Origin of the sequence: Exiguobacterium sp. SH1S21, from assembly GCF_004337175.1 — a bacterium.
In the GTDB taxonomy this organism is placed as follows: domain Bacteria; phylum Bacillota; class Bacilli; order Exiguobacteriales; family Exiguobacteriaceae; genus Exiguobacterium; species Exiguobacterium aurantiacum_A.
Map to the genome: position 1 here is coordinate 512,374 of NZ_SJUY01000001.1, position 113,739 is coordinate 626,112.

Sequence of the window (113,739 nt, forward strand, 5' to 3'; positions counted from 1 at the left end):
TCGGCCCGTTCATACGCCTCGAACGCAGCACCGGTCTCAGCCGTCGAGTGCTTCACCGGACCGAGCACGTCCCCGGTCACTCCTTCGACGAGGTCGTGACAGAGCAAGCGCGCCGTCAATTCGGCGACGTCGACCTCGACCCCGTACTTCTCACGCTCGAGCAAGCCGCTGAACAGACCGAGCGCCGCCGCTCGGAAGCCGTGGATGGCGTCGTTGTCGTCAATCGTGTTGAAACGGCCTTTCCAGCGCCGGACGCTATCCATCCGCATGACGTTCTCGATGAACGTTGCGACGTCCGTCTCTGTTTCGACTTGCTCATAGAGCCAGCGGACTGACTCGAGCGGATGGTCGCGGAGCACCGCCTTCATCTCTTTGAGCTTCTCGACGAAGTGTGGCGACCCATGTGTGACTTCACGCCGCACGAACAACATCGCATCGAACGAATCGATCCCGTCGACAATCCGTCCTTCGAACGAGTCGTCTTCTGCCTCTACGAGAAAGCGATAGAAATGCGGCCGGAGCGACTGCGACAACAAGTCGACTAACCCGAGGCTTGCCGTCCGCTCCATCCGTTCAATATGTTCTTTCAAAGTCGGCTCTTTTTTCGTCCGGTGCATGATCGGGCCGGTCTGCACCTCGTTCATATCATGGAACAACGCCTTGCCGAGCACATCGAGCAACTTGACGTCACGCCCTTGATTCTCTTCATAATAGGCCGCGATCAAACTGAACACGGCGACGCGGAAACTATGGCTCGCGGCGTTGTCGTGATAGTGCGGCGCGTATTCATCCCACCGCTGCACGTTTTGCATACGTGTCATCTTGCGGATAAACGTTCCGTTATGCATCAAATTCCTCCTTGCTTGAGACGTTCCCACGCATCGTCATGACAGACGATGTAGAGTGTGTCACTCGGCTGAAGCGTTGTGTCGAGCGCCGTCGCGAAATCGAGACGGTCGTTGACAGCAATCAAGGTGACACCCTGGCGCAACAAGTTTTCAGCGGCATCACGCACTGTCGCCCATTCCGACTTCGGTGCGAGCGCTTGAATGTTGCCACCGGACTGCTTGCTGAGCAGCTGGCGGAAAATCGACGTGGTGCCTGGCTGTAACGTCGCTTTCGCCATAAGGAGTGATACCGAGTCGTTCGCTAAAATAAAGTCGTCAATCCGCACGTGTTTGAACTTCGAGATGTTCCGCTCTTCGCATACTTCGACGACCGTATGGAGGTCAACCCCCCGTTCCGACGATAGCGCCTCGACGGCCGACGCGATCAATAGCGACTTGCCGTCGGCGAGCAGCGTCTCCGTAATCTGCGCATCCGCGAAGATGGCGACCCGGCGCGCTTTCAAAATGTTCGCCTGCAGGAGCACCGCCTCATCGGACGGGTCACCGTGGACAAAATGGACGTTGTCATGATCGTACGGTTCTTCTTTCAATTGGTCGATCAAGACGATTTCCGCCTTCGGCTCATAGCTGAGCACTTCATCGATCGCTTTTTTCGTCTTCGGGGACCACCCGATATAGACGTAATGGCCTTCACCTCGATACACTAGCTTTCCCTCCCGTTTTAAACGTTGAAACGTCGCACCGACCTCAACGAGTTTTCCGATCAAAGCCCCGATAATCCCGATCCCGAACAGGAACAGGAAAATGCCGAGCCAGCGTCCCGCCACTGTCGTCGGGAAGAAATCGCCATAGCCGACCGTCGTCAGTGTCGTCATCGTCCACCAGAACGAATCGAACATCGACGGGAACGTCTCCGGCTCGAGCCAGTAACCGAGGACGGTACCGGTCAAAATAATGACGAGTGATGCCAACACGACGTTCAGAAACGATAATTTCGATAACCCGCGCCACACTCGAAAAAAGATATGCACTGAAATCACTCCATTTCTCCTATATACTAGAGACAACTCAATTGATTTACGAAACCAGTTTGTGTTCGGTTCCGTATAGAAAGAAAAAAGAAAGGACTGACCTATGGACTCCATCGTTTTAGAATACCGACTCTATAAAAATGAGATCTCGTTCGAGCCGCTTTACCATTATACATCGCTCGGGCTTGATGAAGTACTTGCTAGACGCGAATGCGAATTTTTCGTCAAAGACGGCATGACGTACAAACAACGCTCGTCCGCGCTCGAAGGCGACCAATATTTCTTGATTTACGTCGACCGGTACACGGAAGGACCTGTTGACAAGAAAGCAACTGACGACATCAAAGTCGAGATTCGCACGCTCGACGATCGATTCGACAACCCGCTGCTCGAAGCGTACTTCGTCGACCGTCACCTTGACGCGCTCGCCATGCTCGGCAGCGAGTATTTATACGTCGCCGGAAACGAATATGCGCGCGACTCGGCCGAGACGGACGAGGACCGTGGCGTCTACGTCATCTATGTCACCCCGACTGGCTATACACTGGAGGAAACAACATGAAAACAAGCAAGAAGATTTTAAGCGGTCTCTCGGCCGCCGTCTTGACAGCGTCACTCGCGGCGTGTGGTACGGACGAAACGCAACAAGCGACGTTACCGGAAGAGCCAACCGGCTATGAGTGTGACGACTGGGAATGGGACGACGAAACGGAATCATATTACTGCGACGACAGACGGTCCCCGCACTTCGGGAGCTTCTTCTTACTCGGCAGTCTGTTCAATTCAAAGAGTTCACTAAAAAACTCGTCCTCTTATAAAAACTACCGCTCGAACGGTGGCGCCAGCAGCATCACGCCGAATCGATCGAATTCAGGGTCAAACTCTGGACTTGGCAGCGGCTCAAAAGGCGGCTTCGGGGGATGAATCGGCACGACTTGTTCGGCCAAATCCCTTACTTTTGGCCCGACTTGAACGACGAAGAATATGCACTCTACGATTGCCTCGTCTACACGCAAGACGAGGTCGACCGCATCCGGGAAGCGACGCGCGCCGTCGATGCCATCTTCCGGAAAGCCAATCGATTGTTGCGGACGCTCCCAGACGAGACGCTCCGTCTGCTCGGTTATCCGGAGGCGAGCTTGCCGTTTTTGCGTGACAAAGCGCTCCCGCAAGAGACGATCATCGGCCGTTATGACTGGATCGTCAAAGACGGTGTGATCAAACTGATGGAGTTCAACGCCGACACGCCGACGTTCATCAAAGAACTGTTCGATGTGAACCGGTATGTGACGACCGCGTTCGGGCTGAACGACCCGAACGCGAACGCGACAGCCGAGCTGAAGACCGAACTCCGTAAAGCCGTCATCGCGGCGTGGCAACGATTAAATCGCGACGGGACACCAAAAATCGTCTTCACGTCACACGACGACAACATCGAGGACAAATGGACGACCCGCTTCCTGCAAGAGACGCTCGACTTGCCGTCAGAATTCGTCCCGCTCGACCGGTTGCTCGTCGACGTTTACGGCGTCTATACACCGTCGGGCGAACGGGTCGACGTCTTGTACCGCCAGACGTATCCGATCGAGCACTTGGTCGACGACCGGGCGCCGAACGGCGACTTGATTGGTATCCGCCTGCTCGAGTTGAATCAAGCGAAGCACGTGTCGCTCCTTAACCCGCTGTCCGCGTTTCTCATGCAGTCCAAAGGCGTCCAAGCGCTCATTTGGGAACTGTATGAGACGGATACATATTTTGACGAAGCGGAGCGCCAGGTCATCCGGACTCACTTGTTACCGACTTATCTCGAGGCGGACCCATTTTTAAGCCAGAGCGCTTACGTGCAAAAACCCGCCTTCGGACGTGAAGGCGACTCGGTCATTTTGTATACCGAAGACGGCGTCCCGTTCCACAAAGAAGTGCTGCAGACGTATGCCGCAGAAACCGCGGTGTATCAACAATTCAACGAGCTGCCGACACGAACGACGAACACGGTCAACGGTCCGCTTGCGACGCACTACATGATCGGCTGCTTTTGTCTGAACGGCCACCCGTCGGCGCTCGGCGCACGAGCTGGAAGCATGATCACGAACAACCAGTCCTACTACCTAGCCATCGGCACACCAACTCACGAAGGAGATTAACACATGACATTTATCACGCTCGATTCAATCTTGAGCTTCCTGGCTCACCTCGGTACCGGGTTCGGACTTATTTTAGCAGGACTCGTCGTGTTCGCCCTGACGACAAAATATTCAGAACGCAAACTCATCAAAGCTGGCAACGTCGCCGTCGCCCTCAAACTTTGGGGCAAGGCGCTCGGCCTCGCCATCGTCATCTACACAGTATGGGCGAACAGCGTCAACCTGCTCGACGCCTTCATCTGGGGGCTCGTCGGGATCCTCGCCCAAGTGCTCGCTTTTTGGACGTTCGAGTACGTGCTCACGCCTGGCGTGAACTTGGAGAAAGAAGTCGAAAACGGCAACCTCGCCGTCGGTGTCAGCCTGTTCTCGGCCTCGCTCGTCGTCGGCATCATCGTCGCCGCGAGTTTGACGTACTAAAAAAACCGCCGACATCTTATCGGCGGTTTTAAGGCGGTTGCTACGGCAATCGTCTTTTCTTATGCTTTGGCGAGCACGGCCGATGGACCGAAGAACTCGTAACGTGCTTGTGGAATCGTTTGGACGACCGTCTCCATCATCGCGGTCGGGCCGCACGTATAGACGTCATGACCGTCGACATCAAGTGCTGTAAGCTGCGTCGCGCTCATGCAGCCAGACACCTCGTCAATGTGTGTGATGAGCTGAAGTCCCTCGTTCACGAGTTCGTCGAGCTCTTCACCGAGCGGACGGAGGTTCGTGCTGCGGACGGCGTGTAATAGTGTGACCGAGCGACCTTGGCGGAGCGCTGTCTTCGCCATATTGAACAGCGGTGTGATACCGATCCCGCCAGCGACGAGCGTGAGCGGACGATCCGTGTCTTCCATCGTGAACTCGCCTGCTGGCGCGCTCATCGGAATCTCTGTACCGACTGTTTGCTCGTGAAGCCAGTTCGAGACGAGCCCTTCCGCTTTCGGCGCAATCCAGTAGCCGTCTTCTGTCGTCTCGACGACGCTGTATTGACGGTGATGTAAAATTTCTTCACCCTCGATGCGGGCTTGGACTGAGATGTACTGGCCCGGAATAGCCACGCCGACGACACCGTCGTTCGCGACAAGACGGAACCGTTTCACTTCCGGCGTGTCTTCGATGACTTCAGCGACCGTGAACGGCTTGAAACCGATCCATGGTGCATCGGCGTACATTTGTTTCTCGAGCGAGATAAAGACATCGGCAATGACACCGTACGCTTTTGCCCAAGCTTCGATGATCTCAGGCGTCGCCGCTTCACCGAGAACGTCTTGAATTGCGCCGAGCAAGTTAGCGCCGACGATCGGATAATGTTCCGGGCGGATGTTCAAGCTTTTATGTTTATGAAGCGCCGGTTGGATCGCCGGTAAGATCGCTTCGAGACGGTCGATATGAACGGCAGCCGCGTAGACGGCGTTGGCGAGCGCTTCTGGCTGGCGGCCGCGTTGTTGGTTCGTATGGTTGAAGAACTGACGAACTTCTGGATTGTTTGCGAACATGCGCTTATAGAAATGACTCGTGATGGCGACACCGTGGTCTTTCAAGACCGGTGCCGTCGCTTTGACAATTTCAATCGTTTGTTGATCTAACATAAATATTTCCCCCTTTTTGAAAGTACACATACATTATGTGAGTTTCGTCACGATAAAAGCAATATATAAAATACTTGTTTAAACGTAAGTTCAACTTTTTGCCTCGATTCCGCCACGCTTTTTTCACATCTTCGGACATCGCGCTTTCGAGGAATGTCCTGTACAATGGACGGATAAGAGGTGAACGATCATGCGGCTCACGCAAACGTGCGACTACGCACTCCGAACATTAATGTATAGCGCCACGTTCTCCCATCGTCTCGTGACGATTCAAGAAGTGGCTGACCAATATCAAATCTCAAAGAATCACGTCATGAAAGTCGTTTATGAGCTCGGCAAACACGGCTATCTCGAATCGGTCCGCGGCCGCGGCGGCGGTTTCCGACTCGCCCGCCCGATGGAAGACATCAACGTCGGTGACGTCGTCCGAACGATGGAGCCGTTCGAGCTCGTCGAATGCTTCGGTGAAGGCCGTTGTGTCATCGCCCCGGCGTGTGACCTGCGGAGCGTCTTGAACGAGGCGATGCTCGCTTTCTTGCATGTGCTCGACCGTTATACGATCGCCGACCTCATGGCGAACCGAACGAATGATCTGGCCATGCTTTTAGGCATACAAAACCCGACGGACTAAACTAGTCTGTCGGGTTTTGTTGTTAAATCGGCTTCAGTTTTCCTTCGATCTCCGCTCGGCGTGGCTCTAAGAAAGGCGGCAACGCCAACCGTTCCCCGAGCGTTTCGACGGGCTCATCGGTCGCAAATCCGGGTCCATCGGTCGCGAGCTCGACTAAGATTCCGCTCGGCTCACGGAAGTAAATCGACTTGAAATAATAGCGATCGATCAGTCCAGAGTGGCTAATGCCGAACGCATCAAGTCGCTCGACCCAACGCCCCATCTCGCCATCGTCCTCGACGCGAATCGCGACGTGGTGGACGCTGCCCCGTCCTGGCCGTTCCGACGGTAGATCGGGACGACCGACGAGATGAATCTCCGTCGCCACACCTCCATCGCCCGTCTCAAAGACACGCACTGCTTGACCGTCACGTTCGAACTCGGTCGAGAAGCGATAGCCGAGCACTTCTGTCAACTCCCGTTCCGTCTTCTCTGGCCGCCGAACCGTCCATTCGCTAAATCCGAGACCGAAGACGGCAGCGTCAACAGGGACTGGTCCCTGTCTCCATGGCGTACCCGTACCACCTTCCACGAGACAGAGCCGTTGCCCCTCCTCATCCTCAAAGTAGAGCGTCGGTCGTCCGAGCACGTCCGTCACTTCGTCATGCAGCACACCGAACGCGGCAAACCGCTCAAGCCAGTACGGCAACGCCCCTGCTGGCACCCGGAGCGCCGTCCGTGAGATACTGCTGCTTCCTCGATACGTCTGCCCGAGAAACGGTAGCTCAAAAAACGTCAAATCCGTCCCCGGTGCGCCCGTCTCGTCCGCATAAAACAAGTGGTACATCGACGGATCGTCCTGATTGACTGTCTTTTTGACGAGCCGCATCCCGAGAACTTCCGTGTAGAATCGTAAGTTTTTCTTGGCATCCCCCGTCATCGCCGAGACATGATGCTGTCCTGAAATCGCTTTCATCGACCTCTCCCCTTCCACATTTGGTTCTATTGTACCACCCGCAAATAAGTAAAGTCTTCTTTACATTAAGTGAAGTTTACTTTACACTGAAGATAGAAATAAGAAATGAGGTGGCGGCATGCCATTAATCAATCGTGTCAAAGAGTTGCGGGCCCGGCATCAACTGACCCAAGGTGACTTGGCGGCCAAAGTCGGTGTGACGAGACAGACGATCATCTCGCTCGAAAAAGGGAGCTATACCCCGTCGCTTCTGCTGGCGATGCAAATCGCCCGCGTGTTCGAGGAACCGGTCGAATCCATTTTCACCATCGAGGAGGAAACAAATTGAAACACGTCGTCATCCAATCCATCTCCAGCATCATCTTGTACATCTTGATGGCATTTCTGTTCAGTTCGTTCTTGTCTGACGTGTCGACCGTCATCGAGACGGACCGTTTCGAGATTGAGTTTAACCTATTGCCGCTTGCCTTGTTAATCGTCTTCTTTATCGTTTGGACGGTCTATTCGTTCAAGACGCGCCCAAATCAAAATTTAAGCTTTGGCCAATGGTCGGTCCGGATGACCGAGTTCAGTGACGTCGATGAACGAGAGCAAGTGATCACGGCGAAAGCGACTAAAGCGGCCTACGTCTCGTTCGGGATATCGGTGCCGTTGCTCATGTCGTCGTTCATGTTTTATCCGCTGTTCGAAGACACGTTCCCGACCTACCCGATCTACGCGCTCGCCTCGACACTCATCATCTCGACGCTCGTTTACATGATGACTTGGATCCGTGCCTACACGACTTAAGGAATTCACCTCGAATTCCTTTTTTTGTGTCGATTTTTCGTCGAGTCGGGCGTCGTGATTGCCAATTTCGTCCTGTCGTGCTTATATATAACTAAATGGTTATATACTAATTCGTTGAAGGAGTCTTGTCTTGTGAAAACCGTCGATTTGACGACCGGACGTGTGCAAAGCGTCATCTTAGCGCTCGCCCTCCCGCTCGTTGGCAGCTCGCTCTTACAGTTCACGTATAGTCTCGTCGATATGTTTTGGGTCGGTGCGCTCGGTAGCGACGCCGTCGCCAGTATCGGTGCGGCCAGTTTTTATATTATGCTCGGCCAGGCGATTCAATCGTTGCTTGTCGTCGGCGCCGGCATCAAAGTGTCGCAAGCCGTCGGCAGGCGGGACCAACAGTTGATCCAACGCTACGTCAAGGCCGGAAAACGAGGTAACCTCGTCCTCGGCCTGTTCTTCTTGACGCTCCTCGTCGCCTTTGGTCAGACGCTGATCGGCTTTTTGAATATGAACGCACCAACCGTCGAGCGGCTCGCTTACAGCTACTTGCTTGTAAGCGCACCGATGCTGTTGTTCTCGTTCTTCAACTTGCTGTACGCCCGCATATTCAGCGCTTTCGGCAATACGACGACGGCGATGCGGATCAATGCGACCGGGGTCACGCTCAACATGATCTTGTCGCCGCTCTTCATTTATCCGCTCGGTCTCGGCGTGCTCGGGGCCGGTCTGGCGACACTCGTCGCCAACGCTGTCATGTTCGGCTTCTTTTGGCATCGGGCTCGTGCGCTCTTTGACTGGGAGGAGACGGTCGAACCCGTTCGCGCCGACTATACAGAGATCGTTCGCCTCGGCTTCCCGATGGCGACCCAGCGTGTCCTCTTTACCGTCATCAGCATTCTTCTCGCCCGCATGATCGGATCCTACGGGACGGAAGCAATCGCCGCCCAGCGCATCGGCCTACAGATCGAGTCGATTGCCTACATGATGATCGGCGGACTGAACGGGGCGATCGCGAGCTATACCGGCCAAAATATCGGCGCCCGACAGATTGAACGCGTGCACGAAGGGTATCGCGTGACGACGCACCTCGGTATGCTCTACACCGGGCTAATCACGCTCGTATTCCTCTTCTTCCCGGACGTGCTCATCCGCGCCTTCGTCGATGATCCGACTACAATCGAGATCGGGGCCAGCTATTTACGTATCATCAGCGTCTCCCTCATCTTCGCCTCGCTCGAGATGATCGGGAACGGTTATTTCTCAGGACTCGGGCTACCGAAGATCCCGGCGATGATTTCTATCGTCTTCACCGTCGCCAGGATCCCGCTCGCCATCCTCCTCGAGCCGTATCTCGGCATCGACGCCATCTGGTGGAGCATCGCCATCTCGAGCATCGTCAAAGGGCTCGTCTCGGCACTGTTTGTTCGACTAAAGAAAAAGGAAGTGACTTCACTTGCAGAAGCGATTTAAGCAATTATCCAAGCAACTTCTCACGAGCGGACGGTTCGCGATCGAACGCGAAATGCTACGTGTGACAACAGACGGGACGCTCGCCGTGACGAAACATCCGTCAAGTCTCGGCGATAAAGCGACGCACCCGTATATTACGACCGATTTTTCTGAGAGCCAGATCGAACTGATCACGCCGACGTTCCCGACCGTCGAAGCGGCACATAACTTTTTAGAGACGCTTTATGACATCACGGCGCTAAATATCGGCGACGAGCGGCTTTGGCCACAGTCGATGCCATGCCCGTTGCCGGACGGCGGCGTCATCCCGCTCGCCGACTTCGGCAGTTCCGGTATTGAGGCCGGCCGTTACCGTGAACATCTGCTTCAAAAGTACGGGGCGAAAAAACAGCTCATCTCCGGGATCCATTTCAACTTCTCGTTCTCGGACGAGTTGATCGACGCGTTATATGAAGGGTCTCCCGAGCAATATGACCGCTTCAAAAACGAGCTCTATTTGAAGCTCGTCCGCAACTATTTGCGCCTGCGCTGGCTCGCTGTCTACTTGCTCGGCGGAACGCCTGCCGTCCATACGAGCTACGAGGAACGTTGCGTCAGCCAAATGCAGGCGTTGAACGAGGACGTCTACTCGAATACGACGGCGCTGTCGTACCGAAATAGTGACTGCGGTTATACGAACGTCGAACCGCTCTATCCGAACTATGCGACGCTCCCAGACTATGCGAGTAGCGTCCGCCGTTTGATCGCCAAGGGCGACATCGCCAACCCGAACGAGCTGTACTCACCGATTCGACTGAAGACGTCACGCGGCGGAAATGACCTCGACCGGCTCGAGAAGAACGGCATCGATTATATCGAGATTCGCAACATCGACCTCAATCCGTTCGAGAAGACCGGTATCGCACTCGATGATTTGCGATTCCTGCACGTCTTCTTGCTCTATTTAGCGTTGAAAGACGAGACTGACTTTGCGGACTGGCAAGCTGAGGCGTTCCGTAACCAACAGCTCGTCGCCAAAGAGGGCCTATCGCCGTCACTCGTCCTCGAACGTGATGGCGAGCCGGTCGCGCTGCAAACGTTCGCCCGTGACCTCGTCGCTGACATCGAGTCGTTCAACGCGCAACACGACCTCGGTTTTGCTGACGTCTTCGCGTCCGTCCGGGAACGGATTGACAACGTCGAAGCGACCTACTCGGCCCGGCTGACAAAAGTCATGACCGATGAAGGCTATACGACCTGGTCACTCCGCCAAGCCGAGACGTATTATGAAGATGCGTTCGCCAACCGGTTCCGGATGCACGGCTATACGGACATGGAACTATCGACGCAAATTTTGATGAAGTCGGCCTTAAAACGAGGTTACGCGGTCGATGTCGTCGACCGGGACGACCAATTCATCCGTCTTCGTCACGGCAATCGGGTCGAGTACGTCAGACAAGCGACGAAAACGTCGAAAGATAACTACGTGTCGGTGCTGATGATGGAAAACAAGACGGTGACAAAACATGTGCTCGCCGAACACGGCATCCACGTCCCTAGGGGTGTCGAGTTGCGCAGTGAAGACGACTTGCGTAACGTCTGGTCCGCGTTTTCCACTCAGCCGATCGTCCTGAAGCCGAAATCGACGAACTTCGGGATCGGCATCCACATCTTCAAAGACGGGACGACGCTCGACGAGGCGCTCGAGGCGTTCCGTCATGCCAACACGTTCGACGACGTCGTCTTGCTCGAGACGTTTTTACCGGGGAAAGAATATCGTTTCCTCGTCATCGGTGATACGGTCGCCGGCATCTTGCACCGCGTCCCGGCGAATGTGACCGGGGACGGTGTCACGACGATCCGTGAGCTCGTTGCGAAGAAAAATGAAGATCCGCTCCGCGGCAAAGGCTATAAGACACCGCTCGAGAAGATCGAGATCGATGACATCGTCGTATCTTTCCTGCGTCCGCAAGGCAAAACTCCTGACAGTGTCCTCGCTGACGGCGAACGCATCTTCTTGCGCGAGAACTCGAACATTAGTACAGGTGGCGACAGCATCGACTATACGGACCAAATCTCTGACTTTTATAAACAGGTCGCGGTCGATTCGGCGAAAGCAATCGGTGCCACGATTTGCGGCGTCGATATGATGATCCCGTCGCTTGACGCAGAAAATGACTACGGCATCATCGAATTGAACTTCAACCCGGCCATCCATATCCATTCCTTCCCGTACGAAGGGAAAGAACGTCCGATCGGCGAGACGGTGCTCGATTTGTTGTTTGATTGATCAGGTTGGAAGGACGCTCAATTCGGGAATAAGGACTACATCGTTTCAAGTCGGTGTACCGTACTTTCTCTAGAGAGGGGTCTTTCAAATGGGAACGGTCAAATCGCATGTCGAAGGTACGACGTTGGTTGTTGAGCGGAGTTTCAAAGCGCCACGCGAGCTCGTGTTCGAGGCATTCTCAAGCCCGGCTCACTTAGAGGCGTGGTGGGGACCTGCGGGATGGAAAACAGACATCCGCACGTTCGAGTTTGAACCGGGTGGGACGTGGCATTATTGCATGACGTGTGTCGACAAAGATCAAGGTGATTATTTTGGAATGGAATCGTGGGGCAAATCGACGTTTCTTGAGATTGAACCCCATGCCCGCATCGTCTACACGGATGCGTTTTCTGACGAAGCAGGGAACGTCAACCCCGAGCTGCCGGTCATGACGATCACTAACGATTTTGTCGATATTCCGGACGGGACGTTGCTCGTCAGCCGCTCCGAATTCACAGACGTAGCCGCCCTCAAACAAGTCGTCGAAATGGGCGCCGTCGAAGGTTTCTCGTCACAGCTCGATCGTCTCGACGCCATCGTCTCGAGATAACTAAAACCGCCCGCATCTCGATCGAGGTGCGGGCGGTTTTCCGTTAAAACAGAAAATAACTGACGATCAAGATGAGCGTGAAGATGAACACCATCCCGATGGCGAGCGCGACGAGGCTCATCTTCGCCGACTTGAACTGCTGCGAGTTGATCGTGTGCACTTTTTTCAAGTACGACCGTGTCCCGACGAGGATCGTCGCGATACCGAAGATGATAGACAAGATGCCGATCGCCGTGATCAATTGATGCTCGGCCCCGCTCAAGTTCTCACTTCGATAATAGTGAAAGTTCGTCACGAGGAAGCCGATCCCGATGACGGTGATGGCCGTCCGGATCCAGGCGAGGAACGTCCGCTCGTTGGCGAGGTGCTGTTGAATGTACTGCGAATCGACCGTCTTCTCTAAATCTAGTTTCATAACTTCCCCTCTTTCCTAACTGTCGTGGTCGATCAATCGATTTTTTAAGCATAACTCGACCGTCTTCGGACTGATGCCGAGTTTCTCTACAATCTCGATATTGCCGTACCCGAGCGTCGTCAAACGTACAATTTCCGACTCACTTTCTTCTTCTATCATACCCCCATGGGTAAAAAACACCAACTATTTGAGCATACAAAAACCGGACGTGATGGATTCACGTCCGGACCGGTTCATTATTTTTTTGTTTGTTCGGACAATATTTCGACCGTCGCCTGCATATACTTGAGGCCATGCTGGACCGATGGCTCTTTCAGCCAACGAACGAGCGAGAACAACGTGATGTTGCGGTCGTCGCGTTCAGCCCGTGCTCGGATTTCGGTGAGCATCGTGCGCGTGGCGTCGGCTTTCTCTTTTACCGGTGCGACGTATTCATCGACCCGTTGACCGATCAGTTCTCGTGTCTGCTCGTCCGCGTAGACGTCTTGTGCGAAGGCGAGCACCTGTTCAAGCTGGTTCGTCACCTGGAGCAACATCGGCAACTTCTCGGCGAGCTTGACCGCCGCCTCGAGCGTCTCGACCTGTAAATTCGATGAGTCGAGGAGTGAGTCGACTTTTTGTCTCACTTGCTGGTCGTTCATCGTCGCCATCCCGAAATCGACAGCGTCTTCGAGGCGGCGAAGCGACTTCTCAATCTCGGGCAATCGTTCGACGAGGGAGACGAGCGCTTGCTCGACGTCCGGCCGCGTCAACACAGATTCTAGTGTCTGTTCTTTCGTTGGTGTACGTTCCATCGTCTTCTCCCCCTTTCTCACATCGTCCCTTTCAACATCCCGTTCCAATACATGACTGGAAGAAAGTCTTTTTTCAAGATGTACATGCTGTGGCGTTCTTTCGCTTGATTGAACGGCATCGACTCTTGTGGTACTTTCTCATAATCGAACTCGGCCAAGATGAGTTTGTTGTAGCCTGTGACAATCGGGCAAGACGAGTAGCCGTCATACGACGCGACTGGGACTTGGCCGTACATGAGGTCACCCACATTTTTAGCGACGACGGGCGCTTGTTTCCGAATCGCGGCCCCGGTCTTCGACGTCGGTAAATTCGTGCAGTCGCCGAGTCCGAAGACGTTTTTATACTGTTTATGTTGCAGCGTGTACATATCGACATCGAGCCATCCGCCCGCGTCCGCCAGCTTGCTTTCTCGAATGAATGTCGGTGCTTGCATCGGTGGCGTGACGTGAATCATGTCATAGCCCACCTCGAACGTTTCACCGCTATCTAACTGTTCAAAGACAGCGACTTTGTCGTCTGCTTTGATCTCAATTAAATTGACACGGAAATGTGTGTCAATCCGTTTTCGTTCGAGTACTTTTTCGAGCGCCGTCCGATATTTGGCAACGTCAAAGATAGCCGGGTTGGCCGATCCGAAGACGATTTTACTGTTATCGCGGACACCTGTTTTCAAAAAGTAGTCTTCCGCCATATACATAATTTTTTGCGGGGCCCCGCCACACTTCACAGGTGATGCTGGGTGCGTGAACAACGCGGTACCGCCCTCAAAACCCCTAAGGGTATCCCACGTGTAGTCGACGTGTTGATACGAGTAGTTGCTACATACTTGTTTCGTCCCAAGCGCTGCTTCTAATCCTTTGATCCGACCCCAATCGATCTCAATCCCCGACGCGACGACCAAGTAGTCGTAATAAATCGTCCCGTTGACAGCCGTCTCGACTTGATTGGCTTCTGGGTCGAAGCTGACCACCTTGTCCTGAAGCCATTTCGCACCTTTTGGGATGAGTGTCGCCATGTCTCGCTCCGACTCTTCTTTTTTCGCGGCTCCGGCTCCGACGAGCGTCCAAAGCGGTTGATAGTAGTGTTTCGTTTCAGGATCGATCAGCAAAACCTCATCGGCTAAATGATGTTTTTCACGAAGCAGGCGCGCAGCGACGCTGATCCCTCCGGTGCCTGCTCCGACGATGACAACTCGATAATGTGTACGCATCATGCAATTCCCCTTTCATTCCCATAGATGACCGACTAATTACGTCAAACCAATAAACTTCCCACGTCTTCAATATATTTGAAAGCGCATACATTTTATGAAATGAGTACATCTTTGAAACGGCATAGAAGGCACTACTCATTTGACGTGGAACGGATTAACCCCATTATACCATAGGGGGTATAATGGGGTTAATGATTTTCACTCGTCCGCTCTACTTTGTATTCGCACTCGATAGGCATTGGGCATTGTTAACGGGAGAGTACCTCGAACAACTTGTCGAGCCGAGACGTATCGATGTCTAAAAACGCATCCCCGACACTGATCTCGGTCGAACAATGACCGTCATGCGGCACGACGTACCCGGTGATGCCGATGCCTGTCTCCGTTTGGACACGCTCGATCCAATTCGAGACGGTTTCTGCGTCCCCATTCATATGAAGGTGGAACATGTTCGTCACCGGCACATTCGGCGTCGTCCAGACACCGTCGAGCGCATTGAACCGGGTTGCGAGCTCTTTGGCATGTTCGTAGTACGTTCCCATTCGGTCTTTCCTGAGCTCATAGTAGTAGTCGGCCGGGATGATGTACGGGTATAAGCCGATCAAGTCGCCGCCATAGCGCCGTTTCCAGATTCTTGCCTCGTCACAGAACGCTTTCGGTCCGCCCAAAATCGCCCCGGCGACACCGCCGATCCCTTTGTAGAACGAGACGTAGACGCTATCGAACAAGGCACACACTTCTTCGGCCGTCTTCTCATAATATGGTAACGTCTCGAACAGGCGCGCCCCATCGAGATGCAGATGAATCCCCCGCTCCCGGCAGTGCCGGCTGATCGCTTCAAGCTCATCAAACGGCGGCAAATAGCCGCCGAGCTCACGTTGCGGCAACTCGACCAACAGGCAAGCGACGTCCGGTAACGCATTCACTTCTTCAAGCGTCATCAATCGGTCCTTATCCCCGATCAAAATCGGCTCGAGGTGATGCAGCTGTCTCAACCCGTCTTGTTCATGAATCTCCAAGTGACAGAGCGGGTGATAGGCGACGCTTCGATTCCCTGTCTTGTCCGACCAGATACGTAAGGCGATCTGTTGTGCCATCGTGCCGCTCGGAAAGAAGACAGCGGCTTTCGTCCCGAGCCGCGTGGCGAGCTTTTGTTCAAATTGTTCGATGACCTCGCCCGTCCCATAATGGTCGCTCGTTTGCTCCGGGTCGGCTTGCTCAAACGCGCGCTGTAAGACGCCGACGTTCCGTTTCCCGTGCCCGCTCAGTTGATGTGTCGTCTGTTGATATGACGTCCGTAAATTCATGTTATCCCCTCCAAAAGAGGCCCCCTGTCACGAGACAAGAGGCCAAGATTTAGTCGCGTACGCGGACAATCAACTTGCCTCGTACTTTCCGCGTCTGAAGTTGTTCCAGTCCGGCTTTCAAGCGGTCGAACGGCAGCACGTCGGTGACGAGGTCGTTCAGTTCACCCGCTTCGAGCAGTTTCATCAACTCCTCGGCCATGTACGCCAAGTTGCGAATCGCGCGCTCGTCTTCGCTCGCATGGGCCGCGCCGAGGGCGACTTCATGGATCGATGGTGACAGCGTGAACCCTTTCATGTTCGACATGTCAGGCGGACCGGCGATATGAGCGAGCTGTCCGCTGAAGGCGAGGCGGTCGAGATCGGCTGTCGCCACGTCGCGGCCGACCGTGTTCAAAATCAGATCGACACCACGGCCGTCCGTCAGTTCCATGATTCGTTCCGTCACGTCCTCGACGTTGTAGTCGATTGCGACGTCGGCACCGAGTGATGTGACCCAATCAAAGTTTTCCGGCGACGCCGTCGTGAATACTTTGAGCCCTAGTTTTTTCGCGAGCTGAATCGCGTAGCCGCCGACCCCGCCCGCTCCGGCGTGGACGAGAATCGTCTCTTTGTCGCGCGTGTTCAGCTTCTGCATGACCGCTTCATACGCCGTCATGCCAGCACAAAGGATGGCAGCTGCCGCTTCGTCGCTCACGTCTTGCGGTACGACGGCACAAGCACGCGCGTCGACGACAGCGTACTCGGCGAAACCTCCGTTGTTCGCGAGACTCGTATGGACGGCGACGCGGGAGCCGGTGATGATGTTGGCGATGCTCGAGCCGACTTCGACGACTTCACCGACGAGGTCGACGCCAAGGATGTGCGGATATGTCCAGTTCGGGTTGCCGTTCGTGCCGACTTTATAGTCGACCGGGTTCAAGGCGACCGCTTCGACTTTGATGAGCAGTTCGCCCGCTCCCGGGGTCGGTCGTTCGATGTCCCCGAGGTGCATATTTTCTAAGCCAGGTTGTTCAAGTAGCCATGCTTTCATGATTAGTACGCTCCTTCCGAATATGTCAGTTCATACGAATGCGAGTAGATCTCGACGAGGTTGCCGAACGGATCTTCACAGTACACCATCCGGTACGGCTTATCGCCCGGGTAATACTCGCGGATTGGCATCCGTTGTTTGCCACCGTGGGCGACAATCTTCTCGACGAGCCCTTCGATGTCTGGGTCTTGGACGCAATAGTGGAAGATGCCTGTTTTCCAAAACTCAAAATTATTCTCCGGTTTCTCGTTGTTAGGGAACTCGAACAGCTCGATGCCGATCTTGTCACCGGTCGACATGTGGGCGATGCGGAACTTGCCCCAGCCCGGGCCGAACACGTCGGTGCACATGACGCCGATCGGTGAGTCATCCTCGACGACGTCCGACGGTTGCATAATCGTGTACCAGCCCATCACGTCTTCATAAAATTTCACTGCTTCCGTCACATTGGGGACTGATAGCCCGATATGTGAGAATGTACGTGGATAAGTCAAATTGATCCGCTCCTTTTTGGTTGCTCATTTGGGTCGATAACGATAAGATACCTTCATCGTAGCAAGAAAAAAAGTACGCACATTGAAGTAACTACCCGAAAGCGAGGCGAACTGAACATGACGACCCCGTTCCCCGTCAACAAGGCACTCGACATCATCGGCGGTAAATGGCGTCCACAAGTGTACTGCACGCTCGAGACCGGTCCGCACCGCTTCTCGGAGATTCAGCGCGCCATCCCCGACATCAGCCGCAAAGTGTTGACCGACCAACTGCGCGAACTCGAACAGCTCGGCATGGTCCGACGCGACGACTATTCGACCGACAAACAGCTCCACGTCGAATACTCCCTCACCGAGGAGGCGTTTAGCCTGCAACCAGCGATGAAGGCGCTCTGCTCTTGGGGCGAAACCCGAGACGAATAAACCCTCGCCAAGTCCCGGCGAGGGTTTTGTCATGACGCGAACAGACTGATGAGGTTGCCATCCGGATCGACGACGATGGCGTAGCGTTGCCCCCAAAACGCGTCCCACGGATCACGATGAATCACATATCCTTGTTTGACGATGTCTTCAAACAAGGCATCGAGCGCTTCTCGACTGTCGCATAGAAAAGCGAGCTCGACCCGGTGTCCTGTCGCCGGCTTCCATTCCCCATACACCGACTCCGCGACCTCGACCGTGTCAAAAGCGAGCCGGACGCCGCTTTCGTCAACTTCAACGTGCGCTTCCCCGTTCATTGATACTGGAATCGACAGTCCGAGCAGCCGATAGAAGTCGAGCGCTCGCTTCATATCCTCGACGACGATGCCGACCATATCTAGTTTGATTCCCATGTGGTCACCTCACTTCTTGAATTGATGGTACTATCGAAAGTGTAGCACCTATCTATCCTTTTGAAACGAGGAAATCACTATGACGTATAAGTTCGCTTTGATGACACAAGCGCAGGCCGAAACAATCGCCTTCAGTTGGCATTACGATGGAGAGTATGCTTTTTACGATATGGAGGCTGACGAAGACGACTTGGCCGAGTTTTTAGACACCGAACAACGAGGGCAATCGGTATTCGCCATCACGAACGATGGCGAACTGGTCGGTTTCGTTAGCGTGCATCAAACAGACGCTGATACGATCGACCTCGGTTTAGGCATGAAGCCAGGTCTGACCGGAAACGGGACCGGACGAGCGTTCGTCACCTCGATTCTTGCTTTCGTCGAAGCCAAGTTCGACCCAAATCGTATCACCTTGTCGGTTGCCACGTTCAACGCGCGGGCGATTCGCGTGTATGAAGCTTGCGGGTTTCGACAAGTGGCTTCGTTTCAACAAGACACGAACGGGAGTACGTTCGACTTCATCGCATTAGAACGCAAAAAGCGCCCTCAGGATAGATGCTGAGGGCTTTTCTGCTGCCTGGTGCCTTTGTCGACTAAGTAAATCTGACCATTCCCGTCTCATACCAAGACGGTCACACTTCATCGTTCGGGCAAGTACGGAGCTGCTGTTTCACACGTGAACCGTTCCCCCTACATGGTGTGTGATCGCTGCTTCATTCGGCTCGAACACGCCCGCTTCGGTGATGAGTCCGGTGATCAGTTCAGGCGGTGTGACGTCAAACGCCGGGTTAAAGACGGTGATCCCGACCGGTGCCGTCGGTTGTCCGCCGATATGGGTCACTTCTAGCGCGCTCCGCTCCTCGATTTGAATCACATCATCCGCCGTCAAATCGAACGTCGAATGCGGGGCCGCGACGTAAAACGGGATCCCGTAATGTTTAGCCAGGACGGCGAGCTGAAGCGTGCCGATCTTATTGGCGACGTGACCCGTCCGTGTGATGCGGTCAGCGCCGACGATGATGGCGTCGACCCCTTTCGCCTGAATCGTCCAAGCGGCCATATTGTCGGTGATGAGCGTGACGTCGATGTCGGCCTGGTCGAGTTCCCAGACGGTCAGGCGTGCCCCTTGGAGGAGCGGCCGCGTCTCACAAGCGAAGACGTTAAACGCGATACCTCGCTCTTTCCCGACGTAAAACGGAGCGAGCGCAGTCCCGTAACGCGACGTCGCGATTGCCCCAGCGTTACAGATCGTCAAGACGTTCCCCCCTGCTGGAAGCACCGTGAGCGCATGCTCCCCGATGGCCCGATACGTGTCGACGTCTCGCTCGAACAGCGCGATGGCCCGATGTTTGATGTCGGTCGCGATCCTTTCAAAGTCGCCGCCGACGTTCAGCCTGAGAAGTGACTCGATCACGTTTTGAAGATTGACCGCCGTCGGTCGCGTCGCGATCAATCGACGGCCGACGAGGTCAAGCCGGCGTGTGAAGTCCGGGTCATCTTGGAGCCGGATCGCTTCTTTCGCGAGCACAAATGCGCCGAAATAGGCGATGGCCGGCGCACCTCGGACTTGCAACGTCTCGATAGCGTGTTCCGCCTGTTCGAGCGTCGCGATCGTCACGTACCGCTCTTCATGGGGCAGTAACGTTTGGTCTAAAATGACGAGCTCGTCCCGGGACGGTTCGAAGCGAATGTTTTGGACTGTCATACGCGTACCCCCGCTAACAGCGTCACTAATTCATCGATCGAACGGATATCATGGCGCTGTTTAATGAGCGTCGTGCCGAGCGTGAGCGCTTCCCGTTTCCGCTCGAGCCGGACCGTTTCCGGTAACGTCTCGAGGTCATTGACTCCGGCGAGGCCGATGGCGCGGCGAATCAGCTCACATCCGGCATAGCCGATCGTGTCGCTAAAGATGGTTTGAAGTAGCTCATCGACGAACCCGTCCGTGTTGAACGGTTCGACCGCCGTCTCAAACTTCGTCCGGAACGTCTTTTCAAACGTCTCCCATACCGTCAATACGTCGGTGAACCGCTCGAACCGTTTGAGTGTGTCATGGAACGTCGATAGCGTCAAATGGGCGACGATTTGCCCGATGTCAAAACCGAACGGACCGTAAAAAGCGAACTCCGGATCGATGACTTTCGTCTCTTGTTGCGTCGCAAAGATGCTACCTGTATGTAAGTCCCCGTGCAAGAGCGCGTCATGTTTCGTGACGAAACCGACTTTCAGTTTCGTGACCTCCACTTTCAATTTCAGGTCACCCCAAAGCGCTTCGACGTCCGGACGGAGCGCGGTTTCGATGTTGTTCGACTCGGCATCTTTGTACGGATCGGTGAAGATCAGTTTTTCAGTGATATCGCATAGTTCCGGGTTGTAGTAATCCCGTTCTTTCCGCTTCTTCTCGATCGGGCCGGCCGCATAGTCGGACGTCTCAAACAACGTCTGTCCTAAAAACTCACCGATGTGACGGGCGAGTTCAGGATACGCTTTCCCTTCCAAATAGCCCGTCCGGACGATATCAAAGTCGGACAGGTCCTCTAAAATCGTGTAGGCGAGCGTCCGGTCACTGCCGAGAACGACCGGGACGAAACGCGGGACGACACTGGCGAATTCGCGCAACGCGAGCTGCTCGATCCACGCCCGTTCAAGTGTGAGCGGCCAACTCTCGCCGACGACTTTCGCATACGGTAGCGCCTGCTTGACGATGAGGCTCGTTTCGCCTTGGCGGATGCGGAAGACGAGGTTCAAGTTGCCGTCCCCGATCTCCTCGCAATGCGCGATGCCCCCGTCTTCGAGTAACCCTAACGTTCTGACGTGCTCGACGACTGTCTGTTCTGTAAATGGTTGATAAGCCATGTCTGTTTCCCCTTTCGGTATATTCCCCACAAAAAAAGCCCCTTTCTCCGCGAGAAAGAGGCACAGCCGTAACGGTTGTTCCTCTCATCTGTCAGACGTATGTCTGGTGGATGTAGCACCGTGCCTACTGGTCGGTTGCTGCGGCGTCATGGGGCCAATTCCCTCTGCCAACTCGCGATAAGAGTGTCATATTCGATTGTGTGAACTTGTTGTGATGAATGTTACTTACTCGAGCACCAAGTTGTCAACGACAATTTTCTGGAGCAACGGTCACTTTTTTTATGCATATATGGTAACAACGAACTCAAACTTTTTTTCTCAAAAAAAGGAATTGACGAACCGGATATTGTGTGACAAAATTCAATTAAATTTCACAACTTCAAAATACATTCTTATCAAGAGCAGACGGAGGGGACAAGCCCGATGATGTCGCAGCAACCGACCCGATTGGGCACGGTGCTAATTCTTGCAGCGTAAGCTGAGAGATAAGAGTTCATTTTTTTATGATGACCTCTTGCCTCGGCATGGGGTCATTTTTTTGTTTGACCGGAAGGAGGAACGAACATGAGTATTACTGCCACATATGAAATCAGCCGGACGGACCGCGTCGCGACTGTCGCCGAGAAAATCGCCCTCGAACTGACCGTCGGCACGTGGACGGAACTGCCTCACCTAGAACAAGAACAATTAAAGGCGTATCGAGGCGAGGTCGTCTCAACGACGCACACGGAAACGACGAGCCGCTTCACGATCCGTTATCCGCTCCATAACGTCACGTCCGACTTCTCATCCATCTTGACGACGACGTTCGGGAAATTATCGCTCGATGACTCGGTCCGCTTGATCGACTTGACGTTACCCGAAACGCTTGCGCCTGAATTTCCCGGAGCAAAGTTCGGTGTTCAAGGCGTTCGTGAGTCGCTCGACGTCCATGATCGCCCGCTCGTCATGAGCATCTTTAAAGGGATCATCGGTCGTGATTTACGCTTCTTAGAACAGCAACTTCGAGACCAGCTCGCCGGCGGCATCGACATCGTCAAAGACGATGAGATTTTATACGACAACCCGCTCACTCCGTCGCTTGAACGAGCTAAAATCGGGGCGGCCGTCATCCAAGAACAGTTCGAAACGACCGGAAAACGTTCGCTCTATGCCATCACGCTCAGCGGTCCGGTGTTCGGGCTGCGTGACCAAGCGCTCCGCTTGATCGAGGCGGGCGCGACGGCACTGTTGTTCAACGTCTATACGTACGGGCTCGACACACTCCGTGAACTTGCGAAAGACCCGGAAATCAATGTCCCGATCTTGGCACATCCGGCGTTCGCCGGAGCGTTGACCGGCTCGATCAGCCACTCGCTCTTACTCGGAAAGTTGATTCGCCTCGCGGGGGCCGACTTGACGCTGTTCCCGTCCCCGTATGGTTCACTCGCGACACCGCCCGATGAGGCGTTCGCGATTCGTGACATTAGCGTTCGGCCGCACTGGACGAAACCGATTCTCCCGGTCCCGTCGGCCGGTATTCATCCGGGGCTCGTTCCGGACATCATCCGTGACTTCGGCACAGACGTCGTCATCAACGCCGGCGGCGGTATCCACGGTCACCCAGACGGCGCGGCCGCCGGGGCCCAGGCGTTCCGACAAGCGATTGCGCAAGTGTTGGGCGTGGCGAGCCAGACGAACGAGCTCGAGGCCGCGCTAAAGGCGTGGTCAAAACAATGACGATTCACATCTTGTGTGACTTCGACGGGACGATCACCGCCGAGGACAACATCATCGCTTTGATGCGGGCGTTCGCACCGCCCGAATGGCACGCGCTAAAAGACGACGTGCTCGCTCAAGACATCTCGATCCGCTCCGGGGTCGGGCAGATGTTCCGACTGTTGCCGAGCGCTGACGCCTCGGCGTACCACGACTACTTGCTGGACCGCATCACCTTGCGCCCAGGTTTCCCAGCATTTTTGGAAGAGATCCGAGAACATGGCTGGAAGTTCGACGTCGTCAGCGGCGGCATGGACTTTTTCGTGCACCCGATCTTGCAAGAACACGTCGCGCCGGACCACATCTACTGTAACGTCGCCGACTTCTCAGCCGAAACGGTACGCGTCGACTGGCCCTACGCCTGTGACGCGCATTGTACGAATGATTGTGGTTGCTGCAAACCGACAATCGCCCGGACGATCGTCGATCCCGTTGATCGCTTGATCGTCATCGGTGACTCGGTGACCGACTTCGAGATCGCCAAACGGGCCGATTTCGTCTACGCCCGTGGGCAACTCATCACGCTCTGTGAGGCAGAAGGTGTCGCCCACGCCCCGTTCGAGACGTTCGACGACATCACCCATCACATGAAGGAGGTGCACGTATGAGCGTGACCGCACGTTGGCTTGAACTCGCCGACATTAAAGACGAACTCGCCGCGCGCGACTGGTTCCCCGGAACGAGTGGCAATTTGGCGATTCGTGTCTCCGACGACCCGCTGACTTTCCTCGTCACGGCGAGCGGACGCGATAAACGAAAACGGACCACGGACGATTTCGTCCTCGTCGACGCGGCCGGTCGCTTGCTTGGCGAACAAACTGGCAAACCGTCCGCTGAGACGCTGCTACACGTCGAGGTGTTCAACAAGACCGCGGCGACGTGTTCACTCCATGTGCACACGGTCGACAACAACGTCATCTCCGAGCTCCACGCCGTGAACGGTGAGGTCGTCTTCACGGGGCAAGAGATCATCAAGGCACTCGGGTATTGGGAAGAGGACGCGGTCGTCCGGGTCCCGATCATCGACAATCATGCCGACATCCCGACGCTCGCGGCCACCTTCGCGCCCCACGTCCATTCAAGCGCAGGTGCCGTCCTCATCCGTAATCACGGCATCACGGTCTGGGGCGAGACGCCGGCTGCGGCGAAGCGCTATTTAGAAGCATACGAATTTTTGTTCAGCTACACGTTAAAACTGCGCGCCTTAGGCGTCCATTCATAAGGAGGAACTATCTATGGCAACTATCTATTTCCAACAAACTGAAGAGCGTCTCGTCGACCAATCTGAAGTGAACGTATTTTTAGAATCGCGCGGTATCCTGTATGAGCAGTGGGACATCGCTAAACTTCCGGTCGCACTTCAAGAAAACTACGAACTGACGGATGAAGAAAAGCAAGCGATCCTCGCAACGTTCCGTGACGAGATTCAAGACGTGTCGGAGCGCCGCGGCTATCAAACGGCCGACGTCATCTCGCTGTCGGATGCGACACCGAACTTGGACGAACTGCTCGTCAACTTCCAAAAGGAACACCATCATACGGACGACGAGGTCCGCTTCATCGTCAGTGGTCACGGCATCTTCGCCATTGACGACGTCGAGCGCGGTTACTTCAACATCGAGCTCAACCCGGGCGACCTCATCTCGGTCCCGGTGAACACGCGCCACTACTTCACGCTCCAAGACGACCGCCAAGTCGTCGCCGTCCGCATCTTCGTGACGACAGAGGGCTGGGTGCCGATTTACGACAAAGAAAACGTGACTGCCTAACAAAAAATCCTGCCTTCCGCATACGCGAAAGACAGGATTTTTTTTAATGTTTGACCGCTGTCGGTTTTGAAGAAAACCAACCCCATAAGGCGATCCCGACCATGACCGACCAGAAGAATAGTGTCCAACCTAATGAGTGAACAAAACCGTCTGGAAGACCCATGAACGCGAACGGTGTACCGGCAATCAATTCCTTGAAGCCAGGGTGCTCGAGGACGAGTACCGTCAACTTCACACCGACCCAGCCGACGATGATGAAGGCGGCCGTCTCAAGTGTCGGACGTTGATGCAGCAGCTTCACGAAGACGCGGGCCGCGAATCGCATCAAGACAACGCCGATGAGTCCACCCGTCAAGACGACGAAGAATTGACCCGAATCGATACCACCGATCTCTCCAAGACCGAGCGGCGGCAAGCTGACTGCGAGTGCGACCGCTGCCAAGATCGAGTCGACCGCGAAAGCGATATCGGCGAACTCGACTTTAGCGACCGTCCACCAAAACTCTTTTTTCGTGACCGGCTTCTCGGTAATTGCCGTCTCTTCTTTCGCCTCAGCGGCGAGATCTTGTTTTGGATCCATCTTGCGCGCCTTATACGTCATATACAGATGTCGCGCGCTCATTCCGATCAAGTAAAGGGCACCGAGTGCTTGGACTTGCCAGACGTTGATTAAGAACGAGATTAAGAATAATGCGATGAAGCGGAAGACGAACGCTCCTAATAAACCGTAGAATAGCGCTTTCTTCTGTTCTGTCCGCGGCAAATGCTTGACCATGACCGCCAAGACAAGCGCGTTGTCTGCAGATAGGAGCCCTTCGAGACCGACGAGTACGACGATGATCCAGGCGTACTGCAGGATTAATTGCCAATCCATTAAAACATCCCCTTTTTGTTTGTGTTCTTTCATATTTAATAGTGATCTATTTTTTTAAGTTCACAGGAACATTTTATTCCCGTTCGTCAATTAAATCAATCTTCTTGTCTTTATTGTCTGAAGTTTTTTTCCTCCGAACAGTTTCAAAGCACGTTCACGAAGCAAAATGATACCCGGTTTATATCCATTTCGTGATAAAATCCTAACAAGAACGAGTGGCGGTCATTTGCCCTCTCAAAAAAGGAGAATCCGATTATGTCTACAAGCCATGTCGCTTTACCTACTAAAGCAGAACGACATAAACTATTCGGCTCGGTCCCGCCGGTCAAAGGTACGAAACCGACAGAAAAAGATAAAATGGTTGATCTTCAAAATACACCTAAGAACTTCTTGTTCGCACTCGACAGCGTTGGGATCTCGAACGTTAAACATCCCGTCAACATCGAAACGCCAGACGGCATCCAAGCGACGGTCGCAACGTTTGAATTAACGACATCACTCGTCCAAGATCGTAAAGGCATCAACATGTCACGTCTTACGGAACAGCTCGACGCGTACCATACGCAGGGCTGGACGTTATCAAACCGCTCGCTCATCGAGTTCGCCCAAGAACTCGCCGAGCGCATGGAACAAACGGAAGGTCAATTGACGGTCCGCTACCCATGGTTCTTCAGCCGAAAAGCACCGGCGACGGGCCTCAGCGGTCTTATGAACGCCGACGTCATGCACAACGTGACATACAACCTCGAGACAGGTATGGCGAGCGTGACGGTCGGTCTCGTCATCAACGTGACAACGCTATGCCCATGTTCAAAAGAGATCAGCGAATACAGCGCCCATAACCAGCGCGGCTACATCACAATCGAAGCCGGTCTTGACGAAGCGTCGCTCGACGGCTTCGACTGGAGACTCGCATTGCTCGATGCGGCGGAGTCGAACGCATCGGCACCACTTCACCCGGTCTTAAAACGTCCGGATGAGAAACGGGCTACAGAAATCGCTTACGAAAACCCACGTTTCGTCGAAGATATGGTCCGCTTGATTGCAGCCGACTTGTACGAGATGAAACAAGTCGTCAACTTCTTCGTCGAATGCCGAAACGAAGAGTCGATCCACCAGCACGACGCGATCGCGTCAATCACGTTCGATAAACGTGACAACTAAAAACGAGTGAAGCCAGATACTTGGCTTCACTCGTTTTTTTATACACTTTGTATGAGGCGGATCGTCAACAAAAGGACGATCAGGACGATCCACACCGCCCAGATGGTGCGCCATCTGTTCCAGTCGAGACGCTTCACGAACGCGTACACCGTCAAATAGAGGACGATCAAGAGCGGAATGACGACCCACGGATTGTCGAGCATCACGCTTCGACGTCACCGTCCCAAGCGAGCATGCCGCCCTCGACGTTGACGACTTTGAACCCTTCCGATTCCAAATAGTCGCACGCCGTCTGGCTGCGTCCGCCCGAGCGGCAGATGACATGATAGACGTTGTCTTGCGCAAGCTTCTCGGTCACGCCCGGGAATTCAGACAGCGGATAGAGCGGCACGTTCGGGATATGGCCCGCGTCGTACTCGTCTTGTTCGCGCACGTCGATGATGTGGAGCGACTCCCCGTTCTCAAGCTTTTCACGTAATTCAGTTGCATGGATGCTTTGCATGCTGTTTCCCCCTTAAATTGTTATCCCCTACTAGTTTACCTCAGTTTCGTGTCGGACAAACTCCAATTGATGGTCGTCTCGTCATCGCAGTAGAAACCTTTCAGACCACAACGTTCGACCATGTCACTTACCCAAGACTGACTGCCGCAAAATAAAGTGAAGTGGCTATCCCACGGCGGTACGATGAGCCAATCATGCTGATAGCCGAAAAACGTGCGATGATTCATGTACCATGTATCGGCTGCAAGAACTTCTCGAATGTTGATAAGATGGCGCTCCGTACAAAATTCGTCGCCGCTCCATATCCATTCTTCTCCCGTCTCCAGAAGCGCCCTTAATACCCGATTCTTTAAGAAATCAGACAGCTCGCCTTCGCCAGGTGGGAGTAAATTCTCGCGCTCGCAAAATTCGATGATTCGATTTGCGCCTTCTTTATCTTCGGCATGCGGTTTCAACGCCCCAATCATCGTTCGGAGTGCGTGATCGATACGTTTGACGTCTTCAAAACCAAGTTGGCGGCGCATATCTTCCCATGCGACGGCACGAAAATGCTGTTCCACTTCGTTTTTGTTCATCTCGACATATCGGTCAATTGCTTTAGGATCTTCTATCGGTCCGAGAAACGGATGGTACGCGACGAACACTTCTTCAAACACGCCCTCATAGTAAGTTTTAATCGGAAAATCATCTCCACCGCCGAACATGGCGTAGCGATGTCCTTCCGGTAAAGTGATGGCTCCCTCAATCTCCTCCATGTGACCGCCTCCTTTTCCAATAGTTTACAACTGCGCATCAAAAAAAGCATCCTCCGCTGTGGGAAGATGCTTCTGACTTACGCTTCGTTGCGCTCGTCAATCGCTTGTGCCGCTGTGATGAGCGTCAATTTATAGACGTCTTCTTCATTACAGCCACGCGACAAGTCATTGACTGGCTTGTTGAGACCTTGCAAGATCGGTCCGATCGCTTCGAATCCGCCGAAACGTTGAACCATCTTGTAGCCAATGTTCCCGGCTTCGAGGCTCGGGAAGACGAACACGTTGGCGTTACCGGCGACGTCAGAGCCCGGTGCTTTCTTCGCTGCCACGCTCGGGACGAACGCTGCGTCGAACTGAAGCTCACCATCGATTGGAAGGTTTGGCGCTTTCTCTTTGGCGAGACGCGTCGCTTCGATGACTTTCTCGGTTTCAGGCGACTTCGCCGAACCTTTCGTCGAGAAGCTGAGGAGCGCGACTTGCGGCTCGATACCGAACGTCTTCGCCGTCAACGCTGACAAGTAGGCGTTCTCGGCAAGGTCGGCCGCGTCCGGTGCGATGTTGATCGCACAGTCCGAGAAGACGTATTGCTCATCGTCACGTACCATGATGAACACACCTGACGTCTTTTTGATGCCTTCTTGCATCTTAATGATTTGGAGTGCTGGACGGACCGTGTCGGCCGTCGCATGCATCGCACCCGAGACGAGACCTTCCGCTTTGCCCGTGTGGACGAGCATCGTACCAAAGTAGTTCACATCTGACGACAACAATTCACGAGCTTGTTCAGCCGTCGCTTTGCCTTTACGGCGCTCGACGAACGATTCGACGAGCGTGTCGATATCTTCATATGTCGCTGGGTCGTACTGCGTCAAGTTCGAGATATCAAAGCCATGTTTCGCTGCGACTGCATCGATGTCTGCTTTCGGACCGACGACGATTGGGTTGACCATGCCGTCATTTTTTAAACGGACTGCAGCTCCAAGGACGCGCTCATCGACGCCTTCTGCTAAGACGATGGTCGGACGAATCGGGCTGACTTTTTGCTTCAACGTGTCAAATAATTTCATGGTAAGTGAACTCCTTTTCGATTGGAAGATATCTATGTTTTCTCTTTAGGACACAATTGTCCGTATGCGTGTCTTATTATACACAGTCCTTTTTTTAAAATAAACTATTCTGCCCATATCGTCATAAATCGCTTGAAATCAGTCATTATATGAATAGAACAGTTCTGTATTTATGACTGATACAGGTTGCTGTGAAGCCGTTTACATTTCTGTGTCCGCGTTTTTCTTTAGTTTGTCTCGCTTGTGATTACTCTCACAGATAGCGCCAAATTTGCCAGGCGGTAAAGTGTCTGTGGTAAAATAAACAGCGAAGCCAAGTCTCGAAAGGAGTTTTTTCATGTCAGAACGTCCAGCACCGACAACCGAAACACAGCACGCAGCCGCCACATTAGACGGTTGGTATACGCTCCATGATTTCCGCTCGATCGATTGGACACGCCTAAAAGCAGTCGACAAGGCGGTGCGTCAAGAAATGATTGAGGAGTTCGTCGCCTTCCTCGCCTCTCTCGAAGACGTCGAAACACGCGGAGAAGGCAGTCACGCCTTCTATTCGATCCTCGGTCAAAAAGCGGACGTCGTCCTCATGGTCCTTCGTCCGACGTTCAAAGAGCTCGAACAAGTCGAACTCGCCCTTCGTAAGACGAAACTGTACGACTATATGATCCCATCGTACTCTTACGTCTCAGTCATCGAACTCGGCATGTACCGCGGCTCTGGTGACGGGGATCCGTACGAGAACCCGCACATCCGCTCGCGCTTGTACCCGACGTTGCCGAAAGCAGCCCACATCTGCTTCTATCCAATGAGCAAGGCGCGCCGTGACGAGGACAACTGGTATACGCTGTCGATGGACGAGCGGAAAGACCTCATGTACCGCCACAGCATGATCGGCCGCAGCTATGCCGGCAAGATCCAGCAGTTCATCGGCGGATCGACCGGATTTGACGGCTGGGAATGGGGCGTCACGCTCTTCGCGGAAGACTCGCTCCAATTTAAGAAGATTGTTTACGAGATGCGTTTCGATGAAGTCAGCGCCAAATATGGCGAGTTTGGTGACTTCTACGTCGGAAACATCCTTCCGAAAGAAGAACTCGGCACATTCCTAGGTTGATTGAGGTTTACGCATCGACCCGCTCGGGAAACATCGTTGTAGAGGCACTTACAACAATGATCAATGAGGTGAACAACGATGCGCGTGTTCAAGGAATCAGATCGAGACACTGCAAAACGTTTAGATTCGTTCATTGAACGAATGGCCCCGACAGCAGAGCTAGTCCAAATTCGATTTGAACAACAATTACAACATACACAGCGAAAGGGTCAGGCGAAAGCCTGACCCTTATTTTGTCTTCGCGTGAAGCGCGTCGCCAAGGAACGTCGCGAGTTCCAGCATGCCGTATTGACCTGCCTTCGCTTCCGCGTCCGAGTTATAGTTCGTATTCGTGTTGACGTCGTACGCATAGACGTTGCCGTCACGGTCTTCGATAATCTCAATCCCCGCGACAGCGATATTATTTGTTGCCAAGAACGCTTCTAACTGATCGATGATCGGGTCGGCGAACCCGTCGACGATTTCAAATTTGGCCGGCGGCGTCTCACCGACCGGGCAGAATTGATCTTCAATCGAACACGCATCCGCCGGGCACAGTTCGAACCCTTCCGACGTATCGACCCGTACCGCGTAGAGGAACTTTCCGCCGATAAATTCACAGCGCGTGATGAACGGTTTCGGTGCTTCGATATATTGTTGGATGAGCGTGATCCCATCGACCGAGTCCTCGAACGTCGGTCCGTACACATACCCTTTCAACGCTTCAATCGAATGGAACAGCTGCACGCCAAGCCCTTTACCGGCCCGGTTATGCTTTGTGATGAACGGACTCATGCCTAAACGCTCGGCCGCCTCGATGATTTGTTTTTTTCCGACGGCAGCAATCGTCTTCGGCACACGGATCCCCGCTTGACGAAGCGCCGTATATTGGTTGACCTTGCTCACTTCGAGGCGAATCGCCCGTGTCCCGTTGAAGACGGTCCGTCCGTTCGCCTCGAGCCAGGCAAGCACTCCTTCTGTCAGCTCTGGCGCGTAGCGATGCCCGCGCGTATGTGACGACGCACTCATCCGGTTGTAGAACACGCCATTCGGCGGCGTCGCCTCGATATCGATGATCCCTTCATCTAAATGCCACAGTTCATATGGAAGTGATAACTCCTCAAGCCTTTTGACGAGATGGTCCGTCCACTCATTGTTTTCATGCAAAACGTGAATTTTAGCCATATGAATCCCCCTTTGATACTCCTAATGTACCACACCGTTATCCGACTATTCCAATTAGCATAATCAACGATGCGTTCATTCTTATTTCATAACGGTTTCATGGTATAATGAACTTAATAACCTATGTGAAAAGTGACAATTTCAAAGGGAAGTGATGTGTTTGACTGCACCTATTTTAAGTACAGACGTTTTAATCCTCTTGTTCGGCCTCCTCCTCGTCGCAGGGGTTTTGGCCACGCGCGTGTCCACCCGTTTCGGCCTTCCTGCGTTGATTCTGTTCATGGGGATCGGCATGATCATGGGTAGTGACGTCACCGGCTTAATCTTCTTCGATGACTCGAACCTTGCCCAGATGATCGGAATTTCCGCTCTAATCGTTATTTTGTTCGAAGGTGGTCTGCAGACGAAATGGGCCTCGATTCGGAGTGTCCTCGCTCCGTCCGCCTCGCTCGCGACAATCGGGGTCTTATTGACGACCGGGCTCGTCGCCGTGGCTGTTCGTTTCGTATTCGGTTTCGACTGGATTGAGTCTTTCCTATTCGGTGCCATCATCGGATCGACCGATGCTGCCGCCGTCTTCGCCGCCTTCAAAGGAAAGAATATCGCACCGAAAGTCGGCGCGACACTCGAAGCCGAGTCCGGCACGAATGATCCGATGGCGATGTTTTTAACGATCCTCGCTCTCGACTTCATGTTGAAACCGGATACGACGATTTGGGACGGCATTTGGATGTTCCTCCTACAGATCATCGTCGGGGCGTTCGCCGGGTATATGCTCGGGAACCTGTCACGGCTCATGCTCAATCATTTGCGCCTTGAATCGAGCGGCCTGCACGCCGTCCTCATGATTTCGATGGCGTTCATGACGTATGGCGTGGCCGCCTACTTCGCCGGCAGCGGCTTGCTTGCCGTCTATCTTGCCGCAATGATCGTCGGGAACGCCCACACCGCCCACGAAGTGACCATCGTCCAATTTTCGGAGGCGCTCGCTTGGATCATGCAAATTATCATGTTCGTCATCCTCGGCCTTCTCGTCTATCCGAAACAACTGTTCGATCCAGAACTCATTTGGAAAGGGCTGTTGGTTTCATTTTTCCTCATGTTCGTCGCCCGTCCGATCGCCGTTTACTTATCGACGATCGCGATGCCGTTCACGCATAAGGAAAAACTGTTCATCTCTTGGGCCGGCCTAAAAGGAGCGGTCCCGATCGTACTAGCGACGTTTCCGCTCATCGCCGGGATCGACAACAGCCAACTCATCTTCAACGCCGTCTTCTTCGTCGTCGTGACGAGCGCGTTGATTCAAGGAACGACGCTCACACCGCTTGCGGCCAGACTGAACCTACTCGGGCCAGATAAGATCCGCTCACCGTATACGATCGCGCTCGTGTCGAGTAAACAGTCGCAGCATCAGCTCGTTCCATACGTGGCGACGGAAGAGTCATCGATGATTGGGCGCACGCTCGCAGACATCACGTTACCGCCGAACACGGTCGTCAATGCGATCGTCCGCAAAGACTATCTCATCCCGCCTACGGGTCAAACGAAAATTGAGCCGGGCGACTTGTTGTACGTCCTCGCCTCGACGTATCGTCACGATCAACTCGATCGCAAGTTCGGGGAAGACGGGCTTGAACGCGTCGAGCTATGAACGAACAAGGACCGTGCCCGAGGCACGGTCCTTGTTTTATGCTTTGACTCGACGCGCCGCTGCGATCAAATCGGCAACGTCTTGCTCGCGTCCGGCGTGGAGCGCCTCGACGATGAAACTACCGACGACGACCCCGTCACACGCCTCACCGAGCGCTTGCACTTGGTCTTCCCGATGGACACCGAATCCGGCGAGTACCGGGACCGGAGACCGTTCTGTCAACGAGCGCAAATGGGCGAGCAGTTCGTCCGGGAACGCGTCGACTTTTCCGGTCGTCCCTTTGAGCGTCACCGCGTAGACGAACCCTTCGGCCTGACTTAAGATCGTGTCGATTCGTTGTTTGTTACTCGTCAATGTGACGAGCGGGACGACCGCGACCCCGTTCCGTTCAATCCCCGCGAATAGTTCGAGGCTCTCTTCGAACGGCAAATCGGGGATGATGACACCGCTGACGCCACATGCGGCCGCACGGTCGAAGAATGGCTGGATTCCGAACCGGAACACTGGATTCAAGTATGTCATCAGGACGATTGGGACTGAGAAACGCTCAGTTCCTTCTATTAAATAATCCAACACACTAGAGAGCGTCACGCCGTTTGCGAGAGCGCGCATCCCCGCCGCCTCGATAATCGGCCCGTCCGCTACCGGATCTGAGAACGGGATCCCGAGCTCGATTGCCGTCGCGCCCATCGCTTCAAGCCGCTCGATCGTCGGAATGAGTTGATCGAGTCCGCCGTCTCCGGCCATGATGTAAGGGACGAACGCTGCCCCGTCTCTATTTCGAATCGCTGTCTCTAAGCTCATTTCCGTCCCACCCTTTCTCGAATCGTATGCACATCTTTATCGCCTCGGCCTGACAGACAGATGACGAGCAGATCGTCCTCGTCCATCGTCGCGGCGAGCGTCTCGGCATAGGCGAGCGCATGTGACGACTCGAGTGCCGGGATGATTCCCTCATGTCGACTGAGTGACATACATGCCTCTAACGCCGCCTCATCGGTGACTGCCGCGTAGCGGACACGCTCGATGTCTTTCAAGAAACTATGTTCTGGTCCGACCCCAGGATAATCGAGTCCGGCCGAGATCGAGTGCGCTTCTTGGATTTGCCCGGCCCCGTCTTGTAGCACGTACATGAGCGAGCCGTGGAGCACGCCGACCTCACCTTTCGTGAGCGTCGCCGCATGCTTGTCCGTGTCGACGCCGCTTCCTGCTGCCTCGACTCCGTACAAGGCGACATCCTCGTCATTCAAGAACGGGTAGAACATCCCCATGGCGTTGCTGCCACCACCGACGCAAGCGATGACGGCATCCGGCAAGCGTCCGGTCTTGTCTAAAATTTGGCGCCGTGTCTCTGTTCCGATCACACTTTGGAAGTCACGCACCATCGTCGGGAATGGGTGTGGTCCAAGTACAGAGCCCATGACGTAGTGTGTATCGTCAACGTGTTTGACCCAGTAGCGTAACGCCTCGTTGACCGCATCTTTCAATGTTCGGCTGCCTGACTTCACCGGAATGACCGTCGCCCCGAGCAGTTCCATCCGAAACACGTTCAACTCTTGCCGCTCGACATCGACCTCACCCATGAAAATCGTACATTCTAAGTTGAGCAGCGCACACACTGTCGCCGTCGCCACACCGTGTTGTCCGGCACCGGTCTCGGCGACAATTTTCTGTTTCCCCATCCGCTTGGCGAGCAGTGCCTGCCCGATTGTGTTGTTGATCTTATGGGCACCGGTATGGTTCAAATCCTCCCGTTTCAAGTAGACGTTCGTCCCGAGGCGTCGGCTCATGTTCTCCGCATAATAAAGCGGGGTCTCCCGTCCGACGTATTCGCTGAGCAACGCGTCAAAGCGTTCTTGAAATTCAGAATCTAACTTCGCTTCCTCATAAGCCACCTCGAGTTCTTCAACGGCCTGCATGAGTGTTTCCGGTATATATTTGCCTCCGTACGGGCCAAACTTCCCGTTCACTGGTTGTGTGTACATGGTGTTTCCTCCTTGGCACGTCTGATGAACGTGCGAATTTTATCGATATCTTTCTCTCCATCTGTCTCGACGCCGCTTGAGACGTCGACCCCGTCAGGCCGTACGTCGTGCATCGCTTGTCTCACGTTGTCGGCCGTCAAACCACCGGCAAGCCAGAACGTTTGCTGCGGACGTTCCAACTGCAACCAGTCGAGCGTCTCCCCGCTCCCGGGCGTCGGTGCATCCAGTAAGACGATATCTGCCTCCGTCTCGCTACTCGCTTCGATGATCGGCAAATTGAACTGTCGAAACGTCTCAAGCGGCAATGTGCGCCGGTGCAGTTGGATATCCGTCAATCCACAAGTGATTGCCGTCTCGACCTCCTCAAGCGTCGGGTCGAGAAACACTCCGACGACACGGACGTGACTCGGGATCAACTGTCGTAGCCGTTTCGCCGTCGTCACATCGACTTGGCGTGAGCTGTTCGCGAACACGAAGCCGATCGCATCGGCCCCGGCTTCAACAGCCGCCCTCACGCTTGCTTCTGTTTTCAATCCACATATTTTAACGAACACGTCTTCAACTCCTCAATCAACGCCGTCGGGTCATCCTGTCGCATAAGCGCCTCTCCGACGAGAATGGCTTTGGCTCCCGCGTCTCGCAGTCGGCTTGCTGCTTCGCCGGTGCTGACTCCGCTCTCACTGACGAACGCCACGTTCGGATAACGCTTCATCAATTCAATCGATGTCTCGAGCGATACATCGAACGTCTTCAAGTTCCGGTTGTTGATGCCGATCAACACGTCCTCAAGTTCGAGCGCCGTCTGGAGTTCGGCTTCATCGTGCACTTCGACGAGCACGTCGAGGCCGATCAGGCGCGCGTGTTGCTTCAACGCGTGCAGGCGAGTCGGATGTAACGCCGCGACGATCAACAACGCCGCGCTCGCACCGGCCGCTTTCGCCCGGTCGAGTTGCCGTTCATCGATGATGAAGTCTTTGCACAGGACCGGGATATCGACGGCGTCAGCGACTTGACGTAAATCATCGAACGAGCCGTTAAAGTACGTCGTATCCGTCAGCACCGAAATCATCGTCGCACCGGCCCGTTCGTAAACCTGAGCCCGTTCGGCCACATCGAGTTCGGCGCGAATCACGCCTTTTGATGGGGATGCCCGCTTAATTTCCGCAATGATATGAAACCCGTCCGCGACCAGCCGCTGTAACGAGATCGGCTCCGTCGCCGTAACCGCGATATCTTGCATCTGGTTGACCTCTTCGATTTTCGTCCCAATAATTTTCGTCAAGTAGCTCATGCGCCCACCTCCGTTTTTTGTAGTTGCTTAAGGACGCGGGTGGCATGCCCCTCGTCGATGCTTCGACTCGCCTCGGCCACACCTTCACGCAACGTCTTGACTGCGCCGTATGTGCATAACGCTAACGCCGCATTCAACAAGACGACGTCTCGGGCCGGGCCGGTCTCACCGTTTAAGACGGCGACGAGCGTGGCTGCGTTCTCTTCTGGTGTGCCGCCTCGTAATGCGGACAGCGGCGCCCGCATCAACCCGACATCCCTTGGGTCGACTTTATATCTCGCCGTCTGCTCTCCGTCAAAGAAGAGTACCTCGTTCGCACCAACGAGGCTCGCCTCGTCGAGTCCGCCGGCCCCATGGACGACCATGCCCCGTTCGACTCCGAGATGACGCATCGCCGTAGCCATCTTCTCAATCAAGTCCGGATGGTAGACGCCGATCAATTGCCGTCTCGGCTTGAGCGGGTTCGTCAGCGGACCGATTTGATTAAAGATCGTCGCCGTCCCGAGCCGTTTTCGCACCGGCATGACATGTTTCATGATCGGGTGGACATGTTGGGCGAACAAGAAGCTCAAATTCGTCCGCTCAAGTTCAGCTAACACGTCGTCAGCACTTTGGACAATCGGGATATTCAACGCCTCGAGCACGTCGGCGCTACCCGACCGGCTCGACACGCTCCGATTCCCATGTTTCGCGACCGGGATACCAAGTCCGGCGAGAACGAACGCGACGGTCGAACTAATGTTGAACGTGTTCGCTCCGTCACCCCCGGTCCCACAAACGTCGAGCACAGGGAGCGTCGTCTCCGGGAACGTCGCCGCCTCACGGATATAATCGGCCAGCCCCGCCATCTCTTCGGCCGTCTCGCCGCGTGCTTTCAATGCGAGAAGCACCTCGGTGATTTGCGTTTCATCAGCTTGAAACAACTCGGAAGCCGCCTGTTTCATCTCGGTCGTCGTCACTTGGTTCGTCAGTAGTCGTGTTAACATGTCCGTTCCTCCTTAAGCGATTTGGGTATAAAAAAAACTCCATACGACGTCTGTCGTATGGAGGACGGTATGGACCGCGGTGCCACCTCTCGTTGGATCAATCGATCCCACTTTCCGATGCTATCACATCGTATCCTGATAACGGTGGAAGCCGTCACGGCCTACTAACATTCAGCCGTGCTCTCATGAGCCCATTCACGTGACGGTCTCGGTCAGGATCCCACCACCCCTGACTCTCTGTACGAGACTTCTTCACGCTACTCTTCTCAATCATCGATTTAAGATTCAATTTGAAAAACAAAAAAGGGTTACTCGGTCCAACTCACAGCTCACGCTATGAGAAGGACGAGTAACCCCGTGGTGCCACCTTCGTTGGTTCATGTCGAACCCACTTCACGGACAATCATCCGCTTCCCCGTGATAACGGTGGGTAACCCGCTAAAGCCTACTAAAAATTTCGGTTTAGAGCTCGGAAGTCCATTCGCGACGTCCCACATACTGATTCACACCAACCATCAGCTCTCTGTCATGCGGGGACCGTCGTTACTTCTCTTCGTCGACGCCTTTGTTCGTTTCAGTTAAGTTAACTCGTACTATACCGTTCCCGATTCATCCTGTCAAACAAAAGTGTGCAAAAAAACTTTGCTTCTATAAGTGCGGACGAATCGACCGCATGTTTCAGAATGTCGCAAGTTGACACGTGATTTTTTTGTCTGCTATAGTCGTCCCCAACAACACTTCACTCAGCTAAAGGAGATTTGACTTTGGAAACTAGTAAACTAAAACGTGAACTGTCGACCCGACAGCTCACGATGATCTCGCTTGGCAGCGCCATCGGAACGGGCCTCTTCCTCGGAAGCGGCCTCGCCATCCAAACGGCAGGACCGAGCGTGCTCGTCAGTTACGCAATCGGGGCGTTTATCGTCCTCTTGCTCATGGGTTGTCTCGCCGAGATGACCGTCGCCCATCCGACTTCAGGCTCGTTCGGCACGATCGCCGAGCGTTATGTCCATCCGCTCGCCGGCTTCTTGGTCCGTTACTCGTACTGGATTGCCAACGTCCTCGCAATCGGGGTCGAAGTGAGCGCAATCGCGATTTACATGCGCTACTGGTTCCCGGATGTGAACGGATTCGTCTGGGTCGCCGTGTTCGGCGGATTGCTCATCTACGTTAATGCTCGGCACGTCCATACGTTCGGGACGACCGAATACTGGTTATCATTCATCAAAGTCACTGCCATCATTCTTTTCATCGTCCTCGGTGCGGCGGCACTGTTCGGCCAACCAGGCTCACCGATCGAATCGATCACGACTGGAAATGAAGGGTTCTTCGCTTTCGGATTTTACGGCATGTGGGTGACGATCTTCATCTCGCTCTTCAGCTTCCTCGGGACAGAGCTCGTCGCCGTCACGGCCGGCGAGGCGAAAGACCCGGACCGCGCCGTACCGAAGGCGCTGCGGGCGACCGTGTTCCGCTTGACGTTCTTCTATTTGATCACGATCGCCATCATGCTCATGCTCATCCCATGGCAGCAGGCTGGTATCGATCAAAGTCCGTTCGTCCTCGTCATGCAGCAGTTTGACGTGCCTGGCGCGGCCGGTATTTTGAATTTCGTCATCTTGGTCGCCGCCTTGTCGGCGATGAACGCGCAATTGTATGCATCGACGCGCATGATGTACTCACTCGCCGAAGCTGGCGACGCACCGCGTATCTTCAAAAAAGTAAGCGCCAGTGGGATTCCGATGCCTGCCTTGTTCGTTTCGACAGGCGGAATCGTCCTCGCGGCATTGCTTCAAGTATTCATGGAGACGTCGTATCCGTTCCTCATGGGCATCTCGATGTTCGGGGCGATTTTCACATGGTTCATGGTCTTCGTCTCACACTTGTTCTTCCGCAAAAAATGGACGGGGCGTAAACTCCCTGTCCGTATGATCGGCTATCCGTTCTTACCACTCCTCGGTGCCGGACTGTTGCTCAGCCTGATGATCACGACATGGTTTACCGATTTCAACATCTTGCTCAAGTTCGGGATCCCATGGTTGGTCGGCTTGACAATCATCTATCTCGTCCGCGAGCGGTTCCGTAAGACTGACACAAAACAAGACGACATCGAGCAGGCTAATTAAAAATAGTGCCTATCCGCAATGGATGGGCACTATTTTTTCGCAAAAACGAGCACCCGTCGCGATTGACGAGTGCTCGTTTGTTTAGGATTAGAAGAACTGACGTGGGTTGACGGTGCTACCGGCGCTCGAAGACGAGTACGAGTAGCTGCCTTGGTGGATTTCAAAGTGAAGGTGCGGGCCTGAAGAGTTTCCAGTGTTCCCGAGCGTTCCAATGTTTGATCCTTGCGTCACACGCTGACCAGCGCTAACTGATACCGAGTTCATGTGCGCATAGACAGTCGTCCAAACTTGACCGTCGATGACGTGGGCGATCATGACGTGGTTCCCGTAAGCACCACCCCATCCAGCCCGAATGACTGTTCCAGTTGCCGAGGCACGGATCGGTGTTCCGACTGGTCCGGCGATATCGACACCGTTATGGAACGAATAGCCGAACTGTCCGCTTGCCGGTCCGAAACCTTGCGAGAAACGACCAGTCGTGGGTTGAATGAATTTCGCGCTCGATGGTGCCGGTGCCGAAGTTGTCGGCGTAGTCGGTACCGGTTTAGGAGCCGGTGCCGGTGCTGGTTTTGGTGCTGGCTTTGATGCCGGTGGTGCAGCCGGTTTAGAAGCTGTCACATTATTTTGTGTCGTTTGGTTTGAAGACGACGATGACTGGGAATTAGTATTACTGTTCTGCTTTTTCTGAGCAGCAGCTTGTGCAGCAGCAGCTTTAGCCGCTTCTTCTTGACGTGCTGCTTCAGCTCTCGCTTCTTCGGCTTGTTGCGCGGCCGCTGCTTTGGCAGCCTCAGCTTGACGTGCCTCTTCGGCTTTACGAGCCGCTTCTTGACGTGCTGCCTCTTCCGCACGACGACGCGCTTCTTCTTCTTCACGGCGCTGTGCTTCGATTTCAGCCGCAATCGCTTCTTCTTGAGCAATCAACGTTGCTTCGATTTCTTGTAGGTCGAAGATTTGCGTTTCAAATTCGATATTTTTCTCTTCGAGTTCTTTGATGCGAGCTTCACGCTGTTTCATCTTCTTCTCGAGTTCGGCTTGACGCGCTTCGAGTGCTTTCTGTTGCTCTAGAAGCGAGGCCCGCTCTGCTTTGAGTTCGGCTTGTGCTTCTTGAAGAGACAGACGTGTCGCTTCGTAGTCGTTGAACAACTCTTGGTCGCTACGTTGGATCGTACCAGCCGTGATCATGCGCGTGATCAAGTCAGAGAAGTTTTTTGATCCAAAGATGAATTCAGCCCAGTTGATTGAACCACCACCGTTCGTTTGCATCGTGGCCATCCGCTCTTTCATCATTTTTTCTTGAGCGATCATCTTTTTCTCGTAACCTTTAATGTCCGCTTCGAGATCTTCAATCTTCATCTCGGTACGTTTGATTTCTTGGCGTTTCGCCGCTACGTCGTAGATGATGTCTTGAAGCTGAGCGTCCATCTTATTGACTTCTTCTTGTACCTTCGAGATTTCTTTAGTGTTCTGTTCGATTTTCGAAGACGTATTTGATTGATTCTGTTTGACGCTATTGCGTTGTTCTTCAACTTTTTTCTGTTGCTCTTGTTTTTCTTTGATTGTCGTCGAGGCATCGGCTACCGAGTGCGTGCCGAGAAGCAAGGCGCTTAGCGTAAGTGTCGAGACAGTACGTTTCCAATTGATCAATGCAGACATCCTTTCTAATTTGACGGTCTAGTTTTACATACTCTATTTAAGTCGGTCGTTTTGCTATGTAACAAAAACGATTAATTTTTCAGTTTCAACACGGCTAATTATATCGAAGTCTCGAATGTTTTCCTGTTAAAGTTATATTTCACTTTGATTACGACAAAGAAGAGGGAGAGCCGTTGGCATTCCCTCTTCTTTGTATTTCAACGTTTTTTCGATTTTTTATGGTTTGAAACGTTTCTGTCATAGTAGCTGAAAATAGCAAATCATTTACCTTATTTCAAAAAAGCATATTCCAGCATTTTTTCTAAACTCATCCATTTCCAAAAAACGTAAAAAAGGTCAGTCTGACTTCTCGCTCAAGGCGAAGATGACAGGACTGACCGAATGTTCGTTGCGGGTGTGAAATCGAGGGGTCTCACACGTCTAATCATACAGACGAAGTGTTAACGCTCGATGGATATTTCGTTACAGTTTGAACGCACCGATGATGACGAACACCCATGCCGCGATGAAAAGAACACCGCCGATTGGTGTGACCGCTCCAAGTTTCGTGATACCTGTAAGCGCCATGACATACAAGCTGCCCGAGAAGAACAGGATGCCGGCAAACATGAGCCAACCGGCTGTGTTGAATTGACTGATGCTCACTTTCGTCAAAATACTAGCGAGCGCAATGATGCCGATTGCATGGATCATGTGGTACAAGACCCCCGTCTGCCAGTTCGCGAGCATGTTCGGCGCCAGACGCTCTTTCAATGCGTGGGCCCCGAACGCGCCGAGTGCGACACCGAGCGCCATCAAGGCAGCACCGGTAATGAGTAATAATTTCATACGATTTCCCCCTTATCTCACTTTTCGTGCTGGTAAATTCCACTTCCGATAGTAGGATATCACTCGAAGCGTCGCGACGACAATCAATAACGCATACACCGGAAGTCCGCCTTCGAGCCGGAAGTAGTACGTGACGACCGCGATGATGATCGCCCAAATCGCGTACACTTCAGCCTGCAAGACGAGCGGCTTGCGCCCCGCGAGCAAGTCGCGGACGACACCACCGCCGACTCCGGTCAGGACGGCTGCCGCAATCGCTGCCGACAACGGCAAATCCAATTTGATGGCCACTTGCGCCCCTTGGAAAGAGAATGCGACCAAGCCGATCGCATCGACGATGACGCCCCATCTTTCCCAATGCGGCAAGACGACGCTCGGGAGCAGGAAGATGAGGAGCGCGACGAGAAAACAGAGAATAAATAAATCGTTTTGTTGCCAAATCAAACTGACGGGGTTGCCGAGCAAGACGTTACGGATTGCCCCGCCGCCGAAAGCCGTCGTGAAGGCGAGCAACCAAACTCCAAAAATATCGTACTTTTCGTCCATCGCGATGATGGCTCCACTCGCCGCGAACGCAATCGTTCCGACGACGTTCAATAATTCCCACTCCATAAACATCCCTTGCCCTTTCTCGAAAGCATTATATGGTAAAGTAAAGATACAAAAAATCAGATCAGTCGAGCGACTGCTTGTAAAGGATGTCGGTATTTTTATGAAACGAATCGCCTTGTTCCGCATATGGATCATCGTCACAATGTTCGCCCGATTCATCATTAAGATTTATTCATTCTCTCGCAAACAGCAGCAGGGTCTCGCCTCTCCGGAAGAGTACGAGGCGCTCATGTTGCAGCTCGCCCGCGAGTATAAACGTAACGCGCTCCGCCTAGAGGGACTGTTGATCAAGCTCGGTCAATTCTTGTCGATCCGGGCCGACTTGTTGCCGCCGTCCGTCCTTAATGAGTTGTCAGAGCTCGTCGACCGCGTACCGACGTCAGGTTGGGACAAGTCTCGTGCCATCCTCGAAGCCGAATGGGGCGTACCGTACACCCAAGTCGTGAAAGATGTCGGCATCGACGCCGTCGCCTCCGCCTCGATCGGCGAGGTCTACGGGGCCACGCTTCTTGAAAACGGGAAACGGGTCGCGCTCAAAATCCAGCGCCCGGACATCGAAAAAATCATCCGTACCGACTTCAAAGCGATGCGAATCGTCACGACGATGCTCAAACGGACACCGCTCGCCAAATCGACCGACTTAGATAGCTTATATCGCCAAATGATTTTTGTCATCGGGGATGAACTAAATTTCCAAACCGAATTAAAAAACGCGCTGTATTTCAAAGCGAAATATGCTGAAAATCCAGATGTTTATATCCCGGGCTACTACGACCATTTATGTACGAATCGGGTATTGACGATGGATTGGGTCGACGCCCGTCGCATCACCGATATTGCGTTCTTAAAAGAAAACAATATCGACCGCTCCGCTCTCGCCGAACGACTATTTACGATGGCCGCGGAACAACTATTATTCGGCGGACAGTTCCACGCCGACCCTCACCCTGGGAACGTCCAGATCCGGGCCGACGGAACGATCATCCTGCTCGACTTCGGCATGGTCGGCTCGTCGACCGCGCAAGATATGGCGACGATACGGAAGATCTTGCAGGCGTTCATCTCGCTCGATTACGACGGTGTCGTCGATGCCCTCGAAGACTTGCGCTTCTTGTTGCCGACAGCGAATAAACATAACATCCGCCAAGCGATCGAAAAAGCGGTCACATTCTATCTAGAGACCGACATTGATACGGTCGATACGAAATTGATCGAAAAAGTGCTCCAAGATATCCAACTGCTCGTGAAGAACGAGCCGATCCAACTGCCGGCCGAGTTCGCCTTCTTCGGTCGTGCCGCCTCGACGTTGCTCGGAATTTTACAGATTCTCGACCCGAAAATCGATTTGTTCACGCTCGGTAAACCGATCGTGATTCAATGGCTCGAATCAGACGGGACGACAATCCAAAACCGCTACGTCATGACGGCGCTCAACTACGGCAAGAAACTGTTGAACGTACCGCCGTTGCTCGAGAACTATTTGAAAGAGCCGACCCGGAAACGGTTGTCTGAGCAGGCGATGTTCCAACGCGAGCTCGAATCGAAAGAATTGCTCCATCGCCAGACGTTCAACTCGGGTGTCATCGTTCTCGGATTGCTCGTCGGTCTGTTCGGCTACATCCGACCTGACGAATGGCTATTTTGGTCGGGTGGTGTCGTCGCCGTCGTCGCCTACTTTAATTCAAGACGCCTCGGTCGAAAGATTCGCCATTTGGCCCGTCAAGATTTTCGTGTCTGATCCCGTCACTCATTTGAGTGACGGTTTTTTTCTGGAGCCACCTCCCGATATACGCAGCGACTTGTTGCATGTCCCGTTCGGTCGTCCATCCCATCGTCGAGACCTGGACACAGTTCAACTGTTGTAAATACATACTTTCGTACTGAATGTGATAACCGTAATATGCTAATTGTCGTCCCAATTCAATCGAGGACCGATCTTCCGGTAACATAATCGATAAAATACCAGGCGATTGATCGTCCCCAGTTTCGATTGCTACGCCCCGACCTAGCAGTTCCTTCAGGCAAACATCCATCTTGGATTGATGGGTACTCACCTCTTTTTCAGTCAATTCGTCCAACGCAATATCCATAGCTTGAATGAGTGGGACGGATTGTGTGAAGGCGATCGGATTATAGCTCGCCAAATCGAGATAACGTGGAATCGACGAGTTCGGGATGGGGCGATCCCGCATCGCGACAAAGGCTAGCCCAGGCGCATTACGAAGTGCTTTTCCTGATACAAACGTCACCATGTTTGCGAAAGCATAGTCCGTCTCAAACGTCCCAACCGTGCTAATCGCATCAATTGCGAGTATGGTTTTGCGCCGGTGTACGTACTGACGCAATCCTTCCACATCAACTAACTTTCCAGTAGACGTCTCGCAATGGACCGTCCAAATCCAGTCCGGTTTGTATCGCTCGATCTGTTGCACCGGGAGACGTTTACCGGTTTCGAGTGTCAGGACATCAAACTCGAGACGCGCTCGTCTGGCATGATCGATAAGTCGCCGCCCGAACTCACCCGTATCAAAAATCAAGCCACGGCCGGTCAATTGCGCCGCGACTGCATCGTTTGCGACTGTCCCACTCCCTAACAATGTGTATATGTGCGGTAGATTGATGCGTGTACTCAGTTTTGTCTCGACCGAACGAAGTACGCGAATTGCTTCGGCCGAACGATGTGATAACGGTTGGGTGGCAAGAGCTGCGCGCACCGCGTTCGATAGTTCGACAGGTCCAGCGAGGAGCAACTTCGGACGCAGCGTTCGAGCGGTCTCAGACCCCATGAATGCCGCGCGCGTCAGCTTCATTGGAATGTATAGTGCCTCCTCAGGCCCGACCGGATCTGCGAAAGGGATAAATCCGAACCGTCGATACAATTTCTGTTCGCGGATCGTTCCACTAATCACAATCCCTTCCACATTACGTTCAATCGCCTCAGCGAGCATAGCCCGCATGAGTCCGGCAAACGTCCGAGTGTTACGGTAGGCTGGAATTATGGCCAATAGCCGGACCTCGATCCACTCGCCCGGTGGTAGGGTAACTCCTTTCTGTTCTAGCGAAAACGGGTGCTCGTCACGAATAGAACACATCGCAACGAGTTTCCCGTCCGCTTCTCCAATCCAGTATGTATTCGTATTATGGAAACGATCGACGAGACGACGCTCCAAGTTAACTTGATGTTGCGGGATTTCTTCCACGAACGTCTCATAATTCAAACGGTGAATCGCTTCCTCATCATTCGGCATCGCTTTTCGAAATTCAACCATGTGATGTCCCCCTTATGTGATGATACAAGATGACTGCAAGAGCCATGACCGCCAATACGAAATCCGTCGTATCTCCCCAAGCGGCAAGAGGTAGCAGAAACAACATGACGAGCCCTGTTTCGCGCGAGTTGCGCGTTATTTTAATGAGAAGTAATAAAAGCACAAGCCCTCCCACGAACCAAATCGGGTTATACGCTAAAATAATTCCAGAAAACACAGCGTATCCTTTCCCACCAGTTCGGATATGCCAAATCGGATAAATGTGTCCGAGCGTCAGCGCTAGCGCCGTCTCAAAAAAAAAGGAACCACTCAATGATAGAACGAGTACTGTCTTCAAGACATCAAAGCCATAGACGAGAAGAAACGCCCAAATACCGCCACTCCGTAACGCGTTCCGGGCTCCCACATTCCCCGATCCGCTCGAAGCCAAATCTTGACCACTCACCATCCCGTATAATCGCCCGCCGAGCATGCTACCAACGAGATAGCCTACGACGACAATCCACATGTTTACCTCTCCCTTTTGTAAAATTGTGTATGTTTTTTGAAATCGGGTACTTTTACAATGTGACTTAAATGAAAGGGGAAATCAAGATGCGAGCTGAGAACAACTTCATTAACGGTGAATGGGTCGAGACGAATGAGACAATCGAGGTCCGAAATCCGGCGACCGGTAACGTAATAGCAACCGTGACAAAGAGTGACGAGACCGAGGCCGGCCTCGCTGTCGACGCGGCCCAGGCCGCTTTAAAAGACTGGCAACAGTGGACAGCCGAAGACCGGGGCGCCCTACTGCTCGAATGGCATCGCTTGATCGATGAAGAGACGGAAGCGCTCGCGCGAACGATGGTCGAAGAACAAGGCAAACCGCTGAAAGAAGCGATCGGCGAAATCCGTTACGCCAACGGATTCATCGAGTGGTATGCCGCGGAAGGACGACGCGTCTATGGTGAGACGATCCCTGCTTCTTCAAACGAGAAACGTATTTTCGCGATCAAACAACCGGTCGGCGTCATCGCTGCCATCACGCCCTGGAACTTCCCGGCGGCGATGATCACCCGCAAATTGGCACCGGCTCTAGCAGCCGGTTGCACCGTAGTCTTGAAACCGGCCTCGGCGACACCGCTCACAGCGATTGAACTCGTCAAATTGGCCGAGAAGGCCGGTTTCCCGAAAGGTGTCATCAATCTCGTGACTGGCAGTGCCGCTCGTATCGTCAACGTTTGGCAGCACGATTCACGTGTACGCAAGCTGACGTTCACCGGATCGACCGAAGTCGGCAAGACGCTCATGCGCGGTGCCGCCGACACGATGAAGAAGATCTCGCTTGAACTCGGTGGCCATGCCCCGCTCATCGTCACGGCGAAAGCGGACCTCGACAAGGCCGTCCCACAAGCGATCGCGACCAAGTTCCGTAACGGTGGACAGACATGCGTCTGTGCTAATCGGATTTACGTCGAGAGTTCGATCGTCGACGAATTCTCCGAGCGGTTCATCGAGGCCGTACAAGCTCTCAAGGTTGGGAACGGGCTCGACGACGGCATCGACATCGGTCCGCTCATCGACGAGGCTGCGGTCGAGAAAGTGATGAAACACCTCGAGGACGCCCAAATCCGTGGGGGTGAGATCACCGGCGGCGAACAGCTTGACGGCTTGTTCGTCCGTCCGGCCGTCGTCCGCTATGCGAACGAAGATATGCTCTGCATGAACGAGGAAACGTTCGGACCCGTCGCCCCGATCGCTTCGTTCAACACGCTCGACGAAGTCATCGAGCGGGCGAACGCAACGCCGTTCGGCCTCGCGTCTTATATCTTCACACAAGATATTAACGAGGCCCTTTACTTGGCGGAATCGCTCGAATACGGGATTGTCGGCGTCAACGATGGCCTGCCTTCGACCCCGCAAGCGCCGTTCGGCGGATGGAAACAGAGCGGTCTCGGCCGTGAAGGCGGTCATCACGGCATCGAAGAGTTTTTAGAAGTGAAATATATTTCGCTTGGACTATAAAAAAAACGCCTGTTGAAAAAATTCAACAGGCGTTTTTTCAGTTGTCGAGCCACGTCACCAAATCATTTGGCGTCGCAATCACATAATCGGCGAGCGCCCACTCGTCCTCGTTCCCGAAGCCGAATCCGGTCAAGACGACCGGGAAATCATGGGCCCGGCCCGCTTCGACGTCCGACTTGCGGTCACCGACCATGACGTACTTCGCCTCTCCGTGGCGCAGGCGGTGCGCCGTCAAAATATCGGCCTTCTTCTCGCCGCCAACCGATTCGAGACATTCAGGTGCCGTCATGAACTGACGGATGCCTTGCGTATCGAGGATCAAGTTCATATAGTGAACGCCACAGTTGCTTGCCGTCGTCAACGTATGCCCGTTCGCACGAAGCGTCTCGAGCATATTGTAGATGCCGTCAAACAAGACGTTTTGTCCCTCCATCGCCTGCTCGAGCGTCTCGTGACGAAGTTTGCGGATGAGACGGATCTCTTCGCGCGTCGCCTCCGGGATGACGTGCTCCCAAAAGGCGTCCCCAGCCAAACCGTAGCCAGACCGGACCGCCTCCTCGCTCGGTTTTTCAAGATGCGGAAGCTGTTCGAGTGCCTCGTGAATCGCTTTCGTCATCGGAACGGTCGTGTCGACGAGCGTCCCATCGATATCAAATAAAATGACTGCCATGTCGGTATCTCCTCTCTCTTTCCTATTCTCCTACCGTAGCAGACTCGCTTCCAAATCAAAAGTAGAAACATCAGGTAACAAAAAAAACGGCTGAACGAGATCGTTCAACCGGTTGTTGCTTAGCCACGCCAGAAGCTCATGCCGCCTTTGACCGAGTAGACGTCTGTATAGCCCGCACTCTTCAGCATCGCCGCTGCCCGCTGGCTCCGCATCCCGCTTTGACAGATGACGTAAACGGGACGTTCTTTGTCTTTCGGATATTGTGCTACCGCGTTACCGAACCCTGAGAGCGGTACGTTTTTCGCTTGTTTAATGTGCCCGCCTTTATATTCGTGCGGCTCCCGCACATCGAGTAGTTGAATGTTACGCTCTTCCGCAATCTTTCGCTTCAACTCGTCCGTCGATACTGTTTTCGTGCTGTTTCGCTTCGTCCACCAAAAATAAATCAATCCAATCACCACTGCGACAAACAAAAAATCAAGCATGGGCACGCCTCCGTTGTTTAAAAGTTTTAGTATCTTCATTATACCCCCTACGGTATATAAGTCAACGTGGACGCTTCATAAAAAAAGCCATGCCACAAGGGCACAGCTTAGAAATCGAGCAGCGAATCGGTTTTAGGTTCGTCTTCATCCTCTAGAGGGATGCCGAGGAATGCGGCCATTTGCCGGTCTAACGGTTGCTTCGGCTCCGCCGAGACGACAGGTGCCTGCGCGACCGGTGCGGCGGGTGTCGTCTCCGCCAACATGAGCTCACAGTAACCCATCAACTTGGCCAGATGGCGCTTTTGCGTCTCTCCACTCGACTGTTCGATTTGACTCATCACGTGTTTCATTTGCGCGATGACTTGTTGCTCAGTGATCATAGGTCGAACACATCCTTTTCCCTCTCATTTTGAAACAAACCTGTCCCTCGCCGCAAGAGTCTTGCTCGGCTCAGTCGGATTCAGACCGTGTCTCGACCCATGAATGGAACGCCTCGAAATCGAAACGGACTTGATTGGCATAAAAACGAGCCCAGCGTGAGATTTGACGCACGAACAACGGCAACGCGTCCCCGATGGCTTCCGCAATCTGTTCGCTCGCCTCATACTCGAGAACGTTCGCGTCCGCATCGGCCCGGGCATGGATTTTCGCCGTGATCTCGGCTTGGACTTTTAACGTTTCGATCAGCGACGATTCATTCTTGATGTGCTTCGCTTTCACTTTCCGTTTGTAGGGTGAACGTTGCCGCACATAATACTCGTTGCCATCGATCGTGAAGTAACCGAGATACGGGTCTTGGCTATGCACCATGGCACGTTGGGCAGCGATGACCCGCGCACCTTCATGGGACAGGCCGTCCTCGAACAACGGATGGGTCGGCAAAAACAAGGACGGGACGGCCGATTGCGCTTGCTTCATCTCTAAGATGACGTCCTCGTCATGTTCCTCGTCGGCCCCTTCGATCAAGATATAGTAACGTTCGAGCCCGATCGAGGCCGTACCGCTCTCGCGTTTAATGGCGATGTCTTTGATGTCGTAATGATCGGCGTGATGGCGGTACTCTCCCGACAACGAGTTCAAATACTCAGGCCAAGCCTGTTTGATTTTCGTCGCCGTCTTCTCGCTGACCGGTATTAAGTCATCGCTCGTCGCGAAGTAACGTTCTTCGTCCCGGACCTCGGTCCGTTCCGACATGAACGCGTCTTGCTTCTTCTCTGCCTTCTTGATCACTTTTTTGATGGCTTTAGACGTATTCGCTTTCGTGAACTGCACGTCTTCGTCTTTCCCTTTCGCATACCGTCTGATGGCGAGCGCATACGTCTCGGCGTATACTTCAATCGCTTCGTTGGAATCGAAGCCCGATTCTGCGGCGAACAAGTCGACAGAAATGGCCATTCTGAGCACATCGAACAAATACGAACCGAGGTACGCCTCATCAAAGTCGTTCACATCATAAATGATCGTCCCAGCCCCGTCTCCGAACACCCCAAAGTTTTCAAAGTGAAGATCCCCTTGAATGAACGTCGGATAGGCCTCGCTCGTGTCGAAAGCAAGCGGTACTTTCGCAAAATCGTAATAGAACAAATGCGAGCTTCCGCGAAAGAACGAGAACGGACTCGTACTCATCTTGTCGTACTTTTCACGTCGCGCCGTTTCGGTTAGGTTCCGGATCGAATGATCGTAATAATCTAGAACCGTCGCAATCGTATCACGGCGAATTTGTTGTTTGACGGATGTGAACATGGCTGTCTCCCCTTCATGCGTCGAATAGATGTTTGTATTCCCCGTATCCCGCAGACTCGAGCTCTTCTTTCGGGATGAATCGGAGCGAAGCCGAATTGATACAGTAGCGTAAGCCGCCGAGTTCTTTCGGACCATCGTCAAATAGATGACCGAGGTGACTGTCGGCATGCTTCGAGCGTACTTCCGTCCGGACCATGTGGTGCGTCGTGTCCATGTTCACATCGAGCCGCTTCTCTTCGATCGGCCGCGCGAAGCTTGGCCAGCCACAGTTCGACTGGAACTTGTCGCGAGAAGTGAATAGCGGCGTACCATCGATCACATCGACGTACAACCCTTCCCGTTCTTCATCCCAATACTCGTTTTGAAACGGCGGTTCGGTCCCGTTCTCTTGCGTGACTTTGAACTGCATCGGTGTCAGACGGTCTTTCAGTTCCTGTTTTTGTTTCTTATCGCTCCACGCCTCTTTCACAAACTTGGCGCGACCCGAGCCGACCCGGTACATCTCGTAGCGGAACGGATTTTTCTTATAGTAGTCTTGATGATAGTCCTCGGCTTCCCAAAACGTCTTGGCCGGACGGATCTCGACTTCGATCGGACGTTCGAACCGTCCCGAATTCTCGACTTCTTGCTTCGAGCGCTCGGCCGTCTCCCGTTGTTCTTCTGAATGATAGAAGATGGCCGGTCGATACGATTCGCCGCGGTCGTTGAACTGTCCGCCCCCGTCTGTCGGATCGATTTGTCGCCAGTAGATCCGAAGCAGCTCCTCGTATGAGATGACCTCCGGGTCGAACGTCACCTCGATCGCCTCTAGATGACCCGTCGTCTCCGAACAGACTTGTTGGTATGTCGGATTGTCGACGTGTCCGCCTGTGTAACCGGACACGACTCGTTCGACACCTTCGTATTTATGAAACGGTTTGACCATGCACCAAAAACAGCCTCCCGCAAATGTAGCTTTTGCCATAATGAATCCCTCCTTACTATGTAGTGTACCCAAAAAAGCACGCCGACAACAAAAAACGAGAACCCCAAACGTGTTCTCGTCTTCAGTCTTCGACCCGGTTCATATGGCGCATCACTAAAAATAAAATCACACCGACGATCGCTGCCCCGAGTATGGTCAACACCAGGTTGTTTCGTGCCGATAATGTATAAAAGATGGCTAAACCGATTAAGATGAGCGCAATCGGAATGAACGCTCGTTTAAAATGATCCCAATAACGCACGGACAGTCCCCCTTTTCATCTATCATACCAAACTTTTTTGTTATTATAGAGAGGAAGATACAATCACGGCCAGAAGGAGGACCCATCCATGGATTTTGACCAGTTGTGGGCGAACCGCCCGACTTTGTTGTGGGAAGACCGGCTGAACGAAGGCGACGACGTCTATACGCTGTCAGCGATCCTCGCTGTCGACGCCGCGCTCAGGCGTTATACGAGCGCGTTGGTGCATTCCGACGGCACAGAATCCTCGATCCTATCGGCAGTCCGCGATGTCGTCCTGCGTTTGAACGGCCTCAACGAAGAGCACGACCATTTTATCGAGACGCTCGAGCGTGAGGAACTGTACGACTTCATCCGAGCCGGTGCAGCCATCGCCGGGTATGAAACCGATGAAGACGTCACAGAGGAATGGCGTGAATGGTAACAGTTTGACGATTCATCGCAATCCAAAGTTATCATACTTGAATTAATGATTTCTATCTCGCACAAGGGGACACGTGTATGCTAACCATCATCAACTCTTTTTTCATCAACCTTTGTATTCTGTTCACCCTGTTCACCATCTCGTTCTTGCCGTTTCGTAACCGGCCTCGAATTACGCCGCAGTCACCGTTAAAGTTGCGTATCCTGCTCGGTATCCAGAGCGGTCTCATCGCCTTGATTTTGCTCGCGAACGCGCTTCATCTCGAAAAAATATTGATCGACCTTCGTGCCATCCCGATTATGCTCGCCGTTTTGTTCGGCGGTTGGGTGAGCGGTGTCGTCGCCGGTATATTGTTTCTCATCGGTCGTTTTTTCATGATAACGGATGGCGAATACGTCGGATTTTACTTAGCTATCGCGACGATGGTCGCACTCGTCTTGCCGACGAGTCTGTTGAGGCTCAAGCTCGACAACACCCGTAACACGCTCCTTGTCTTTACGACGATCAGCGCCGCCGCGTTCGGGTCGGCGCTCTACTATGCCCTCCCGCTCGAGCTGTTCTATCCCATTTTATTCGTCTATATCGTTATGATCTACGCCGGGGCTTGTGCCGCTTATCGCTTGCTCCAAGAGCTGAGACGTCACTTTGAGAACGTTCAACATCAGCAGCAACTGGCCCGTACCGACGCTTTGACCGGCATCGCCAACCGCCGTCTGTTGAATGAGGCGATGGCCAACTTGACTGTCGAGTCGGAAACGTACGCCCTCATCCTCGTCGATATCGATCACTTCAAACGCGTCAACGATACGTACGGTCATGATGTCGGGGACGACGTACTACGCGAGCTCGGCATGTTGCTCGTCACCGAAAGTGACGACCGACATCTCGTCGGTCGCTTCGGTGGTGAAGAATTTCTGATCATCATGCCGAACGCCAAAAAGGACGAAGTGACCCGTCTCGCCGAATCTATACGAGGAAAAGTCTCGACGTTCCCATTCGAGACGAGTGCAGGCACGCTTCACATCACGGTCTCGCTCGGGGCCTGCCATTCGAACGATATCGAAGTCGATAGCGTTTTGAAGCATGCCGACGAAGCGTTATACCACGCAAAAGAATCTGGACGAAACCGTTTCATTTTGGCTTGATGAAGCCGATAACGCTCTCAAAACTTTACTGACTTTGACAGTTTTCCCGCTTTACTTTCAATTAGCGAATCGGTACACTAGGCTAGACTTTGATTAGACTAACTATCATTAATCATAGATTTGACTAGAAAAAGGGGAAACACATTTCATGACAGTATTGTTATCGCTATTCGGATTGATGTTCGTGGGATCGTTCGTCCTCGACTATCAACGTGGCAAGACGTTCCGACAGTCGCTCTTTGGGGGAGTCGACACAATCAAACAGAACCTACTCATCTTTTTACGCACGTCCCTTTCGATGATGATTTTCATCGGGCCGCTCTTGCTTATGTCCATGTTTGCCTTCTCAAAACTTGTGACGTTCGAGACGGTAGCCGCCTTTATGATCGCCGTGCTTAGCATCGGCTTCGCCGAGCGCATCACCGGGATGATCGTCGCTCCGCTCGTTCGAACGTTTTGGCATCAACGCGGCAAACTGATGCCGCTCTATCTCGATGCTGGACTCTACGTCTTTTTGCTATCGATTCTCATCTTGGAGTTTCTTATGAACATCCCGGGCGTCGAACTGAACGCACCGGCAGTCGCTGTATTTTACGCGTTCGCCTTGTTCTACATCCGTTATTTGTTCAGCTTGATCCGCTTTACACTCAGTAAAGGCGTCCCGTCAAACTGACTCGACTCGTGTGCCCTCGACCGCAGACATCCCGTCTGCGGTTTATTTTTATTTTTCTAATTGACAATGAGAATCGTTATCACTTATACTCAAGTTGTAGCTGCCACAGCTGGACGTAACCGTTCCCCAAACTTGTTACGGCCCGTGGATTCCCCTCCACGACACTCTTTTTGAAAGCATTGCGACAACCCCCATTTGTTGCACCCAGATTTGCCATATAAAAACGAGCGGCTCTCCGACGGAGCCGCTCGTTTTTTTCGTTCAGGCGAACACATCTTGTTCGATTTGTTTCAACTCATAAAACATGCCGCGGGCGCGCATCAAGTCGTCGTATGACCCTGACTCGATGATGCGACCTGCTTCCATGACGATGATTTGGTCGAAGCGTTCGAGCCCGGTCAGACGATGGCTGACCATGACGAGTGTCGCCTCGTCCGCCTTCCGGAAAATTTCAGCGAACACATCGGATTCGGTGCGCGCGTCTAACGCCGACGTCGCTTCATCTAAAATCCAGAGCAACCCGTTCTTCAACAACGCCCGGGCGATGGCGAGCCGTTGCCGTTCCCCTCCTGACAAGTTCGCCCCTTTCTCGAGCATTGGCTCATCGAGTGCGAAACCGAGGCGGACGCTTCGCAGCGCCAGCTCCATCTCGTCATCGGAGAAGTCTCCGGCAAGGGCCAAGTTGTCTCGGACGGTACCGAAAAAGAAGTGGTTCTCTTGCATGACGACACTCGCTTGAGACCAGACCGATGTTTGTGTGACCTCATTCAAGAGCTGACCGTCGATTCGTACTTCGCCTGTCTCTGGCCTTACAAACGCGAGCAACAGTTGCAGGAGCGTCGACTTGCCAGACCCGCTCGGGCCGACGATCACGGTCTTCGATCCGCGCGGTAACGTCACATCAACTGTGTCTAGGACGGCACGGAACGTATCCGGATAGCGGTAACTTACACGTTCAAACGAAATGTCAGGCGCCGTCTGAAGCGCTATGTCGTCACGTGCCGCTTCTGCCGCCACGAGGTGATCACTTGGTTCGACGACCTCAAGTAAGCGGTTTGCCGCTTGTTTACTATCGGCGTAGTGACCTGGGAAGACCGCCATCGGTGTCACGTTCTCAAACGCGGTCAATGACATCATGACGAGCATGGCCAAGAACAGGCCGTCCAGTTCGCCATCGACGACAAGGTAGGCACCGATCGCGAGCACGCCCCACGACACGAGCAGTGACGCGGCGACGACGAGCGACGAATTGAAGAACTGGTTCGTCACGTCTTGGCGCTGTGCGGCGGCGTAACGATCGCTTCGAGCGAGCAAGTCGTCACGGGTCTTGCCGAGCTGGTCGTGCAGCAATAAATCGCGGTACCCGTACATCATCTCAGTCACCCCGCTCGACAAATCGCCGCGCAAGGCCCGAATTTCCTGGTCATGCTTCGCTCGGATGCCGGCAAACAAGATCGGAATCAAAAAGCCGGTCACGAACACCCCGAACACGAGCCAAAGGCTGACCGTCATCGAGAAGAACGTGACGAAGAAGATTGTGCTCAAGAAGACGAGCACTAAGATGATTGGCGGATAAAACACCCGCAAAAAGTAGTTTTGAAGGCTTTCGACGTCTCCGACGACACGGGCGAGCAAGTCCCCGCTCCGGTATTTGGCGAAGATGTTCGGCACGAGCGGTTCGAGCTGGCGATAAAACCGGACGCGCAGTTCGCTTAAAATCGTGAACGTCGCCCGGTGTGACGCCAAGCGTTCGCGGTAGCGGCTCCCCGCCCGAATGACGCCGAACAGCTTGATCAGGACGACCGGCACCATGAGCGCATAGAGGGGCGGCACGAGGCCGGCACGCGACACGAGATATCCACTCGCCGCGAACAAGGCGACAGCCGCGAGGCCTGCCGTATAACCGAAGAAGATCGAGAGGATAATATCCTTTTTCTCTTTCATCATCCATTTTGTGATCGTCCAAAGTGAGTTCATCCTCTCACCCCTTTCTGTAACGTGAACAAGTCGGCGTAGGCCGGGACAGCGAGCAACTGCTCATGTGTGCCGTTCGCGACGAGGTTCCCCTCGTCCATGAACCAAATCGCGTCCGCTTGCTTGATCGTATGGAGACGGTGCGCGACCGTGACAAGCGTCGCGTCACGCGACAACTCCTCGATCGAGCGCCGAACGATTCTTTCGGTCACCAAATCGAGACCGGTCGTCGGTTCATCGAACAAGATGATACCTGGACGCTTCAAGAAGGCACGGGCCAGGGCGAGGCGTTGCCGCTCACCACCGGACAATCCGTAACCGCCTTCTCCGAGCTCGGTATTCAACCCGTCCGGCAAATTGGCGATGACCTCGACGAGGCCTGCGGCTTCAGCCGCCCGCATGATGTCAGTCTCGTCCGCCGTCTCACCGAGGGCGATATTAGCGGCGAGACTGCCGGCGAACAAATACGGGTTTTGCGAAATATACCCGATTGTCCCGTACCAAGACGTATCGGTGAACGATTCGAGCGGCTCCCCGTCGACGAGGACGCGGCCGCTATCCGGTTTCACAAGACCGGACAGCACGTTCAACACGGTCGTCTTGCCTGATCCGCTCGCGCCGACCAAGGCGACGTGTGACCGTGCCGGGATTACCCCGCTCAGCGGGTGGAGCGTGAAGCGACCCCCTTCATATTGGAACGAGACCGCATCGAGCACGAGTTCGGGCGTCCGGTTTGTTAGCGGTCTGTCTCCCCATTCGATACGATCGTCCGGGGCGTCGAGCGCCTCGAAGATGCGATCGGCTGCACCCATGCTGCCACGCCCCGTATGGAAGGCGCTGCCGAGGTCTTTGATCGCTAAATAGTATTCCGGGGCCAAGACAAGAATCAAGAAGCCGGCGAAAAACGTCAAGTTTTGCCAAACGACCATCTGGAGCGCCACTTCTAAAGCGACGACGCCGGTGCTGAGCATCGAGATGAACTCGAGCATGAGCCCTGACAAGAAAGCGGTCTTTAAGACGACCATCGTCGCATCCCGGAAGTCGAGACTGCTCTTCTCGATCGCTTGCGCTTCTTGCTCGGCACGTCCGTATAGCTTGAGTGTCGTCAATCCTTGAAGGACGTCTAAAAATTTCCCCGAGAACTGGTTCATTTTCTCCATCTGCTCTTCAGACTTCTTCTGGGTCGCGATACCGATGATGATGAAAAAGATTGGAATGAACGGCGCGGTCACCATCATGATGACACCTGAGATCCAGTGCTGACTGAAGACGACGACGAGAATGAGCAGCGGGATGATCGACGTCTGGATGACTTGGGGCCAGTACTGGCTAAAGTAAGCATCGACCTCATCGACCGCATCCATATAGACACTGACTTTCTTCCCGGACTGTCCGGATAGAGACGTCTCGATTGGATTCGATGTGTAGCGGTCGAGCAGTTGACGTCGAAGCGTCCGCTTCGCCCGCTCCGACAAGTTGGCACCGATACGTCCCGAGACATACCCGAACAAGGCACGTGCGAGCAACGCGATCACGAGCCAACCTAGAGACGGGATGACACTTTGGAACGATTCGTTTTTTAAAAATACTCGGTCGACGACGTCGACGATCAAATAAGCCTGAGCCAAGATGGACAACCCAATCATCACCGCGGCGATGACGAGCCCGACGATATGTCCTTTCTCGGCCAAAGCGAGAGCTTGCAGTCGTTTCACTGCGTTCATCCTTTCTAAACGTGCATGACAATTTTTCTTTGTGATGATTCTCACTAATTATAACTGATGTAAGGGTCCATAGCGAACGCTTCGCTTATCGAGACGTGCAAAAAAACGCCACGAATGCAGCGTGGCGTCAGTGTGTCGCTTGTTCGAAATACTCAGGGTGTAACGTCACGAGTTGGTGAGCGTCGAACTGGAGGATGTCTTCTTTTCGCAGCCGCGACAAGATGTGGGACACGGTCTCGCGCGATGTCCCCGACAGTCTCGAGATTTCAACTGTCGTGAACGGACAACGTACGCGCACACCGTCGGCTTCTTTTTCTCCGAGGTCTTCAATCAAGTAATGGATTGTATTGATCACCCGGTCGCTCGCACTCGGCGTGATGATTTCCTGAACACGGCGTTCATGAAGGTCAAGGATTCGATTCATCTGACCGACGATGTGCAAGAGCATCGTCGCATTCCTTGAGACGAGCGCTTCAAAGCGATCCGTCGGCATATAAATGACTTCAATATCGGTCAGCGCTTCCGCAGAATGTTGGTAATATGTTTCCGACAACAGTCCCCTGTACGGAAACAGCTGCTTCGGCTTCAAGTAGTCGGTGTATTGATGGGTCGCCGTTTCATTGCACCGCTCGAATTTCACATACCCGTTGATTAAAAAGTAGACGCGCTCACGCGGGTCGCCTTCCATGAATAAAAGCTGCCCTTTTCGGTACGTCCGACAGTATACGTGCGGTAGCAAGCTCTCTAGCTCGCGGCTCGTGCATTTATTGAAGATATCGAGTTGTCTTAAATCGTCGACTGTCCATTGCTGTCTCATGATCAATCCCTCGCTTCCCGAACTGTTCATCTTTCTTTTAGTATACGAGACTCAACTTGTGAAAACGCTTTCAAATTCCGACAGTTTTCTGACAAGACAAAAGAGGGGTTGCCCCCTCTCCTCAGTCGAGCATCAATTCCATGATCGCATCTTGCAAATCGCGTTCGAGTTCGAGCGCATGCAGATCAAACAGCCACGCTTCGAGTCTCGTCTTCGACGCCGCCATCCGGTAGAGGCGGTCTTTCAAATCGTAAGATATCTCGGCGCGGTCAATGAAGCGATATAAGCGCTCCAGTCGATGACCGTTGTTTGTCACCTCGACAGGGAGCGGCACCGTCACTTCCTCATCAATTTTACCGAGTTCGAGTCGTAACGTCTGCGTCTCCGGTTTATACTCGCCCGAACCGGTCACCCCGCGTATGAGTAATGTGACAGTCCGGTCTGACGGTAAGACGGACGTGTCGCCCGTGACATGAACGTGCAGGCTACGCTCGTCCCAGTCGAGGGTGAACGTCGTCTCGGCGTAAGCCCCGGTCTCATAAGCCCGGTCGGTCCCGTTATCCTCATACAGCGTGAACGTGTTCGATGCCCCTGGGAAGACGACGACTTCGAGATCGGTCGGGTTGTCGGTGTCGTTGCGTCCAGAGCGATGAGCGGCCAGCGGGACGATCGCTCCAGCTTTCGCGAATACGGCCTGTTCGTCAAGCGCACGGAAAACTCGGATCGACTTATCACCTTCGTAGCGATGACCCGTAAAGAAGTCGAACCAATCGCCTGTAGGCAACCAGACGTTCGTCGCCGCGACGTGAAGCCGCTTGTTCATCGGCTCGACGATCGGCGATACGACGAGTTCACTGCCGAAGTAGTATTCATTCGGCACGCTATACGCCCCTTCTTCGTCGGGATGGTCGTAATACATCGGGAGGATGAGCGGGAGCGCATCCTGATGATTACGCCGGTTCATCGTGTACAAATACGGGATGAGTTGGTGGCGGATTCGTAAAAACGACTTCATCGACCGTTCGGACTCGAGACCGAAGCGCCACGGCTCTTTGCCGTTAAAGATACTGAACGTCGAATGCAAGCGCATGATTGGGCTGAACACCCCGAACGCGACCCAGCGCGCGGCGAGCTCATCGTCTTTCGACCCTCGGTAATGCCCGCCGATGTCGTGGCTCCACCAACCGTAACCGATATTCGACGCCGTCGCCGTGAAGTAAGGCTGAAACGCAAGCGATGCCCAAGAGATGAGCGTATCTCCCGAGAAACCGACAGGGTAACGATGGCTGCCCGGTCCGGCATAACGCGAGAAGATCAGCGGACGATTTCCGTCCCGGGAAATATCGGCCGCATGATAATGGTTCAACATCCACATCGGGTCGAGCCCTTCCATTTTCGATGTCGACCCTTGCTGCCAGTCGATCCACCAAAAATCGACGCCGTCTGCCTCGTGCGGATGATGCATCTGTTCAAAATACGCTTGGATGAAACGTTTATCAGAGAAATCGAACGGGATGCGATCCCCATTCGATGGGTCGAGCCCCATCGCTTCGGCCATCGCCACGTATTGGTCCTCGAACGCCCGGACCCCGTCGGCTGGGTGCAAGTTCAGCGTGACGAGCAGGTTCTCTTCTTTCAACCACGTCAAGAAGCCTTTTGGGTCCGGGAACAGATTCTTGTTCCATGAGTAGCCGGTCCAGCCGCTCCCGTACTCTTCAGGGACGTCGGTGACGTGCCAGTCCATATCGATGACGCTGACCGAGAACGGGATGTCTTCCTCTTTAAACCGACGCATGAGGCCTTTGTACTCGGTCTCGTCATAGCGCCAGTAGCGGCTCCACCAGTTACCGAGTGCTTTTCGCGGCAACATCGGTGTCGGACCTGTCAGCTTATAAAAATCGTGAAGCGCTTGCTTGTATTCGTGCCCGTAGCCGAAATAGTACAAATCATGGATGCCTTTTCGTCTCGGCTCAACGAAGCGGTCATCTGTCATGAGAAATGAGTCCGAATCATCGATGACGGCGTAACCTTGCTTGGAGACGATCCCCTCCCCGAGCTCGGTCGCCCCATCGACATGATCGAGCGTTCGGGCCGTCCCTTTCAGCGTCCGTTCCGGGCCGTTGAACGTGTAGCGGCTATAGTACGTACTAAAGTTCCCTTTCACGTCGACGTAGAGCGTGTTCGGCGCGAACGGTCCTTTCGTATAATACAGATGAACGTGATCGGTGATGATTTGCAGTTCACTCTCGTCCTCGATGATCCGGAAGTCAGGGACGTTAAAGTCCCGGTTCCAAACGACTTGGGTCGGTCGGTCTTCGAACACACCGTCCTCGGCGTACTCCATCCGGATCAACTGGCTCGTCAATACCGTGAAGCGATAGCAGCTCCCTTGGACGACGGCACGTTCATCTGCAAGTGGCTTCATTTGCTGTGTGTATACGTTCTCCTGTTCAAATAGACGCATAAGTTCGAGCGTTACCGCTCTTCGTCACATCCTTCCCCCATATTAGTGCAACCGTTTACACAGATGATGATAGCAATGTCAGGTTTGACATACAACAACCCTTCCCCTTGTTCGCGGTTCAAAAACGGCCGGTCCGCGTTATGCACAAAAAAACCGTAGACGAGATGTCTACGGCGTTGATCATTGTTGGAGCGTCGCGGCGAGCCGGACTCTCGTCCCGACGTCTCCTCGGACAGCAGCGTGCGCCTGCTCGAGCGACGTGATGACGGATACGCGGCCCGTTCCCGACTCGGCAAACTGCAAGGCGGCCCGAACTTTCGGTAACATGCTGCCCGGTGCGAACTGACCTTCGGCGATATACGTCTCGAGTTGCTCGTTTGTCGTTTCGGTTAGCGCGGCTTCCTCGGTCGTCCCGAAATTGACGTAGACGTGCTCGACGGCCGTCAAGATGAGCAACATGTCCGCTTCGACGAGTTCCGCGAGCTTCGCGGCGGCAAAGTCTTTATCGATGACCGCCTCGACCCCGACGTATCCGTCTGGCGTGTCGATGACGGGAATCCCGCCGCCGCCGGACGCGACGACGATGTGGCCGTTGTCGACGAGATCACGGATGACCGTATGCTCACAAATCGCTGTCGGGTACGGACTTGGTACGACGCGGCGATAACCGCGGCCCGCATCTTCTTTGAATACATGACCTGTCGACCGTTCGAGCGCCGACGCTTCCGCTTCTGAATAGAAGGGACCGATCGGCTTCGTCGGGTGACTGAAGGCACTGTCGTTCGGATCGACGACACACCGCGTCACGATTGGGGCGACGGAACGTTCGAGGCCGCGCGACCGAAGCGCCTTCGTGAGGGCGTTCTCGAACCAATACCCGATCATCCCTTGCGTCATCGCTCCACAGACGTCGAGCGGCATCGCCGGCGTCGCCGCACTGTCCGCGGCCGCCTGTTGCAAAATCAAGTTTCCGACTTGCGGACCGTTCCCGTGCGTGATGATGACGTCGACGCCTTCTTCGATGAGGGCGACCAACGACTGAGCCGTTGCCTCGACGGCCCGAATTTGAGCGCCCGCCGTCGCATCTTTTCCTTGTTGAATCGCATTCCCGCCTAAGGCGATGACCACTCGTTTGTTACGCATGCTCGATTCCCCCGATCATATGACTGAGATGTTGCCTGATACAATCCGTACGACTGCCAAGATCGCGAGTCCGGTCAAGATACCAGCCACGATCCATTCGGTTTTCGTCAACGTCTTAATTCCATTCTCACGCTGCGCTTTAATATAGAGCAGCGTCCCTGGTGCATACAGAAGTGTCGTGAGCAGCAAATAATCGATCCCGGCCGCATAGATCAACCAGATCCCGTAAATCGAGGCGACCGCACCGATAATAAGGTCACGCGTCCGACGTTCCCCGGCATCATAGCCAATCCCGTTTTTGGCGACTTTGACTTGGTAGAACGCCGAGAACGCATACGGGATCAAGATGGCACTCGAAGCGAGTGAGAACGCAAAGTTATAAGCAGCGTCTGAGAACAGGAAGGTGAAGAGGAACAACTGAATCAACCCGTTTGTGAGCCAGAGTGCATTGGCCGGTGCGTTATTTTTATTCTCTTTCGTGAACCATTTCGGGAAGACACCGTCTTTACCGGCGACAAATGGAATTTCCGCCGCAAGCAACGTCCATCCAAGCCAAGCACCGAGTACCGAGATGACGAGGCCCCCGTTGATCAGCATCGCGCCCCACGGTCCGACAGCCGATTCGAGCAAGTACGCCATCGCCGGTTGCGAAGCGTTCGCCACGCTCTCAGGGTTCAGCAATCCGAGTGACATGATCGAGATGAGCAAGTAAATAACGAGCGTGCCGAGTAAGCCGATGACGGTCGCTTTCCCGACGTCCGAGCGCTTACGGGCCCGGCCCGACAAGACGACCGCCCCTTCGACACCGATGAATACCCAAAGCGTGACGAGCATCGTCGACACGACTTGGTCTCTCACACTGCCCCACGAGAAGCCGCCTTGGCCCCAAAAGTCGAACGTGAAGTTATCGATATTGAAGAAGAACAAGGTGATGGTGATAAAGGCAAAAATCGGAACGAGTTTCGCAATCGTCGTGATGATGTTGATCATCGATGCTTCGTGGATACCTCGTAAAATCAACGAGTGTACGAGCCAGAGCATGATGGAGGCGCCGATAATCGAGGCGATGTTTTGACCACCTTCAAAAATCGGGAAAAAGTAACCGACCGAGCTGAACAATAGTGTGGCGTAGGCGACGTTACCGAGCCAAGCGGATAACCAATAGCCCCACGCCGAGTTGAAGCCGACGAACTGGCCAAAGCCGGCGCGAGCGTAACTGTATACCCCGCCGTCTAGGTCAGGGCGACGCATCGTCAAGTTCTGAAAACTGAGACCGAGCGTGATAATCCCGATACCGGTGATGACCCACCCGATCAAAATGGCTCCGGCGTTCGCGCCTTGGGCCAAATCGGCCGCCAAGTTGAAGGCGCCCCCTCCAATCATCGAACCGACGACGAGGGCTGTCAGTGCACCAAGACCTAACCGTTGATCTTTTTTGCCAGGACTTGCACCAGCCGAACCACTTGAGTCATGATCTAATTTAGTAGACATATAACTCATCCCTTCCGTTTAGTACGAATGAGGAGGACATGCCTCCTCGTTCGTCAGCGTTCGAGCCATTCAAACGTATCGGTGAGTGTCGCCGCCATGACGGCTTTGATCGTGTGCATCCGATTTTCCGCCTGATCGAACACGTATGAATGGCGGCTGCGGAACACCTCGTCGGTCACTTCCATCTCTTTCAGTCCATATTGTTCATGAATCGCTCGCCCGACCTCGGTCTCTAAATCGTGGAACGCCGGCAGGCAATGCAGAAACATGACATCTTTATTTCCGGTCTTCTCGACCATGTCCATATTCACTTGGTACGGATGAAGAAGCTTGATCCGTTCTTCGAACTCGGCTTCTTCGCCCATCGATACCCACACATCGGTATAGATGACGTCCGCATCAGCGACAGCTTCGTCGATACTCTCCGTCAAGGTGATGCGTGCCCCTGTTTCAGCCGCGACCGAACGCGCGTAATCGACGACCTCGTCAGACGGCCAGAGCGATTTCGGTGCACAGATTCGCATGTCCATACCGACTTTCGCACCACCGATCAACAGCGTATTGCCCATATTGTTGCGTCCATCTCCAACGTAGACGAAACGAATGCCTTCCAAATCACCTTTTTGTTCTTTGACGGTCAAGAAGTCGGCCAAAATTTGCGTCGGATGATACAAGTCCGTCAAACCGTTCCAAACTGGGACCCCGCCATCCCGTGCAAGACCTTCCACCGTTTCGTGAGCGAAGCCACGGAATTGGATGCCGTCGAACATGCGTCCAAGCACGATCGCCGTATCACGGACCGATTCTTTTTTCCCGAACTGAATATCCGATTTCCCGAGGTATTCAGGATGCATACCGAGGTCAATTGCCGCAACGGTGAACGCACAGCGCGTCCGTGTCGACGGTTTTTCAAACAAGAGCGCCACGTTCTTGCCTTCACAAATCCGGTGGGGAATCCCTTGTTTCTTTTGACGTTTGAACGCTGCTGATAAGTCGATCAAGTAGTTCAGTTCGTCCCGCGAAAACTCGTTAAGCGATAAGAAATGACGACCTTTCAAATCAAAGTTGAACGTTGTGGACATGTGTTTCTCCTCCTCGTTAAATATCTTCACGGATAATCGGACAACTCATACAACGTGGGCCTCCACGGCCTCGTGATAACTCACTCGACATGATTTCGATGACTTCGACCCCTTCTGAACGGAGCAGCTCGTTCGAAACGTAGTTCCGGTCATACGTAACGACTACACCCGGGGCGATTGCGAGCGTGTTCGACCCATCGTTCCATTGTTCGCGCGCCGCAGCGATTGGGTCGCCACCACCACATGGGATCAACACGATTTCCTCTAGACCGAGAGCCGATTTCAACACTTTCAACAAATCATTGTGTTGCGTGATGTGTAGCTCACCTTCTGCGTTCAACGTCAGTTCGAAGATGTTCATCTTACCGCCCGGTCCTTGGATGAACGGATGGATCGTGAACTTATCGTGATCGACCATCGTGAAGACGGTATCAAGGTGCATGAACGCACGCGACTTCGGAATCTCGATGGCGATGACTTTCTTGAACGTGCCTCCGTTCGCGAGCAAGTTGAGGGCGACACGCTCGATTCCTTGGGCGGTCGTCCGTTCCGATATCCCGATGGCGACGACTTCTTTTGATAGGACGAGTTCGTCCCCGCCTTCCATCGCGAACCGGTAATCACGATCCGACCAGATCGGGATGTCGTGCTTCGCAAAGCGCGGATGATATCTCATAATATATTGTGTGAACAGTGATTCGCGGCGACGCGCCGGTTCTTTCATGCGATTGATCGACAAGCCGTTCCCAATCGCCGCGGCCGGGTCGCGCGTAAAGTACAGGTTCGGCATCGGGTCGAGAAAGAACGGATACGTGTCCTCGATCATCTCGTGCAGATGACGGCGCTTTTCGCGCTTGATCTCGGTTTTACGGATGCCGGCCATGACCGTCTCGATCAACTGTTCGTTATCATAAGCGAGTAAATACTCTTTGAGCGTTTCGTATGATCCGTTAATATTTGATTTTGATTCCGAAAGAATGTCGGCGACGAATCGTTCACGTACGCCAGGCAGCGATAACGTCTCTGCCATCAAGTTTTCTAAATAGAGCACCTCGACGCCCCGGTTTTGCAGCACGCTCGCAAAGTAGTCGTGCTCTTTTTGAATGACCGGCAAATGTGGAATGTCGTCGAATAAGAGTCGTTCCAAATACTCCGGCGTCAAATTCTCAAGTTCGCGTCCTGGACGCTTCAATAGTACAGTCTTTAGTTCACCAATTTCTGAATACACGTGAATCGGATGTTTCAGCGTCGTATCCCGTGCGGTCAATTGATCCGTCATCGATATCATCTCGCTTCCTCCTAGTGATTCGGGTGTGTTTCTACCCTTACATTATCAACTTACCCGATTCCGAGGCGGGTAATTCCGACGTTCTGATTGTGGTCGATTCCACAAAAAAATGGATACAATATGAGTCAAACTGAATGAACAAACGATTGTGAATCGATGAACAAAGAGAGGGCGACGGTTATGATGTATACACGATGTATGAACTGTGAATAAAATCCATTATTTTTTCTTTTCAAATTAAGGTACGATAACGACAGGATACGAAAAATGACTTTAGAAAAGGAAGTGAGTCGATGGCCATCGAACGTACAGAACGCGCACGTCATGAAGCCCAAGTGACAGCGCTCATCCAAAAAGGGGATCCGGTCGATTTCCGCGACGTGTTTTTAACACTTCACCCGGGTGAACAGGCTGATCTCTTCATCGAACTTAACCAACCCGATCGAGCGTTTGTATACAGCGCTTTATCACCTGAAGAGTACACCGATTTATTTGAAAAATTAGAGCTCGATGAACAACAGCAGTTCATCCAAGAAATGCCACGTCCGTATGCGGTCAGCGTCTTGAACGATATGTTCTCGGATAATGCCGCCGACCTCATGACCGAACTTCCGGACGATTTCATGAACGAACTATTCGAACAGATGGACGAGACCGAGGCGACCGAGGTCAAAGACTTGATGCGCTATCCGGACGATACGGCCGGCGCCATCATGACGACCGAGTTCATCGTGCTACAGGCCGACAAAACGATCGGGGCGACACTCGAAGAGTTGCGTGACCTCGGTCCTGAAGCTGAAACGATTTACTATTTATATGTAATCGATGTAGACCGACGTCTCGTCGGCGTTGTGTCGCTCCGTGATTTGATCGTCTCCCCACTCGACCATCTCATCGCTGACATCATGGGGCGGCGGGTCGTTTCGGCCCACGTCATGGCCGATCAAGAAGACTTGGCCCGAACCGTCCAAAAGTATGACTTGCTCGCGCTCCCGGTCATCGATAGCGATGATCACCTGCTCGGCATCATCACCGTCGACGACGTCATGGACGTCATCGAACGCGAGACGACCGAAGACTTTGAAGAGCTGTCCGCGACGAAAGGCTCATCTGACATCAACATGGGCCCGGTCGAGGCAGCGAAAAAACGTGCCCCTTGGATTATCAGCCTCATGTTCCTCGGGATGATCACCGCATCGACGATCGGCGGATTTGAAGATACGCTCGAGACGATCGTTTTGCTCGCCGTCTTCATGCCACTCGTCATGGGATCGGCCGGAAACGCCGCCACCCAGTCGCTCGTCGTCGCCGTACGTTCGATTGCGCTCGGCACGATCAATCGGAAAAATGTCGCCAAGATGATTCGGCGGGAGTTCGGAACCGGTGTCCTGCTTGGACTCGCCTGTATGGTCGTTATTTTCGGGGTCATCACGGTCCTGTACGATAGCGCCTTGATCGGCATGATCGTCGGCTTGTCGATTTTCGCCTCACTGAGCGTTGCCACGATTGTCGGTACACTCGTCCCGCTCTTGATCAACCGCCTGAAACTCGATCCAGCCGTGGCCTCGGGTCCATTCATCACGACGGTCGTGGACAATCTCGGGTTGATCATCTACTTCACTGTCGCCACTTCATTGCTTCGCTTTTTCTGACACCTGACGTTTCAGGTGTCTTTTTTCGTGTGAGCTTTGTTACGGTTTGTTTACAAAAGCGATGATGGGAAATAATTCTCATGCCAGGCGGGTAATTACGAAAAGTACTTATAGATAAGAAGTAATACAAGGAGGGATAAATAGTGACGATTCAACAAGTTATATACATATTAGTGACCGGAGCCTTATTCATGGGACTCGTCGCTTACGTATCCTATCGCCTGACAAAAGGAAAAGTCGACAGCGCCGATGATTACTTCTTGGCTGGTCGCGGGCTGACCGGTCTCTTCATCGCCGGGTCGCTCCTGCTCACAAACTTATCGGCCGAGCAGTTGATCGGCTTGAACGGGCAGTCGTTCGCCGGCAACATGTCGGCGATGGCATGGGAAGTGACGGCTGGGATTGCCGCCATCATCATGGCACTATTCCTACTGCCACGCTTTCTCGGCATCGGGATCACGACGATCCCTGAGTTTTTAAGTCAACGCTATGACGAGGACGTCCGGCGCTTGACCGTCCTCTTGTTCTTGTTCGGTTACATGTGCGTCACGATTCCGTCGATGCTCTATTCCGGCGGACTCGCGGTCCTTCAGCTCTTCGACGTGCCCGAACTGCTCGGGATCAGCTTTGAACAGTCACTTTGGCTCGTCATTTGGTTCATCGGTATCATCGGCGCTATCTACGCCATTTTCGGCGGCCTCCGCGCCGTCGCAGTGTCGGATACACTCAACGGCATCGGGCTCATCATCATCGGCTTCCTCGTCCCGACGCTCGGCTTTATCGCACTCGGCGACGGCAGCGTCGTCGAAGGGATGAAGACGATCGCGACGTCGAACCCTGAAAAGTTGAACGCGATCGGGTCATCGAACGACTCGGTGCCATTCCTATCCATCTTCACCGGAATGATTTTTGCGAACTTGTTCTACTGGGCATTGAATCAATATGTCATTCAACGGGCTCTTGGGGCTAAAAACCTCGCCGAAGGACAAAAAGGTGTCCTCTTCACCGGTTATTTGAAGTTGCTCGTTCCGATCTTTATGCTGCTTCCAGGCATCATCGCGTTTCACTTATACGGCACGAACATGGACAAGGCAGACCTCGCCTATCCGAGTTTGATCGCCGACTTGTTACCGACGTGGCTCATGGGCTTCTTCCTCGCCGTCTTGCTCGGCGCGGTGTTCAGTTCGTTCAACTCATTGCTGAACAGTATCGCCACACTGTTCGTGCTCGACATTTATAAACCGAAGTTCAAACCCGATGCCTCGGACAAAGATTTGATCCGGGTCAGCAAATGGTTCGGAACGTTCGTCGCGCTCGTCTCGTTCTTCGTCGCACCGAACTTGATGTACGCGCCGGATGGTCTTTGGGACTTGATTCGCCGTTTCACCGGTTTCTTCAACATCCCGATTCTCGTCGTCGTCTTGATTGGCATGCTCGTCAAGCGCGTGCCGCCGATCGCCGCTAAAATCGTCATCGGCTTCCACGTCATCACGTACTACTTCTTAGTCTGGGGTATGAAACAATGGTTCGGATTTGACCTTGGCATCAACTTCATCCACATCTACGGCATCTTGTTCGTCATCGAGACGAGTATCATGTTGTTGTTCGCCAAACTGCGTCCGATGCAACAAATCAAGCCAATCCGGATCGACCTCGGTCGGGTCAAACCTTGGCGTCATGCGATCTCGACGTCAATCATCCTCGTCGCCTCGATGGTGTTCGTCTATTTCGTCTTCTCTCCGATTGGTCTCGCCTATGCGGACGGGATTGTCTCGGGCTGGTTCTGGCCAGCGACGCTGACATTGTTCGCCGCGACGAGCGGTCTCGTCTGGGTATCGTACCGGTACTGGCTCCCGAGATACGAGGTGTACTTGAACAACCTTGGAACGACCGAAACTGAGCTCGAAGAAAAAGCGAGCGGCGGGTGACCTGCCTCTTTACAAAAACACCGTTCCTGCTGAAATGAATCAGTTCGAACGGTGTTTTTTCATCTGCAAAATCGCCTCATCATAAGAATGACACCTATCATTTTTCCATTATTTAGGTTAATGTGTAATGGTATGATTTACATACTTAGAAACGGAAAGGAACAGCCAAACGTCGGAGGTCCACTCATGAATACTAATTGGTCAGATTTTGAAATCTCATCCGCTTTTTCAGGCACATGTCTCGCTGTCCGAAAGCACGACCTATTAATTGAACGACAACAAGGATATGCGAATCGTTCCGAACGACTGCCAAACCGTGACGTGACTCGGTTCGGGATCGCCTCTGGCTGTAAGTTGTTCACGGCGATCGCCATCTGTCAGCTCGTCGAACAAGGGAAGCTGGCATTCACTTCACTGCTCCGAGACTGTCTATCCCTTGATTTACCTAAGTTTGATACACGTGTGACAGTCGAAACGTTACTCACTCATACGTCAGGCATCCCGGACTATTTTGATGAATCCGTCATGGACGACTTTGAAGAGTTATGGCAACAACGTCCGATGTATCAACTACGACGGTTGAGCGACTTTTTACCCATGTTCCAGCAACAGTCAATGAAACATGAAATCGGCGAATTCCACTATAATAACGCCGGTTACATTTTGCTCGGTCTCATTGTCGAACAAGCGAGCGGATTGACGTTCTCGGATTACATCGAACAGTTCATCTTCACACCGGCCGGCATGACCGATTCCGGTTACTTCTCGCTTGACGCCCTGCCTGCTGATACAGCGCTCGGCTACATCAACAATCCGGACGGTTCATGGCGGACGAACCAGTACTCTATTCCCGTCAAAGGCGGTTCGGACGGAGGGGCGTTCGTAACGGTGGCCGACATGGCCAAACTATGGGACGCGTTGCTCGGTCACCGTCTTCTCGGACAACAGATGACAGCACGATTGTTGACTCCTCACGTGACCGTCAATGACCGGGGCGGACATTACGGGTATGGCGTCTGGATTCAACTCGAACCCAATAAAGATGTATTCAAATATCACGTGATGGGCTACGATCCCGGTGTCAGCTTCCATTCTGCCTATTACCCTGCTTTAAAAGTCATTTCGATCGTCTGTTCGAACGAGTCAGAGGGGGCGTTTGATGTGATGAAAGCGATTGAAGTGAAAGTGGGTGTGTCTTGATGATCATCCGTCTTTACGATGAACGAGATTTTGAACAGATTCAAGCATTGAACGAAGCTGAGGGCTGGCACCAGCTCGTTCGTCAAGATGAGTTGACAAAAGAAGCATGGCGCCGCTCGAACGTCACTTTCGTCATCGAGTCTGAAACGGGACACGTGATCGCCTATCTTCGCGGTTTGACCGACACAAAAGTCAGCCTTTACGTGTGCGAGTTGCTCATCGCTGCTTCGCACCGCCGGCTTGGCCTCGGGGAACGGTTATTGACACACGTCCATGCACTCTATCCTGAAACACGACTCGAGATGCTCGCGAGCGCTTCCTCGCATACGTATTATGAACGCTTGAACTTCCGCCCCTTCTACGGTTTTCGAAAAACGATTCACGAATAGGAGAGAATTTATTTGAAACTTGCCCTTGTCACCGGTGCGTCACGCGGTCTCGGCCGTGCTGTCGCCGAAGAACTGTCGAGACGAAACTACGACGTCATCAACCTATCACGCTCGCAATCACGCGATTTAACATTCAAACATATCGAAGTCGATTTATCCGACGTATCGAGTACACTTCGAGCCCTTGACCAAATCAAGCCGTACATCGCTGACGCAACGTCGCTACTCATCATCCAAAATGCGGCGTTAATCGAACCGATTCATCGGGCCGGCCACCTCGGCACGGAGCAACTCACCGCTCACGTTCAGGCGAATCTGCTCGCCCCGATGCTGATCACGAACGCCGTCCTCGCTTACGATGTGCCCGTCTCGCTCATCCACGTGACGTCAGGTGCCGCCAAACGTCCGATCTCGGGGTGGAGCGCCTACTGCGGCACGAAAGCTGGACTCGACCACTTTAGTGAGACCGTCGCGCTCGAACTAGAAGGAACGAGACATCGCCTCGCCTTGTTCAACCCGGGCGTGATGGACACATCCATGCAACAGACGATCCGCGCGTCTTCACGAGAAGCGTTTCAAGATATCGAACAGTTTCAAGCTTACGAGACAGAAGGAAAACTCCGCTCACCTGAGACGGTCGGCCGCGTCCTCGTCGAGCAGTTGATCGACAAGCCGTTTGTCAATGGAAAAACGTACGCCATCCACGACCTCATCTAATTTTCAACCAGGTATAAAAATAGACCAACCCTGTCTCGTTTGACCGGCTACACTAGAGTCAAATCAAATGAGAAAGGGTGGCGTGATGTATGAAGACTATAGCGGGAGGATTGCTGTTTTTCGGGATATTCAGCCTCGTGCTATCGTTTACGATGATTGGAGATATCGCAATCGTCGGAGCGTTGGTGAGCGGTGTGTCCCTGCTGTGTAGCGTCGGGCTTTGGTTCGGTGCCACGGAAGTGATGCGTATGCGTATGGACATGAGCGAAGTCAAAAAAACGTCTTTCCCTTCTGAATAAGGGAAAGACGTTTTGGATTCAGTTTTGGTTATCGGTCTCATCTTCATAATCATCATCGGCAAACTCTTCAAAATCGTACTCTTCGAAGTCTGCCTCATCGATAAAGATGTCACGATCATTGACGACGTGAATCGGGCCATTGGCCACATCGATTCGAATCGTCCATGCCCATGGAATGCGCAGTCGGCTATATACGCCCGTCCAGAATTCCATCGATTCTTGCTCGTATCGTTCGAACTCTGTCAGTAACTCTTTAAACGTTACTCCTGACAACTGGAAGTTTGATTCTTGGATTCGCTCGAGCGCGTTATGTGTCGCTTCAAGCTCCGCCGCGCGGACCATCTCTTCGGCAGTCGCCATTTCGAGAATAGTTCCATCTGGTGGCAGAATGTCGTATACGTTGAACAATTCGCCTTCTTCTACTTCTACTTCTTCATCAAACTCATAGTCGTCGTGCCGCATGCTTCATTCCTCCTCACTCTAATTGAATCTACTACATTGTACCATTCCACACCTCGTTATAACGAAACATTCGCGTATATATTTTCCAGAGTGGGGAATCATACAAAGGGAACAGATTTGCCATACAGAAAGGGGCCAATTTACAATGAACGACTCATTTCAAGCACTCGTCCTCGACAAGAAAAATGACGGTCTTCACTCCACGGTGACGGACGTCAAACTCGACGCACTTCCAAAAGAAGAAGACGGCAACGTCCTCGTCGAGGTCCATTATTCGGCACTCAACTACAAAGACGCCCTCGGATTGACCGGATCAGGCAAAATCGTCAGCCATTATCCGTTCATCCCAGGCTGCGAATTTGTCGGGAAAGTCACCGAATCTGATCATCTTGATTTCAAGCCAGGGGACGAAGTCATCGCGACCGGCTTTGGCATCGGTGAGCGTCATTTCGGTGGCTTCAGCCAGTTTGCACAAGTTCCAGGAAATTGGCTCGTGAAATTACCGAAAGGCATGAACATGCGAGATGCCATCACGATCGGGACACCCGGACTGACCGCCATGTTCGCGATTGAGGCACTTGAACACGAAGGCGTTCATCCCGGTCAAGAAGTGCTCGTCACGGGAGCATCCGGCGGAGTTGGAAGTTTCTCGATCGCCTTGCTCCATAAACTCGGCTATCACGCCATTGCCTCGACTGGAAAAACAGATTCATCTTATTTAACTGATCTCGGTGCTGAACAGACAATACCACGCAGTGAATTGGAAGGATCCCCCCGACCACTCGCTCGCCAACGGTTCGATGCTGCGATCGACTCTATCGGTGGTAACACACTCGCGAATATTTTAAGCCAAATCCGATACGAAGGAACCGTCGCCGCTTGTGGACTAGTTGGAGGTCACGAACTTCCTGCGACCGTCTATCCGTTCATCCTGCGAGGCGTCCGTCTCGTCGGCATCGATTCGGTCATGCAGCCGATTGCAAGACGAGTGACGGCGTGGGAGCGTCTACACGAGCTGATCGAACCGCACGTACTCAACCAGATGGTGCATGAGATCCCGCTCTATGACGTCCCGCGTCAAGCTGAGGCGATGATGCGCGGTGAGCTGAGCGGCCGGACCGTCGTCCGCATGAACGACTAAACGTCAAAGAAGGGCTGAATCCAACGATTCAGCCCTTCTTCTGTATGCTTGGTAATGAAATTCAAACGGCCGGTTCTTGGCCTTTTAATTTTTTCAGTTCTTCTAACAAGATATCCGATTCATTGAACGGAATCGCTTCGCTGCCGACACGTTCGACATGGTCGTGCCCTTTTCCGACGACGACGATGCGTTTGCCGTCGAGCGCTTGCAGGGCCGCATGGTGCAACGCGTCTCTTCGCGCTTCAAACGTCACATAATGCGTGTCCGCTTTGATCCCTTCAAGCAGTCCGTCGATGATTTGCTTCGGATTTTCGGTTCGGACATCATGTACCGTCACAATCAGATCGTCCGAATAGCGGCTCGCGATGCGTCCCATCTCGGCCCGCTTCGTCGGGTCCCGGTCTCCAGCCGCGCTCAAGACGACGACGAGCTGCCGCTCCCCTTTTTGTAAAGTAGACAGACATTTTTCCAGTCCGTCCGGTGTATGGGCGTAGTCGATATAAATCTCCGCATCTTCCGTGTCAAGCCGCTCAAGGCGACCTTTCGGAAGTGTGAGCCCTGGAACATTATCGATAATCGCGCGAAGCATGAGCTCCGACGTTGAGACGAGACCGATGGCCGCGGCCAAGTTGGCAGCGTTGAACGATCCCATAAAGTGAACAGGCGCTTCGATCGTCATCGCGTTCATTTTGATGCGGACGTTGTGACCTAGCCAAATGACTTGAATATCGGCCGGGATGTCTGCGTGCGTACTGTACATGACTTTCCGCCGTGTCGGTGCGAATGCGGCCATCGTCTCGCTCGCCGGGTCTTCCGCGTTCAAGATGATGGCGTCGCCGTCCGTCGTTTCGACTTGTTCGAATAGACGCGCTTTCGCCCGTGCGTATTCATCCATTGAACGGTGATAGTCGAGGTGATCGTGCGTCAAGTTCGTGAACGCTGCCGCATGGAAGCGGACCCCTTCGACGCGGCCTTCCATCATGGCATGTGACGATACTTCGACGACACAGTCGGTCACCCCGGCATCTGCCATTTCGGCCAAGATGCGGTGCAAGACGACGGCTTCTGGCGTCGTGTTCGGCGTCTTTAACTTCTTATCTTTATAACGGGCTCCAATCGTACTGACAATCCCGACCGGACGCCCTGATAAACGAAATAAATCATATGTTAACGTAGCAGTCGTCGTCTTCCCGTTCGTACCGGTGATGCCGTAAATTCGCATTCGATGGGACGGGTGGTCGTAAAACGCGCTCGCCACCACTCCAGCCGTTCGTTTCGTATCGGCAACGACAATGTTCGGCACCTCGAGGTCAAGCGGAAATTCAGAAATCACCGCGCTCGCTCCTTTAGAGACAGCGTCTTCGGCGAATTCATGCCCATCCACCGTATAACCACGGATGCAGATAAACAAATTCCCTGGACTGACCTTTCTGGAATCTGTTTCAATTCCGGTCACCCATGGATCACATTCGATATCATCCATCTCATTTCCTAGAATGGCGGATAAATGTTTCGTCCTCATGCTGTGTACTTCCTTTCTCATGGGTGTCGCTAGGTTAACAAACCTTATCGTCATGGTACTAGATTTTAGGCTGTAATAGAGATGACAAATATATTACTTCCCTTTTTCATAGGAAAACATACGTCTAACCAGAAAATTCCTAGCCCACAATGGGACTAGGAATTCATTTCGCTATCACTGAACCGAAGTCCTTGTTCAACGAGAGCAACCTCTAACAATCGAAACACACTCGGCCCGACACCATGCATCACGGCGATATTCATTCTCGGATAAGCTGTGAGTTGTTCGAGCGTATCAGTAGGGGCGGCAGTGAGCGTGCGTTCTGCCGGCACCGAATATTTGGGGAGTGGCGTCATCCGACTCCCTCTTTCCCTCCAAATTTCCGGTCGACCGTCGGGAGGCAGGCGAGGATGCGCTCGATGCAAAACGTCCGCCTTGCTTGCTTCATGATGTCCCATGCGATTACTTGTTCCCCTTGTAGCTTCATCAACTTGACTCGTCGCTTCGAGATGACCCCGTGACGATCCACATACATCAATTCGACGACCCGACCCATCCGCATCCAACGCGTCACTTCATCCTTCATCCTGTCCCCTCCTTTGTCACATTCATTATACAGAACATTTGTTCTTGTTTCTAATCTAAAGGTGTACGTTTGAGTAATTTCCCGTATGCTAGAAGAAACGAATCTTTTGTGAAAGGGGTACGCCCGTCATGACATACGTCATGTTGGCCGTTTTGGCCATCTTCTTATTTATTTCCATGATTTTTGCCGCCAAGGCGTTGCCGAACTTGAAAGACGTCTTATTCAACCGCGGAAGCTTGTTCGGTCAAGAGAGCGAGACCGTCACGTGTCCGAACTGTAAACAGACGTTCAAACGGGCACCGGGCAGTAGCCAAACCTGCCCCCACTGCTATAAATCGTTCTGAAAAAACACCCGAAGACCCGCACAAACGGTTCTTCGGGTGTTTTTGAATGTGCTCTACCATCAAAGTAACCGTTTATGGCGCGGCGATTAGTGAAATATAACCATTACTTGTTTAGCCGATTGCCCACCGCGACCAAAACATGAGAGAACTGGACCCTCTGAAGGAGTTTACAATGTCATTTATTACCGACCGCGAATTGTACGAACGCATCCAACAAAAAGACGCCCTCGCTTTAGAACTCCTATACGACCGTTACGAACGCATATTATACGCCGTCACACTGCGTTTGACGACACACTCTGACTTGGCGGAAGCCGCCCTCTCGACCGTGTTCACCGAACTTTGGCACAGTCACGTCTCATTTGATTTTTCCACGAGAACGGTTCGGTCCCATTTGCTCGCGAGCGCGCAACAAGCGGCACACCGTATCGCTCAAAGCGCTTGAAGTGAATTAGTGCGACCGTGTCTCCTGCACAAACCGCATCAACACCTCTAGTATTCCTTCCGCATAACTTCCCGCGGTCACGCGATCGTGTTCAGACTTGGCTTGTTCCGTCCCGTTGCCGAGGACGTATCCGTTACCGACGTACTTCAACATCGCCAAGTCGTTCCCGCTGTCACCGAACGCATACGCTTCGCCCACTTGAAATGCACAGCGGATACAGACGTAATCGACTGCGGCGGTCTTCCCGGCTCCGTGTGGTATGAAGTCGATATCATACGCCCCGACGGGATCTCCGGCGAGCGGATTGCAGCGGCTCACGTTGACGGCGATACCGAAGTCACGGGCAATCGAACGGATGAGCTCAATGTCGTCCTCATTCTCGCCAAAGTAATAGTAATTATGCATCCACGCGTTCGTCCCCATGTTCGTCTGCGGCTCAATCGTGAGCGCATGGTGAGCCAACGTGTCGACGATCTGTGCGACACGGCGAGAGAAATCAGACGGGAACAGCGACTGATAACCCGGGTCTAGCTCGAGTTCTCCTGCAATTGTGACATCGTATAACTCTGTCCCGAGGCTCGAGGCGATCCGATGCGGAAAGTAGCGCATCTCGGCCCGCCTGACCTTCTCAGCAATCGTCTCAAGCGAGCTCCCCGTCACCCACATCGTCGAAAACCGATGGGAGTGCTGCTCGAGAAAATCTTCAAGCCGCCGCAAGTGCTCGAGCTGTTCAGCCGTACACGCATGCGGGAAATACGTCTCGTCGAAATCAAAACAGACGAGCGTCCGCCCCTCGTTCGTAAATCGTTCCATGGTCATCCTCCTTGTGTCGTCATACCCCATCTCGTATAGTAAAAGGACGAAAGGAATGAGCGACATGAAAAATCGATTAAGTCGGTACTACTGTCAGTATAGCGGAATCCTAATCGGTTTCGCCCTCGTCTTCGCTTTTTTGTCCGGCGTGCGGACGTATCCGTTCTGGCATCAGTCACTGTCAAACGGGCCTGCGCTCGTCATGACACTCGTCACGGCGGCTCTCTTCAGCTACGCGACACATCAACTGCTCACCTACTTGAATTTACGACTCTTCCGTCAAATCGGGGATGCAACTTCCACGTGTTCACGTTGAACACGATGGATACATATGATCATTCACAAAATAGTCATATCAAATAGGCATCCATTTGATGATTCTATCCGTTAGACAAATACAAGGGACTCCCTTCATGAGTAAAGGAGAACGCCATGACTGATATTGAATTGTATGAGCGCGTCAGGAAAAAAGACAAGCAAGCGCTCGAAACATTATATGACCGCTACGAACGAATCTTGTACGCGTTCGTCATGCAACTGACGAAAGACCGCGACCTCGCCGAAGAAGCGATGCAAGAAGTCTTCATCAAGCTGTGGCGCGGCGGCGGTGTGTACGACGAGTCGAAAGGCAAGTTCAAATCGTGGCTGTTCACGATGAGCCGGCACGTCACGATCGACTTGATTCGAAAACGCAAACCCGATTTACAGCTCGATGAATCATATGCTGAAGCGATTCCTTCCCCGTCCCCTTCTGTCGAGACCGAGGTCGAGTGGCAAGAAGAACGGGCCCAAATCGAGACGGCGATGGCCGAGTTGCCGGTCGAGCAACAAAAAGTCGTCCGGCTCATGTATTTCCAAGGTCTCAGCCAGCAGAAAATTGCCGACGCGTGCGACATCCCGCTCGGTACCGTAAAAGGAAGGATTCGATTAGCGCTGAAACAGTTACGAAAACATCTATCCCATGACGATATAGATAAGGAGGTGGAACGATGAACGCCTGTGACCAATTGATCGACTATTTCAACCAACATTTAACGGAAGACGAACGGATTCGCTTCGAGGCACATTTAGCAACATGCCAAACTTGCCAAGAAGAACTCGAACAACTCGAGGCACTCGTCGGAGGCGTCGCGTTCCTCTCTGAACCGACCGAACCACCGAGCGGCATGAAGGCTCGCATCCTCGACAACGTCTTTGCCGAAGACACAACTGAACCGAAGCTCGTCAAAGCCGAACCGGCTCCCGTCACACCGTTCACGGAAACCCGTAAGAAGCAGAAGTCTTCGTGGGGAGCGCTCGCACTCGCGGCCGCACTCGTCCTCTCACTCGTCGGTAACGGCTATCTGTTGATGAATCAAGACGAGCCGACCGCGATTACCTTGACCGATACGGTGCCACTCGAAGGCGAATCAGAAGGGGTCGCCTACTTGGCCGAACAAGACGGCGATCGCCAACTCATCGTCCAGACGAACGGCCTCGCACCACTCGAGGCGAACGAAGTGTATCAAGTCTGGTTGCTGAAGGACGGCTCCCCGATTCCGACCGGTGCGTTCGTCACAGACGCTAAAGGCAACGGTACCGTCATCTATACGCTCGACTCGACCGAGTCAGCGACAGATTGGGACACGGTCGCCGTCACGAAAGAGCCTGAACGGGGCAATCAAACACCAGAGGGCGACATCGTGTTAAGTGCCAGTCTCTGACATAGAACCGGATGACTTTACGCGTGAAGCGTAGGTGTCATCCGGTTCTTTTTTCGTTATGATGGGAGAAAGGAGTGGTACATATGAGAAAACCGAAAATCGGTATCGTCGGCCTCGGCGGCATCGCCCAAAAAGCGTATTTACCCATCTTGACGAACAGCACCTCGTTCGAACTCGTCGGCGCCTACTCTCCGACACAAGCTAAACGGGATGAAATTTGTCGGGCTCATCGGATGGAATCGTTCACGGGACTCGATTCGCTCGCCTCGTCTGTCGATGCGGCGTTCGTCCATAGTTCGACCGAGACGCATTACGAGGTCGTTTCCTACTTGCTCGCGCAAGGCGTCGACGTGTACGTCGACAAGCCGCTCGCCGCAACCGTCGAACAGGCCGAACGGCTCGTCGAAACGGCAGAACGTACGAACCGCAAGCTGATGGTCGGCTTTAACCGTCGCTTCGCCCCGATGTATAATCAAGTGAAGGCAGCGGCCCCGTTCCACTCGCTCGACTTCGTCAAGCACCGGGGGGACGGGTTGCGCGGACATGATTACCGGTTCACGTTACTCGACGATTACTTGCACGTCGTCGATACGCTCCGCTATTTTGCAGGAAGCGACTTACGGCTCGTGACGGGACAGATCGAGACGACCGCATCGAACGGACTCCATTTCGCACGTCACGTCTGGCAAGACGAATCTGGCCTGCATACGACGTCGATGCACCGCAAGGCGGGCGTCAATCACGAAGGACTCGTCGCCATCAAGGACGGACTCCGTTTGACGGTCGATGAAATGGTGACGCTCCATCGCTTCGAACACGGCGCGTATTCGACCGAGACGTTCGGTTCGTGGGATACGTTGCTCACGCAACGCGGCTTCCAAGGAGCAATCGATCACTTCATCACGGCGCTGACTGACGATACCCCGATTTTGACGGACGGACGCGAGGCGTTGCTCACGCAACAACTAGTCACAGACTTGTTCAGAAAACGCTGAGAGGAGGAGAATTCAGATGGATTTCTTTTTCTACATCATGATCATCGCCGTCATCGCTATCGCCTCGGACACAATCATCAAGACGCGCAAAGCCCGCATCGAGGAGCTTCGGCTCAAAGTCGAGCAAGAAAAGCTGGCAATCCAGCGGCTCGAACTCGAGATGAAGCGCGACCAGGACAAATTGGATGACCACGGATTTTAAAAAGACGGTCGACCCTTCATCGGGCCGACCGTTCGTGTTATAAAATGTTTCGTTCGTATGGAGCCGTCACGTCGAGGCGACGCTTTTGCCGCCGTTCGACGAGTGTCGACCAGGTGACGGCCGTGACGATACAGGCAGCGCCGATGAAAAAGTTGCGGTCGAGCTGTTCGCCGAGAACGAGCCAACCGAGATAACCTCCGACGAGCGGCTGAAAGAAGAAGAACAACGACCCAACGCTCGCATCCATCAGTTCGAGTCCTTTGTTCCAAAAGAAGAACGCCCCGGCCGTCGAGATGATGCCGACGTATAAAACGCTGAGCCAAAGGACGCTCGTCATGTCCGGAACGCCAGACTGCATGACTTCTAGCCCCATGAGCGGTGTCATCAAGACGAAGGCGATCCCAATCGCGAACGTCGTGATCGTCAGTGCCGAGACTGTTTTCGAGGCGACTTTGACATACACGGACATGAGCGCCCAGGTGATGGCGGCACCGACCAAGACGAGGCTGCCAAGCAAATACGTCCCATCGACGTGCCAGCCGACGACGATGATGACGCCGAGCGTCGCCAAGATGAGTGACCCAATTTTGACAGGTGTGAGCTGCTCTTTCAAAATCAACCGGGCGAACAACACCATGAACGCCGGCGTCGCTGCTGTCACGAGTGAACCGGTGTGGGCATCGGACAGCTTCGTGCCGATGAATTGGAATGAGATCGAGGCGACGTAACCGATCACACCGACGCGCGCGATCCATTTCCAATCCTCTCGCCTCACTTGTTCACGACCGAACAACGACCATGCCGCGAACAAGACGATGAACGCGACGGCGTAGCGCATCCAGACGAGCGTGAACGGCTCGATAAATCCGAGCGCATACTTACTGACGACGTACATCCCGCCCCAAATGCTAGCGGCGAGCGCCAAACTGATGGCACCGAGCCATTCCTTGCGCATCTTCATCCCTCCTTTGATTCCTAACTAATACGACGTCCATCGAATGAACTCCTGTTTTTCAACCGTTGTCGAAGTTCAAGAAATCGCTTACACTAGTTGTATCGATAATTGAAAGGAGGGAGAAAGGTGAACTTTGTCGAACGTACGCACTGGTCAACTGAACATTTATACATTTTGCGTGCGATTTTTCACGATGTCGCTTAAACAAGGGACCCGTCTGTCCTTTTATAGACATTGCTGAAAATACGACGAAGCGCCTCTCTTCCTTACCGAGCGCTTGTTTGCGCTCGGTTTTTTTGATAGGCCTCGACTTTAGGAGGAACTCACATGTTGATCGACATGCAACACATTCAAAAACAATTCGGTGGCCACGCCGTCCTGACCGATGCCAATCTCCACGTGAACGCAGGCGAGCGGATCGGACTCGTCGGACGGAACGGTAGCGGCAAAACGACGTTGCTCCACTTGATCGTCGGCACCGAGACGCCTGACGATGGTACGATTTATCGAAAACAACGGCTCAACATCGGTTATTTGGCACAATTGCCCGCCCATCCGGACAAGAGCGGGCGCGACGTGCTCTACACCGCGTTCGCCGAACTGATTCGGCTCGGCGAGGCGATGCATGCGCTCGAGACAGAGATGGCGTCAAGCGATAAACTTGAACTCTTATTAGATAAGTACGGAGCGCTCCAAACCCGATACGAGCAGAGCGGCGGCTATGTGATCGACTCCAAAGTGAACGCTATGATCGACGGGCTCCGCCTCACGCGGTTTGTCGACCGCCCGTTCGACACGTTAAGCGGCGGCGAGCGGACGAAGATCGGGCTCGCTTTGGCACTGCTGCAAGAACCGGAACTGCTCATCCTCGATGAGCCGACGAACCACTTAGACTTAGAAGCGATGGCTTGGCTCGAGTCGTTCTTACGGGACAGCCCGTCGACGCTCCTGCTCGTCTCGCACGACCGGGTCTTCCTCGATGCCGTCGCCACACGAATCGTCGAATGCGAGGACGGTGAGTTGACGAGTTTTGACGGCAATTACAGCTCGTTCGTCGCTCAAAAAGAAAAGCTGTTGCTCGACCAATTCCACGCCTACACCGAGCAACAAAAGAAAATCAAGAAGATGAAAGAGACGATCCGGCAGTTGCGGCAATGGGCGAACGAGGGCAATCCCCCGAACGAAAAGTTCTACCGCCGCGCCAAATCGATGGAAAAGGCGCTAGCTCGGATCGAGACAATCAAAAAACCACGACTCGAGGCGATTCAGCCTGACATCACGTTCACCGCGAGCGGACGAACCGGGCGTGATGTGTTTGAAGTGATAGACGCTTCTGTCACGTATGACCAAACCGTGTTTCAACACGTCTCGTTCTACGCCGGTCACGGGGAGCGGATCGCCATCGTAGGACCGAACGGCAGTGGCAAGTCGACGCTCTTAAAGCTATTGCTCGGCGAAATCGAGCCGACTTCCGGAGGCGTTCGCCGGGCGGAACGAGCTCGAATCGGCTACTTGTCCCAACACGTCCAGTTCGACGACGGACATCGATTGATCGAGGCGTTTCGAGACCGGATCGCCGTCGATGAGGGCAAGGCACGGCAGTTGCTCGCCCAGTTCTTGTTTTATGGAGCGAGCGTGTTCAAACCGGTCGGCAATTTGAGCGGCGGTGAAAAGATGCGGCTCATGCTCGCGGTCCTCATGCACGAGGACATGAACGTGCTCGTTCTCGACGAACCGACGAACCATCTCGACATCGAAGCGCGCGAGGCGCTCGAAGAAGCGCTCGACCGCTTCACCGGAACGCTCGTCGTCGTTTCCCATGACCGGTACTTCTTGAACAAACTGTTCCCGATCACGTATTGGCTCGATGGAACAAGCACCCGTTTCCCGGGAAATGTCGCCTACGCGCTCGAAAAACGGGTTGAACCTCAGATTGCGGAACCCGTCTCGCAACCGAAAGCCAAAATAGCCAAACCGCAACGGCCCGTCAATCCCGCGGCCGACGAGGCACGATTGAACCAGCTCGAAGATGATCATCAGCGTCTACTCACTCAAATGAACGACACGAACGACGTCGAGGAACTGATGACGCTGCAACGACAAGCCGATGCGCTCCAAGCAGACATCGATACGCTGCTCCATCAGTTGCTTGAATCGATGTAACGACGAACGACGCCGTGTCAACGGCGTCGTTTTTGTTCGAACCAGGATTGGACTAAAAAGCCGGTCACACCGACCGCTATCAAAAAATACGGGACGACGCGCGGCACCGCGCTCGCCTCTCCGATTGACATGAGCAGCAGTCCGCTCACGAACGTGCCGAGCCAGTACAATTTCGGCATAGATTCACCCCTTCACCCATCACCTAAGAAAAAGCGCCACACGTGTGGCGCTTAACGGTGAGCATTTTCTAAAAAAGCGGACTTTCACCCGATCGAGAAACATCTCGATCGACCGTCCCATCGGATTGGTCAAATACGTGCTAGAAAATCGACGCGATTCACGCAATGATTTCTGAGCGTACGTTCGTCTAGAGGTCGATATAGCCTGGCACAGAAGCAAAAAATCGGTTCCGGATTGGCATGTTACCGACACTTCGACTGTGAAAAATGAAATCTGTCACGAACCTCGTCCTGCTCACCTCTGTTTCCAGAGAAATCGATAGCCGTTGACGTCTGCTTCCCAAAGCATCATGTTTGTCTGCCCCTTGCCATTTTAACATACGCAAGGTGGACGACAGATCGGATATGAAGGACGGTCACACAGGTCGATTTTTCTGACATGCTGTTTCTCGTTTCACCGAGCTGGCCTCGGCCAAACAACGACTGAATCTTTGTTTCATTCGTTGCCCCCTTTCAGCTCAACACGTTGAATGAGGACTACATTAATACAATAGCCGTTCTGCCCAGCGACGAACCCTAGTTCACCATTTCTTCAAAATTTCGGCTCATACGTAACGATCAAGCGCATACGCGACTCCATCCGCCTCGACGTCTTTCGTAATATGGGTACTGATGTCTTTTAACGGATCGACCGCGTTGCCCATCGCAATTCTCGTCTCCGCCACCTCGAACATCGAGATATCATTCAAGTTGTCCCCGATCGCAACGATTTCTTCTTGCGGGATCTGATGATGCTCGGCGAGCTGCTTCAGCGCCATGCCTTTACTCGCCTTCGGATGTCCAATTTCAATCTTCGTCCATCCCGCCGTCGTGATCAAAATATCAGTCCGCGGCTCGTACAGCTTCCGTAGCTTATGCAGCTTACGACGATCGAACGAATAGATGAACACTTTGTATACTTCATCGGCTTCAAAATCAATCTCATCAATCGTATCGACGTACGTCAGGCCGAACTGTTCATTTTGAATCTCGATCTCCCGCTCGCCCCACTCTCGGGTGAACGACTGGTCGTGCGGTAACACCTCATCTAATTCGCCTTTTAACAAGTCGGTACCCGTGCGTAACACTTTGACACCGGCGTTCGTATAAAACTCGACGTACGTATCATGCTCATGCGCCACGTCCCATAACTCCTGAACGACTTGCTTTGGAAGGGCGTGATAGTAAATGCGTTCATTTTCATAAAATGCGATCGCCCCGTTCCCGGAAAGGATCGGGCACGTCAACTCGCTCCGCTTCAAAATTTCCTCGATATCATGGATCGAGCGTCCTGACGAGATGGCGACCAAATCACCGCGCTCCTGACGTCGCCGAATCGCTTGTTGATTCGCTTCCGTGATGACACCGGTGCGCGACAATAACGTCCCGTCTAAGTCGATGGCAATCAATTTCATTTAATTCTCTCCTTTCAGCATGTTTGTCTCCATTCTAATTCCCTGATTTGCTCAGTCTCAACTGTCAGATTGCACAGTAAATGAAAACTCCGGTTTCCCACTTTCAAAAATAGGGAATTTATTATTAGTTCTCAATAATATTTGTCCGTTCAGAAAGGAGTTCTTTATGAACATCTCACCTGGAAAACCGCGTTTAAATCGTGTGTTTTACATTTCTGCGAGCATCATTGCCCTGCTCGTCTTATTCGGTGCGATTCGCCCGACATTATTTGCTGATATCGCCGGCAGTATCTTCAACTTCACGACCCGGTCGTTCGGTTGGTTCTACTTACTCGCCGTCTTCTTTTTCGTCCTTTTCTTAATCTTCCTCGCTTTCAGCAAGTACGGAAAGATTCGTCTCGGGGCAGACAGCGACCGACCACAATACCCGTTCTTCACTTGGATCGGAATGTTATTTTCAGCTGGTTTTGGGGTCGGGCTCGTCTTTTGGGGCGTCGCTGAACCGATGAGTCACTTCATCACGCCCCCATATGCGGATACGACTGAACTGACAGTCGAGGGAGCCCGACTCGCCATGGCCTATTCGTTCTTTCACTGGGGCGTTAGTCAATGGTCCGTCTTCGCCATCGTCGGATTGATCATCGCCTACTTCCAGTTTCGCCGGAACACGGATGGTCGGATCTCGACAAGTTTATCTCCGCTCATCAAAGAACGACCTTACAAACAACCACTCAACCAAACAATCGACATTTTTGCCGTCATCGCGACGGTCATGGGTGTCGCGACGTCGCTCGGGCTCGGCGTCCTGCAAATCAATGGCGGACTGAATAGCGTCTTTGGGTTACCGAACACGGCACTCGTCCAAGTCCTCATCATCGTCGTATTGACTGCCTTGTTCTTGACGTCGACGACGACCGGTCTCGATCGCGGGATCAAATGGCTCAGTAACATCAACCTCGGAACGGCACTTGTATTGATGGTGTTCGTCTTCTTCGCCGGTCCAACCATCTTCATCTTAGAGACGTTCACGCTCGGGCTTGGCGATTATTTACAAAACTTTATCCGCTATAGTCTCCGTCTCCAACCGTATCAACAAGGGACATGGGTACGGGACTGGACGATTTTCTACTGGGCATGGGCCATCGCCTGGTCGCCATTCGTCGGAGCGTTCGTCGCTCGTGTCTCACGAGGCCGTACGATTCGCGAATTCATCGTCGGTGTTCTCGTCGTACCACCGTTCATCGCGCTCATGTGGATTGCTGTGTTCGGCGGGACCGCCCTTCATCTCGACTTGTTTGAAGGGACATCGATCGCCCAGGCAGTCGATGCCGACGTCACGAGCGCCTTGTTCGTCACGTTCGCCGAGCTGCCGTTCAGTTTCATCCTGTCTATCTTGTCGATTTTATTGATTCTCACGTTCTTGATCACGTCGGCCGACTCAGCGACGTACATCATCAGCAGCATGACAACGAACGGAAGCTTGAATCCGCCGCTTTCCGTCCGCATCGTCTGGGGTATCTTGCTCGGTGGCATCGCCGCTGTCCTGCTCATCGCGAGCGGACTCGAGGGGCTACAGACCGCTTCCTTGATCTCGGCCCTGCCGTTCACGATTATTTTAATCTTGATGGTGTACACGCTGTTAAGCTTGTTGCGTCAAGAGAACATCAAAAAAATCAAATGAGTTTGTCTGAGCCGCCGATTTCATGGCGGCTCTATTGCTGTCTCGATACGTCGGTCCGTGTTGACACGTATGCGTCCGATTGCTACGCTTTTGTCAGCATGGCACGATAGTCAAAGGGGGAAATGGTATGGTTCAAGATTTCACACGCGGTTATGCGGAGACGCGAGACGCAAGCGACCCGCTTGCACACTACCGGGGAGAGTTTTACTTACCGCAAGACGGGATCTACATGGACGGGAATTCGCTCGGTCTGTTATCGAAACGAGCCGAGAAGACGTTGCTCGAGTCGCTCAGTGATTGGAAAGAACTCGGAATCGATGGCTGGATGTCGGGGCGCCATCCGTGGTTCAACCTGTCAGAAGAGCTGGCCGCACTCAACGCGCCGCTCATCGGTGCGAGCGCCAATGAAGTCATGGTCACCGGATCGACGACCGTCAACTTGCATCAGCTCGCCGCCACGTTCTTTAAACCGGTCGGCAAACGGACGAAGATTCTCGCCGATGCGCTGACGTTCCCGTCGGACATTTACGCACTCCAAAGCCAACTCACGCTGCGCGGTCTCGATCCGGCCGAACATCTCGTCCAAGTGCCGAGCCGTGACGGCCGTTATTTAAATGAGGATGACATCATCGCCGCCATGACTGACGACATCGCGCTCATCGTCTTGCCGACGGTGTTATATCGGAGCGGTCAGATTCTTGATATGGCCCGCCTCGCCAAAGCCGCACACGAACGCGATATTATGATCGGCTTTGATGCGTGCCACTCGGTCGGCGCCATCCCGCACGCGTTTCACGATTGGGGCGTCGACTTCGCCTACTGGTGCAACTATAAGCATTTGAACGGCGGACCAGGAAGCGTCGGCGGGCTGTTCGTCCATGAACGTCATTTCGGGACGACGCCAGGTCTTGCCGGCTGGTTCGGATCACGAAAAGACAAACAGTTCGACATGGACCATACGATGACACCAGCTGAACATGCCGGTGCGTTCCAAATCGGGACACCGCACGTCATGAGCCTCGCGCCGCAACTCGGCGCGCTCGAGATGTTCAATGAGGTCGGCATGGAAGCGATTCGTGAGAAGTCGCTCGCCTTAACGACGTATATGACCGAATTGATTGATGAACTGCTCGCACCGCACGGCTTCGTCATTGGCAGCCCGCGCGATGAAAAACGACGTGGTGCCCACTTGAGCCTCGAGCATCCGGAAGCGGCTCGTATCTGTAAAGCGCTCAAACAACATCGCGTCATTCCCGATTTCCGAGCGCCGAACATCATCCGCCTCGCACCGGTCGCGCTCTACAACACATTCACCGACGTGTACGACGTCGTCATGATCTTGAAAAAAATAATGGACAACAAAGAATACGAGGCGTTCGAGAACGTCCGTGAAGTCGTAGCTTAAGGAGATTAACGATGAGTGAACGTATCGAACATAAAGTCGAGCAATCGATTCAAACTGACTTTTCAAAAGACATGTCGTATGGCGACTATTTACAGCTCGACCCAATCTTATCGAGTCAACATCGCCTGTCGGACCACCACGACGAGATGCTGTTCATCATCATCCACCAGACGAGTGAGCTGTGGATGAAGTTGATCTTGCATGAGTTGACTGCGGCCGTGACCGCCATCGAAACAGGTGAGCTCGAACGCTCATTCAAAATGCTCGCCCGCGTCTCGAAAATCCAACAACAGCTCATCCAATCGTGGAGCGTCCTCGCGACGCTCACACCGGCCGAATATTTAGAGTTCCGTGACGAGCTCGGCTCGTCATCTGGTTTCCAATCGTACCAGAACCGCCAGATTGAGTTCGCGCTCGGCTTTAAAAACGCACGGACGCTCAGTGTCTATGCCCATGACGAGGCGTTGTATTCGCTCCTTGAAGCATCACTCCAAGCACCGAGCATTTATGACGTGACCGCCCGTGAGATGCATCGCCGTGGACTGCATATCGACGCGGACGTGCTCAACCGGGACGTGACGCAAGACTGGGAGTGGAACGAGAGCGTCGAGAACGCTTGGGCCGCCGTGTACCGGGACGTCAACACGTACTGGGACTTGTACGAACTCGGCGAGAAGTTGCTCGACATCGGCAACCAACAACAGATGTGGCGTTTCAATCATATGAGCACGGTCGAACGGATCATCGGTCAAAAAATGGGCACGGGTGGATCGTCCGGCGTGAACTACTTGCGCCGCGTCCTCGACCACCGTTTCTTCCCTGAACTATGGACCGTCCGGACAAAATTGTGAGGAGACATAACGATGACACAATGGATTGACGTATCACAGCCGCTCGACGACTCGATCACGACATGGCCGGGCGACACAAAGTTCAACTACGAGATCGCTTGGCCGATGGCGGACAGTGGCTCCGTCAACGTCGGCAAAGTGACGATGAGTCTACATACAGGCACACATATCGACGCCCCGTTCCATTTCGACGATGCCGGCAAGCGGGTGATCGACCTCGACCCCGGGCTCTACATCGGACCGGTCCGGGTCATTCATTTGCCCGGGCGACAAAAGATTGAAGCAAGTGATTTGGACGGATTCGACTTGACCGGTGTCGAGCGCCTCATCCTGAAGACGGACGGATGGCCGAACAAAGCTGAATTTCCAAGCCAGATCCCGGAACTGACGCCATCCCTCGCCGAGCGGTTGGGACAGCTCGGTATTTATTTGATTGGTCTCGACCTGCCATCGGTCGACGCCATCGACAGTAAAGACATGGACGCCCACCACGCGCTCGCGCGGAACGGCGTCCACATCCTCGAAGGGCTCGTCCTCGATGCGATCGCGCCCGGGGATTACGAATTGAACGCCGTCCCGCTTCCAATCGTGGAAGGTGACGGTAGCCCGGTGCGCGCATTGCTTCGCTCGATTGACTAACTGATCTTACATCCACTCCATTTTGACGGTGTGGATGTTTTTGTTTTATGTGAAAGGAACCATTGACGCTTGAGTTTGCAACTGTTCGGGAATGGATAATCATCGGAAGTGTGTAGAAAGGAGTGTTTTTTATGAAGACGATTTCTATGGTATTACCTGCCTATAACGAAGAAAAAAACATTCCTCTCATCTTCGACGCCATCCATGAACAGTTTGACGGCACTCCTTATTCTTATGAAATCTTATTCGTGAATGATGCAAGTTCGGATCGTACACTTGATGTAATTAAATATTTGGCTAAGCGTCATCCTGAAGTGCGTTACATCTCATTCTCGCGAAATTTCGGGAAGGAAGCAGCCATCCTGGCCGGGTTACAACACGCGACGGGGGATGCGACGATCTTGATGGATACCGATTTACAGCATCCGCCGTCCCTGATTCCGGACATGGTTGCCGGTTTCGAGCAAGGATTTGATCAAGTCATCGCCAAGCGCGACCGAGCCGGCGAAAGCAGGACTCGAAAACTGGCCTCTCGGACGTATTACAAGCTTATCAACAAAATCGTCGACGTCGAACTCGAGGACGGTGTCGGTGACTTCCGTCTGCTAAGCCGCGAGGCTGTCGACGCTCTCTTACGAATGAACGAGCATCAACGGTTCTCAAAAGGCTTATTCTCGTGGATTGGCATGGAACAAAAGACGATTACTTATCAAAATGTACTCCGTCAAAACGGCGAGACAAAATGGTCGTTTAGCCAACTATTCAATTACGGTGTCGATGGGTTGATCTCTTTCAATTCGAAACCGCTGCGCTTTTGCTTTTACTCAGGCGTATTGATTTTACTACTGTCGATGCTCTATATTCTGTTGACACTGTTTGACATCATTCAAGACGGTATCGACACACCAGGCTATTTCACGCTCATCTCAGCCATCCTGTTACTTGGTGGAATCCAGCTCGTCAGCCTCGGGATCATCGGTGAGTACGTCGGTCGCATCTATTTTGAGACGAAACGCCGTCCGGCCTACTTGATTCAAGAAACTAACATACAAAGGAAGAGTGCGAATGAACAAGAGAAAGGCCGAGTTTATAAGATTCGTCGCCATTGGGGGAATTAATACTCTTAACTACTATTTGATTTATATGTTGTTTCATCATCTATGGAACACCGGCTATGGGGTCTCTCATGTGGTGGCATTCACGCTCAGCATGATCGCCTCTTTCTTTTTGAACAGTTATTTCACGTTCAAAGTCAAACCGACGCTACGGAAATTTTTGCAGTTTCCGTTGACGCAAGTCGTCAACTTCACAGTCACGACGGTGTGTATTTATTTGCTTGTCGAACAACTGAACGTCTCGACGACGTTGGCCCCGTTGTTCGCCATCTTTATCGCTGTGCCGGCGACGTTCATCGTCACGAGTAAAATTTTGAAACGTGAGCAATCGACAATATGAGACAGTTCAAACTCATCAGTGTTGCGTTGCTCGTGTCGACCATCGCCCACGCTTTTTTCATCTACTATCAATCACAGGGTGGCTTCATCGCCGGACCGAATGACGGCTTATCGCAAATGGTCCCGTTCAAGCATTTCCTTTACGAAACGTTCCATAAAGGGAATCTCGTCTATGCCGAGGACTTCGGCTTCGGCGGCGGTATCCTCACACAACTCGCTTACTACTTTTCAACGTCAGTCGTATTTTGGCTCTCGGTCGCCGTCGTTTCCTTATTTGATGTGCTCGGACTCGTCACACCTGACTTGGACATGTGGTTGCGTCTCGCCTTGATTGTGAGCGTCATCCGGCTCGCTGTCGTCATCGTGTTCGCGACGTATGCGTATCAGTTGTTTAACGTCCGCACACTCCACGCTTTCGTCGGTACCGTCATTTATGGTGTGTCGGTCATGTACATCCGTCACGTGACGTTTTGGGAGTTTTTTGCGGACGGCTTTTTGTGGGTCCCGCTCCTTGTCATCGGTCTCGAACGCATCATCCGAAACGGTCGCGCCGACTTCTTTATTGTTGTTAGTGCCATCATGCTGATCAATAACTTTTACTTTGCCTACATCAATTTAGTCTTCGTTCTCGTCTATGTCTTGTTCCGACAATTCATTCACCTACCCGAAGATCGGGTCAGTCGTAAACAGCAATGGTTGCTCTATAGCGGATCTGGCGTCATTGCCCTACTTCTGAGTTCGTTTGCGTTCATTCCGGCGACTTATGGCTTTTTGCAAAATGAGCGACCATCGCTCGAGCATGAGATTCGTTGGATTCAGCTCGACAATTTGTTATACGATAGCAATCTGCTGATCCTACCGGCCGTCTTCCTACTGTTCGCTCTTTATCGTCCGCTCTACCGTCACGTCACGTTCCGATTGTTTGCGAGCATGAGTCTACTGTTGACCCTACTCCATTTCAGTCCGCATGTCGGTAGCTTCTTCAACGGCTTCTCGGCACCGCAATATCGCTGGGAGTATTTGGCGAGCTTCACGATCGGCGGCATGGTTGCTGTCGGCTTGACGCATTGGCGCTTCGAAAAAACATCATTTTTCAAGGCAGCAGTCGTAACCGTTTTGGCTTATCTCGGTTTTGGGCTATTTGGTAACGCGCCATGGCCAATCGTGTTCGGTATGTTTGCCCTCATGATTTTAACCGTCTTATCGTTTTGGCTTAAACCATTGTTGGCTCCGTACCTCATCATCGCGTCTTGTCTCATCGTGTTCAACGGTTACACGAAGTTCGCGCTCCACGATATGGCGATCGTCAACACGAACGCGACGTTCGTTACGAGTGAGCAGTACAACAGCGCTGAACAACGGGAACTCATCGACGTCGTCCGTGAAAAAGCCGGTCCGCTCGAACGCGTGGACTGGATGATACCGTTGCGAAACAATACACCGATCGTCCAGTCGTTCCTTGGGACGAGCCTATACTCGAGTATTTTGAACGGGAATTTGCTCACATTCTATTGGAGCGACCTTGAAATTGATATGAGACGGGAAAGTGTCAGCCGTTACGGGACACTCGGCAACCGTTCGAACTTACATCATGTGCTGTCGACTCCTTATTGGATGCGTGATAAAACAATCGCGAGCGAAGCGCCGTACGGCTTCCAACTGCTTGCCGAAACAGAACGTTACGCCGTTTATGAAAGCGAGACCCGCTTGCCGTTAGTCCGGACGACATCAAACACGTACAGTCGTGAAGCGCTTAAAGATGTCTCAATATTGACGCGTGAGCAAGCGATGCTGTCCGGTGTCATCTTAGAACAGGGAACCGCAGCACCGTCCCCAGCGCAAACGATTACGTTTGTGAGTGCGCCTGTCAATGCGGTATGGGAAGATGAGACACTCCAAGTCACCGCTGAAGAAGGCGGAGTCGACTTTATTCCGGACGTCCCAGACTCGGCGACGGGTGATTTGTACGTCTCGTTCAAGATTCGCAAGCTTGAAGGTGATGGTTTCTTCATCCGGCTTGGGAATTACCGGACGACTCGAAAACCAGAAGCGTCGATTTATCGGACCAATCTCACTTCGATGACGCTCCGGACACCTCTCAAGAAAAACGTACCGCTCCGTCTACCGGAAGGAACGTATGTGCTTGAAGACGTGACGATCGAGTGGGAAGATTATGCGACACTCGAAGACGCCCTTGAAGAAGCGGCTTCTATCCCGGATATTCCGGTCGTTTGGGACGGACCTGACATCGACTTCACGGTTGAAGACGCAACCGAAGGGACATATGCCGTCCTCCCTGTTCCGTATGAACGAGGGTGGAAGGCGACTGTGAACGGAGAGCGACGCGACGTCTTGCAAGCAAACTATGCTTGGAGCGCCGTTTCACTCGACGAAGGTCGCAACGAGGTCGCGTTGACGTATCGTCCGCCGTTCTTCACACTCACGACCGGGCTTACACTCTTCGGAGTTATCTTATTCGGATTTTACCTTGTATTAGCTCGACGCATACAAATGCGAATAGCATCTTAACAATAAACATTGAAAAAGAGTCAGCGTGTTTTTCGATCAACACGCTGACTCTTTTTCATTTAACCAACTCGAGGTCAACCGGAATGTTTTCTTCCACGGTCTCACCTTTCAAGTAGTTGACGGCTGCTTCGACACCGAGTTTTCCGATCTCTGTCGGTTTTTGCGCCACCGTTGCGGCCATCGTTCCGTCTTCAACAGCCTTGACCGCGTCATCCGTCGCATCGAAACCGATGACTTTGACATCGCTCAATCCGGCACTGCTCAACGCTTGGACCGCACCGAGTGCCATTTCGTCATTGTGCGCGAACACCGCGACGATATCTTTATTGTCTTGGAGAATGTTTTCCATGACCGTTAAGCCTTGGGCCCGGTCAAAGTTTGCCGATTGTTTGGCCACGACGTCGAGTTTTCCATCGATTGCCTCGTTGAAGCCTTGACCGCGATCGCGTGTGGCCGATGCTCCTGGAATACCTTCTAATTCAACGACTTTCCCGCCTTCCCCGACGAGTTCAACCATGTACTCACCAGCGAGCTTCCCGCCGGCTACGTTGTCTGACGCGACGTGGGCGACGACTTCTCCCGATTCTGCGTTCCGGTCGACCGTGATGACAGGGATACCAGCATCGTTCGCGCTTTGAACAGCGGCTCCGACCGCTTCGGAATCCGTCGGGTTAATCAAAATCAAATCCATGCCTTTTTGAATCATATCTTCGACGTCGCTCACTTGTTTCGCCGCATCGTTTTGTGCGTCAGCCACAGTGAGTGTCGCATCGAGTTGCTTCGCCTCTTCTTCAGCTCCATCTTTCAAAGCAACGAAGAACGGGTTGTTCAATGTAGAGATGGAGAGTCCGATCTTAAAGTCCCCATCTTTTGGTTCTTGTTCCGAACTTGTTCCCGGTTGTTCCGTCGAACAAGCCGCCATCATGACCATTGTCAGTACGAGTAGCCAAGCTGTCCATTTTTTCATCTTCTGTTTCCCCTTTCGATGATTACGCGTTTTGTTTGCGATCAAGTAGCACCGCGAATAAGATGACGGCCCCTTTGACGACGAGTTGGAAGAACGACGAGACGCCGAGAAGATTCAAGCCGTTATTCAACGTGCCGATAATTAGAGCGCCAATCAATGTTCCGACAATCCAACCACGTCCCCCGGCTAAACTTGTTCCCCCGAGAACAACAGCCGCAATCGCATCAAGCTCGTATGAAGTACCTGCCGTCGGCTGAGCCGAATTGAGACGTGACGTTAAAATGATTCCTGCTAACGCTGCCAACATGCCTGACAACGAGTAAATCATCACTTTGACTTTATTAACGCCGATACCCATCAGTTTAGAGGCTTCCTCATTACCGCCAATCGCATACGTATGGCGTCCGAACGTCGTTTTTTTCAAGATGAAGTAGAGTATGCCGAACGCAATCAACATCGTGACCGCCGGCACCGGAATAATCCATAAGTAGCCACGCCCTAACATTTCAAACCAAGTTGAGTCCCCTAAACCGGTGATCGGCCGGCCATCCGTGTATACGAGCGTCAGCCCTCGGTAGATGGTCATCGTCGCCAGCGTCGCAATGAACGGCGCGACTTTTCCGTATGTGATGACGGCTCCGTTAAACGCACCGAGCACGGCACCTGCAATCAATCCGAGCGCGATCGCCATGACAGCATGTTGACCATCGACCATCATCCCGGCGACGAACGCCGAAGAGAGGGCGAGAATCGACCCGACTGATAAATCAATTCCGCCTGTCAAAATGACGAACGTCATCCCGAACGCAATCAAGGCGTTGATGGAAACTTGCCGCAAGACGTTAAAGATGTTGTTCAACGAGAGAAATCCTGGTTCGAGAGCCGTCACCACAACGATGATGGCAAGTAATCCGAACAGTGGACCGAGTTTTTGCCCCCATCCGAGCTTTTGCGGTCGCCCTAGCGCAGCCGTTGCTTTCAATTCCATATCATTGTCCTCCTGTCGCATATGTCATGACTTTTTCTTGCGTCGCCTCGTCTTTTGCTAACGTCCCTGTGACGACGCCTTCTCGCATGACGACGATTCGATCACTCATCCCGAGCACCTCGGGTAAATCCGAAGATACCATGATGATTGCGACACCTGCCTCTGCCAATTCACTCATAATCGTGTAAATTTCTTTTTTCGCCCCGACATCGACTCCTCGTGTCGGTTCGTCGAGGATGAGCACATCTGGTTCGACGCCAAGCCACTTGCCTAGAACGACTTTTTGTTGGTTCCCGCCAGAAAGCGACTTCACTTTTTGTTCCATTGAATGATGTTTGACACGCAGCTTCTTCAAATATCCGTCGGCGAAGCGCTCCTCGTCTTGTCTCGAGATGATTGTACCCTTCGCCCGTTTATCGAGCGTTGGTAGCGACAAGTTTTCTCGTAACGAGAAGTCGAGGAGCAACCCTTCGCCTTTTCGGTCTTCTGTCAAAAACGCGATACCGTGACGAATCGCATCAGCCGGCCGTCTGATCTTTATTTCTTTTCCATTCAGTTTGACGACACCGCCTCTTGTGCGGTCGGCGCCGAACAAGGCGCGCATCACCTCGGTTCGACCGGCTCCCATCAACCCTGAGAAACCGACGATTTCACCCGCCCGTACATCGAACGAGACGTTGTGGAACCGGTTACCTATCAAACTATCAACTTCGAGGACGACGTCGCCAATCGTGGTGGTCCGGTCCGGGTAACGTTCCCCGATCTCGCGTCCGACCATCTCTTTGACGATTTCTTCAAATGACGTCTCGGCAATAGGATGCGTCCCGATCGACAGTCCATCACGGAGAACGGTGATGCGGTCACACAGTTCAAAAATTTCTTCCATCCGATGGGAGATATAAATGATGGACACGCCTTGGTCACGCAGTGCACGCGAAACCGAGAACAACGCCCGAATCTCACGGTCGGTCAAGGCGGCCGTCGGTTCGTCCATGACGATGACTTTCGCGTCTGTCATAAGTGCTTTCGCGATCTCAATCATCTGTTGTTGACCGACGGACAAGTTTTTAGCGAGCTCATCGACTTCCATGAATACGTTCAGCTCGGCCAAATATTCCCGGGCGCGACGCTTCATCTCTTGTTGCTTGATGACACCGAACGGACCGGTCAACTCCCGACCGAGGAACAAGTTTTCCATCACCGTCAATTCCGGCAAAATATTCAACTCTTGATGGATGAAGGCGATGCCGGCTCGTTCGGCTTCTTTCGGATGTTTGAACTGCCGCACGGCACCATCGATTTGGACCTCCCCTTCATCTTGCGCGTGAAGTCCGGTCATCACTTTCATGAGTGTCGATTTGCCGGCCCCGTTCTCGCCCATCAACGCGTGAATTTCACCAGGCAACAATTCAAAATCCACACCTCTCAATACACTCACCGGACCGAAAGACTTATGGATGCGTTTCAACTGGATGTGCATCGAACCCCTCCTTAAAATAAAACGCCGGCGTGTAAAATGACGTTCGCATACGGTGTCGCTTCACCTGTACGAATGACGACTTTCGCCTGCTCGACTTCACGCTTGAACGCTTCATGCGAGCACGTCTTGACCGTTTCGAATCGTTCGGTCAACGCTTTGGCAATCGGCTCGTTCTCGGTGAACATTTCGTCCGCCACCGTAATCTGTTCGATGACCATGTCAGCCTCAACCGCATTCAACACATCAAGAAATGACGGTTCGCCTAGACGTAGTGCTAAATCGACCCGCTTTACTCCTTTAGGGATCGGCAGTCCGCAATCGGCGATGACGACTGTATCCGTATGTCCCAGGTCAGCAAAGACTTTTGCCAAATGACTATTGAGAATCCCCTGTTTTTTCATCACACTCGCTCCAATCGTCTCATCACGTCGGCTCGGTTCGGCATCCCGCCTTGAGCCCCGAATCCTTCCACGCTCATGCCCGAAGCTACGACGGCAAAACGCGCGGCTTCTTCTAAATTGTTTCCTTCCACGAGGGAAACTGCGAGAGCGCCATTGAATGTATCTCCCGCCCCGGTCGTATCGACGACATTCGCCAGGATGGCTGGGATATGTTGAATCGTCTTCCCGTCGAAGAAACAAACACCTCTTACTCCTTCTGTCACAATCAATTTGTTTGGGTAACGGCGCAATACGTCTTCAATCGGCAAGTCGCCGAATAGATCGCGGCATTCGTGCTCGTTCGGCGTCACGTAGGTCACCTTTTCAAGTAACTCACTCGTGAGCGCTTGAGACGGCGCCGGATTTAACAGGACTGGAATGTTTCGCTGATGACAGTACGTACTCACTTGTTCGACGGTTTCAATCGGAATTTCTAGTTGCAACAAGACGAGCGTCTGGTCATCAAGCAGTTGCTCCAACTCCACGTCGGTGAAGCGTACATGCTTGTTCGCGGATTGAACGACGACGATTGAGTTATCGCCGTCTGCTAATACGATATGCGCCGTCCCTGTCACTTCTTCGCCAATCGTTCGCAGATGACGCGTCCCGACCTGGTTCTGTTTAAAATTTTGACGGATTATATTCCCAAATTCATCGGATCCGACGCAACCGACCATCTCGACCTGGCCACCTAGTCGAGCAGCAGCCACTGCTTGGTTGGCGCCTTTTCCCCCGGGTACCGTCTGAAATGTATTCCCGATGACCGTCTCTCCAGCCTGCGGACGTTTATTTGTCGTGACAACCAAATCCATAGATACACTCCCGATGACAACAATTCGGTTCATGCGTCATGCCCCTTTCGTTTCGTCGTCTGTCGCTCTGTCAGTGTGACAGGCAATAAAATTTCTTTTGCAGCGGTCTCTTTCTTTTCAATCAAATCAAGAAGTCGCTCGGTCGCTAGTCGCCCCATCTCATAGATCGGTTGAGCAATCGTCGTGAGTGGCGGAGACGTCATCTCACCTAACTCGATGCCATCATACCCGATGACTTGTAAGTCTTCAGGCACCCGGACGTTGCGACGCACCGCTTCCTGCAATACTGCGGCGGCGATGACGTCATTGGCGGCAAACACACCATCGAACGGCCAATACTCGTCAAATAATGTTTGTGCCGCCGTGAGCGCCTCTTTGAATGCAAAACTAGAATGTGTCATCCCGACGAGCCGGTCACCCGCCACGTCGAGAAAACCATCTGTCCGTCGTCTCACCGTTAGGAGGTGCTTAGGCCCAGCGATGTGAGCAAGCTTTGTTGCCCCACAGCTCAACAGCGTCTCCGCTGCGAGGCGTCCACCTTCATACCCGTTCGAGATGACGGCATCAATCCCCGGCTTGACGATACGATCTAACGCCACCATCGGTAGTTCTAACTTTTCATAGTTCGGGTTATCCGAATGGTTCGTCGTAATAATCAGTCCATCGACATGCATCGTCTGAAGAGCGACCAAATACGTCTGCTCTTTTGAAAGTTGCTCATCCGTGTTGCAAAGTACGACCTGATAGCCGTGCTGGTTGGCCACGTCTTCAATCGCTCGGGCCAATTGTGGAAAGAACGGATTTGTAATATCCGGCATAATCAAGCCGATCAAGCCCGATGTCTTTTTAAATAATGAACGCGCGACTCGGTTCGGGGCATAGTCAAGTTCGACGATGGCCCGCTCGACAGCTTCCCGCGCTTCTGCACTTACGTATCCGTTATTGTTCATGACACGGGACACGGTCGCGACAGAAACGTTCGCTCGTTTGGCCACTTGTTTGATTGTCGCCATCTCGAACCTCCTTTTTGGTAACGCTTACAAAACAAGCATAATGTGTAACCGGTTACATATCAACTATTTTTTAAAATTAATCTGTATCAGCTAAGAATTATGAGAACAGGAGCGCCCTCCCATCAAGGAAGACGCTCCTGTTCTCCTGGTCATTTTAGATTCCTCCATTAAGAGATGAACGGTTGTCATAATCATCACGCGTGATGACATAGACCAAACTTCGAACGGTCCGCCCGTCCAACCGGGTCAGCTCTTGCGTCGTCGTGAACGCATACGTGAAACCGCACTTCTCGACGACACGACGCGACCGGTCATTGAAGTCAAAATAACCGCACCAAATTCGTTCGAGGCCTAGGTCGACAAATCCGTGACGAAGCAGCTCACGCACCGCTTCCGGGACGTAGCCTCTCCCCCAATGATCCGGACTGAGCACGTAGCCGATTTCGCGCTGGTTGTCGTGTTGGATATCCGGGTCCGGGCGCCGGTCGTGCAAACCGATGCTGCCGATCAGTTCGCCGGTCGCTTTCAACGTGATCGCCCAGACGTCTTGATCTTGCTGGAACATACGGATGACGTCCCGCGTCTCGTCGACGGACTCGTGCGGGGCCCAGCCCGCCATCGGTCCGACCCGATTATTCTTCGCATAGCGATGCATCGCTTCGGCGTCATCGAGCTGAAACGCTCTGAGCCGTAGCCGTTCTGTGTCTAATAGAATCATGTCAGCTGCTCCTTCGCTCGTTTCCCTCGCCTCCGTTCCGGGAACAACGGAACAGAGGAGGGATGACGATGCCGTTTGATTACGACTTAGATTTTGAAACGATCGATTTTCGCGAGCAGCCCGAGCTGTATCGCGTCGGACGCGGTGAACAAGGTGTGTTGCTCGTCGAGCCTTACAAGAGTGAGATTTTGCCGCACTGGCGTTTTAAAACACCCGACATCGCCCGCCAATCCGCCGATGAGATCATGGAGCTGTTTGAAGCGTATCGGGCAAACGACGATTTCATCGGCATGGACATGGCGCGGAAGTTCATCCAGATGGGCCATACCCGGGCCCGTCGTTACGCCAACTATAAAGGTGGCCGCAAGTATAAAGACGACGGCGCTATTCACGATCGCCAAATCGACGAAGAAAAAGCCGAATCGGCACGCATCTTTAAAGTGCGGTGGGATGAGATCCGTGCTGACGAGGATTACTTGAAACGTAAGAAGGCCCATCAGAAACAGTACGGCTAAAAACCATATGGCGCTTCATACGTCCACGCTTGGATTGCGTGGGCGTCTTTTTCTGTCATAGGACAAATTTCCATTTGCGCCTCCTGTCTCACGTCTTACTCCTGTTCGTGTCCTACACGAAAAATCCCTGTCATTTCACAAAAAAAAGGATGGGTTGCCCCCATCCTCTCGTTATTTACGGGTCCACGTCGCCGTGATGTCAACGTCGGCCGCATGCATCAAGTTATGGATCGGGCACCGGGCCTCGACGCCTTTTTGCAGCGCCTCGATCCGTTCATCCGACTCGGTCGTGTCGAGCACGATGTTGACGTGCACGTTCTCGAAATAAGTCCGGACCCCTTCGACGCCTTGGAAGCCGCGCGGGTCGAGCGTCCCTTCCGTCGCGAACGTCACACCGTCATAGTTGAAGTCCTGGTCTTGCGCGACATAGGCAATCATGATCGTCGTACACGATGATAGCGCCCCGAGTAAGTATTCGAGCGGATTCGGTCCGGCATCGGTCCCGCCGAGACGTTCCGGCTCATCGACGATAAACGGCTTTAGGTCGCGCACATGCACCGTCGTCTTCACGCTCGTCGCTTCACCCTCGGCCCGCATCGTCACTAATGGTTGTTCTGACATCCCATCTCCTCCTTTTGAAATCACATCTCTACTATCGTTCCCGTTATGTCGGACCGTGTAACGCGTCGTCGTAAATCGCATAGTCATTTTTACCTTGCTGCTTGATTTGATACATCGCTTGGTCCGCCTTATGAATCAACGTGTCCAAATCCATACCTTGGTCTGGCGCGACGCTGACGCCGATGCTTGCTCGAATCGGGATTACCCCGTGCCCTAGTTTGAACGGCCGTTCCACCAACGTCGTCCGCAGCCGCTCCACGAACGTGACGATGTCCGCTTCTTCCACGTCCGTCAAATAGATGTAGAACTCGTCACCGCCGACGCGCGACGCGAGCCCGGTGTCCGGTGTCGCTTCTTCGAGCAGGACGCCGAGGTGGATCAAGAAGTCATCGCCGGCTTGATGGCCATACGTGTCGTTGACTCCTTTAAACCCGTCAAGGTCGAGGATGACGAGGGCAAGGTTGTCCGCTTGAAGTAACGCTTGATCAGCTTGTTCATAAAAAGCCCGGCGATTGGCGAGCTTCGTGAGCGGGTCGTGATAGGCGAAAAAACGAATTGACTGCTCCGCTTCCTTGAACGTGTGGACATCGCGAATCAAAATCATGCCGTGAATTTTTTGATTGATATAGACGAAGTCACCATCGATGACGACGTATCGTTCTTGTCCGGTCTTCGTCTGAACCTTCGTCTCGAACTCTAAAAACTTCTTTTGGGCCGCGAAGTGCTGTGTATAGTGATCACACCATTCCTCACGCTTCTTCTCCGGCAATAGGTCGACGAACCGTTCATTGACGACACGGACCGTGTGGAACAACATGCGTGCGGCCGGGTTCGCACTCTCGATCCGACCAGTATCGTCGACGAGCAGAATGGCCGACGGGTTCAAGTTGTACAACGTCCCGTAGCGCTTGGCGTAAGAGGCAAGAAAATCGAGCCGGTTCATTGCCAAAACGAGCGCGATTGTCCAAACCAATCCCCCATACATGTAAGCATAAGGCGGGATGACTCCACGGAACTGGAAGTAACCGAACACGATGTCCCAAATCAAGACGAGTACCGCCGTCAAAATGAGCATGCGCAACACGCGTTGATGTTCACGCCGTTCTGCTCGTTTGAGCGCATACGCCAACAATAAAATAATCAGGAAATGAAAAACGTTCCCAATCGTCATCGTCGTCAAATAAGAAATGTTGAATTCAGGATAAATCCAGAGCCCAACTTGGTCGAAGCGTTGACTGTTGATGATGTTCTCTTGTCGAATGAACGTCAAAGCGACCGGAATCAACGGTAAATATATCACGTATGGATATAACCATTTCGGCATCTTCGCACCGACACCTGTCACTTTAAAGATGAAATGGACAGAGCAAACAAATATGAGGATACCTGCGTTCCCAAACCAATATGTCACGAACGCCGGGCTCGCTTCGATTGGTGACAAGTGACGGCCGAACTCCGCCAAAAACAGCATTGCGTAACCGAATACGAACAGACTGAGCAGACGATGCTCGACTTGTCGCGGGTTACGTAACAAGACGTCGAGCGCGAGATGGCTCAACAAGAAGGCCGGCAGTAAATAGGCGGCCATATAGACAAATAACGCGGTCATGAACAGACCCCTTTCTTAAATAGATACGTCTTTACTTTCTCTATCGGCCGCATCAATTCCTTTTTCGAACGGGCTGACACATCACCGCAAAAAAAGCGAGCGGATTTCCGAATCCGCTCGCTCACATGATTTATATCGTCTCTTCGATTGCAGTATCACCTTTGACCAAGTCGATGGCTTTGTTTGCCGCTTCTTGTCGACCGATGACATGGGCCAAGAACGCTGCGACATCCGCCCGCGGAATCTCGCCCGTCGACACGCTGTCGACGTTCACTTTGCCTGTACCGGCATCGTCTGTGAGCGCGCCTGGACGGACGATCGTATAGTCGAGTCCACTCTGTTCGAGCAAACGGTCCGCATGATGTTTCGCCACGTAGTATGGTTTCATCGAATCGGGCCATGCCGAGCGATCTTCCGCTTTCAAGGCACTGAGCATCACGAAGTGCTTAATGTTGCCGTTCGCTTGGGCCGCCTCGACACTTTTCGCCGCACCGTCTAGGTCGATGAGTAACGTTTTGTCGGCTCCCGTGCTGCCGCCCGAACCGGCCGCGAACACGACTGCGTCCATTCCGCTCATCGCTTGCTTCAACGTCTCAACGTCACCTTCTAAGTCTCCGAGAACCGCCTGATAGCCGTTCGCTTTGAACTCGTCTAGCTGCTCTTGTTTCCGCACCATCGCGGTGACTTCGTGCTTCCCATCCTGTTTCAATCGTTCTACGAGTTGCTTTCCAATCTGTCCATTCGCTCCAATTACAAATACGTTCATCTGTCTTCCTCCTCAAATAAAATTCAGAGACAAGCGAAACGCCGTGTGGCAATGGCCACGTCCGGTGCAGAAGCAATGGCCGAGATGACAGCTACGCCGTCAGCCCCGTCACGTCGAATCGCTTCGACGTGTTCAGGCATGATTCCACCAATCCCCACGATTGGCAAATGCTGAAACCGGGCTCGAACTTGCCGAATGAGCACCGTTCCGTTCACTTCGGCCGCGTCTTGTTTCGACACAGTCGGATGAACCGGTCCAATTCCGACATAGTCGGCGTATCTCGAAGCCGTTGCGGCTTGCTCGATCGAGTGGACCGAGACACCGAGCCACTTGTTTGAACCGATTCGCCGACGAACGACTTCGGCTGCTACATCTTCTTGTCCGACGTGGACCCCATCTGCATCGAGTTTGATTGCCAATTCGACGTCATCGTTAACGATGAACGGGACACGGTACTGTCGACAAAGTGTATGCAACGCTCGTGCCATCGCTTCTTTTTTATCCCCATACAGTGGCTCTTTACCTTTTTCGCGAAATTGAAAACATGTCACACCACATTGAAACGCCGTTTCGACCGTCTGAACGAGATCAAACGTATCCGCCGTGCCGCAGATGAAGTAGAGCTTTAACCGCTCAACGATAGGCGATGAATTCAATGGAAACCACCTCTTTCGGGTGCTTGTTATACGCCCAATGATTTGTCGGTCCATGCCCGTTGCCGATCTTTAATCCGTGGGCGATGGCACTATGGATGAACTGTTTCGCCTTCTGCGCGGCTTCCATAACGGTATACCCGTTCGCGAGCTCCGCTGTTAGCGCAGCCGAAAACGTGCAACCGGTCCCGTGCGTATCTTTCGTCAGCAACCGTGGCGTCACCATTCGAAACGTATCGGTTTTCGTCATGACTAGGTCTTCGGCGAGAGGACCATCCAAATGACCGCCTTTCAACATGACGACGTCTGCCCCGTAAGACAACAAGCGCTCAGCTGCTTTCATACGATCAGTGAACGTACAAATCGTCAAGCCGGTCAACACTTCAGCTTCAGGGATATTTGGCGTGACGACCGTCGCCATCGGTAACAGCCTCGTCCGTAGCGCGGTGACGGCGTCCCGTTCAAGCAAGGTCGCACCGCCTTTAGCGATCATGACCGGATCGACGACGACATTTTGAAAACGATGCTGCTCGAGCGCGTCAGCTACGACATCAATCAACTCACGATTGAACAGCATCCCGGTCTTGCACGCCGAGATGATAAAGTCTGATCCGACTGCATCGAGCTGGCGTGCGACGAGGTCGGCGGAGACGGCTTCGACACCGTGCACGCCACGCGTGTTTTGAGCCGTCACCGCGGTCACGACACTCGTGCCAAATACGCCTAATTCTTGAAACGTTTTCAAATCGGCTTGGATTCCGGCGCCCCCGCCAGAGTCCGAGCCGGCGATGGTCAAGACTTGAGGCCTCATCGCGCGAACACCTCGATTCGGTCGCTCGGCAGGTCAGTTGACGTCATGGTAGCGAGCGCGTTGAGAAAGTGGATCGGGAAATCCCCCGGACCCGTCGCTGCTTCACTCGCCAACTCGCCGCATCGTGCATATCCGGTGAGCGCGGTCGAGGTTGCCGTCATCACGTCCGGTTCAACAGCAAGGAACGCACCGACGACCGCACTGAGTAGACAGCCAGTGCCTGTCGTCTCTGTCATGAGCGGATGCCCGCCCAAAATTTCTAGCGTGACCGTCCCATCGCTCACGAAATCTGTCGCCCCGGTAATCGCGACAACACAGCTATATCGGTTCGCTGCTCGTTCGGCGAGTTGTTGCGGATGATGTGTGCCGCTTCCGGCGTCGACCCCTTTCGTCGTCCAACCGGCATCGACAAGCGTGGCGACTTCCCCGGCGTTCCCACGGATGACCGTGACGCGTACGTCTTGCAAAATCCGTTCGACGACGTCGCGGCGGAACGATGTCGCCCCGACACCGACCGGGTCTAGGACGACAGGACGATCCGACTGATTCGCGGCTTGTCCGGCACGTATCATCGTCGCCTCGGTCATAGCGTCAAGCGTCCCGATGTTTAAGACGAGGGCATCGCTCACGGTCGCCATGTCTGCCACTTCTTCGATCGCATCGGCCATGACCGGGGAAGCCCCGACGGCGAGCAACCCGTTGGCCGAGAAGTTAGCGACGACGGTGTTCGTAATGTTATGGACGAGCGGTCGCTTCAACCGGACGGCTTCCCATAGATCCGGCCTCATTGTCCCACCTCAAGCGGCAGTTCCCACGATTCGAGTGTCCAGGCCATCTCCCAAAACGCGAGCTCATAGTAGCAACTTTTCAAAAACAGTTGCTGATAGCGAATCCGTTCTGACTCCGTCGCTTGTCCCGCCAATTCATCAAGTCGCTCGATCTGCTCTTCGACAAGTTCACGGAACCATTCCGAACCGTACGTCGCAATCCAAACAGAGTAAATCGGATGGTCTGGTTCTGCGTCCTTCAAGCGCTCCCCGATCTCGTAATACACCCAGTAGCATGGAAGAATCGCCGCGAGCACGTCTCCGAGCGTCGGGCCGGCTTGTTGCATATGGAGCGCGTATGCATAAGCCGTCGGAGCTGGTTCGAACGTCGCCCACTCCATGTCACTAACCGCGAGCATCGTAAAAAATTCCCGATGCAACTCGTGCTCCGCCTCGATCGTGTGGAGGGCGTGCGTCAAAAATCGGCTCGCCAGCTCCATCGTCGGGGCAAGTGTAGCGCCCTTCGCCTGTACTTTCGAAAATTGATTCAAGTAGTACGAGTCTTGCATCACGTAATGCCGAAACTTCGCCTCGTCGAGCGTCCCGTCTCCGAGCGCGCGGACGAACGGATGGTGGAAACTCGCCTCAAACAAGGCGTCGGCCTCTTGGCGGATGTGTGCGGTAAATGTCATCGTATTCTCCTCCTTTGTATGAAAAAAGACGCCGCCTCCCATAACGGAAGCGGCGTCGGCCATACACAAAGAGTGTGAGAAAGGACGTTTCGCCCACTTCCCTCCGCTAGCGTGAACTAGATCAGGTTCAAAGGGTCTGGACCTTGTCCATCTCAGCCGCGTCAAGCGACTCCCCTAGTGGCAAACATTATGAAATTCGGTCATCTTCGACCACATCATATCAATCTTTTTGAAAAATGCAAACCCTTTAACGCGAGAAGCGACGGTTGAGAGCGCTCCCAAAATGCGAGAACCGTTCCGTCCCGAGCTTACGACGGTTCGAGGCCGCGAACACGTAATAATCGACCTTCCCCATAAAATAAATCAAGCGCAGTCCTGCGATAAAGAACGTGATGATCGTGCTGATTGCAAAGCCGACCCCATACCAATCGATCCCGCGCGATAGTAACGACAACGTGAACAAGGCGTTCAATGTGAAGAACGATAGGTTGACGAACAACGCACCACGCCGGTCCTCAAAATAAAGCAAGAGCAGCGTCAGTACGAGAATCATCGCGTTCGCGAACGCGGCGAGCGTCGTCATCCGGAAAATTTGACCGACTTCTTCCGGGACACCGATCCAACCGACGAACACACCCGCCATCAGGATCGCGAACAAGGTGACGACACCTTGACTTCGCCCAAGTCGGATCAATTCATTTTTCAACACCGTCGTCATCGTCTGCTTCGCCTTCTCAATTTGGTGTAACGCCCCGCCATAATTGATCAAGCCGTAAAACGTTCGATAGCGCTCGTAAAACCTTGTCTCGACAGCGACGACGAACAAGAGCTGGGTCGGGATGATCGTCAAGTACGACCAGAACACAGCCGTGTCATAATACGGATTGAACACGAACGAATCGGCAATCACCATGCGCCCTTCACCAAACCAAATGATGAAGTTGGTCACCCAGATTCCAAGCACGTATAACACACCAATCGCAAACAAGTCCGGATACTTATCAAAGTACCGGAAGTATGAAAACTCTCGCGTCGCATACCTAAGTGGAAACGTTCGGAGCATCGCGAAGAATAGCCCGAACAGCGTCACGACCATCCCAACAGTAAAGCCAAACAGAAGCTCGAGGCTCGATGGGTTGACCATGAGACGACTGATCAAATAGACGCTCGCGACTGAAATAACCCCGCCTAGCAAGAAGCTGTAAGCGACCGCTTGATAAAATTTGGCGGCGCTCAAGAACAGGAACATGACCCAGATGACGTTGATGGTCATGAATAAGACGAACAGGACGAGCTTATAGGCGAAACTGAGCGGTGAAATCAGCCAAAACACGCTATACATGACGACGGCAGCGAGAATCGTCACTTTTAACATGCCGGTGAAGACAGGAAAGATCTCATGGGCTTTCTTTTCATAAAATAAATCAGCCACGTATCGCGTGACGACGAGCTGCTGAAAACTAAATAGAATTTGCGAGAAAATGAACGCGTAAGACACGGATAGCATAAACAGTGTCCGTTCCTCGAGTGACAACATCGGCATCTGAAACGCCAACCATTGAATCGTACCGACAACGAGGATGACGATCAGCCAAGGGCCCGATGTGACGAGACCGGAAAACGTGTACGCCTTCAGTCTTGAAGAGTAATAGTCTTCTTGAAACAGCTTTTGTAACTTAAACCCGATGCCCGCCATACTGTTCCCTCCTCGCTTCATAGATGGCTTTATAGCGGTCGACGAACTGTTGCAATCGATAATACTGACGGACACGCTCGCGGCCGTTTTTACCGAAGCGCATCCGTTCGCGCGGATAATCCATCATCCATTCGACTTTGTCAGCGATGGCTTCCGGATGGACCGGAGGAACGATGAAGCCGGCCGGACCGAACGGATCATCAGCGCGTCCGTAAAGTAGTTCCGAACAAGCCCCGACATCGGTCGCCACCCAAGGGATGCCAGCCGCCATCCCTTCTAAAATGGCGAGCGGCTGCCCTTCCGATATGCTCGTCAGCAACAACAAATCAAATTTCGGCAACCAGTCTTGTACGTTCACTTTCCCGACGAGTTCGACATAGTCGGTCAGCCCGCTCTGCTCAATCAGTAGACGACATTCTTCGGCGTACTCTTCGTCCTCATCAAGCGGACCCATGATTGTCAGTTTAAACAGCCGATGGCGCTCTTGAAGGATTTTTGCGGAATAAATCATCGTCTTCAAATCCTTGATCGGAACGAGGCGGACGATAGCCCCGATTTGGAACACATCATTCTCAGCTCGCTCAAGCGTAGCGTGGATATGACGGTCGTCAATCCCGTTGGCGATAATTTTCGTCTTCTCGCTAGGCGCCCCAATCCACTCTTGATATTCGCGATTCCGCTCGAAGAGTGTGATAATCTCGTCGGCCGCGTTATACGCCTCGCGTGACAAGTGATGGAAAAAGCGAACCCATCTCGGTTTGTAAGGGGACGGAATCCAATAAGACTGAAGGATTTCTTCCTCGCGTTCACGTGAGTAGATGCCGTGTTCGGTCAAAATGAACGGGATACCTTGCGTCTCTTTCATGTAAGATGCAACGACACCGGCGTAGCCTGTCGAGATGGAGTGGACGAGATCGACTTTTGGTAACGGTTGATGCAACACACGCAAGATCGGCATATACATACTTTGCCACATCCAAAAGTAGTCGATGAACGAGCCTCCGTTCATTTCTTCTGCGTAAGCCGATTTTACGTTTCTCCAAAAGAACTCGCTTGAGAAGAAGGCTTGGCTTGATGGAACTTGTTTCCCGAGAATGCCAAGCGCTTGCCGGTTCGGATTTTTCAACATGAGCCATTCCGAAATTTTCCGCTCGTCTTCGGCGTCGAGCTTCATTCGACCCTTCGCCTTTTTATCCATATCGCTCAAATAAAGGTGCGTGATCCCTGACACGTTTTGCGGCAACTCATATTTCATATCTTCTGGCCGCTTGACCGATGGCTGAATCGAGATGATTTCAAACTCGACTTCCGGCATCGCTTCAATCAGCGTCTGCGTCCAACTCGAGACACCTCCGCTCACATACGGGTAACTCCCTTCTAACACGAGACCAATCTTCATTGCGGGTCCCCCTTGATGGCGATTTCAGCGTTCGCTGATGTCAATTGGACGAGATAGAGTGGACGGTCCGCCTCCATCTGCTCGACCGTACCGAATGCGAATTTGCCTGTGTCCAATGATTGGCCCACTTTTAGACGGACGGTGAAGTGGGACGGATTAACGATTCCGTCTCCAGCCAAATAAATGGTCTCGTCATCAAACGTGACGTTCAAGTCTGCCTCTTGATACGTGATTAGCTTTTCTGTCGCATAGTGCTGTGTGTAAGCTTCTAAATAAGGATAGTTGACGTTGACGTCATTGACGATTTTCTTCAAGCTGGCAAACATTGTATCCCAGTCGCGACCGAACGCACGGTCTGGATCGATGACGTCATCCGGGTGGATAAAGTGTGAAAACACCCCAAAGTTAGCAATCGCATCGACCATTTGGAAGATCGAACCTCTTTCTTCCCCGTAGTCACTCGTGATGCGCGGGAAATGATAGATTCCGGTATGTGTCGTATCAAATTCGAACTCTTGGACAAAATCACCACTTTCCGGGTCACCGGTATAGAGTGACGCAATCGTCCGCAGTTCAGGCAACGCTTCAGCAATCGCGTCGACACCGGTACGATTGAGTGCGTTCGAAGGCGGGACGTATGACTTGAGTTGTTCTTCAGGGAAATAGTTAGCAAATACCGACTCGGCCTGTGACAGTGAACGCTTCATCTCGTCTTTGTCTTTCCACGGGATATATCCGTACGTCGGATCGATCGGTTCATCGGCTGTGACGAGTGATTGGTGATTGTAGCCGTGTAATCCGATCTCACCACCCTGCGCCAATAGTTTTCGACCGAAATAGAGCATCGGGAACTCGCCGCGTTTAATCAATTGTTCATCTAGCAACTCCATCTCTTCTTCGTACGTCCCAATCATCGCGCCCGTGTAAATGACGTCGTCATCTTTAGCCATGTCGACCATGTCTTTCCACCAATCTTCGGCAAAGAAATCTTTGACTGATTTATCGAGTGGCGTCGCCGAGACATCTTTCATCTTGCCGTCCATGACTGGAGCCGGAAAGTCATCGATATACATGAGCTTAATCGCCGCTTGAGCACCCACGAACGCAGGCGGTAACGTTCCGAGCGTTTGGACGAACAGTCCGCGAATCATCTTTTGATCGGTGATCGTTGTATTCCAGTACAGAACGTTCCCATCACCGACCTCATATTCCCAAAGGACGGGAAATCCTTCTGCTGACAGTAAAACGTTCGCTTCGTCTGCAATTGCGAAGTCAACGACACTATGGACGAACAGATCGTCCGGTGGATTCAAATCGACATAACCCGGGAAAATCGTTTCTTCGAAGTTCAGACCGTAAACGTCTGGAACGAATTCACCGATTTCTTCGATACCTGTCACTTCATTCCAAGCGGGGTCTTTGAAACGGTTGGCGAACACGACATTGCCCCCTTGTTCGACGAACCGTTTCGTCTCTTGCAATGGCCATGTCGCGGATTTTTCTCCTGTAAAGACGATGATGTTGTAGGGAGACGGCGTGATCGAACGGACCGCGCTCGCATCAATTTCTCGAACGTCTAGTTTGGCGTAACGCAAACCATACAATAAATTATCTGCCGTATTGACCGCCAAATCACCTTCGTCTCGGACAATGTAAACTTGAAGTTGATGCTCTCCTGTTTTAGCGGAAGCATTCCCTTGCAATTGGTCGATATTCATTCGTTGCTCAGCAACGTTCGGTAACAACGTATGCAAGGAATGGATCCTCAAGTATTGGATTGCGCCGACGACGACGAGAAATAACACGATGAAGAGAGAGAATGAGATTACAGTTCGTTTTTCCATGATGTCGAGTCACTCCATTCTTCAAACAACAGTCGGTGCTCATACGGCACATCGGCTAACGAAAATTGTGTTTGCATCATAAACATGACAGCCTTCACCTCGACCCACCGCTCCCGTTCATAGTAAAAATCGATGAGCATGAGATGGGCCTCGATGCGTTCCGGGAAATGGTGAACGTACTCCTTCAATATTTCAAGCTGATCTCTAGGACGTTTTAACGTGATGTAGACTTCGTTTAAATCCTCATAAATCCATGGCGACGGCGGATACAGCGTCTTCGCTTTTAAAATCTCTTTTAACCAGGCCTCACGTCTGTCTTTCAACATGACTTCCGTGATCAGTTCACTGTGAATCATCCGTTTGTAAATTGTCGCTAGTCGGTGAATCGTTTCCGGGTTTCCTAAATCGTATTCATGCTTAGCCAATTTCAACTCTTGCTCGTACTGATCGATGAGAATATTCATCGTCGCGGCCGCATAATGAACCGTTTCACTGTCCGTGCTATTAAGCCCCATCTGCAAGTATTTCCCTTGGTTATTGATGGACTGGTTGACGTGCGTCAAAATCGAGTGCTTGCGAATCGCCGGATCTTTTGAATTGATGGCATCGGCTAACGGCAGCAGGCTAGAGCTCGTCTTCGCATCGTGCCGAATCTGCTCATAATTGACGACTCGAAAATCAATATACTCGTCGTAATCTTCAATCAGTCCGCTCCGATCGAAGCGTTCTGCGAAGCGATAAATTGCATATACTGCGACTTCCGCGACAAAAGGTAAAAATAGGCCGAAGCATAAAGCGACCACTGCCACCCCATAGTCTAGCGCTTTCATTTTTCGCTTCAACACCACTAACAAAACGAACGCTAAGATTGCGTGAATCACATAGAGCCCAATCCAAACTAAACTGTCGATGGCTTCCATGAACTCACACTCCCTTCTGGATCAAAATCCCTTCGATCCGATCATAAATTCGTTGACGGTTCTCCTCACTCGTTCCTGGGAGCAAGAGTAACAACTTGTTTTCGTCTTGGTCATAACCGACGATATCAATCTCTCGCAAATACGAATGCACGATCGCTTCAATACTTTCGAGCGAGACTGGTTCATAATCGAGCGCATACTCGAGTACGATGAACGGTTGATTGTGATGGAGTTTCTTTTGTTCTTGAAGCGCCACTATCTCGATGAACGCCTCTTTCTTGTAGAACGATGTGCCCGGGTAGCGCTTCTCGTGCTGCTCTTTACGAATCAAGTTTTGCGCGTTTGTGATTCGCGTCCCGATCCACGAGAACAGGATATTTAATACGTGGAGGTCATCTGTCGTCAATTTCCGGAGCGGCAGACGCTTAATGACGACAACTTCACGCGTCTCTCCGTCAATCACGATCGGAGCGAGCAACATCGGATCCGTGTCGTCATCATCGAGTTGCCGTAACATCGTCTCTTGGACTTGGAAGAAACGTTTGAACATACTCGACGCCTCATCTAAGAAAATGGTTTGTGGAAACTCTTTCTTCTCAGCTTGGCGAATGATTAGACGCATCGACTTTTGCGATCGATCGACATGATAGATGGCGACGTCGCTCGCCAAGAAATATTTTTTAAGCAGACGAATCGTCTCGCTACGAATCAATTCAGGATGTGGCAGGTCAAGCGAGACAGCTAGTTCGTACAATTGATTTAAACTGTATTCCGATTGAAGTAATTTTTGACGAAGGGTCGTTTGCGAAGTGTTGAGTAAATCGACGGTCTCTTTCAAATACGTGTTTTCATCTTTCAGTTCTTCGTTGCGAAACTGACTGATTTCATAACGCTCTCGAAATGAAGTGCTAAACAAGCCGACGATGACAGTGAGTGCGAAGTAATAGAAAAGGGTGAGAAGTGAGTTTGTATCGTAGAACAGTAAGAAGATATCGCCTCCGACAAGTCCGGTGTAGAGGACTTTATACAGAAGCAAGACGGCGAAACTGATCAACCCAAAGGTTGTTCCATAACGTAGCGCGAATAAGATGGCGGCTACATAAAATAGGTTCAGATCATTTTGAATCGTCCCTAAATTGAAAGCTAAATCGATTCCGATCAA

The 113,739-nt window shown here is 53.0% G+C and carries 119 protein-coding genes, 3 riboswitches and 2 other annotated features (2 of these 124 cut by a window edge); of the genes, 48 read left to right on the top strand and 71 right to left on the bottom strand.

The genetic code is table 11. The annotated features are described in order from the left end of the window. Both EVJ24_RS02480 and EVJ24_RS02485 read right to left on the bottom strand, forming a co-directional pair. Positions 1-848: the 5' portion of a YfbR-like 5'-deoxynucleotidase gene (locus tag EVJ24_RS02480; RefSeq protein WP_131439293.1), read on the bottom strand. 280 nt of this gene lie to the left of the window's left edge; the window shows 848 of its 1,128 coding nt (coding positions 1-848); its start codon is at positions 846-848; its stop codon lies beyond the left edge, outside the window. Then, positions 848-1,861, bottom strand: coding sequence for a potassium channel family protein (locus tag EVJ24_RS02485; protein ID WP_131439295.1), 1,014 nt, complete (start codon positions 1,859-1,861; stop codon positions 848-850). The genes EVJ24_RS02480 and EVJ24_RS02485 overlap by 1 nt, the downstream gene beginning before the upstream one ends. A 121-nt stretch (positions 1,862-1,982) precedes the next feature. Between EVJ24_RS02485 and EVJ24_RS02490 the strand changes: the two genes are divergently transcribed. Genes EVJ24_RS02490 through EVJ24_RS02505 form a run of 4 tightly spaced genes read left to right on the top strand, consistent with a single transcriptional unit; the run spans position 1,983 to position 4,440 of the window. After that, positions 1,983-2,441 (top strand): hypothetical protein, encoded by a 459-nt coding sequence (locus EVJ24_RS02490; protein ID WP_016508356.1) that lies wholly within the window; start codon positions 1,983-1,985, stop codon positions 2,439-2,441. After that, complete coding sequence (locus EVJ24_RS02495) at positions 2,438-2,803, top strand: hypothetical protein (protein ID WP_131439297.1); 366 nt, start codon at positions 2,438-2,440, stop codon at positions 2,801-2,803. Before EVJ24_RS02490 ends, EVJ24_RS02495 begins: the two co-directional genes overlap by 4 nt. After that, the gene (locus EVJ24_RS02500) at positions 2,800-4,023 is read left to right on the top strand and encodes a glutathionylspermidine synthase family protein (protein WP_131439299.1); all 1,224 of its coding nucleotides are present in this window, start codon (positions 2,800-2,802) and stop codon (positions 4,021-4,023) included. Before EVJ24_RS02495 ends, EVJ24_RS02500 begins: the two co-directional genes overlap by 4 nt. Positions 4,024-4,026: 3 nt before the next feature. Beyond that, on the top strand, positions 4,027-4,440 hold the full coding sequence (locus EVJ24_RS02505) for a DUF350 domain-containing protein (protein WP_016508299.1): 414 nt from the start codon (positions 4,027-4,029) through the stop codon (positions 4,438-4,440). 59 nt (positions 4,441-4,499) lie between these two features. Here the strand turns inward: EVJ24_RS02505 and EVJ24_RS02510 are convergent, their stop codons facing one another. Beyond that, positions 4,500-5,600: a globin domain-containing protein gene (locus tag EVJ24_RS02510; protein ID WP_131439301.1), complete on the bottom strand. Its 1,101-nt coding sequence runs from the start codon at positions 5,598-5,600 to the stop codon at positions 4,500-4,502. A 190-nt stretch (positions 5,601-5,790) separates the two neighbouring features. Here EVJ24_RS02510 and EVJ24_RS02515 point away from each other — a divergent pair, with 190 nt between their 5' ends. Next, positions 5,791-6,231 carry an RrF2 family transcriptional regulator gene (locus EVJ24_RS02515; RefSeq protein WP_131439303.1) on the top strand — a complete coding sequence of 147 codons (441 nt, stop codon included), beginning with the start codon at positions 5,791-5,793 and terminating at the stop codon, positions 6,229-6,231. Positions 6,232-6,253: 22 nt separating this feature from the next. Here EVJ24_RS02515 and EVJ24_RS02520 read toward each other — a convergent pair whose 3' ends face one another. Beyond that, a complete protein-coding gene (locus EVJ24_RS02520; protein ID WP_131439305.1) occupies positions 6,254-7,186 on the bottom strand; it encodes a ring-cleaving dioxygenase in 933 nt (310 codons plus the stop codon). Positions 7,187-7,304: 118 nt separating this feature from the next. On the opposite strand from EVJ24_RS02520, the gene EVJ24_RS02525 reads away from it, so the two are divergent. From EVJ24_RS02525 to EVJ24_RS02545, 5 genes are all read left to right on the top strand, one after another. Continuing rightward, a complete protein-coding gene (locus EVJ24_RS02525) occupies positions 7,305-7,514 on the top strand; it encodes a helix-turn-helix transcriptional regulator (protein WP_021066034.1) in 210 nt (69 codons plus the stop codon). Then, positions 7,511-7,975 (top strand): hypothetical protein, encoded by a 465-nt coding sequence (locus EVJ24_RS02530; RefSeq protein WP_131439307.1) that lies wholly within the window; start codon positions 7,511-7,513, stop codon positions 7,973-7,975. The genes EVJ24_RS02525 and EVJ24_RS02530 overlap by 4 nt, the downstream gene beginning before the upstream one ends. Positions 7,976-8,107: 132 nt before the next feature. Continuing rightward, the gene (locus EVJ24_RS02535; RefSeq protein ID WP_131439309.1) at positions 8,108-9,436 is read left to right on the top strand and encodes an MATE family efflux transporter; all 1,329 of its coding nucleotides are present in this window, start codon (positions 8,108-8,110) and stop codon (positions 9,434-9,436) included. Then, positions 9,420-11,705, top strand: a complete 2,286-nt coding sequence (gshAB, locus tag EVJ24_RS02540; protein WP_131439311.1) for a bifunctional glutamate--cysteine ligase GshA/glutathione synthetase GshB — start codon at positions 9,420-9,422, stop codon at positions 11,703-11,705. Before EVJ24_RS02535 ends, gshAB begins: the two co-directional genes overlap by 17 nt. Before the next feature lie 88 nt (positions 11,706-11,793). Beyond that, complete coding sequence (locus tag EVJ24_RS02545) at positions 11,794-12,294, top strand: SRPBCC family protein (RefSeq protein WP_071398444.1); 501 nt, start codon at positions 11,794-11,796, stop codon at positions 12,292-12,294. 43 nt (positions 12,295-12,337) lie between these two features. Here EVJ24_RS02545 and EVJ24_RS02550 read toward each other — a convergent pair whose 3' ends face one another. The 7 genes from EVJ24_RS02550 to EVJ24_RS02580 all read right to left on the bottom strand — a co-directional run bounded on the left by EVJ24_RS02550 (position 12,338) and on the right by EVJ24_RS02580 (position 17,548). After that, a complete protein-coding gene (locus EVJ24_RS02550) occupies positions 12,338-12,709 on the bottom strand; it encodes a YidH family protein (protein ID WP_021066029.1) in 372 nt (123 codons plus the stop codon). 15 nt (positions 12,710-12,724) lie between these two features. Next, on the bottom strand, positions 12,725-12,868 hold the full coding sequence (locus EVJ24_RS02555; RefSeq protein ID WP_084812989.1) for a LuxR C-terminal-related transcriptional regulator: 144 nt from the start codon (positions 12,866-12,868) through the stop codon (positions 12,725-12,727). A 77-nt stretch (positions 12,869-12,945) separates the two neighbouring features. Beyond that, the gene (locus EVJ24_RS02560; protein WP_131439313.1) at positions 12,946-13,503 is read right to left on the bottom strand and encodes a hypothetical protein; all 558 of its coding nucleotides are present in this window, start codon (positions 13,501-13,503) and stop codon (positions 12,946-12,948) included. Between the two features lie 17 nt (positions 13,504-13,520). Continuing rightward, positions 13,521-14,717 carry an FAD/NAD(P)-binding oxidoreductase gene (locus tag EVJ24_RS02565; protein WP_442899252.1) on the bottom strand — a complete coding sequence of 399 codons (1,197 nt, stop codon included), beginning with the start codon at positions 14,715-14,717 and terminating at the stop codon, positions 13,521-13,523. A gap of 248 nt (positions 14,718-14,965) precedes the next feature. Continuing rightward, on the bottom strand, positions 14,966-16,024 hold the full coding sequence (locus tag EVJ24_RS02570; RefSeq protein ID WP_131439317.1) for a threonine aldolase family protein: 1,059 nt from the start codon (positions 16,022-16,024) through the stop codon (positions 14,966-14,968). Positions 16,025-16,073: 49 nt separating this feature from the next. Then, positions 16,074-17,054: a zinc-binding dehydrogenase gene (locus tag EVJ24_RS02575; protein WP_131439319.1), complete on the bottom strand. Its 981-nt coding sequence runs from the start codon at positions 17,052-17,054 to the stop codon at positions 16,074-16,076. Between the two features lie 2 nt (positions 17,055-17,056). Beyond that, the gene (locus tag EVJ24_RS02580; protein WP_131439321.1) at positions 17,057-17,548 is read right to left on the bottom strand and encodes a lactoylglutathione lyase family protein; all 492 of its coding nucleotides are present in this window, start codon (positions 17,546-17,548) and stop codon (positions 17,057-17,059) included. Positions 17,549-17,665: 117 nt separating this feature from the next. Here EVJ24_RS02580 and EVJ24_RS02585 point away from each other — a divergent pair, with 117 nt between their 5' ends. Beyond that, on the top strand, positions 17,666-17,971 hold the full coding sequence (locus EVJ24_RS02585; RefSeq protein ID WP_131439323.1) for a winged helix-turn-helix transcriptional regulator: 306 nt from the start codon (positions 17,666-17,668) through the stop codon (positions 17,969-17,971). Positions 17,972-18,000: 29 nt separating this feature from the next. Here EVJ24_RS02585 and EVJ24_RS02590 read toward each other — a convergent pair whose 3' ends face one another. Continuing rightward, positions 18,001-18,381, bottom strand: coding sequence for a VOC family protein (locus EVJ24_RS02590; protein WP_131439325.1), 381 nt, complete (start codon positions 18,379-18,381; stop codon positions 18,001-18,003). Between the two features lie 79 nt (positions 18,382-18,460). Between EVJ24_RS02590 and EVJ24_RS02595 the strand changes: the two genes are divergently transcribed. After that, a complete protein-coding gene (locus EVJ24_RS02595) occupies positions 18,461-18,943 on the top strand; it encodes a GNAT family N-acetyltransferase (protein ID WP_131439327.1) in 483 nt (160 codons plus the stop codon). Positions 18,944-19,051: 108 nt separating this feature from the next. Here EVJ24_RS02595 and mtnA read toward each other — a convergent pair whose 3' ends face one another. Both mtnA and mtnK read right to left on the bottom strand, forming a co-directional pair. Beyond that, entirely contained in the window at positions 19,052-20,086 is a 1,035-nt protein-coding gene (gene mtnA / locus EVJ24_RS02600) for an S-methyl-5-thioribose-1-phosphate isomerase (RefSeq protein ID WP_131439330.1), read from the bottom strand. After that, the gene (gene mtnK, locus EVJ24_RS02605; protein ID WP_131439332.1) at positions 20,083-21,237 is read right to left on the bottom strand and encodes an S-methyl-5-thioribose kinase; all 1,155 of its coding nucleotides are present in this window, start codon (positions 21,235-21,237) and stop codon (positions 20,083-20,085) included. Before mtnK ends, mtnA begins: the two co-directional genes overlap by 4 nt. 81 nt (positions 21,238-21,318) lie before the next feature. Further along, a riboswitch (SAM riboswitch) is annotated at positions 21,319-21,421 on the bottom strand. Between the two features lie 205 nt (positions 21,422-21,626). Beyond that, a riboswitch (SAM riboswitch) is annotated at positions 21,627-21,729 on the top strand. A 72-nt stretch (positions 21,730-21,801) separates the two neighbouring features. Between mtnK and EVJ24_RS02610 the strand changes: the two genes are divergently transcribed. From EVJ24_RS02610 to EVJ24_RS02625, 4 genes are read left to right on the top strand one after another with little or no spacing between them, the layout of a single operon-like run. Further along, positions 21,802-22,956 carry a 2,3-diketo-5-methylthiopentyl-1-phosphate enolase gene (locus EVJ24_RS02610; RefSeq protein ID WP_131439334.1) on the top strand — a complete coding sequence of 385 codons (1,155 nt, stop codon included), beginning with the start codon at positions 21,802-21,804 and terminating at the stop codon, positions 22,954-22,956. Further along, positions 22,953-23,603 (top strand): 2-hydroxy-3-keto-5-methylthiopentenyl-1-phosphate phosphatase, encoded by a 651-nt coding sequence (locus EVJ24_RS02615; protein WP_131439642.1) that lies wholly within the window; start codon positions 22,953-22,955, stop codon positions 23,601-23,603. The genes EVJ24_RS02610 and EVJ24_RS02615 overlap by 4 nt, the downstream gene beginning before the upstream one ends. Next, complete coding sequence (locus tag EVJ24_RS02620; protein WP_131439336.1) at positions 23,600-24,217, top strand: methylthioribulose 1-phosphate dehydratase; 618 nt, start codon at positions 23,600-23,602, stop codon at positions 24,215-24,217. The genes EVJ24_RS02615 and EVJ24_RS02620 overlap by 4 nt, the downstream gene beginning before the upstream one ends. A gap of 13 nt (positions 24,218-24,230) precedes the next feature. Next, positions 24,231-24,764, top strand: coding sequence for a 1,2-dihydroxy-3-keto-5-methylthiopentene dioxygenase (locus EVJ24_RS02625; protein ID WP_131439338.1), 534 nt, complete (start codon positions 24,231-24,233; stop codon positions 24,762-24,764). A 43-nt stretch (positions 24,765-24,807) separates the two neighbouring features. Here the strand turns inward: EVJ24_RS02625 and EVJ24_RS02630 are convergent, their stop codons facing one another. Continuing rightward, positions 24,808-25,638: a TerC family protein gene (locus EVJ24_RS02630; protein WP_131439340.1), complete on the bottom strand. Its 831-nt coding sequence runs from the start codon at positions 25,636-25,638 to the stop codon at positions 24,808-24,810. Between the two features lie 255 nt (positions 25,639-25,893). On the opposite strand from EVJ24_RS02630, the gene folE2 reads away from it, so the two are divergent. Next, on the top strand, positions 25,894-26,802 hold the full coding sequence (gene folE2, locus EVJ24_RS02635) for a GTP cyclohydrolase FolE2 (protein ID WP_016508342.1): 909 nt from the start codon (positions 25,894-25,896) through the stop codon (positions 26,800-26,802). A 38-nt stretch (positions 26,803-26,840) separates the two neighbouring features. On the opposite strand, the gene EVJ24_RS15340 is transcribed toward folE2, so the two are convergent. The 4 genes from EVJ24_RS15340 to pta all read right to left on the bottom strand — a co-directional run bounded on the left by EVJ24_RS15340 (position 26,841) and on the right by pta (position 29,126). Continuing rightward, a complete protein-coding gene (locus EVJ24_RS15340; RefSeq protein WP_161567604.1) occupies positions 26,841-27,008 on the bottom strand; it encodes a hypothetical protein in 168 nt (55 codons plus the stop codon). Further along, positions 27,005-27,304, bottom strand: a complete 300-nt coding sequence (locus tag EVJ24_RS02640; RefSeq protein ID WP_016508292.1) for a rhodanese-like domain-containing protein — start codon at positions 27,302-27,304, stop codon at positions 27,005-27,007. Before EVJ24_RS02640 ends, EVJ24_RS15340 begins: the two co-directional genes overlap by 4 nt. A 35-nt stretch (positions 27,305-27,339) precedes the next feature. Continuing rightward, positions 27,340-28,059, bottom strand: coding sequence for a DUF2711 family protein (locus tag EVJ24_RS02645; RefSeq protein ID WP_131439342.1), 720 nt, complete (start codon positions 28,057-28,059; stop codon positions 27,340-27,342). Positions 28,060-28,136: 77 nt separating this feature from the next. Continuing rightward, complete coding sequence (gene pta, locus EVJ24_RS02650; RefSeq protein ID WP_070329128.1) at positions 28,137-29,126, bottom strand: phosphate acetyltransferase; 990 nt, start codon at positions 29,124-29,126, stop codon at positions 28,137-28,139. Between the two features lie 337 nt (positions 29,127-29,463). Here pta and hemQ point away from each other — a divergent pair, with 337 nt between their 5' ends. Beyond that, a complete protein-coding gene (gene hemQ / locus EVJ24_RS02655) occupies positions 29,464-30,237 on the top strand; it encodes a hydrogen peroxide-dependent heme synthase (RefSeq protein WP_131439344.1) in 774 nt (257 codons plus the stop codon). Between the two features lie 228 nt (positions 30,238-30,465). Here hemQ and EVJ24_RS02660 read toward each other — a convergent pair whose 3' ends face one another. Next, complete coding sequence (locus tag EVJ24_RS02660; protein WP_131439346.1) at positions 30,466-31,401, bottom strand: ATP-grasp domain-containing protein; 936 nt, start codon at positions 31,399-31,401, stop codon at positions 30,466-30,468. Positions 31,402-31,555: 154 nt separating this feature from the next. Here EVJ24_RS02660 and EVJ24_RS02665 point away from each other — a divergent pair, with 154 nt between their 5' ends. After that, on the top strand, positions 31,556-33,052 hold the full coding sequence (locus EVJ24_RS02665) for a potassium/proton antiporter (RefSeq protein ID WP_131439348.1): 1,497 nt from the start codon (positions 31,556-31,558) through the stop codon (positions 33,050-33,052). A gap of 36 nt (positions 33,053-33,088) precedes the next feature. Here the strand turns inward: EVJ24_RS02665 and trpA are convergent, their stop codons facing one another. From trpA to trpD, 5 genes are read right to left on the bottom strand one after another with little or no spacing between them, the layout of a single operon-like run. Then, positions 33,089-33,856 carry a tryptophan synthase subunit alpha gene (gene trpA / locus EVJ24_RS02670; RefSeq protein WP_131439350.1) on the bottom strand — a complete coding sequence of 256 codons (768 nt, stop codon included), beginning with the start codon at positions 33,854-33,856 and terminating at the stop codon, positions 33,089-33,091. After that, the gene (gene trpB / locus EVJ24_RS02675) at positions 33,853-35,037 is read right to left on the bottom strand and encodes a tryptophan synthase subunit beta (RefSeq protein ID WP_131439352.1); all 1,185 of its coding nucleotides are present in this window, start codon (positions 35,035-35,037) and stop codon (positions 33,853-33,855) included. Before trpB ends, trpA begins: the two co-directional genes overlap by 4 nt. After that, positions 35,019-35,591, bottom strand: coding sequence for a phosphoribosylanthranilate isomerase (locus EVJ24_RS02680; RefSeq protein WP_131439354.1), 573 nt, complete (start codon positions 35,589-35,591; stop codon positions 35,019-35,021). The genes trpB and EVJ24_RS02680 overlap by 19 nt, the downstream gene beginning before the upstream one ends. Further along, positions 35,567-36,328 carry an indole-3-glycerol phosphate synthase TrpC gene (gene trpC / locus EVJ24_RS02685; protein ID WP_131439355.1) on the bottom strand — a complete coding sequence of 254 codons (762 nt, stop codon included), beginning with the start codon at positions 36,326-36,328 and terminating at the stop codon, positions 35,567-35,569. Before trpC ends, EVJ24_RS02680 begins: the two co-directional genes overlap by 25 nt. Further along, on the bottom strand, positions 36,325-37,314 hold the full coding sequence (trpD, locus tag EVJ24_RS02690) for an anthranilate phosphoribosyltransferase (RefSeq protein WP_131439358.1): 990 nt from the start codon (positions 37,312-37,314) through the stop codon (positions 36,325-36,327). Before trpD ends, trpC begins: the two co-directional genes overlap by 4 nt. A 57-nt stretch (positions 37,315-37,371) precedes the next feature. Next, positions 37,372-37,597: a binding site (T-box leader), on the bottom strand. Positions 37,598-37,652: 55 nt separating this feature from the next. Further along, positions 37,653-37,883 (bottom strand) — a binding site (T-box leader). A gap of 189 nt (positions 37,884-38,072) precedes the next feature. Here trpD and EVJ24_RS02695 point away from each other — a divergent pair. Continuing rightward, on the top strand, positions 38,073-39,440 hold the full coding sequence (locus tag EVJ24_RS02695; RefSeq protein WP_442899253.1) for an amino acid permease: 1,368 nt from the start codon (positions 38,073-38,075) through the stop codon (positions 39,438-39,440). Between the two features lie 87 nt (positions 39,441-39,527). On the opposite strand, the gene EVJ24_RS02700 is transcribed toward EVJ24_RS02695, so the two are convergent. The 3 genes from EVJ24_RS02700 to EVJ24_RS02710 form a co-directional block, all read right to left on the bottom strand. Next, positions 39,528-41,093, bottom strand: a complete 1,566-nt coding sequence (locus EVJ24_RS02700; protein WP_131439362.1) for a murein hydrolase activator EnvC family protein — start codon at positions 41,091-41,093, stop codon at positions 39,528-39,530. A gap of 462 nt (positions 41,094-41,555) precedes the next feature. After that, entirely contained in the window at positions 41,556-41,921 is a 366-nt protein-coding gene (locus EVJ24_RS02705) for a DUF423 domain-containing protein (RefSeq protein ID WP_016510107.1), read from the bottom strand. 12 nt (positions 41,922-41,933) lie between these two features. Continuing rightward, on the bottom strand, positions 41,934-42,539 hold the full coding sequence (locus EVJ24_RS02710; protein WP_070329139.1) for a trimeric intracellular cation channel family protein: 606 nt from the start codon (positions 42,537-42,539) through the stop codon (positions 41,934-41,936). Between the two features lie 94 nt (positions 42,540-42,633). Here EVJ24_RS02710 and EVJ24_RS02715 point away from each other — a divergent pair, with 94 nt between their 5' ends. Then, positions 42,634-44,271 (top strand): ABC1 kinase family protein, encoded by a 1,638-nt coding sequence (locus tag EVJ24_RS02715; RefSeq protein ID WP_131439364.1) that lies wholly within the window; start codon positions 42,634-42,636, stop codon positions 44,269-44,271. On the opposite strand, the gene EVJ24_RS02720 is transcribed toward EVJ24_RS02715, so the two are convergent. Next, positions 44,210-45,802 (bottom strand): GNAT family N-acetyltransferase, encoded by a 1,593-nt coding sequence (locus EVJ24_RS02720; protein ID WP_131439366.1) that lies wholly within the window; start codon positions 45,800-45,802, stop codon positions 44,210-44,212. The two genes, EVJ24_RS02715 and EVJ24_RS02720, sit on opposite strands and share 62 nt — an antisense overlap. Continuing rightward, on the bottom strand, positions 45,795-46,310 hold the full coding sequence (locus tag EVJ24_RS02725; protein ID WP_131439368.1) for a glycerol-3-phosphate acyltransferase: 516 nt from the start codon (positions 46,308-46,310) through the stop codon (positions 45,795-45,797). The genes EVJ24_RS02720 and EVJ24_RS02725 overlap by 8 nt, the downstream gene beginning before the upstream one ends. A gap of 86 nt (positions 46,311-46,396) precedes the next feature. Between EVJ24_RS02725 and EVJ24_RS02730 the strand changes: the two genes are divergently transcribed. After that, positions 46,397-47,809 carry an NAD-dependent succinate-semialdehyde dehydrogenase gene (locus tag EVJ24_RS02730; protein ID WP_131439370.1) on the top strand — a complete coding sequence of 471 codons (1,413 nt, stop codon included), beginning with the start codon at positions 46,397-46,399 and terminating at the stop codon, positions 47,807-47,809. 37 nt (positions 47,810-47,846) lie between these two features. Here EVJ24_RS02730 and EVJ24_RS02735 read toward each other — a convergent pair whose 3' ends face one another. The 6 genes from EVJ24_RS02735 to EVJ24_RS02760 form a co-directional block, all read right to left on the bottom strand. After that, positions 47,847-48,479, bottom strand: coding sequence for an HAD family hydrolase (locus EVJ24_RS02735; RefSeq protein ID WP_131439372.1), 633 nt, complete (start codon positions 48,477-48,479; stop codon positions 47,847-47,849). 119 nt (positions 48,480-48,598) lie between these two features. After that, positions 48,599-48,964, bottom strand: coding sequence for a rhodanese-like domain-containing protein (locus EVJ24_RS02740; RefSeq protein WP_131439373.1), 366 nt, complete (start codon positions 48,962-48,964; stop codon positions 48,599-48,601). Between the two features lie 107 nt (positions 48,965-49,071). Then, positions 49,072-49,344 carry a DUF5327 family protein gene (locus tag EVJ24_RS02745; RefSeq protein ID WP_131439374.1) on the bottom strand — a complete coding sequence of 91 codons (273 nt, stop codon included), beginning with the start codon at positions 49,342-49,344 and terminating at the stop codon, positions 49,072-49,074. A gap of 70 nt (positions 49,345-49,414) precedes the next feature. Continuing rightward, entirely contained in the window at positions 49,415-50,707 is a 1,293-nt protein-coding gene (locus tag EVJ24_RS02750) for a DUF2252 domain-containing protein (RefSeq protein ID WP_131439375.1), read from the bottom strand. Positions 50,708-50,720: 13 nt separating this feature from the next. Beyond that, a complete protein-coding gene (msrA, locus tag EVJ24_RS02755) occupies positions 50,721-51,671 on the bottom strand; it encodes a peptide-methionine (S)-S-oxide reductase MsrA (RefSeq protein ID WP_131439376.1) in 951 nt (316 codons plus the stop codon). An 82-nt stretch (positions 51,672-51,753) separates the two neighbouring features. Then, complete coding sequence (locus EVJ24_RS02760) at positions 51,754-51,933, bottom strand: hypothetical protein (RefSeq protein ID WP_016510109.1); 180 nt, start codon at positions 51,931-51,933, stop codon at positions 51,754-51,756. Positions 51,934-52,021: 88 nt separating this feature from the next. Here EVJ24_RS02760 and EVJ24_RS02765 point away from each other — a divergent pair, with 88 nt between their 5' ends. The 3 genes from EVJ24_RS02765 (at position 52,022) to EVJ24_RS02775 (ending at position 54,175) form a co-directional block, all read left to right on the top strand. Next, positions 52,022-52,357 (top strand): hypothetical protein, encoded by a 336-nt coding sequence (locus tag EVJ24_RS02765; RefSeq protein ID WP_131439378.1) that lies wholly within the window; start codon positions 52,022-52,024, stop codon positions 52,355-52,357. A 77-nt stretch (positions 52,358-52,434) separates the two neighbouring features. Then, complete coding sequence (locus EVJ24_RS02770) at positions 52,435-53,502, top strand: diguanylate cyclase (RefSeq protein WP_131439380.1); 1,068 nt, start codon at positions 52,435-52,437, stop codon at positions 53,500-53,502. 148 nt (positions 53,503-53,650) lie between these two features. Next, positions 53,651-54,175 carry a hypothetical protein gene (locus EVJ24_RS02775; RefSeq protein ID WP_131439382.1) on the top strand — a complete coding sequence of 175 codons (525 nt, stop codon included), beginning with the start codon at positions 53,651-53,653 and terminating at the stop codon, positions 54,173-54,175. A 261-nt stretch (positions 54,176-54,436) separates the two neighbouring features. On the opposite strand, the gene cydC is transcribed toward EVJ24_RS02775, so the two are convergent. The 8 genes from cydC to arcA form a co-directional block, all read right to left on the bottom strand. Next, positions 54,437-56,152: a thiol reductant ABC exporter subunit CydC gene (gene cydC / locus EVJ24_RS02780; RefSeq protein WP_131439385.1), complete on the bottom strand. Its 1,716-nt coding sequence runs from the start codon at positions 56,150-56,152 to the stop codon at positions 54,437-54,439. Beyond that, a complete protein-coding gene (gene cydD, locus EVJ24_RS02785; protein WP_131439387.1) occupies positions 56,149-57,873 on the bottom strand; it encodes a thiol reductant ABC exporter subunit CydD in 1,725 nt (574 codons plus the stop codon). The genes cydC and cydD overlap by 4 nt, the downstream gene beginning before the upstream one ends. A 127-nt stretch (positions 57,874-58,000) precedes the next feature. After that, entirely contained in the window at positions 58,001-58,690 is a 690-nt protein-coding gene (locus EVJ24_RS02790; RefSeq protein WP_131439389.1) for a Crp/Fnr family transcriptional regulator, read from the bottom strand. A 121-nt stretch (positions 58,691-58,811) separates the two neighbouring features. Beyond that, the gene (locus tag EVJ24_RS02795; RefSeq protein WP_131439391.1) at positions 58,812-61,154 is read right to left on the bottom strand and encodes a glycoside hydrolase family 31 protein; all 2,343 of its coding nucleotides are present in this window, start codon (positions 61,152-61,154) and stop codon (positions 58,812-58,814) included. A gap of 180 nt (positions 61,155-61,334) precedes the next feature. Then, entirely contained in the window at positions 61,335-62,297 is a 963-nt protein-coding gene (arcC, locus tag EVJ24_RS02800; RefSeq protein ID WP_131439393.1) for a carbamate kinase, read from the bottom strand. A gap of 15 nt (positions 62,298-62,312) precedes the next feature. Continuing rightward, positions 62,313-63,788 carry an arginine-ornithine antiporter gene (gene arcD / locus EVJ24_RS02805; RefSeq protein ID WP_131439395.1) on the bottom strand — a complete coding sequence of 492 codons (1,476 nt, stop codon included), beginning with the start codon at positions 63,786-63,788 and terminating at the stop codon, positions 62,313-62,315. A gap of 53 nt (positions 63,789-63,841) precedes the next feature. Then, the gene (argF, locus tag EVJ24_RS02810) at positions 63,842-64,870 is read right to left on the bottom strand and encodes an ornithine carbamoyltransferase (protein ID WP_131439397.1); all 1,029 of its coding nucleotides are present in this window, start codon (positions 64,868-64,870) and stop codon (positions 63,842-63,844) included. A gap of 16 nt (positions 64,871-64,886) precedes the next feature. After that, positions 64,887-66,116: an arginine deiminase gene (arcA, locus tag EVJ24_RS02815; RefSeq protein WP_131439644.1), complete on the bottom strand. Its 1,230-nt coding sequence runs from the start codon at positions 66,114-66,116 to the stop codon at positions 64,887-64,889. Between the two features lie 335 nt (positions 66,117-66,451). Between arcA and mgtE the strand changes: the two genes are divergently transcribed. From mgtE to EVJ24_RS02845, 6 genes are all read left to right on the top strand, one after another. Then, positions 66,452-67,810 carry a magnesium transporter gene (mgtE, locus tag EVJ24_RS02820; protein ID WP_131439399.1) on the top strand — a complete coding sequence of 453 codons (1,359 nt, stop codon included), beginning with the start codon at positions 66,452-66,454 and terminating at the stop codon, positions 67,808-67,810. 143 nt (positions 67,811-67,953) lie between these two features. Continuing rightward, entirely contained in the window at positions 67,954-69,738 is a 1,785-nt protein-coding gene (locus EVJ24_RS02825) for a solute:sodium symporter family transporter (protein ID WP_131439401.1), read from the top strand. A 186-nt stretch (positions 69,739-69,924) separates the two neighbouring features. Further along, complete coding sequence (locus tag EVJ24_RS02830; protein WP_131439403.1) at positions 69,925-70,938, top strand: serine hydrolase domain-containing protein; 1,014 nt, start codon at positions 69,925-69,927, stop codon at positions 70,936-70,938. Next, positions 70,938-71,327: a GNAT family N-acetyltransferase gene (locus EVJ24_RS02835; protein WP_131439405.1), complete on the top strand. Its 390-nt coding sequence runs from the start codon at positions 70,938-70,940 to the stop codon at positions 71,325-71,327. Before EVJ24_RS02830 ends, EVJ24_RS02835 begins: the two co-directional genes overlap by 1 nt. Before the next feature lie 12 nt (positions 71,328-71,339). Next, positions 71,340-72,044, top strand: coding sequence for an SDR family NAD(P)-dependent oxidoreductase (locus EVJ24_RS02840; protein WP_131439407.1), 705 nt, complete (start codon positions 71,340-71,342; stop codon positions 72,042-72,044). An 89-nt stretch (positions 72,045-72,133) separates the two neighbouring features. Then, the gene (locus EVJ24_RS02845; protein ID WP_070329159.1) at positions 72,134-72,343 is read left to right on the top strand and encodes a hypothetical protein; all 210 of its coding nucleotides are present in this window, start codon (positions 72,134-72,136) and stop codon (positions 72,341-72,343) included. A gap of 18 nt (positions 72,344-72,361) precedes the next feature. Here EVJ24_RS02845 and EVJ24_RS02850 read toward each other — a convergent pair whose 3' ends face one another. Next, positions 72,362-72,805, bottom strand: a complete 444-nt coding sequence (locus tag EVJ24_RS02850; RefSeq protein WP_131439409.1) for a hypothetical protein — start codon at positions 72,803-72,805, stop codon at positions 72,362-72,364. Between the two features lie 145 nt (positions 72,806-72,950). Between EVJ24_RS02850 and EVJ24_RS02855 the strand changes: the two genes are divergently transcribed. Further along, positions 72,951-73,946: an MDR family oxidoreductase gene (locus EVJ24_RS02855; RefSeq protein WP_131439410.1), complete on the top strand. Its 996-nt coding sequence runs from the start codon at positions 72,951-72,953 to the stop codon at positions 73,944-73,946. Positions 73,947-74,007: 61 nt separating this feature from the next. Here EVJ24_RS02855 and EVJ24_RS02860 read toward each other — a convergent pair whose 3' ends face one another. The 3 genes from EVJ24_RS02860 to EVJ24_RS02870 form a co-directional block, all read right to left on the bottom strand. Continuing rightward, on the bottom strand, positions 74,008-75,468 hold the full coding sequence (locus tag EVJ24_RS02860) for a UDP-N-acetylmuramoyl-L-alanyl-D-glutamate--2,6-diaminopimelate ligase (RefSeq protein WP_131439411.1): 1,461 nt from the start codon (positions 75,466-75,468) through the stop codon (positions 74,008-74,010). A gap of 155 nt (positions 75,469-75,623) precedes the next feature. After that, positions 75,624-75,824: a DNA-binding protein gene (locus EVJ24_RS02865; RefSeq protein WP_131439412.1), complete on the bottom strand. Its 201-nt coding sequence runs from the start codon at positions 75,822-75,824 to the stop codon at positions 75,624-75,626. Continuing rightward, positions 75,821-76,054, bottom strand: a complete 234-nt coding sequence (locus EVJ24_RS02870; protein ID WP_131439414.1) for a hypothetical protein — start codon at positions 76,052-76,054, stop codon at positions 75,821-75,823. The genes EVJ24_RS02865 and EVJ24_RS02870 overlap by 4 nt, the downstream gene beginning before the upstream one ends. A 128-nt stretch (positions 76,055-76,182) precedes the next feature. On the opposite strand from EVJ24_RS02870, the gene EVJ24_RS02875 reads away from it, so the two are divergent. Continuing rightward, a complete protein-coding gene (locus EVJ24_RS02875; RefSeq protein ID WP_236637533.1) occupies positions 76,183-76,398 on the top strand; it encodes a hypothetical protein in 216 nt (71 codons plus the stop codon). A gap of 172 nt (positions 76,399-76,570) precedes the next feature. Beyond that, a complete protein-coding gene (locus EVJ24_RS02880; RefSeq protein WP_131439416.1) occupies positions 76,571-76,843 on the top strand; it encodes a hypothetical protein in 273 nt (90 codons plus the stop codon). Positions 76,844-76,849: 6 nt separating this feature from the next. Here EVJ24_RS02880 and EVJ24_RS02885 read toward each other — a convergent pair whose 3' ends face one another. Beyond that, positions 76,850-77,656 (bottom strand): HAD-IIB family hydrolase, encoded by an 807-nt coding sequence (locus EVJ24_RS02885; RefSeq protein WP_161568726.1) that lies wholly within the window; start codon positions 77,654-77,656, stop codon positions 76,850-76,852. Positions 77,657-77,720: 64 nt separating this feature from the next. Between EVJ24_RS02885 and EVJ24_RS02890 the strand changes: the two genes are divergently transcribed. From EVJ24_RS02890 to EVJ24_RS02910, 5 genes are all read left to right on the top strand, one after another. Continuing rightward, positions 77,721-77,972: a hypothetical protein gene (locus EVJ24_RS02890; protein ID WP_070329166.1), complete on the top strand. Its 252-nt coding sequence runs from the start codon at positions 77,721-77,723 to the stop codon at positions 77,970-77,972. A 116-nt stretch (positions 77,973-78,088) separates the two neighbouring features. After that, positions 78,089-78,649: an RNA polymerase sigma factor gene (locus EVJ24_RS02895; protein WP_070329168.1), complete on the top strand. Its 561-nt coding sequence runs from the start codon at positions 78,089-78,091 to the stop codon at positions 78,647-78,649. After that, complete coding sequence (locus EVJ24_RS02900) at positions 78,646-79,359, top strand: anti-sigma factor (protein WP_131439420.1); 714 nt, start codon at positions 78,646-78,648, stop codon at positions 79,357-79,359. Before EVJ24_RS02895 ends, EVJ24_RS02900 begins: the two co-directional genes overlap by 4 nt. A gap of 83 nt (positions 79,360-79,442) precedes the next feature. Next, complete coding sequence (locus EVJ24_RS02905) at positions 79,443-80,354, top strand: Gfo/Idh/MocA family protein (protein ID WP_131439422.1); 912 nt, start codon at positions 79,443-79,445, stop codon at positions 80,352-80,354. A 16-nt stretch (positions 80,355-80,370) separates the two neighbouring features. Further along, positions 80,371-80,556, top strand: coding sequence for a hypothetical protein (locus tag EVJ24_RS02910; protein ID WP_070329171.1), 186 nt, complete (start codon positions 80,371-80,373; stop codon positions 80,554-80,556). A 37-nt stretch (positions 80,557-80,593) separates the two neighbouring features. On the opposite strand, the gene EVJ24_RS02915 is transcribed toward EVJ24_RS02910, so the two are convergent. Then, complete coding sequence (locus EVJ24_RS02915) at positions 80,594-81,511, bottom strand: DMT family transporter (RefSeq protein ID WP_131439424.1); 918 nt, start codon at positions 81,509-81,511, stop codon at positions 80,594-80,596. A 327-nt stretch (positions 81,512-81,838) separates the two neighbouring features. Here EVJ24_RS02915 and abc-f point away from each other — a divergent pair, with 327 nt between their 5' ends. Then, positions 81,839-83,674: a ribosomal protection-like ABC-F family protein gene (abc-f, locus tag EVJ24_RS02920; protein WP_131439426.1), complete on the top strand. Its 1,836-nt coding sequence runs from the start codon at positions 81,839-81,841 to the stop codon at positions 83,672-83,674. 17 nt (positions 83,675-83,691) lie between these two features. Here the strand turns inward: abc-f and EVJ24_RS15420 are convergent, their stop codons facing one another. Together EVJ24_RS15420 and EVJ24_RS02925 are read right to left on the bottom strand one after the other, a co-directional pair. Then, positions 83,692-83,853, bottom strand: a complete 162-nt coding sequence (locus EVJ24_RS15420) for a hypothetical protein (RefSeq protein WP_173647382.1) — start codon at positions 83,851-83,853, stop codon at positions 83,692-83,694. Between the two features lie 605 nt (positions 83,854-84,458). Further along, positions 84,459-85,307: an HAD family hydrolase gene (locus tag EVJ24_RS02925; protein ID WP_131439428.1), complete on the bottom strand. Its 849-nt coding sequence runs from the start codon at positions 85,305-85,307 to the stop codon at positions 84,459-84,461. Between the two features lie 166 nt (positions 85,308-85,473). On the opposite strand from EVJ24_RS02925, the gene EVJ24_RS02930 reads away from it, so the two are divergent. From EVJ24_RS02930 to EVJ24_RS02960, 7 genes are all read left to right on the top strand, one after another. Next, complete coding sequence (locus EVJ24_RS02930) at positions 85,474-86,988, top strand: BCCT family transporter (protein ID WP_131439430.1); 1,515 nt, start codon at positions 85,474-85,476, stop codon at positions 86,986-86,988. Between the two features lie 127 nt (positions 86,989-87,115). After that, positions 87,116-88,393 (top strand): kynureninase, encoded by a 1,278-nt coding sequence (gene kynU, locus EVJ24_RS02935; protein ID WP_131439432.1) that lies wholly within the window; start codon positions 87,116-87,118, stop codon positions 88,391-88,393. Positions 88,394-88,404: 11 nt separating this feature from the next. Beyond that, the gene (gene kynA, locus EVJ24_RS02940) at positions 88,405-89,244 is read left to right on the top strand and encodes a tryptophan 2,3-dioxygenase (protein ID WP_131439435.1); all 840 of its coding nucleotides are present in this window, start codon (positions 88,405-88,407) and stop codon (positions 89,242-89,244) included. Between the two features lie 12 nt (positions 89,245-89,256). Then, a complete protein-coding gene (gene kynB, locus EVJ24_RS02945; RefSeq protein ID WP_131439437.1) occupies positions 89,257-89,883 on the top strand; it encodes an arylformamidase in 627 nt (208 codons plus the stop codon). Between the two features lie 131 nt (positions 89,884-90,014). Further along, positions 90,015-91,001 (top strand): glycosyltransferase family 2 protein, encoded by a 987-nt coding sequence (locus EVJ24_RS02950; RefSeq protein WP_131439439.1) that lies wholly within the window; start codon positions 90,015-90,017, stop codon positions 90,999-91,001. A 25-nt stretch (positions 91,002-91,026) separates the two neighbouring features. Beyond that, entirely contained in the window at positions 91,027-91,338 is a 312-nt protein-coding gene (locus EVJ24_RS02955; protein WP_330857366.1) for a GtrA family protein, read from the top strand. Continuing rightward, the gene (locus EVJ24_RS02960) at positions 91,335-93,866 is read left to right on the top strand and encodes a YfhO family protein (RefSeq protein ID WP_131439443.1); all 2,532 of its coding nucleotides are present in this window, start codon (positions 91,335-91,337) and stop codon (positions 93,864-93,866) included. Before EVJ24_RS02955 ends, EVJ24_RS02960 begins: the two co-directional genes overlap by 4 nt. Before the next feature lie 55 nt (positions 93,867-93,921). On the opposite strand, the gene rbsB is transcribed toward EVJ24_RS02960, so the two are convergent. The 7 genes from rbsB to EVJ24_RS02995 form a co-directional block, all read right to left on the bottom strand. Continuing rightward, positions 93,922-94,833, bottom strand: coding sequence for a ribose ABC transporter substrate-binding protein RbsB (gene rbsB / locus EVJ24_RS02965; protein WP_131439445.1), 912 nt, complete (start codon positions 94,831-94,833; stop codon positions 93,922-93,924). Between the two features lie 22 nt (positions 94,834-94,855). Further along, on the bottom strand, positions 94,856-95,821 hold the full coding sequence (locus EVJ24_RS02970; RefSeq protein ID WP_070329454.1) for an ABC transporter permease subunit: 966 nt from the start codon (positions 95,819-95,821) through the stop codon (positions 94,856-94,858). A 1-nt stretch (position 95,822) separates the two neighbouring features. Beyond that, on the bottom strand, positions 95,823-97,301 hold the full coding sequence (locus EVJ24_RS02975; protein WP_131439447.1) for a sugar ABC transporter ATP-binding protein: 1,479 nt from the start codon (positions 97,299-97,301) through the stop codon (positions 95,823-95,825). Positions 97,302-97,312: 11 nt separating this feature from the next. Then, complete coding sequence (gene rbsD, locus EVJ24_RS02980) at positions 97,313-97,702, bottom strand: D-ribose pyranase (protein ID WP_131439449.1); 390 nt, start codon at positions 97,700-97,702, stop codon at positions 97,313-97,315. Further along, the gene (gene rbsK / locus EVJ24_RS02985) at positions 97,702-98,586 is read right to left on the bottom strand and encodes a ribokinase (RefSeq protein ID WP_131439451.1); all 885 of its coding nucleotides are present in this window, start codon (positions 98,584-98,586) and stop codon (positions 97,702-97,704) included. The genes rbsD and rbsK overlap by 1 nt, the downstream gene beginning before the upstream one ends. Beyond that, complete coding sequence (locus EVJ24_RS02990) at positions 98,583-99,566, bottom strand: LacI family DNA-binding transcriptional regulator (RefSeq protein ID WP_131439453.1); 984 nt, start codon at positions 99,564-99,566, stop codon at positions 98,583-98,585. The genes rbsK and EVJ24_RS02990 overlap by 4 nt, the downstream gene beginning before the upstream one ends. A gap of 154 nt (positions 99,567-99,720) precedes the next feature. After that, positions 99,721-100,284, bottom strand: coding sequence for a GNAT family N-acetyltransferase (locus tag EVJ24_RS02995; protein ID WP_131439455.1), 564 nt, complete (start codon positions 100,282-100,284; stop codon positions 99,721-99,723). Between the two features lie 68 nt (positions 100,285-100,352). Here EVJ24_RS02995 and EVJ24_RS03000 point away from each other — a divergent pair, with 68 nt between their 5' ends. Beyond that, positions 100,353-100,799: a DUF4385 domain-containing protein gene (locus tag EVJ24_RS03000; RefSeq protein ID WP_131439457.1), complete on the top strand. Its 447-nt coding sequence runs from the start codon at positions 100,353-100,355 to the stop codon at positions 100,797-100,799. A 171-nt stretch (positions 100,800-100,970) separates the two neighbouring features. Here EVJ24_RS03000 and EVJ24_RS03010 read toward each other — a convergent pair whose 3' ends face one another. The 12 genes from EVJ24_RS03010 to EVJ24_RS03065 form a co-directional block, all read right to left on the bottom strand. Continuing rightward, on the bottom strand, positions 100,971-101,420 hold the full coding sequence (locus EVJ24_RS03010) for an OsmC family protein (protein WP_131439459.1): 450 nt from the start codon (positions 101,418-101,420) through the stop codon (positions 100,971-100,973). A gap of 43 nt (positions 101,421-101,463) precedes the next feature. Then, a complete protein-coding gene (locus EVJ24_RS03015; protein ID WP_131439461.1) occupies positions 101,464-103,029 on the bottom strand; it encodes a GGDEF domain-containing protein in 1,566 nt (521 codons plus the stop codon). A gap of 130 nt (positions 103,030-103,159) precedes the next feature. Then, a complete protein-coding gene (locus EVJ24_RS03020) occupies positions 103,160-103,795 on the bottom strand; it encodes an SDR family oxidoreductase (protein ID WP_131439463.1) in 636 nt (211 codons plus the stop codon). 23 nt (positions 103,796-103,818) lie between these two features. Then, complete coding sequence (thiE, locus tag EVJ24_RS03025; protein WP_131439465.1) at positions 103,819-104,451, bottom strand: thiamine phosphate synthase; 633 nt, start codon at positions 104,449-104,451, stop codon at positions 103,819-103,821. After that, positions 104,429-105,259, bottom strand: coding sequence for a bifunctional hydroxymethylpyrimidine kinase/phosphomethylpyrimidine kinase (gene thiD, locus EVJ24_RS03030; RefSeq protein ID WP_131439467.1), 831 nt, complete (start codon positions 105,257-105,259; stop codon positions 104,429-104,431). Before thiD ends, thiE begins: the two co-directional genes overlap by 23 nt. Then, complete coding sequence (gene thiM / locus EVJ24_RS03035; RefSeq protein WP_131439469.1) at positions 105,256-106,047, bottom strand: hydroxyethylthiazole kinase; 792 nt, start codon at positions 106,045-106,047, stop codon at positions 105,256-105,258. The genes thiD and thiM overlap by 4 nt, the downstream gene beginning before the upstream one ends. Continuing rightward, the gene (gene tenA / locus EVJ24_RS03040) at positions 106,044-106,718 is read right to left on the bottom strand and encodes a thiaminase II (RefSeq protein WP_131439471.1); all 675 of its coding nucleotides are present in this window, start codon (positions 106,716-106,718) and stop codon (positions 106,044-106,046) included. The genes thiM and tenA overlap by 4 nt, the downstream gene beginning before the upstream one ends. Positions 106,719-106,799: 81 nt before the next feature. Then, positions 106,800-106,904, bottom strand: a riboswitch (TPP riboswitch). A 61-nt stretch (positions 106,905-106,965) separates the two neighbouring features. Continuing rightward, positions 106,966-108,414, bottom strand: a complete 1,449-nt coding sequence (pelG, locus tag EVJ24_RS03045; protein ID WP_131439473.1) for an exopolysaccharide Pel transporter PelG — start codon at positions 108,412-108,414, stop codon at positions 106,966-106,968. Next, a complete protein-coding gene (gene pelF / locus EVJ24_RS03050) occupies positions 108,395-109,813 on the bottom strand; it encodes a GT4 family glycosyltransferase PelF (protein WP_070329468.1) in 1,419 nt (472 codons plus the stop codon). The genes pelG and pelF overlap by 20 nt, the downstream gene beginning before the upstream one ends. After that, entirely contained in the window at positions 109,810-111,657 is a 1,848-nt protein-coding gene (locus tag EVJ24_RS03055) for a DUF2194 domain-containing protein (protein WP_131439475.1), read from the bottom strand. The genes pelF and EVJ24_RS03055 overlap by 4 nt, the downstream gene beginning before the upstream one ends. Then, complete coding sequence (locus tag EVJ24_RS03060; protein WP_131439477.1) at positions 111,639-112,577, bottom strand: tetratricopeptide repeat protein; 939 nt, start codon at positions 112,575-112,577, stop codon at positions 111,639-111,641. The genes EVJ24_RS03055 and EVJ24_RS03060 overlap by 19 nt, the downstream gene beginning before the upstream one ends. A 4-nt stretch (positions 112,578-112,581) precedes the next feature. Further along, positions 112,582-113,739, bottom strand: partial view of a GAF domain-containing protein gene (locus EVJ24_RS03065; protein ID WP_131439479.1) — the 3' portion only. It continues 90 nt past the right edge of the window; only the last 1,158 of its 1,248 coding nucleotides appear in the window; the start codon falls outside the window, past its right edge; its stop codon occupies positions 112,582-112,584.

Coding starts and splice junctions, on each gene's coding strand:
- EVJ24_RS02490 (WP_016508356.1), top strand. CDS start 1,983: ATGGACTCCATCGTTTTAGAATACCGACTCTATAAAAATGAGATCTCG.
- EVJ24_RS02495 (WP_131439297.1), top strand. CDS start 2,438: ATGAAAACAAGCAAGAAGATTTTAAGCGGTCTCTCGGCCGCCGTCTTG.
- EVJ24_RS02500 (WP_131439299.1), top strand. CDS start 2,800: ATGAATCGGCACGACTTGTTCGGCCAAATCCCTTACTTTTGGCCCGAC.
- EVJ24_RS02505 (WP_016508299.1), top strand. CDS start 4,027: ATGACATTTATCACGCTCGATTCAATCTTGAGCTTCCTGGCTCACCTC.
- EVJ24_RS02510 (WP_131439301.1), bottom strand. CDS start 5,600: ATGTTAGATCAACAAACGATTGAAATTGTCAAAGCGACGGCACCGGTC.
- EVJ24_RS02515 (WP_131439303.1), top strand. CDS start 5,791: ATGCGGCTCACGCAAACGTGCGACTACGCACTCCGAACATTAATGTAT.
- EVJ24_RS02520 (WP_131439305.1), bottom strand. CDS start 7,186: ATGAAAGCGATTTCAGGACAGCATCATGTCTCGGCGATGACGGGGGAT.
- EVJ24_RS02525 (WP_021066034.1), top strand. CDS start 7,305: ATGCCATTAATCAATCGTGTCAAAGAGTTGCGGGCCCGGCATCAACTG.
- EVJ24_RS02545 (WP_071398444.1), top strand. CDS start 11,794: ATGGGAACGGTCAAATCGCATGTCGAAGGTACGACGTTGGTTGTTGAG.
- EVJ24_RS02550 (WP_021066029.1), bottom strand. CDS start 12,709: ATGAAACTAGATTTAGAGAAGACGGTCGATTCGCAGTACATTCAACAG.
- EVJ24_RS02555 (WP_084812989.1), bottom strand. CDS start 12,868: ATGATAGAAGAAGAAAGTGAGTCGGAAATTGTACGTTTGACGACGCTC.
- EVJ24_RS02560 (WP_131439313.1), bottom strand. CDS start 13,503: ATGGAACGTACACCAACGAAAGAACAGACACTAGAATCTGTGTTGACG.
- EVJ24_RS02565 (WP_442899252.1), bottom strand. CDS start 14,717: ATGATGCGTACACATTATCGAGTTGTCATCGTCGGAGCAGGCACCGGA.
- EVJ24_RS02570 (WP_131439317.1), bottom strand. CDS start 16,024: ATGAATTTACGGACGTCATATCAACAGACGACACATCAACTGAGCGGG.
- EVJ24_RS02575 (WP_131439319.1), bottom strand. CDS start 17,054: ATGAAAGCATGGCTACTTGAACAACCTGGCTTAGAAAATATGCACCTC.
- EVJ24_RS02585 (WP_131439323.1), top strand. CDS start 17,666: ATGACGACCCCGTTCCCCGTCAACAAGGCACTCGACATCATCGGCGGT.
- EVJ24_RS02590 (WP_131439325.1), bottom strand. CDS start 18,381: ATGGGAATCAAACTAGATATGGTCGGCATCGTCGTCGAGGATATGAAG.
- EVJ24_RS02595 (WP_131439327.1), top strand. CDS start 18,461: ATGACGTATAAGTTCGCTTTGATGACACAAGCGCAGGCCGAAACAATC.
- mtnA (WP_131439330.1), bottom strand. CDS start 20,086: ATGACAGTCCAAAACATTCGCTTCGAACCGTCCCGGGACGAGCTCGTC.
- mtnK (WP_131439332.1), bottom strand. CDS start 21,237: ATGGCTTATCAACCATTTACAGAACAGACAGTCGTCGAGCACGTCAGA.
- EVJ24_RS02610 (WP_131439334.1), top strand. CDS start 21,802: ATGAGTATTACTGCCACATATGAAATCAGCCGGACGGACCGCGTCGCG.
- EVJ24_RS02615 (WP_131439642.1), top strand. CDS start 22,953: ATGACGATTCACATCTTGTGTGACTTCGACGGGACGATCACCGCCGAG.
- EVJ24_RS02620 (WP_131439336.1), top strand. CDS start 23,600: ATGAGCGTGACCGCACGTTGGCTTGAACTCGCCGACATTAAAGACGAA.
- EVJ24_RS02625 (WP_131439338.1), top strand. CDS start 24,231: ATGGCAACTATCTATTTCCAACAAACTGAAGAGCGTCTCGTCGACCAA.
- EVJ24_RS02630 (WP_131439340.1), bottom strand. CDS start 25,638: ATGGATTGGCAATTAATCCTGCAGTACGCCTGGATCATCGTCGTACTC.
- folE2 (WP_016508342.1), top strand. CDS start 25,894: ATGTCTACAAGCCATGTCGCTTTACCTACTAAAGCAGAACGACATAAA.
- EVJ24_RS02640 (WP_016508292.1), bottom strand. CDS start 27,304: ATGCAAAGCATCCATGCAACTGAATTACGTGAAAAGCTTGAGAACGGG.
- EVJ24_RS02645 (WP_131439342.1), bottom strand. CDS start 28,059: ATGGAGGAGATTGAGGGAGCCATCACTTTACCGGAAGGACATCGCTAC.
- pta (WP_070329128.1), bottom strand. CDS start 29,126: ATGAAATTATTTGACACGTTGAAGCAAAAAGTCAGCCCGATTCGTCCG.
- hemQ (WP_131439344.1), top strand. CDS start 29,464: ATGTCAGAACGTCCAGCACCGACAACCGAAACACAGCACGCAGCCGCC.
- EVJ24_RS02660 (WP_131439346.1), bottom strand. CDS start 31,401: ATGGCTAAAATTCACGTTTTGCATGAAAACAATGAGTGGACGGACCAT.
- EVJ24_RS02665 (WP_131439348.1), top strand. CDS start 31,556: ATGTGTTTGACTGCACCTATTTTAAGTACAGACGTTTTAATCCTCTTG.
- trpA (WP_131439350.1), bottom strand. CDS start 33,856: ATGAGCTTAGAGACAGCGATTCGAAATAGAGACGGGGCAGCGTTCGTC.
- trpB (WP_131439352.1), bottom strand. CDS start 35,037: ATGTACACACAACCAGTGAACGGGAAGTTTGGCCCGTACGGAGGCAAA.
- trpC (WP_131439355.1), bottom strand. CDS start 36,328: ATGAGCTACTTGACGAAAATTATTGGGACGAAAATCGAAGAGGTCAAC.
- trpD (WP_131439358.1), bottom strand. CDS start 37,314: ATGTTAACACGACTACTGACGAACCAAGTGACGACGACCGAGATGAAA.
- EVJ24_RS02700 (WP_131439362.1), bottom strand. CDS start 41,093: ATGTCTGCATTGATCAATTGGAAACGTACTGTCTCGACACTTACGCTA.
- EVJ24_RS02705 (WP_016510107.1), bottom strand. CDS start 41,921: ATGAAATTATTACTCATTACCGGTGCTGCCTTGATGGCGCTCGGTGTC.
- EVJ24_RS02710 (WP_070329139.1), bottom strand. CDS start 42,539: ATGTTTATGGAGTGGGAATTATTGAACGTCGTCGGAACGATTGCGTTC.
- EVJ24_RS02715 (WP_131439364.1), top strand. CDS start 42,634: ATGAAACGAATCGCCTTGTTCCGCATATGGATCATCGTCACAATGTTC.
- EVJ24_RS02720 (WP_131439366.1), bottom strand. CDS start 45,802: ATGGTTGAATTTCGAAAAGCGATGCCGAATGATGAGGAAGCGATTCAC.
- EVJ24_RS02725 (WP_131439368.1), bottom strand. CDS start 46,310: ATGTGGATTGTCGTCGTAGGCTATCTCGTTGGTAGCATGCTCGGCGGG.
- EVJ24_RS02730 (WP_131439370.1), top strand. CDS start 46,397: ATGCGAGCTGAGAACAACTTCATTAACGGTGAATGGGTCGAGACGAAT.
- EVJ24_RS02735 (WP_131439372.1), bottom strand. CDS start 48,479: ATGGCAGTCATTTTATTTGATATCGATGGGACGCTCGTCGACACGACC.
- EVJ24_RS02740 (WP_131439373.1), bottom strand. CDS start 48,964: ATGCTTGATTTTTTGTTTGTCGCAGTGGTGATTGGATTGATTTATTTT.
- EVJ24_RS02745 (WP_131439374.1), bottom strand. CDS start 49,344: ATGATCACTGAGCAACAAGTCATCGCGCAAATGAAACACGTGATGAGT.
- EVJ24_RS02750 (WP_131439375.1), bottom strand. CDS start 50,707: ATGTTCACATCCGTCAAACAACAAATTCGCCGTGATACGATTGCGACG.
- msrA (WP_131439376.1), bottom strand. CDS start 51,671: ATGGCAAAAGCTACATTTGCGGGAGGCTGTTTTTGGTGCATGGTCAAA.
- EVJ24_RS02765 (WP_131439378.1), top strand. CDS start 52,022: ATGGATTTTGACCAGTTGTGGGCGAACCGCCCGACTTTGTTGTGGGAA.
- EVJ24_RS02770 (WP_131439380.1), top strand. CDS start 52,435: ATGCTAACCATCATCAACTCTTTTTTCATCAACCTTTGTATTCTGTTC.
- EVJ24_RS02775 (WP_131439382.1), top strand. CDS start 53,651: ATGACAGTATTGTTATCGCTATTCGGATTGATGTTCGTGGGATCGTTC.
- cydC (WP_131439385.1), bottom strand. CDS start 56,152: ATGAACTCACTTTGGACGATCACAAAATGGATGATGAAAGAGAAAAAG.
- cydD (WP_131439387.1), bottom strand. CDS start 57,873: ATGAACGCAGTGAAACGACTGCAAGCTCTCGCTTTGGCCGAGAAAGGA.
- EVJ24_RS02790 (WP_131439389.1), bottom strand. CDS start 58,690: ATGAGACAGCAATGGACAGTCGACGATTTAAGACAACTCGATATCTTC.
- EVJ24_RS02795 (WP_131439391.1), bottom strand. CDS start 61,154: ATGCGTCTATTTGAACAGGAGAACGTATACACACAGCAAATGAAGCCA.
- arcC (WP_131439393.1), bottom strand. CDS start 62,297: ATGCGTAACAAACGAGTGGTCATCGCCTTAGGCGGGAATGCGATTCAA.
- arcD (WP_131439395.1), bottom strand. CDS start 63,788: ATGTCTACTAAATTAGATCATGACTCAAGTGGTTCGGCTGGTGCAAGT.
- argF (WP_131439397.1), bottom strand. CDS start 64,870: ATGTCCACAACGTTCAACTTTGATTTGAAAGGTCGTCATTTCTTATCG.
- mgtE (WP_131439399.1), top strand. CDS start 66,452: ATGGCCATCGAACGTACAGAACGCGCACGTCATGAAGCCCAAGTGACA.
- EVJ24_RS02830 (WP_131439403.1), top strand. CDS start 69,925: ATGAATACTAATTGGTCAGATTTTGAAATCTCATCCGCTTTTTCAGGC.
- EVJ24_RS02835 (WP_131439405.1), top strand. CDS start 70,938: ATGATCATCCGTCTTTACGATGAACGAGATTTTGAACAGATTCAAGCA.
- EVJ24_RS02845 (WP_070329159.1), top strand. CDS start 72,134: ATGAAGACTATAGCGGGAGGATTGCTGTTTTTCGGGATATTCAGCCTC.
- EVJ24_RS02850 (WP_131439409.1), bottom strand. CDS start 72,805: ATGCGGCACGACGACTATGAGTTTGATGAAGAAGTAGAAGTAGAAGAA.
- EVJ24_RS02855 (WP_131439410.1), top strand. CDS start 72,951: ATGAACGACTCATTTCAAGCACTCGTCCTCGACAAGAAAAATGACGGT.
- EVJ24_RS02860 (WP_131439411.1), bottom strand. CDS start 75,468: ATGAGGACGAAACATTTATCCGCCATTCTAGGAAATGAGATGGATGAT.
- EVJ24_RS02865 (WP_131439412.1), bottom strand. CDS start 75,824: ATGACGCCACTCCCCAAATATTCGGTGCCGGCAGAACGCACGCTCACT.
- EVJ24_RS02870 (WP_131439414.1), bottom strand. CDS start 76,054: ATGAAGGATGAAGTGACGCGTTGGATGCGGATGGGTCGGGTCGTCGAA.
- EVJ24_RS02875 (WP_236637533.1), top strand. CDS start 76,183: ATGACATACGTCATGTTGGCCGTTTTGGCCATCTTCTTATTTATTTCC.
- EVJ24_RS02880 (WP_131439416.1), top strand. CDS start 76,571: ATGTCATTTATTACCGACCGCGAATTGTACGAACGCATCCAACAAAAA.
- EVJ24_RS02885 (WP_161568726.1), bottom strand. CDS start 77,656: ATGGAACGATTTACGAACGAGGGGCGGACGCTCGTCTGTTTTGATTTC.
- EVJ24_RS02890 (WP_070329166.1), top strand. CDS start 77,721: ATGAAAAATCGATTAAGTCGGTACTACTGTCAGTATAGCGGAATCCTA.
- EVJ24_RS02895 (WP_070329168.1), top strand. CDS start 78,089: ATGACTGATATTGAATTGTATGAGCGCGTCAGGAAAAAAGACAAGCAA.
- EVJ24_RS02900 (WP_131439420.1), top strand. CDS start 78,646: ATGAACGCCTGTGACCAATTGATCGACTATTTCAACCAACATTTAACG.
- EVJ24_RS02905 (WP_131439422.1), top strand. CDS start 79,443: ATGAGAAAACCGAAAATCGGTATCGTCGGCCTCGGCGGCATCGCCCAA.
- EVJ24_RS02910 (WP_070329171.1), top strand. CDS start 80,371: ATGGATTTCTTTTTCTACATCATGATCATCGCCGTCATCGCTATCGCC.
- EVJ24_RS02915 (WP_131439424.1), bottom strand. CDS start 81,511: ATGCGCAAGGAATGGCTCGGTGCCATCAGTTTGGCGCTCGCCGCTAGC.
- abc-f (WP_131439426.1), top strand. CDS start 81,839: ATGTTGATCGACATGCAACACATTCAAAAACAATTCGGTGGCCACGCC.
- EVJ24_RS15420 (WP_173647382.1), bottom strand. CDS start 83,853: ATGCCGAAATTGTACTGGCTCGGCACGTTCGTGAGCGGACTGCTGCTC.
- EVJ24_RS02925 (WP_131439428.1), bottom strand. CDS start 85,307: ATGAAATTGATTGCCATCGACTTAGACGGGACGTTATTGTCGCGCACC.
- EVJ24_RS02930 (WP_131439430.1), top strand. CDS start 85,474: ATGAACATCTCACCTGGAAAACCGCGTTTAAATCGTGTGTTTTACATT.
- kynU (WP_131439432.1), top strand. CDS start 87,116: ATGGTTCAAGATTTCACACGCGGTTATGCGGAGACGCGAGACGCAAGC.
- kynA (WP_131439435.1), top strand. CDS start 88,405: ATGAGTGAACGTATCGAACATAAAGTCGAGCAATCGATTCAAACTGAC.
- kynB (WP_131439437.1), top strand. CDS start 89,257: ATGACACAATGGATTGACGTATCACAGCCGCTCGACGACTCGATCACG.
- EVJ24_RS02950 (WP_131439439.1), top strand. CDS start 90,015: ATGAAGACGATTTCTATGGTATTACCTGCCTATAACGAAGAAAAAAAC.
- EVJ24_RS02955 (WP_330857366.1), top strand. CDS start 91,027: ATGTTGTTTCATCATCTATGGAACACCGGCTATGGGGTCTCTCATGTG.
- EVJ24_RS02960 (WP_131439443.1), top strand. CDS start 91,335: ATGAGACAGTTCAAACTCATCAGTGTTGCGTTGCTCGTGTCGACCATC.
- rbsB (WP_131439445.1), bottom strand. CDS start 94,833: ATGAAAAAATGGACAGCTTGGCTACTCGTACTGACAATGGTCATGATG.
- EVJ24_RS02970 (WP_070329454.1), bottom strand. CDS start 95,821: ATGGAATTGAAAGCAACGGCTGCGCTAGGGCGACCGCAAAAGCTCGGA.
- EVJ24_RS02975 (WP_131439447.1), bottom strand. CDS start 97,301: ATGCACATCCAGTTGAAACGCATCCATAAGTCTTTCGGTCCGGTGAGT.
- rbsD (WP_131439449.1), bottom strand. CDS start 97,702: ATGAAAAAACAGGGGATTCTCAATAGTCATTTGGCAAAAGTCTTTGCT.
- rbsK (WP_131439451.1), bottom strand. CDS start 98,586: ATGAACCGAATTGTTGTCATCGGGAGTGTATCTATGGATTTGGTTGTC.
- EVJ24_RS02990 (WP_131439453.1), bottom strand. CDS start 99,566: ATGGCGACAATCAAACAAGTGGCCAAACGAGCGAACGTTTCTGTCGCG.
- EVJ24_RS02995 (WP_131439455.1), bottom strand. CDS start 100,284: ATGATTCTATTAGACACAGAACGGCTACGGCTCAGAGCGTTTCAGCTC.
- EVJ24_RS03000 (WP_131439457.1), top strand. CDS start 100,353: ATGCCGTTTGATTACGACTTAGATTTTGAAACGATCGATTTTCGCGAG.
- EVJ24_RS03010 (WP_131439459.1), bottom strand. CDS start 101,420: ATGTCAGAACAACCATTAGTGACGATGCGGGCCGAGGGTGAAGCGACG.
- EVJ24_RS03015 (WP_131439461.1), bottom strand. CDS start 103,029: ATGACCGCGTTATTTGTCTATATGGCCGCCTATTTACTGCCGGCCTTC.
- EVJ24_RS03020 (WP_131439463.1), bottom strand. CDS start 103,795: ATGAACGTATTTGTAATTGGAGCGAATGGACAGATTGGAAAGCAACTC.
- thiD (WP_131439467.1), bottom strand. CDS start 105,259: ATGAGGCCTCAAGTCTTGACCATCGCCGGCTCGGACTCTGGCGGGGGC.
- thiM (WP_131439469.1), bottom strand. CDS start 106,047: ATGAGGCCGGATCTATGGGAAGCCGTCCGGTTGAAGCGACCGCTCGTC.
- tenA (WP_131439471.1), bottom strand. CDS start 106,718: ATGACATTTACCGCACACATCCGCCAAGAGGCCGACGCCTTGTTTGAG.
- pelG (WP_131439473.1), bottom strand. CDS start 108,414: ATGGCGGGCATCGGGTTTAAGTTACAAAAGCTGTTTCAAGAAGACTAT.
- pelF (WP_070329468.1), bottom strand. CDS start 109,813: ATGAAGATTGGTCTCGTGTTAGAAGGGAGTTACCCGTATGTGAGCGGA.
- EVJ24_RS03055 (WP_131439475.1), bottom strand. CDS start 111,657: ATGGAAAAACGAACTGTAATCTCATTCTCTCTCTTCATCGTGTTATTT.
- EVJ24_RS03060 (WP_131439477.1), bottom strand. CDS start 112,577: ATGGAAGCCATCGACAGTTTAGTTTGGATTGGGCTCTATGTGATTCAC.